Source organism: Actinomycetospora succinea (genome assembly GCF_004363095.1).
GTDB lineage: Bacteria > Actinomycetota > Actinomycetes > Mycobacteriales > Pseudonocardiaceae > Actinomycetospora > Actinomycetospora succinea.
Map to the genome: position 1 here is coordinate 1 of NZ_SNYO01000004.1, position 115,343 is coordinate 115,343.

105 protein-coding genes (1 of these 105 running past the window's edge) are annotated in these 115,343 nt (G+C 75.3%); 60 read left to right on the plus strand and 45 right to left on the minus strand.

Annotated elements, in window-relative coordinates:
* Nucleotides 1–101: 101 nt before the first annotated feature.
* Nucleotides 102–851 carry a sulfite exporter TauE/SafE family protein gene (locus tag EV188_RS15135; RefSeq protein ID WP_133827141.1) on the minus strand — a complete coding sequence of 250 codons (750 nt, stop codon included), beginning with the start codon at nt 849–851 and terminating at the stop codon, nt 102–104.
* 104 nt (nt 852–955) lie between these two features.
* On the opposite strand from EV188_RS15135, the gene EV188_RS15140 reads away from it, so the two are divergent.
* The 4 genes from EV188_RS15140 to EV188_RS15155 all read left to right on the plus strand — a co-directional run bounded on the left by EV188_RS15140 (nt 956) and on the right by EV188_RS15155 (nt 3,737).
* Nucleotides 956–1,402, plus strand: coding sequence for an ester cyclase (locus EV188_RS15140; protein WP_133827142.1), 447 nt, complete (start codon nt 956–958; stop codon nt 1,400–1,402).
* Nucleotides 1,403–1,420: 18 nt separating this feature from the next.
* On the plus strand, nt 1,421–2,080 hold the full coding sequence (locus EV188_RS15145) for a TetR/AcrR family transcriptional regulator (RefSeq protein WP_133827143.1): 660 nt from the start codon (nt 1,421–1,423) through the stop codon (nt 2,078–2,080).
* Nucleotides 2,081–2,143: 63 nt separating this feature from the next.
* Entirely contained in the window at nt 2,144–3,178 is a 1,035-nt protein-coding gene (locus tag EV188_RS15150) for an alpha/beta fold hydrolase (RefSeq protein ID WP_133827144.1), read from the plus strand.
* Between the two features lie 49 nt (nt 3,179–3,227).
* Nucleotides 3,228–3,737 carry a hypothetical protein gene (locus EV188_RS15155; protein ID WP_133827145.1) on the plus strand — a complete coding sequence of 170 codons (510 nt, stop codon included), beginning with the start codon at nt 3,228–3,230 and terminating at the stop codon, nt 3,735–3,737.
* 49 nt (nt 3,738–3,786) lie between these two features.
* Here EV188_RS15155 and EV188_RS31605 read toward each other — a convergent pair whose 3' ends face one another.
* The 3 genes from EV188_RS31605 to EV188_RS15165 all read right to left on the minus strand — a co-directional run bounded on the left by EV188_RS31605 (nt 3,787) and on the right by EV188_RS15165 (nt 5,964).
* A complete protein-coding gene (locus tag EV188_RS31605; RefSeq protein WP_166659907.1) occupies nt 3,787–3,957 on the minus strand; it encodes a hypothetical protein in 171 nt (56 codons plus the stop codon).
* 8 nt (nt 3,958–3,965) lie between these two features.
* Nucleotides 3,966–4,799, minus strand: coding sequence for a class I SAM-dependent methyltransferase (locus EV188_RS15160; protein WP_166659908.1), 834 nt, complete (start codon nt 4,797–4,799; stop codon nt 3,966–3,968).
* Nucleotides 4,800–4,887: 88 nt separating this feature from the next.
* Entirely contained in the window at nt 4,888–5,964 is a 1,077-nt protein-coding gene (locus tag EV188_RS15165) for a hypothetical protein (RefSeq protein ID WP_133827147.1), read from the minus strand.
* Nucleotides 5,965–6,294: 330 nt separating this feature from the next.
* On the opposite strand from EV188_RS15165, the gene EV188_RS15170 reads away from it, so the two are divergent.
* The 3 genes from EV188_RS15170 to EV188_RS15180 all read left to right on the plus strand — a co-directional run bounded on the left by EV188_RS15170 (nt 6,295) and on the right by EV188_RS15180 (nt 8,604).
* Nucleotides 6,295–7,236 carry an oxidoreductase gene (locus EV188_RS15170; protein WP_243741726.1) on the plus strand — a complete coding sequence of 314 codons (942 nt, stop codon included), beginning with the start codon at nt 6,295–6,297 and terminating at the stop codon, nt 7,234–7,236.
* Between the two features lie 133 nt (nt 7,237–7,369).
* On the plus strand, nt 7,370–7,807 hold the full coding sequence (locus EV188_RS15175) for a hypothetical protein (protein WP_133827148.1): 438 nt from the start codon (nt 7,370–7,372) through the stop codon (nt 7,805–7,807).
* 23 nt (nt 7,808–7,830) lie between these two features.
* Nucleotides 7,831–8,604, plus strand: a complete 774-nt coding sequence (locus tag EV188_RS15180) for an SAM-dependent methyltransferase (RefSeq protein ID WP_133827149.1) — start codon at nt 7,831–7,833, stop codon at nt 8,602–8,604.
* A gap of 54 nt (nt 8,605–8,658) precedes the next feature.
* On the opposite strand, the gene EV188_RS15185 is transcribed toward EV188_RS15180, so the two are convergent.
* The 6 genes from EV188_RS15185 to EV188_RS15210 all read right to left on the minus strand — a co-directional run bounded on the left by EV188_RS15185 (nt 8,659) and on the right by EV188_RS15210 (nt 15,447).
* Nucleotides 8,659–9,822: an acyl-CoA dehydrogenase family protein gene (locus EV188_RS15185; RefSeq protein WP_133827150.1), complete on the minus strand. Its 1,164-nt coding sequence runs from the start codon at nt 9,820–9,822 to the stop codon at nt 8,659–8,661.
* Nucleotides 9,807–11,027, minus strand: a complete 1,221-nt coding sequence (locus EV188_RS15190; RefSeq protein ID WP_133827151.1) for a CaiB/BaiF CoA transferase family protein — start codon at nt 11,025–11,027, stop codon at nt 9,807–9,809. Before EV188_RS15190 ends, EV188_RS15185 begins: the two co-directional genes overlap by 16 nt.
* Nucleotides 11,024–11,572, minus strand: coding sequence for a MaoC family dehydratase (locus EV188_RS15195; RefSeq protein ID WP_133827152.1), 549 nt, complete (start codon nt 11,570–11,572; stop codon nt 11,024–11,026). Before EV188_RS15195 ends, EV188_RS15190 begins: the two co-directional genes overlap by 4 nt.
* Complete coding sequence (locus EV188_RS15200) at nt 11,569–12,924, minus strand: MFS transporter (RefSeq protein ID WP_133827153.1); 1,356 nt, start codon at nt 12,922–12,924, stop codon at nt 11,569–11,571. Before EV188_RS15200 ends, EV188_RS15195 begins: the two co-directional genes overlap by 4 nt.
* A complete protein-coding gene (locus EV188_RS15205) occupies nt 12,921–14,879 on the minus strand; it encodes an oxidoreductase (RefSeq protein WP_133827154.1) in 1,959 nt (652 codons plus the stop codon). Before EV188_RS15205 ends, EV188_RS15200 begins: the two co-directional genes overlap by 4 nt.
* Before the next feature lie 169 nt (nt 14,880–15,048).
* Nucleotides 15,049–15,447, minus strand: coding sequence for a DUF3870 domain-containing protein (locus EV188_RS15210; protein ID WP_133827155.1), 399 nt, complete (start codon nt 15,445–15,447; stop codon nt 15,049–15,051).
* A gap of 110 nt (nt 15,448–15,557) precedes the next feature.
* On the opposite strand from EV188_RS15210, the gene EV188_RS15215 reads away from it, so the two are divergent.
* Entirely contained in the window at nt 15,558–16,130 is a 573-nt protein-coding gene (locus EV188_RS15215; RefSeq protein ID WP_133827156.1) for a bifunctional nuclease family protein, read from the plus strand.
* 33 nt (nt 16,131–16,163) lie between these two features.
* Complete coding sequence (locus EV188_RS15220) at nt 16,164–17,789, plus strand: hypothetical protein (protein ID WP_133827157.1); 1,626 nt, start codon at nt 16,164–16,166, stop codon at nt 17,787–17,789.
* 211 nt (nt 17,790–18,000) lie between these two features.
* Here the strand turns inward: EV188_RS15220 and EV188_RS15225 are convergent, their stop codons facing one another.
* Together EV188_RS15225 and EV188_RS15230 are read right to left on the minus strand one after the other, a co-directional pair.
* Nucleotides 18,001–18,462, minus strand: coding sequence for a hypothetical protein (locus EV188_RS15225; RefSeq protein WP_133827158.1), 462 nt, complete (start codon nt 18,460–18,462; stop codon nt 18,001–18,003).
* A gap of 171 nt (nt 18,463–18,633) precedes the next feature.
* A complete protein-coding gene (locus tag EV188_RS15230) occupies nt 18,634–19,305 on the minus strand; it encodes a hypothetical protein (RefSeq protein ID WP_133827159.1) in 672 nt (223 codons plus the stop codon).
* Nucleotides 19,306–19,675: 370 nt separating this feature from the next.
* On the opposite strand from EV188_RS15230, the gene EV188_RS15235 reads away from it, so the two are divergent.
* Nucleotides 19,676–20,872, plus strand: coding sequence for a hypothetical protein (locus tag EV188_RS15235; protein WP_133827160.1), 1,197 nt, complete (start codon nt 19,676–19,678; stop codon nt 20,870–20,872).
* A gap of 7 nt (nt 20,873–20,879) precedes the next feature.
* Here EV188_RS15235 and EV188_RS15240 read toward each other — a convergent pair whose 3' ends face one another.
* On the minus strand, nt 20,880–22,301 hold the full coding sequence (locus EV188_RS15240) for an MFS transporter (protein WP_341770766.1): 1,422 nt from the start codon (nt 22,299–22,301) through the stop codon (nt 20,880–20,882).
* Nucleotides 22,298–22,744, minus strand: a complete 447-nt coding sequence (locus EV188_RS15245) for a MarR family winged helix-turn-helix transcriptional regulator (RefSeq protein WP_133827161.1) — start codon at nt 22,742–22,744, stop codon at nt 22,298–22,300. The genes EV188_RS15240 and EV188_RS15245 overlap by 4 nt, the downstream gene beginning before the upstream one ends.
* A gap of 58 nt (nt 22,745–22,802) precedes the next feature.
* Between EV188_RS15245 and EV188_RS15250 the strand changes: the two genes are divergently transcribed.
* From EV188_RS15250 to EV188_RS15295, 10 genes are all read left to right on the plus strand, one after another.
* A complete protein-coding gene (locus EV188_RS15250) occupies nt 22,803–23,993 on the plus strand; it encodes a CaiB/BaiF CoA transferase family protein (RefSeq protein ID WP_133827162.1) in 1,191 nt (396 codons plus the stop codon).
* Between the two features lie 75 nt (nt 23,994–24,068).
* The gene (locus EV188_RS15255; protein WP_133827163.1) at nt 24,069–25,355 is read left to right on the plus strand and encodes an acyl-CoA dehydrogenase family protein; all 1,287 of its coding nucleotides are present in this window, start codon (nt 24,069–24,071) and stop codon (nt 25,353–25,355) included.
* A gap of 66 nt (nt 25,356–25,421) precedes the next feature.
* A complete protein-coding gene (locus tag EV188_RS15260; protein ID WP_133827164.1) occupies nt 25,422–26,453 on the plus strand; it encodes an LLM class flavin-dependent oxidoreductase in 1,032 nt (343 codons plus the stop codon).
* Nucleotides 26,450–28,063: a long-chain-fatty-acid--CoA ligase gene (locus EV188_RS15265; protein ID WP_133827165.1), complete on the plus strand. Its 1,614-nt coding sequence runs from the start codon at nt 26,450–26,452 to the stop codon at nt 28,061–28,063. Before EV188_RS15260 ends, EV188_RS15265 begins: the two co-directional genes overlap by 4 nt.
* Before the next feature lie 88 nt (nt 28,064–28,151).
* Entirely contained in the window at nt 28,152–28,961 is an 810-nt protein-coding gene (locus EV188_RS15270; RefSeq protein WP_133827166.1) for an alpha/beta fold hydrolase, read from the plus strand.
* The gene (locus EV188_RS15275) at nt 28,958–29,680 is read left to right on the plus strand and encodes an SDR family NAD(P)-dependent oxidoreductase (RefSeq protein ID WP_133827167.1); all 723 of its coding nucleotides are present in this window, start codon (nt 28,958–28,960) and stop codon (nt 29,678–29,680) included. The genes EV188_RS15270 and EV188_RS15275 overlap by 4 nt, the downstream gene beginning before the upstream one ends.
* A 77-nt stretch (nt 29,681–29,757) precedes the next feature.
* Entirely contained in the window at nt 29,758–30,174 is a 417-nt protein-coding gene (locus EV188_RS15280; protein ID WP_133827168.1) for a nuclear transport factor 2 family protein, read from the plus strand.
* A 29-nt stretch (nt 30,175–30,203) separates the two neighbouring features.
* Nucleotides 30,204–31,289, plus strand: coding sequence for an LLM class flavin-dependent oxidoreductase (locus EV188_RS15285; protein ID WP_133827169.1), 1,086 nt, complete (start codon nt 30,204–30,206; stop codon nt 31,287–31,289).
* Nucleotides 31,290–31,370: 81 nt separating this feature from the next.
* Nucleotides 31,371–33,209, plus strand: coding sequence for a GAF domain-containing protein (locus EV188_RS15290; RefSeq protein WP_133827170.1), 1,839 nt, complete (start codon nt 31,371–31,373; stop codon nt 33,207–33,209).
* A 100-nt stretch (nt 33,210–33,309) separates the two neighbouring features.
* Entirely contained in the window at nt 33,310–34,089 is a 780-nt protein-coding gene (locus EV188_RS15295) for an SDR family NAD(P)-dependent oxidoreductase (RefSeq protein ID WP_133827171.1), read from the plus strand.
* A gap of 5 nt (nt 34,090–34,094) precedes the next feature.
* Here EV188_RS15295 and EV188_RS15300 read toward each other — a convergent pair whose 3' ends face one another.
* Nucleotides 34,095–35,345: a glycoside hydrolase family 88 protein gene (locus tag EV188_RS15300; RefSeq protein WP_133827172.1), complete on the minus strand. Its 1,251-nt coding sequence runs from the start codon at nt 35,343–35,345 to the stop codon at nt 34,095–34,097.
* 130 nt (nt 35,346–35,475) lie between these two features.
* Nucleotides 35,476–35,682 carry a hypothetical protein gene (locus EV188_RS15305; RefSeq protein WP_133827173.1) on the minus strand — a complete coding sequence of 69 codons (207 nt, stop codon included), beginning with the start codon at nt 35,680–35,682 and terminating at the stop codon, nt 35,476–35,478.
* A gap of 216 nt (nt 35,683–35,898) precedes the next feature.
* On the opposite strand from EV188_RS15305, the gene EV188_RS15310 reads away from it, so the two are divergent.
* Genes EV188_RS15310 through EV188_RS15320 form a run of 3 tightly spaced genes read left to right on the plus strand, consistent with a single transcriptional unit; the run spans nt 35,899 to nt 39,313 of the window.
* Nucleotides 35,899–37,047 (plus strand): erythromycin esterase family protein, encoded by a 1,149-nt coding sequence (locus EV188_RS15310; RefSeq protein ID WP_243741727.1) that lies wholly within the window; start codon nt 35,899–35,901, stop codon nt 37,045–37,047.
* Nucleotides 37,044–37,772: a 2-phosphosulfolactate phosphatase gene (locus EV188_RS15315; protein WP_243741728.1), complete on the plus strand. Its 729-nt coding sequence runs from the start codon at nt 37,044–37,046 to the stop codon at nt 37,770–37,772. The genes EV188_RS15310 and EV188_RS15315 overlap by 4 nt, the downstream gene beginning before the upstream one ends.
* A 26-nt stretch (nt 37,773–37,798) precedes the next feature.
* Complete coding sequence (locus tag EV188_RS15320; RefSeq protein ID WP_133827175.1) at nt 37,799–39,313, plus strand: HNH endonuclease signature motif containing protein; 1,515 nt, start codon at nt 37,799–37,801, stop codon at nt 39,311–39,313.
* 113 nt (nt 39,314–39,426) lie between these two features.
* Here the strand turns inward: EV188_RS15320 and EV188_RS15325 are convergent, their stop codons facing one another.
* Nucleotides 39,427–39,864 (minus strand): GNAT family acetyltransferase, encoded by a 438-nt coding sequence (locus EV188_RS15325; RefSeq protein WP_208114216.1) that lies wholly within the window; start codon nt 39,862–39,864, stop codon nt 39,427–39,429.
* 252 nt (nt 39,865–40,116) lie between these two features.
* On the opposite strand from EV188_RS15325, the gene EV188_RS15330 reads away from it, so the two are divergent.
* The gene (locus tag EV188_RS15330) at nt 40,117–41,286 is read left to right on the plus strand and encodes a hypothetical protein (protein WP_133827177.1); all 1,170 of its coding nucleotides are present in this window, start codon (nt 40,117–40,119) and stop codon (nt 41,284–41,286) included.
* 6 nt (nt 41,287–41,292) lie between these two features.
* Here the strand turns inward: EV188_RS15330 and EV188_RS15335 are convergent, their stop codons facing one another.
* From EV188_RS15335 to EV188_RS15350, 4 genes are all read right to left on the minus strand, one after another.
* Complete coding sequence (locus EV188_RS15335; protein ID WP_133827178.1) at nt 41,293–43,524, minus strand: FUSC family protein; 2,232 nt, start codon at nt 43,522–43,524, stop codon at nt 41,293–41,295.
* An 81-nt stretch (nt 43,525–43,605) separates the two neighbouring features.
* On the minus strand, nt 43,606–44,661 hold the full coding sequence (locus tag EV188_RS15340) for an SEC-C domain-containing protein (protein WP_133827179.1): 1,056 nt from the start codon (nt 44,659–44,661) through the stop codon (nt 43,606–43,608).
* Nucleotides 44,662–44,694: 33 nt separating this feature from the next.
* On the minus strand, nt 44,695–45,807 hold the full coding sequence (locus EV188_RS15345) for an acyl-CoA dehydrogenase family protein (RefSeq protein ID WP_133827180.1): 1,113 nt from the start codon (nt 45,805–45,807) through the stop codon (nt 44,695–44,697).
* Complete coding sequence (locus tag EV188_RS15350; protein WP_243741729.1) at nt 45,804–47,039, minus strand: acyl-CoA dehydrogenase family protein; 1,236 nt, start codon at nt 47,037–47,039, stop codon at nt 45,804–45,806. Before EV188_RS15350 ends, EV188_RS15345 begins: the two co-directional genes overlap by 4 nt.
* Nucleotides 47,040–47,451: 412 nt before the next feature.
* Between EV188_RS15350 and EV188_RS15355 the strand changes: the two genes are divergently transcribed.
* Genes EV188_RS15355 through EV188_RS15400 form a run of 11 tightly spaced genes read left to right on the plus strand, consistent with a single transcriptional unit; the run spans nt 47,452 to nt 60,279 of the window.
* The gene (locus tag EV188_RS15355) at nt 47,452–48,936 is read left to right on the plus strand and encodes a sugar transferase (RefSeq protein ID WP_133827182.1); all 1,485 of its coding nucleotides are present in this window, start codon (nt 47,452–47,454) and stop codon (nt 48,934–48,936) included.
* Between the two features lie 21 nt (nt 48,937–48,957).
* Nucleotides 48,958–50,292 (plus strand): glycosyltransferase family 4 protein, encoded by a 1,335-nt coding sequence (locus EV188_RS15360; protein ID WP_243741730.1) that lies wholly within the window; start codon nt 48,958–48,960, stop codon nt 50,290–50,292.
* The gene (gene gmd, locus EV188_RS15365) at nt 50,289–51,335 is read left to right on the plus strand and encodes a GDP-mannose 4,6-dehydratase (RefSeq protein WP_133827183.1); all 1,047 of its coding nucleotides are present in this window, start codon (nt 50,289–50,291) and stop codon (nt 51,333–51,335) included. Before EV188_RS15360 ends, gmd begins: the two co-directional genes overlap by 4 nt.
* A gap of 29 nt (nt 51,336–51,364) precedes the next feature.
* Nucleotides 51,365–52,135, plus strand: a complete 771-nt coding sequence (locus EV188_RS15370) for a class I SAM-dependent methyltransferase (RefSeq protein WP_133827184.1) — start codon at nt 51,365–51,367, stop codon at nt 52,133–52,135.
* Nucleotides 52,132–52,815, plus strand: a complete 684-nt coding sequence (locus EV188_RS15375; protein WP_133827185.1) for an acyltransferase — start codon at nt 52,132–52,134, stop codon at nt 52,813–52,815. Before EV188_RS15370 ends, EV188_RS15375 begins: the two co-directional genes overlap by 4 nt.
* Before the next feature lie 44 nt (nt 52,816–52,859).
* On the plus strand, nt 52,860–54,101 hold the full coding sequence (locus tag EV188_RS15380; RefSeq protein WP_208114217.1) for an MATE family efflux transporter: 1,242 nt from the start codon (nt 52,860–52,862) through the stop codon (nt 54,099–54,101).
* A complete protein-coding gene (locus EV188_RS31610) occupies nt 54,098–54,814 on the plus strand; it encodes a hypothetical protein (protein WP_166659909.1) in 717 nt (238 codons plus the stop codon). The genes EV188_RS15380 and EV188_RS31610 overlap by 4 nt, the downstream gene beginning before the upstream one ends.
* 43 nt (nt 54,815–54,857) lie before the next feature.
* Nucleotides 54,858–56,516: a tyrosine-protein kinase domain-containing protein gene (locus tag EV188_RS15385; RefSeq protein WP_166659910.1), complete on the plus strand. Its 1,659-nt coding sequence runs from the start codon at nt 54,858–54,860 to the stop codon at nt 56,514–56,516.
* Nucleotides 56,513–57,922, plus strand: a complete 1,410-nt coding sequence (locus EV188_RS15390; protein WP_133827187.1) for a hypothetical protein — start codon at nt 56,513–56,515, stop codon at nt 57,920–57,922. Before EV188_RS15385 ends, EV188_RS15390 begins: the two co-directional genes overlap by 4 nt.
* Before the next feature lie 5 nt (nt 57,923–57,927).
* Nucleotides 57,928–59,085: a glycosyltransferase family 4 protein gene (locus EV188_RS15395; protein ID WP_208114218.1), complete on the plus strand. Its 1,158-nt coding sequence runs from the start codon at nt 57,928–57,930 to the stop codon at nt 59,083–59,085.
* A 27-nt stretch (nt 59,086–59,112) separates the two neighbouring features.
* Nucleotides 59,113–60,279, plus strand: coding sequence for an erythromycin esterase family protein (locus EV188_RS15400; protein WP_166659911.1), 1,167 nt, complete (start codon nt 59,113–59,115; stop codon nt 60,277–60,279).
* Here EV188_RS15400 and EV188_RS15405 read toward each other — a convergent pair.
* The 14 genes from EV188_RS15405 to EV188_RS15475 form a co-directional block, all read right to left on the minus strand.
* On the minus strand, nt 60,276–60,860 hold the full coding sequence (locus EV188_RS15405; RefSeq protein WP_208114219.1) for an ASCH domain-containing protein: 585 nt from the start codon (nt 60,858–60,860) through the stop codon (nt 60,276–60,278). The genes EV188_RS15400 and EV188_RS15405 overlap by 4 nt on opposite strands.
* A gap of 4 nt (nt 60,861–60,864) precedes the next feature.
* Nucleotides 60,865–62,331, minus strand: coding sequence for a carboxypeptidase-like regulatory domain-containing protein (locus EV188_RS15410; protein ID WP_133827190.1), 1,467 nt, complete (start codon nt 62,329–62,331; stop codon nt 60,865–60,867).
* Between the two features lie 66 nt (nt 62,332–62,397).
* Nucleotides 62,398–63,012 carry a TetR/AcrR family transcriptional regulator gene (locus tag EV188_RS15415; RefSeq protein WP_133827191.1) on the minus strand — a complete coding sequence of 205 codons (615 nt, stop codon included), beginning with the start codon at nt 63,010–63,012 and terminating at the stop codon, nt 62,398–62,400.
* 106 nt (nt 63,013–63,118) lie between these two features.
* A complete protein-coding gene (locus EV188_RS15420) occupies nt 63,119–63,760 on the minus strand; it encodes a DUF4190 domain-containing protein (protein WP_133827192.1) in 642 nt (213 codons plus the stop codon).
* Between the two features lie 135 nt (nt 63,761–63,895).
* Nucleotides 63,896–64,300, minus strand: a complete 405-nt coding sequence (locus EV188_RS15425; RefSeq protein ID WP_133827193.1) for a hypothetical protein — start codon at nt 64,298–64,300, stop codon at nt 63,896–63,898.
* 80 nt (nt 64,301–64,380) lie between these two features.
* Nucleotides 64,381–66,795, minus strand: coding sequence for an ATP-binding cassette domain-containing protein (locus EV188_RS15430; protein ID WP_133827194.1), 2,415 nt, complete (start codon nt 66,793–66,795; stop codon nt 64,381–64,383).
* A gap of 27 nt (nt 66,796–66,822) precedes the next feature.
* Nucleotides 66,823–67,365: a hypothetical protein gene (locus tag EV188_RS32255; RefSeq protein WP_208114220.1), complete on the minus strand. Its 543-nt coding sequence runs from the start codon at nt 67,363–67,365 to the stop codon at nt 66,823–66,825.
* 186 nt (nt 67,366–67,551) lie between these two features.
* On the minus strand, nt 67,552–69,411 hold the full coding sequence (locus EV188_RS15445; protein WP_133827196.1) for a hypothetical protein: 1,860 nt from the start codon (nt 69,409–69,411) through the stop codon (nt 67,552–67,554).
* Between the two features lie 30 nt (nt 69,412–69,441).
* The gene (locus EV188_RS15450) at nt 69,442–71,382 is read right to left on the minus strand and encodes a serine/threonine-protein kinase (RefSeq protein WP_133827197.1); all 1,941 of its coding nucleotides are present in this window, start codon (nt 71,380–71,382) and stop codon (nt 69,442–69,444) included.
* A gap of 154 nt (nt 71,383–71,536) precedes the next feature.
* Nucleotides 71,537–72,436 carry a hypothetical protein gene (locus EV188_RS15455; protein WP_133827198.1) on the minus strand — a complete coding sequence of 300 codons (900 nt, stop codon included), beginning with the start codon at nt 72,434–72,436 and terminating at the stop codon, nt 71,537–71,539.
* Nucleotides 72,433–74,967 carry an ATP-binding cassette domain-containing protein gene (locus tag EV188_RS15460; protein ID WP_243741731.1) on the minus strand — a complete coding sequence of 845 codons (2,535 nt, stop codon included), beginning with the start codon at nt 74,965–74,967 and terminating at the stop codon, nt 72,433–72,435. Before EV188_RS15460 ends, EV188_RS15455 begins: the two co-directional genes overlap by 4 nt.
* A gap of 175 nt (nt 74,968–75,142) precedes the next feature.
* Complete coding sequence (locus EV188_RS15465; RefSeq protein ID WP_133827199.1) at nt 75,143–75,523, minus strand: hypothetical protein; 381 nt, start codon at nt 75,521–75,523, stop codon at nt 75,143–75,145.
* A 146-nt stretch (nt 75,524–75,669) separates the two neighbouring features.
* A complete protein-coding gene (gene pknB / locus EV188_RS15470) occupies nt 75,670–77,598 on the minus strand; it encodes a Stk1 family PASTA domain-containing Ser/Thr kinase (protein ID WP_133827200.1) in 1,929 nt (642 codons plus the stop codon).
* 158 nt (nt 77,599–77,756) lie between these two features.
* Nucleotides 77,757–78,914, minus strand: coding sequence for a DUF5685 family protein (locus tag EV188_RS15475; RefSeq protein WP_243741732.1), 1,158 nt, complete (start codon nt 78,912–78,914; stop codon nt 77,757–77,759).
* A 162-nt stretch (nt 78,915–79,076) separates the two neighbouring features.
* On the opposite strand from EV188_RS15475, the gene EV188_RS31615 reads away from it, so the two are divergent.
* Nucleotides 79,077–79,595 (plus strand): hypothetical protein, encoded by a 519-nt coding sequence (locus tag EV188_RS31615; RefSeq protein WP_166659912.1) that lies wholly within the window; start codon nt 79,077–79,079, stop codon nt 79,593–79,595.
* 101 nt (nt 79,596–79,696) lie between these two features.
* Complete coding sequence (locus EV188_RS15480; RefSeq protein WP_243741733.1) at nt 79,697–80,449, plus strand: class F sortase; 753 nt, start codon at nt 79,697–79,699, stop codon at nt 80,447–80,449.
* Here EV188_RS15480 and EV188_RS15485 read toward each other — a convergent pair.
* Both EV188_RS15485 and EV188_RS31620 read right to left on the minus strand, forming a co-directional pair.
* The gene (locus tag EV188_RS15485) at nt 80,446–81,477 is read right to left on the minus strand and encodes a DUF4185 domain-containing protein (protein WP_133827201.1); all 1,032 of its coding nucleotides are present in this window, start codon (nt 81,475–81,477) and stop codon (nt 80,446–80,448) included. The genes EV188_RS15480 and EV188_RS15485 overlap by 4 nt on opposite strands.
* A gap of 34 nt (nt 81,478–81,511) precedes the next feature.
* Entirely contained in the window at nt 81,512–81,703 is a 192-nt protein-coding gene (locus tag EV188_RS31620; protein ID WP_166659913.1) for a hypothetical protein, read from the minus strand.
* 238 nt (nt 81,704–81,941) lie between these two features.
* On the opposite strand from EV188_RS31620, the gene EV188_RS15495 reads away from it, so the two are divergent.
* From EV188_RS15495 to EV188_RS15505, 3 genes are read left to right on the plus strand one after another with little or no spacing between them, the layout of a single operon-like run.
* Nucleotides 81,942–83,681, plus strand: a complete 1,740-nt coding sequence (locus EV188_RS15495; protein ID WP_133827203.1) for an acyclic terpene utilization AtuA family protein — start codon at nt 81,942–81,944, stop codon at nt 83,679–83,681.
* Nucleotides 83,669–85,156 (plus strand): CoA transferase, encoded by a 1,488-nt coding sequence (locus tag EV188_RS15500; protein ID WP_133827204.1) that lies wholly within the window; start codon nt 83,669–83,671, stop codon nt 85,154–85,156. Before EV188_RS15495 ends, EV188_RS15500 begins: the two co-directional genes overlap by 13 nt.
* Before the next feature lie 60 nt (nt 85,157–85,216).
* A complete protein-coding gene (locus EV188_RS15505) occupies nt 85,217–86,002 on the plus strand; it encodes an N-acetylmuramoyl-L-alanine amidase (protein WP_243741734.1) in 786 nt (261 codons plus the stop codon).
* 16 nt (nt 86,003–86,018) lie between these two features.
* Here the strand turns inward: EV188_RS15505 and EV188_RS32605 are convergent, their stop codons facing one another.
* A complete protein-coding gene (locus tag EV188_RS32605; RefSeq protein WP_243741735.1) occupies nt 86,019–86,402 on the minus strand; it encodes a hypothetical protein in 384 nt (127 codons plus the stop codon).
* A 357-nt stretch (nt 86,403–86,759) separates the two neighbouring features.
* On the opposite strand from EV188_RS32605, the gene EV188_RS15515 reads away from it, so the two are divergent.
* Nucleotides 86,760–88,349, plus strand: a complete 1,590-nt coding sequence (locus EV188_RS15515; protein ID WP_133827205.1) for an aldehyde dehydrogenase family protein — start codon at nt 86,760–86,762, stop codon at nt 88,347–88,349.
* A 76-nt stretch (nt 88,350–88,425) separates the two neighbouring features.
* Nucleotides 88,426–89,487 carry a potassium channel family protein gene (locus tag EV188_RS15520; protein ID WP_133827206.1) on the plus strand — a complete coding sequence of 354 codons (1,062 nt, stop codon included), beginning with the start codon at nt 88,426–88,428 and terminating at the stop codon, nt 89,485–89,487.
* Nucleotide 89,488: 1 nt separating this feature from the next.
* Here the strand turns inward: EV188_RS15520 and EV188_RS15525 are convergent, their stop codons facing one another.
* From EV188_RS15525 to EV188_RS15535, 3 genes are all read right to left on the minus strand, one after another.
* Nucleotides 89,489–90,400, minus strand: coding sequence for an SAM-dependent methyltransferase (locus tag EV188_RS15525; protein ID WP_133827207.1), 912 nt, complete (start codon nt 90,398–90,400; stop codon nt 89,489–89,491).
* A gap of 47 nt (nt 90,401–90,447) precedes the next feature.
* A complete protein-coding gene (locus tag EV188_RS15530) occupies nt 90,448–90,798 on the minus strand; it encodes a hypothetical protein (protein ID WP_133827208.1) in 351 nt (116 codons plus the stop codon).
* 477 nt (nt 90,799–91,275) lie between these two features.
* Entirely contained in the window at nt 91,276–91,506 is a 231-nt protein-coding gene (locus EV188_RS15535) for a hypothetical protein (RefSeq protein WP_133827209.1), read from the minus strand.
* A gap of 255 nt (nt 91,507–91,761) precedes the next feature.
* Here EV188_RS15535 and EV188_RS15540 point away from each other — a divergent pair, with 255 nt between their 5' ends.
* The 6 genes from EV188_RS15540 (at nt 91,762) to EV188_RS15565 (ending at nt 97,470) form a co-directional block, all read left to right on the plus strand.
* Nucleotides 91,762–92,817, plus strand: coding sequence for an LCP family protein (locus tag EV188_RS15540; RefSeq protein WP_243741736.1), 1,056 nt, complete (start codon nt 91,762–91,764; stop codon nt 92,815–92,817).
* 19 nt (nt 92,818–92,836) lie between these two features.
* Nucleotides 92,837–94,327 (plus strand): mycofactocin dehydrogenase MftG, encoded by a 1,491-nt coding sequence (mftG, locus tag EV188_RS15545; RefSeq protein ID WP_133827211.1) that lies wholly within the window; start codon nt 92,837–92,839, stop codon nt 94,325–94,327.
* 162 nt (nt 94,328–94,489) lie between these two features.
* Complete coding sequence (locus tag EV188_RS15550; RefSeq protein WP_133827212.1) at nt 94,490–94,759, plus strand: hypothetical protein; 270 nt, start codon at nt 94,490–94,492, stop codon at nt 94,757–94,759.
* Between the two features lie 28 nt (nt 94,760–94,787).
* A complete protein-coding gene (locus EV188_RS15555) occupies nt 94,788–96,035 on the plus strand; it encodes a PQQ-binding-like beta-propeller repeat protein (RefSeq protein ID WP_133827213.1) in 1,248 nt (415 codons plus the stop codon).
* A gap of 28 nt (nt 96,036–96,063) precedes the next feature.
* Nucleotides 96,064–96,471 carry an SRPBCC family protein gene (locus EV188_RS15560; protein ID WP_133827214.1) on the plus strand — a complete coding sequence of 136 codons (408 nt, stop codon included), beginning with the start codon at nt 96,064–96,066 and terminating at the stop codon, nt 96,469–96,471.
* Nucleotides 96,472–96,597: 126 nt separating this feature from the next.
* On the plus strand, nt 96,598–97,470 hold the full coding sequence (locus EV188_RS15565) for a hypothetical protein (protein ID WP_133827215.1): 873 nt from the start codon (nt 96,598–96,600) through the stop codon (nt 97,468–97,470).
* Between the two features lie 2 nt (nt 97,471–97,472).
* Here EV188_RS15565 and EV188_RS15570 read toward each other — a convergent pair whose 3' ends face one another.
* Nucleotides 97,473–97,931: a universal stress protein gene (locus tag EV188_RS15570; RefSeq protein WP_133827216.1), complete on the minus strand. Its 459-nt coding sequence runs from the start codon at nt 97,929–97,931 to the stop codon at nt 97,473–97,475.
* A 185-nt stretch (nt 97,932–98,116) separates the two neighbouring features.
* Between EV188_RS15570 and atpF the strand changes: the two genes are divergently transcribed.
* From atpF to EV188_RS32980, 5 genes are all read left to right on the plus strand, one after another.
* The gene (atpF, locus tag EV188_RS15575; protein ID WP_133827217.1) at nt 98,117–98,620 is read left to right on the plus strand and encodes a F0F1 ATP synthase subunit B; all 504 of its coding nucleotides are present in this window, start codon (nt 98,117–98,119) and stop codon (nt 98,618–98,620) included.
* Between the two features lie 201 nt (nt 98,621–98,821).
* Entirely contained in the window at nt 98,822–99,193 is a 372-nt protein-coding gene (locus tag EV188_RS15580) for a hypothetical protein (protein ID WP_208114221.1), read from the plus strand.
* A gap of 321 nt (nt 99,194–99,514) precedes the next feature.
* Complete coding sequence (locus tag EV188_RS15585; protein WP_133827219.1) at nt 99,515–100,315, plus strand: hypothetical protein; 801 nt, start codon at nt 99,515–99,517, stop codon at nt 100,313–100,315.
* 26 nt (nt 100,316–100,341) lie between these two features.
* Complete coding sequence (locus EV188_RS15590) at nt 100,342–101,271, plus strand: 2-dehydropantoate 2-reductase (protein ID WP_133827220.1); 930 nt, start codon at nt 100,342–100,344, stop codon at nt 101,269–101,271.
* A gap of 45 nt (nt 101,272–101,316) precedes the next feature.
* Complete coding sequence (locus EV188_RS32980; protein ID WP_133827221.1) at nt 101,317–102,438, plus strand: arsenate reductase/protein-tyrosine-phosphatase family protein; 1,122 nt, start codon at nt 101,317–101,319, stop codon at nt 102,436–102,438.
* A 9-nt stretch (nt 102,439–102,447) separates the two neighbouring features.
* Here the strand turns inward: EV188_RS32980 and EV188_RS15600 are convergent, their stop codons facing one another.
* Entirely contained in the window at nt 102,448–102,963 is a 516-nt protein-coding gene (locus EV188_RS15600) for a hypothetical protein (protein ID WP_133827222.1), read from the minus strand.
* A gap of 377 nt (nt 102,964–103,340) precedes the next feature.
* Between EV188_RS15600 and EV188_RS15605 the strand changes: the two genes are divergently transcribed.
* Complete coding sequence (locus tag EV188_RS15605) at nt 103,341–104,168, plus strand: RDD family protein (RefSeq protein WP_133827223.1); 828 nt, start codon at nt 103,341–103,343, stop codon at nt 104,166–104,168.
* 275 nt (nt 104,169–104,443) lie between these two features.
* Nucleotides 104,444–104,926, plus strand: coding sequence for a hypothetical protein (locus EV188_RS15610; RefSeq protein WP_133827224.1), 483 nt, complete (start codon nt 104,444–104,446; stop codon nt 104,924–104,926).
* Here EV188_RS15610 and EV188_RS15615 read toward each other — a convergent pair.
* Together EV188_RS15615 and EV188_RS15625 are read right to left on the minus strand one after the other, a co-directional pair.
* Nucleotides 104,923–105,981, minus strand: a complete 1,059-nt coding sequence (locus EV188_RS15615; RefSeq protein WP_133827225.1) for an endonuclease/exonuclease/phosphatase family protein — start codon at nt 105,979–105,981, stop codon at nt 104,923–104,925. The two genes, EV188_RS15610 and EV188_RS15615, sit on opposite strands and share 4 nt — an antisense overlap.
* A 242-nt stretch (nt 105,982–106,223) precedes the next feature.
* A complete protein-coding gene (locus EV188_RS15625; RefSeq protein WP_133827226.1) occupies nt 106,224–107,489 on the minus strand; it encodes a PQQ-dependent sugar dehydrogenase in 1,266 nt (421 codons plus the stop codon).
* A gap of 449 nt (nt 107,490–107,938) precedes the next feature.
* Between EV188_RS15625 and mfd the strand changes: the two genes are divergently transcribed.
* The 5 genes from mfd to efeO form a co-directional block, all read left to right on the plus strand.
* Nucleotides 107,939–111,577, plus strand: coding sequence for a transcription-repair coupling factor (mfd, locus tag EV188_RS15630; protein ID WP_243741737.1), 3,639 nt, complete (start codon nt 107,939–107,941; stop codon nt 111,575–111,577).
* Between the two features lie 134 nt (nt 111,578–111,711).
* Complete coding sequence (locus tag EV188_RS15635; RefSeq protein WP_133827228.1) at nt 111,712–112,704, plus strand: hypothetical protein; 993 nt, start codon at nt 111,712–111,714, stop codon at nt 112,702–112,704.
* Nucleotides 112,701–113,591: a nucleoside triphosphate pyrophosphohydrolase gene (locus EV188_RS15640; RefSeq protein WP_166659914.1), complete on the plus strand. Its 891-nt coding sequence runs from the start codon at nt 112,701–112,703 to the stop codon at nt 113,589–113,591. The genes EV188_RS15635 and EV188_RS15640 overlap by 4 nt, the downstream gene beginning before the upstream one ends.
* A 133-nt stretch (nt 113,592–113,724) precedes the next feature.
* A complete protein-coding gene (gene efeU, locus EV188_RS15645; RefSeq protein ID WP_133827229.1) occupies nt 113,725–114,591 on the plus strand; it encodes an iron uptake transporter permease EfeU in 867 nt (288 codons plus the stop codon).
* Nucleotides 114,592–114,669: 78 nt separating this feature from the next.
* Nucleotides 114,670–115,343: the 5' portion of an iron uptake system protein EfeO gene (efeO, locus tag EV188_RS15650; RefSeq protein WP_133827230.1), read on the plus strand. Its footprint extends 502 nt past the window's final position; only the first 674 of its 1,176 coding nucleotides appear in the window; it begins with the start codon at nt 114,670–114,672; the stop codon falls past the right edge of the window.

Here is a 115,343-nt window from a genome sequence, read left to right on the forward strand (position 1 = left end):
CGTGGATCGAGTACTACAACACCCGACGTCCCCACACCGCCTGCCGCGGCCGAGCCCCGATCACCCGCCTGTCACCAACGTGATGGCCCAGTACAACTAGCTCACTCGAGGACCAGCCGCACGATCGCCACGAGCCCGACGACGACGATCACCGCGCGCAGGACCGTCGGCGAGAGCTTGCGTCCGACCCGCGCGCCGATCAGCCCGCCGATGGTCGAGCTCACCGCGAGGATCGCGACGACGGGCCAGCTGATCGGGGCGACGACGGCGTAGACGGCGCCGGCGACGACGTTCACCACCGCGGCGAGCACGTTCTTGTAGCCGTTGAGGCGCTGCAGCGGGTCGGTGAGCATCAGGCCCATGACCGCGACGAGCATGATCCCCTGCGCGGCGGTGAAGTACCCGCCGTAGACGCCGACGAGGAAGATCAGCGGGTAGAGCGGCCAGGTGCGCCGGGTGTGGGCGGGCTTGGCCTTGAGCCGCTTCGTCAGCAGCGGCTGGAGCACGACGAGCACCAGGGCGAGCCCGACGAGGAACGGCACGATCGTCTCGAACGCGTCCTCGGGCAGCGAGAGCAGCAGCGCCGTGCCGCCGATCGCCCCGAGCGCCGAGCACACCGACCACGACACGAGCTGCCGGCGTGCCCCGGTGATCTCGTGGCGGTAGCCCCAGGCCCCGGTGATCGACCCCGGGACGAGGCCGATCGCGTTCGACGTCGTCGCCGTCACCGGCGGGTAGCCGAGGGCGACGAGCACGGGGAACGTGACGAGCGTGCCGGAACCGACCACCGTGTTGATCGTCCCGGCCCACACGCCGGCGACGGCGATCAGCACCGCGTGCCAGAGCGTCACGCGGGGACCCTAGGACCGCCGCCACGGCCCGGCTCGGTGGAACGCGGGTCCAGCTTCTTCCATGATCGTGGCGCCGGCGACCGCGCCCGGTCGAACCTCGTTCCATGACGCAGAACTACGCAGAGACCCTCGCCCGCCAGGTGATCGCCCACTACGAGGCCGACGAGATCGACCGCATCGGCGAGCTCGTCACCGAGGACTTCGTCGACCACGGAGCCCCGCCCTGGATGCCACCGGGCAGAGAGGCCTACGTCGGCACCATGCGGTGGCTCAAGAACGTCCTGCGGATCCGGTACGAGGTGTGCCAGGTGGTCGCGCAGGGCGACTGGGTCGCCGCCCGCGCGATCGTGCACGGCGTCTCGACGTCGGACCACCTCGGCTTCCCGCCCACCGGCAAGCCGTTCGCGATGGAGACGATGCACCTCTACCGCGTCCGCGACGGGCTGCTCGCCGAGCACTGGGGCGTGCGCGACGAGCTGGGCGCGCTGTGGCAGTGCGGGGCGCTGCCGACCCCGGCGCCGCCCGCGGAGTTCCTGTCCGCAGGCGTCTGAGCAGGGCAAACTGACGTGGTGACCCGAGTCCCGGGCCGGGGGCGACCGTCGCCCCCGGCCCACGCACCGCGCGCCGAGCAGGTCCGCGAGACCCGCAGGCGCATCCTCGTCGCGGCCCGGGACATGTTCGTGCGGCGCGGCTACGCGGGCGCGACCGTCGACGCGATCGCCCACCGCGCCGGGGTGAGCCCGCAGACCGTCTACAACGCGGTCGGCGGCAAGGCCGAGGTCCTCAAGGCCGTCTACGACGTGGCGCTGGCCGGCGACGACGAGCCGGTGCCGGTGAACGACCGCCCGCACGCCGTCGCCATGCGCGCGGCGCCCGACGCGGCGACCGCGCTGCGCCTCTACGCGCAGATGGGGCGCCAGATGCTCGAGCGCGCGGGCCCGCTGCTCGTCACCGTCTACGTCGACGCGCCGCAGCAGGACGCGCAGGTCCGGGCCTTCGTCGAGGTCATCGAGGCCGAGCGGCGCGCCGGCACCGGCGCCGTCGCGGGGTGGATCGCCGAGCGCTTCGGGCTGCGCGACGGCGTGAGCGTCGCCGAGGCCCGCGACGTGCTGTGGACGCTGCTCGCCCCCGAGACCGCGCACCGCCTGGTCGACCTCTGTGGCTGGAGTCCGGCGCGCTGGGAGGTGTGGATCGCGCGGACCGCGACCGAGGCGCTCTGCGGGGCTTGACGCGCTACACCGTCGGACTAGTTTCCGGGGAAAGCTTCTCGACCGCTCGACGGGAGACTGCTCATGCCCATCCCCAATGACCACGAGATCTTCGAGCTCGGCGACGTCGTCCTCCAGCGCGGGGCGACGTTGCGGAACGCGAAGCTCGCGTACAAGACGTACGGCACGCTCAACGCGGACAAGAGCAACGCCGTCGTCTACCCGACCTGGTACTCGGGGCGGCACACCGACAACGAGTGGCTCATCGGCACCGACAAGGCGCTCAACCCCGACGAGCTGTTCATCATCGTCCCCAACATGCTCGGCAACGGGCTCTCGTCGTCACCCAGCAACACCCCGCCGCCCTACGACCGGGCGCGGTTCCCGCACGTCACCTTCTACGACCAGGTCGAGTGCCAGCACAAGCTCGTCACCGAGCACTTCGGGATCTCGACGTTGTCGCTGGTCACAGGCTGGTCGATGGGGGCGGGGCAGACCTACCAGTGGGCCGTCAGCCACCCGGAGATGGTGCAGCGCGCGGCCCCGTTCTGCGGGTCGAGCGTCACGAGCCCGCACAACCAGGTCTTCCTCGAGTCGATCACCGCGGCGCTGCGTGCCGACGCGGCGTTCGCCGAGGGCTGGTACCGCGACGACGCCTGGCCGGAGAAGGGGCTGCGCGCGTTCGCGCGGGTCTACGCCGGATGGGGGTTCTCGCAGGCGTTCTACTGGCAGGAGGAGTGGCGGCGCCTCGGCGCCTCGTCGCTGGAGGACTTCCTCGTGGACTTCTGGGAGGGCTTCTGGCTCGACGGCCGCGACCCGAACAACCTGCTCGCGATGGCGTGGACGTGGTTCCACGGCGACGTCGGCCAGACGCCCGGCTTCGACGGGGACACCGTCGCCGCGCTGAACTCGATCCGCTGCCCGGTGCTGTCGATGCCGGCCGAGAAGGACCTGTACTTCCCGCCCGAGGACGAGCAGTGGGCGTCGCAGCACATCGGGCGCGGCGAGGTGCGCGTCATCCCGGGCGTGTGGGGTCACTTCGCCGGGGGCGGCGACGTCCCGGAAGACACGGCGTTCATCGACCGGGGGCTGCGGGACCTGCTGGCGATGGCGCCCTGATCGTGTCCTGACCGCTCTCGTGGCCGCCGCACGGGGAGGATGGCGCCCCGTGAGCGACTGGCCCGTCGTGCGGATCGGACCGCTGGCACTCGACATCGAGATCGGCGTCGAGGGGACGGTCGTGCTGATGACCGTGCTGGTCGTCGCCCTCGACGACGGCATCGAGGACTTCCCCGCGGCCGGCCAGATGATCCTCGGGTCGCTCATCGCGACGTTCGCGGCGCACCTGTTCGCGACGTCGCTCGCGCGCCGGGCACGTCAGGACCTGCCACCGCCGACGCGCCCGGAGCGGCGGCGCCTGTGGCGCCACTCGTCGCAGTTCCTGCTGCTCGGGGTCGTGCCGATGGTGGTCGTCGTGCTGGGCGGCGTGACCGGGCTCTACACCCCCGAGACCGCGATCGACGCCGTCATCTGGCTGGGGCTGGCGTTCCTCGTGCTCATCGGCGGGGTCGGGGGCTGGCGGGGGCGGCGGCGGGTCACGGGGGCGTTGCGAGGTGCGTTCGGAGCCGGCGTGTTGGGGCTCCTGGTGCTTCTTCTGCGACTGGTGCTGGAGCACTGACGTGTTCCGGGTGACACCCCGGGGAACGATGGGTGGCCCGCGGACGTCTTCACTGCATGGTGTTCTCGACGCGGCGTCTCCTGCTGGCGGGCCTGCTCGTGGTCGCCGCGGTGATCTGGACGCGCATCAACAAGCCCATCGAGGGCGAGGTGCTGCTCGAGCTGACCCGCCGCCACGGCGTGACGACCGCCGACCTGCTCTCCGTGGTCATGGTCGCCATGGCCGCGGTCATCGTGTGGCCGTCGCGGCGTCAGGACCGGCCGGCGCCTCGCCGGGAGGCCGCGGGTCCGCCGCCCCGTCCGGGCGTGCCCGGAACCACCGCCCCGATCGCGTCCCCTCGAGCCGCTCCAGCCCCGCCGCGGGGAACCACGGGCGGGCCCTCTCGGCGGTGACGACCACCCACCGCCGGGCGACGGCGCGGGCCAGCGAGACCCACTCCGGCGTCAGGGGAGTGGAGACGGTGTGGTCGCGGGCGAGCGCGAAGCCGTGGTCGGAGGCGCGGGGGTCGGCGAACATGGGGTCGAGGAGGACGACGTCCGTTCTCTCGCCGCGCGCGGCCATGTCGGCGAGCACCTGACGGGAGTCGCCGTGGCGTACTTGGACGGCTGCTGACCCGGCCCTCGGAATGGCGCCGGCGAAACCCTCGGTGGCGAGGATCGCGAGGACGAGGTCGGCCTCGACGCCCCGGACCTCGCCGGTGGTGCCCACGGCCCACGCCGCGACGAGCGCGTCGCGGCCGAGGCCGAGCGTGGTGTCGAGGACGCGGTCGCCGGGGCGTAGCTCGGCGGCGCGCACGAGCGGGTCGGTCTGACCGTGGCGCAGGGCGCGCAGGCGCTTGGCCGCGGTGCCCTGGTGGAACGTCAGGCTCCCGCGCCCGGACTCGGCGACGAGGCCGTCGGCGGTGCGGACGAGGACGGTGTGGGCGTCACCGCGCGCGGCCGCGACCGAACCGCGGTGACGGTCGACGAGGCGCAGGCCCCACCTGTCGGCGAGGGCCTGCGCCTCGTTGCGGACGGCGTCGGACGGCGACTTGCTCGTCGTCACGACGACCTCGTGGTCCACACCGGGGATCGTGCCCGGGCACCGGCCCGGGAAACACGAGGGCCCCGGCCCCGTCGGGGAGCCGGGGCCCGGTGTCGGGTCCCTCGGATCAGAAGATGCTGAGGATCGGGTCGAGGAGGCCCGGGGCCGGCGCGGGCGCCGGCTCGGTCGGCGCGGCGACCGGCGGGATGATCGTGTTGACGATGTCGTTGACGGGCGTCGTCACCGGGGTGGTGGCGCCGCCGAGGAGGTTGTCGACGGCGCTGGTCGCCGGCTCGAGGACCCCGACGGTCTCGCCCGGGGGCACCGCCGGCGTGATGATCGCGTTGACGAGGTCGTCGACGACGTCGGTCACCGGAGTGGTGGCGCCGCCGAGGGCCTCGTCGACGACGCTGGTCAGGGGCTCGGTGACGCCGACCGGGGCGGCGCCCTCGGCAGGCTCCTCAGGCGTGGCCGGCGCCGGCGGGATGATCGTGTCGACGACCTCGTTCACCGGGGTGGTGACCGGCGCCGTGGCGTCGCCGGTGGCGTCGTCGACGATGTCGGTGACGGGCTCGAGGATGCCGATGGTGTCGACGGGCTCCTCGGGAGCGTCGGTGCCGTCGCCGTCGGTGCCGTCGCCGTCCGTGCCGTCGCCGTCGGTGGCGTCACCGTCGGTCGCGTCCCCGCCGGGGGTGACCACGTCGATGACCGGGTCGAGCAGGCCGCCGCCGGGAGCGTCGGCGTCGCCGGTACCCGCATCGCCGGTGTCGGTGTCGCCGCCGTCGGCGTCACCGGTGTCGCCCGCGTCGCCGGCACCGTCGGCGTCGCCGTCAGTCGCGTCGCCGGTCGTCGTGTCGCCGCCGCCGAGGATCGGGTCGAGCAGGCCGCCGTCGGCACCGTCGGCGCCGTTGTCGCCGTCGCCGTCCTGGATCGAGTCCTGGCCGTCGCCGTCGTCGCTGGTCGCGCCGTCGGACGAGTCGGAGCCGCCGCCGTTGTCGTCGGAGCGGCCGTGGTCGTCGCCGTGCTCGTCGCCGTGGTGCTCGGCCTCGTTGCAGTGCTCGTGCCCGTGGGACTCGGTGGCGTTGGCGATGCTGGCGCCGCCGCCGAGCAGCGCCAGCGCGGCGGCGGCCGTGAGCGCACCGCGGCCGGCGAGCCGGACGAGGAGGTCGTTGCGGAGGGTGTGGGGAGCGGTGTGAACGCCCATAGGGTGTTCCCCTTCTGCGTGCCGGTTCGTGTCGGGGACGCGCTAGGGGGAACCGGGCGTCCCCCTTACGCCAAATGGCCCAACGCCTCGTCCCAGGGGTAGGTAACGACGACGTCACGATGGTGTGAGGTCTCCGCCAGGAGGTTCGGTTGCCACCCACATGCGGGAACGAAGGTCGCCTTGCTCCCCTCGCAGGTCAGCGCCGCGTGAGGACGACGGAGATCCGGTGACGGCAAGGCCCGTGCACGTCGCCGCGGAGCGGGGCGTCCCGCGCGGCGTGGAGCACCTCCTCGCCCGGCGGTTCAGGACGTCGGAGGTCGTGCGGATGGGGTGAGGGCTGTCTCCGCCACCGTCGGCCCGACGCCGGGCAGACTCGACCTCGTCGGGGACGAGCAGCGGGAGGAGACGGCGATGTCGCCGCAGGACGGGGCCGGGCGGGTCTGGCTCATCACGGGGACGAGCACCGGGTTCGGACGGGCGATCGCCCGGGCCGCGCTGCGGCGTGGCGACCGGGTCGTCGCGACCGCGCGGCGGGTGGACGACACCGCCGACCTCGCGGCCGAGGCGCCGGACCGGGCGCGCGTCGCGACCCTCGACGTCACCGACGACGGGCAGGTCGCCGCCGCGGTCGACTACGCGGTCGCCGAGTTCGGGCGCATCGACGTCGTGGTCAACAACGCCGGCTACGGCAGCCGCGGGGCGTTCGAGGAGTTCACCGAGGAGCAGATCCGCGACCAGTTCGCGGTCAACGTGTTCGGTCCGTTCGCCGTGACGCGGGCGGTGCTGCCGGTGATGCGGGCGCAAGGGTCGGGCCACGTGATCCAGATGTCGTCGCTGGCCGGGGTGCGCTCGGCGCTCGGGGGGTCGATCTACTCGGCGACGAAGTTCGCGCTCGAGGGCATGTCCGAGGGGCTCGCGGCCGAGGTCAAGGGCTTCGGCATCAAGGTGACGATGATCGAGCCGGGCCCGTTCCGCACCGACTTCGCCGGCCGCTCGCCGGCGCGGCCGGACGCGATGCCGGAGTACGCGGCGGTGCTCGACGAGTCGCGCGAGAAGTTCCTCAAGCTCCACGGCACCCAGCCCGGCGACCCGGAACGCGCCGCGCAGGTCGTCGTCGACGTGGCGGACCTCGCCGACCCGCCCCTGCGCCTGCCGCTCGGCCCGAACGCGTTCGAGAACGTGCGCCAGACGTTCCGGGCGCGGCTCGAGGAGACCGACGCCGTCGAGGCGCTCGGGAGCGACACGGACTTCCCGGCGGCTGCGGGGACCTGAGCGGGCTCGCGGTCGGAGATCAGGGGCGACGTCACGTACGTCGTCCGCGCCGGCGGGTGCGTGCTGGCGCCCGTGATCTCCAGGCGGGAAGCCCCCGGTGGCGACGCCCCCGCACCCCTGCCACCGTGACCCGGTGATCGCGTCGGTGCGGGTCGTCGCCGGGCTGCTGCTCGCCCTGCTCGTCCTCGCCGGCTGCTCCTCCGAGTACACGGAGGGCACGTCCGGGCCCGCCGTGCGACCGGACACCTCGCTGGAGGCGGCGCGCACCAAGCTCCGGCTCGTCGAGCAGGACTCCTGCTACACGGCCGCGGACGTGGCGCGGCAGTGGCCGGTGTGCGGGCGGTGGGAGGAAGAGGTGCTCAACATCGGGAACGCCGCCGCGGGCGCGCGTCCCGAGGACCGGGAGATCACCGACCCGGCGGTCGCCGTGCGGGACGGGCACGAGCACTTCGTCCGCGCCGGCTGCGTCGCCGGCGCGACGGCTCCCGACCCGGCGCAGTGCGTCGCGGCGGTGGACGAGACGCGCGTCGGGGTGCGGCGGCTGGGCGAGGGGATCGCCTCGGTGCGGTGATCGTCGTCGGGCAGGCTGGTCGCGTGACCGAGGAGGAGCGCGCGAACGCGGCCCGGATCTACGACTACATGCTCGGCGGCGCCCACAACCTCGGCGCCGACCGGGAGGCCGCGCGAACCCTGCTCGCGAGCTTCCCGTGGCTGCAGCGCGTCGCGTGGGAGAACCGGGCGTTCCTCCGGCGCGCGGTGGAGTTCTGCGTCGGCGAGGGCGTCGAGCAGTTCCTCGACCTCGGCTCCGGGGTGCCCACCGTCGGCAACGTCCACGAGATCGCGCCCGGGACGCGCGTGGCGTACGTCGACATCGAGCCGGTCGCCGTGCAGGGCGCGCGGGACCTGCTCGCCGGAGTCCCGGACGTCACCGCCACCCGTGCCGACCTGCGCCGACCCGCCGACGTGCTGGCCGCCGAGGGCGTCGCGGGGTTGCTCGACTTCGGCCGCCCGGTCGCCGTGCTGCTCGTCGCCGCGCTGCACTTCGTGGCGCCGGACGACGACGTCGCCACCGTCCTCGCCGCCTACCGCGCGGCGCTGGTGCCGGGGAGCCTGCTGGTCGTGTCGCACGGGAGCGCCGACCAGGACGACCCCGAGATCGCCGAGGCCATGCGGACGATCACGGCGGTGATGGCGGCGAGCGAGACGCCCGCCTACTCCCGGTCCCGCGCGGAGATCACCCGGCTCTTCGCCGACGACCCGGGACTCGAGCTGCTCCCGCCGGCCCTCGTCGACGTCGCCGCCTGGCCCGAGCCCGACGACCGCCGTGCGCCGGTCGGCGTCTACGCGGCCGTCGCCCGGGTGGTCTGAACGGCGTATGTGAGCGAACTTCCGGGCCATGGCCCGGAAGTTCGCTCACATGGGTCAGGAGATCGTGGCCCGGCCGGCGAGGAGGGACTTGGCGACGACGGTGCGGAGGACGTCGTTGGTGCCCTCGCCGATCGACATCAACGGCGCGTCGCGATAGAGCCGCTCCACCTCGAACTCCGTCGAGTAGCCGTAGCCGCCGTGGATGCGCATCGCGTCGGCGGCGCAGGCCATCGCCTGGTCCGAGGCGAAGAGCTTCGCCATCCCCGACTCGGTGTCCATCCGGACGCCCTCGTCCATCCGCGAGGCCGCCCAGTAGGTCATCAGCCGGGCCGCCTGCAGCCGGACGGCGATCTCGGCCAGGCGCAGCTGGATCGCTTGGAAGTCACCGATCGGCTGCCCGAACGCCGTCCGCTCCCGGGCGTACGACAGCGACTCGTCGTAGGCCCGCTGGGCGACGCCGACCGAGCGGGCCGCGATGTTGATCCGCCCGGTCTCCAGGGCCGAGAGCGCCTGCTGCATGCCGCGGCCCTCGACGCCGCCCAGCAGTTGCGACGCCGGCACCCGCACGTCGGTGAGCACGACCTCGCACGACTCGGTGCCCTTGTAGCCGAGCTTGCCGATGTCCGCGGTCACCTCGAACCCGGGGGAGTCCGCGTGCACGAGCAGGATGCTCATCCCGCGGTGCGCCGGCGAGGCGGACGGGTCCGTCTTCACCAGCACCGGCAGGGGGTCCGCGTACCGCGCGTTCGTGATCCACATCTTGGTGCCGTTGACGACGTAGTCGTCCCCGTCCCGGCGGGCGGTGGTGCGGATGCCCTGCAGGTCCGTGCCCGCGCCGGGTTCCGTGAGCGCGATCCCCGTACGGCGCTCGCCGGTCGCCAGCGCGGGCAGGTACTGCTGCTTCTGCTCCTCGGTGCCGTGGCGGGCGAGCATGAAGCACGAGACCGAGTGGCTGCCGAGGATCCCGGCGACGCCCATCCAGCCCCGCGAGATCTCCTCGAACGCCAGCGCGAAGGACACCATGTCGGCGCCCAGGCCGCCGTACTCCTCGGGCACGGCCAGGCCGAACAGGCCGAGATCGCGCATGCCCGTCACGATCTCGGTCGGGTAGCGCCCGGACTGCTCCCAGTCCCGCGCAACCGGCACGATCTCCTTGTCGACGAAGGACCGCAGGGTGTCCCGGAAGAGGCGCTGCTCGTCGTTCAGGCGGAAGTCCATCGTTCCTCCCCGAGCGCCCCGGAACCCCGGAGCGCGGTGATCTGGTCGTCGTCGTAGCCGAGCTCGCGCAGGACCCGGTCGGTGTCCGCGCCCATCGCGGGCGCGCCGCGGGTCGGGGCGCGGTCGTGCCCCGGCGGTCCCACCCGCACGGCGCTGCGCAGCGTGCGGACCTGCCCGAACGCCGGGTGGTCGGTCTCGGCGACGAGGTCGCGGGCGACGGTGTGGTCGTCGGTCATGGCACCGGCGACGTCGTTGATGGGCGCGCACGGCACCCCCGCCGCGTAGAGCGGCTTCAGCCAGTCGGCCACCGTCCGCTCGCGGAACGCCTCCTCGAGCAGCGGGACGATGACGTCCCGGTGCCTCGCGCGGTCGGCGAACGTCGCGAATCGCGGGTCGTCGGCGAGGTCGGGACGGTCCATGACCGCGACGAGCCGCCGCCAGAACTTCTCCTTCGCGCACCCCACGACGAGCCAGCCGTCGGCCGCCTCGAACGCCTGGAACGGGATGAGCGAGGGGTGCGCCGAGTGGTGCGTGCGCGCCGGTTCGTAGCCCGCGGTTAGGTGCCACGTGCCCGGGTAGGTCAGCAGGCTGACCGCGGTGTCGTAGAGCGAGACGTCGCAGTCGGTGCCGACGCCGTCGCGACGGGCCGCGTGCACCGCCGCCAGCAGCGAGATCGCCGCGACGTACCCGCCGCTGTAGTCGACCAGCGAGATCCCGGTCTTCTGCGGCGGGCCGCCCGGCTCCCCGGTCAGCGACATCCAGCCGCCGAGGGCCTGCAGGACGTAGTCGTAGCCCGGCTCGTCCGAGCGTGGACCCGTCATCCCGAACCCGGTCAGCGAGCAGCAGACGATCTGCGGGTTGACGTCCTTGAGGTCGGAGTACCGGATCCCGAGCTTCGCGGGCACGTCGCCGCGCAGGTTCGAGTAGACGGCGTCGGCGGTGCGCACGAGGTCGTGGAAGACCGCCCGCCCTTCCGGCGTGCGGATGTCGAGCGTGATCGAGCTCTTGTCCCGGTTGAACGACTCGAAGAACAGCGAGTCGCCGTCGGCCGCGTAGGGCGGCACGGAGCGCCCGACGTCGCCGCCCGCGCCGGAGTCCTCGACCTTGATGATCTCGGCGCCGAGCTCGGCCAGGTGCATCGACCCGAACGGTCCCGCCCCGTACTGCTCGAGCGAGACGATCCGGATGTCCTCCAGCGGCCTCATTGCTCGTTCTCCAGGGACAAGGGTGTCGCCGCCTGCGGGAAGTGCGAGCGGGCCCCGTCGGCGCCGCGGCGGTGCACGTAGAACGTCCGCCGGAACGTCAGGACCTCGACCGCGTCCTGGTTGAGCGTGCGCGTGCGGATGGTGACGATCCCCGCCTGCGGGCGCGATCCCGACGACCGGGTCGCGAGCACGATCGACTCCGACCAGATCGTGTCGCCGGCGAACACGGGCGCGGTGAGCCGCAGGTCGTCGAGCCCGAGGTTCGCGAAGGCGTTCTGCGTGGTGTCGGTGACCGACTGCCCGATGGCGATCGAGATCGTCAGCGGCGAGACCACCAGCATCCGGCCGAACTCCGAGGCCTCGCCGACCTGCGCGTTGAAGTGCGCCTGGTTGGTGTTCATCGTCAGCAACGTGAACCAGGTGTTGTCGGTCTCGGTGATCGTCCGGCCGAGCGGGTGCTGGTAGACGTCGCCGACGGCGAAGTCCTCGAAGAACCGCCCCTGCCAGCCGGGCCTGACGTGCGTCTGCTCCTCGACGGCCGTCATGCGCCCTCCGCCCCGGACCGCAGCGGACGACCGGCCATCTCGCGGTAGCCGAGCACCGCGAACAGGCACAGCAACGACCCGAACGCGATGAGGTACGCCGGCATCATCGTCGTGCCGAAGGCCGCGCCGAGGAACGTCGCGAGCAGCGGCGTGCCGCCCCCGAAGATCGCCGCGGACACGTTGTGGCCGATCGAGAAGCCGCCGAAGCGCACGGTCGTGGCGAACAGCTCGGCGAACGCCGCGGCGACCGCACCGAGGTAGACGCCGTGCATGAGCCCGAGCAGGCCGAGCCCGACGAACGTTGCGGCGCCGCCCGAGGTGATCAGCAGGAAGATCGGGATCGTGAACACCACGAAGGCCGCGGAGGCGCCGAGCATCAGCGGCTTGCGCCCGATGCGGTCGGACAGGCGCCCGACGAACGGGATGACCGCGATGTCGACGACGACCACCGTGGTCGTCGCGAGGAACGCCATGACCGGCGAGAAGCCGAGCGTCTTGGTCAGGTAGGTCGGCATGTAGACCAGGGCGAGGAAGTAGCCCAGGTGCACGACGATGCCGATGCCGCCGGCCAGGACGATCTCGCGCCAGCCCTTGACGATCGTGTCGCGCAGCGGGTTGCGCTTGACCTCGCCCTTCTCGGCGAGCTCCTCGAACAGCGGGCTCTCCTTCAGGCGCAGCCGGATGTAGAGGCCGACGACGCCGAGCGGGCCGGCGATGAGGAACGGGATGCGCCAGGCGCCGCCCGCGATCTGCTCGGGCGTGAGCAGCACCGTCAGCAGCGTCGGCGCGGCGAGGCCGAGGAAGAAGCCCAGCGTCGCCGAGAACTGCACCCAGCTCGTGATCGCTCCGCGGCGTGGGGGCGGTGCGTACTCGGCGATGTAGGTGGTGGCGCCGGTGACCTCGCCGCCGGCGGTGAGGCCCTGGACGAGGCGCAGCAGCACGAGCAGCGCCGGGGCGAACACCCCGATCGCCGCGTAGGTGGGCAGCAGACCGACGCAGAACGTCGCCGCCGACATCGTGATGATGATCGTGCAGAGCACGCCGCGGCGGCCGATGCGGTCACCGAGCGGACCGAACACGAGCCCGCCCAGGGGCCGGACGATGAACGCCGCGCCGAACGCCGCGAACGAGAGCAGCAGCGAGGCCGTCGGGTCGGCGGTCGGGAAGAACAGCTGGCCCAGGAAGGCGGCCATGTAGCCGTAGACGGCGAAGTCGAACCACTCGAGGGTGTTGCCGATCGAGGTGGCGAGCACGGCGCGGCGCAGGTCGGCAGGGTCGCCGTCGCGTCCGGTGGTGGTGGTGGGTGTGGTGGACCCCGTGGTGGTCCCCGTGGTGTCAGGTCGCAGCGTCATCGCTGATCCTTCGGGTCGCTGTGGTGGGTGAGGGCTGTGAGCCCCGCGACGACGTCGTGCGCTTCCTGGTCGATGGCCACGTAGCTGCGCGGCGACGACGCGTCGCCGACGACGACCGGGCCGTCGGGGTGCTCGGCGGGCGCGGCCGGGCCGGCCGTGACGACCGTGCCGACGGGCCCGAGGACGCGCTCCTGGCCGCTGTAGACGTGACGGGCCACGAGCTCGCCGTCCTGCACGCGGACGGGCTCGAGCAGCGTGTGCGTGACGACGCCGGCTTCGTCGAGGCGGCGGAACGTGCCGATGCGGCTGACGTACGCGACGCGCCGGGCGGGCGCCTCGCGGCGGGTCAGCAGGACGACGTCGTCGCCGGCCTGCGCCCGGGCGGTGGCGAAGGCGTAGACGGGCTCGTCCTCGAGCTCGTCGACCACCACGAGGGGGCCGGCCAGCGCGTCGCCGCGCGCGACGGCGTCCTCGAGCGACACGGTGGTCGCGCCCGGCAGGTCGACCGGGAGCGGCGCGGCGCCGGTCGCGATGACCACCATGTCGTCGTCGGGCCAGGCCGCGACGTCGTCGTCGGTGACGGTCGCGCCGAGGTGCATCTTGGCGCCGGCCGAGCGGACCTCGTCCTCGAGCCACTCGACGGCGAGGCCCATGCGCTCGCGACCCGGGGTGAGCGCGTCACGGCGCAGCCGGCCACCGACGACGTCGTCGGCCTCGTAGAGGTGCACGCTGTGCCCGCGCAGCGCCGCGGTGCGCGCCGCCTCGAGCCCGGCGAGCCCGGCGCCGACGACGCGGACCGTGCCGCGCTGCGGATCGGGGAGCGGCGTCACGCGACCGTCGCGGGTCTTCTCGCGGCCGGCCTCCGGCGCGTACATGCAGGAGATGCGCCGTCCGGTGTGGATGAAGTCCCAGCAGATGTTGCAGTAGGTGCACGGACGCGGCCGGCGGCCCTCCTCGGCCTTGCGTACGAGGTCCGCGTCGGCGACCCACGGGCGCGCCATGCCCACGAGGTCGGCGACCTCGTCGGTCACCAGGCGCTCCGCCGCCGCGACGTCGGGGATCTTCGCCAGCGCCATGACGGGCACGTCGCCCGCCACCTCGCGCACGCCCGCGGCCAGGTGCACGAAGGGCATGTCGTCGAACGCGAGGTCGGGGACGTGGTACTCGAGGCTCGGGCTGAAGTTGGCCTGGCTGACGGCGAGGTAGTCCGGCGGCGCGGTCGAGCGCAGGACCTCGACGATGCGCTGGGCTTCGGCGAGGTCGATGCCGCCCTCGACGTACTCGTGGGCGCTGATCTTGAGGCCGACCGCGAAGTCGTCGCCGCATGCCTCGCGGATGCCGCGCACGACCGCGGCGACGAACGCGGTGCGCCGCGCGGTGTCTCCGCCCCACGCGTCGTCGCGGTGGTTGCTCCACGGGGACAGGAACTGGGTGATCAGGTATCCGTGCGCGCCGTGCAGCTCGACACCGTCGAAGCCCGCGGCGTGCAGGTTCACCGCGGAGGTGACGAAGCCGTCGACCACCTGGCGGACCTCGCCGTCGGTCATCGTGCGCGCGGTGACGCCGCTGTAGGGGTCGCGGCCGCCCGAGGGCGCCCACGGCTGCAGCGTCGGGTTCCACAGCGCCTGGCGACCGACGTGCCAGAGCTGCCCGAACGCCGCCGTCCCGTGCTCGTGGCAGGCGTCGGCGAGGCGGCGGAAGCCAGGGACGAGGGACGGGTCGTAGGCCAGGGGCACCGCGCCGTTCGGGATCGACGTGGGGTGCACCGACAGCCCCTCGGTGACCACCATGCCGGCGCCGCCGCGGGCGCGGGCGGCGTAGTAGGCGATCAGGTCGTCGGAGACCTCGGTGTTGCGGCTGAGGTTGGTGACGGTGGCGACGAACGCCATCCGGTTCTGGAGATCGAGACGGCCGGAGCGGAACGGTTCGAGCACGGTCGTGCTTGCGGGGGGCATGCGCACACCTCACCGCCACGCGACGGCGCGCGACGGTCGGGCCTCACCCGCTGGTCCGGCGGCCCGGTCCACCGGGCGAGGTGGGAGCCGTTCGGAGAGCTCGGCGCCCGCCAGGACCGGTCGGCCCACGGCGGAGTGGTCCGGAGCACAACAAACGGCCGGTTTCCTGTCAAGGCTCCGTGGGGAGAGCTCCCGACTCGCGCAGTCGGGACGCGAGGTCCCGGATCGCCCCGACGATCGCCTTGCGCCCGTTGCCGAAGTAGGCGCGCTCGACCGTCGTGACGATGTGCTCCTGGTCGCGCAACAGGTCGGCGCCGAAGAGCAGTTCGGCGACGAACGCGTCGGCCACGCGGGTGGCCAGCGTCGTGGAGGCGTCGACGACGAGGCCGGAGCGGGTGTCGATGCGGACGATGATCGTCAGGTGGCGCCACATCACGCCGGCGCCCGTGCTCTGGGGCAGCTGCGCGTAGCCCGCGACCAGCACGCTCCGGTCGGCGGGCGTCGGAGCGGGGTCGGGCCGCGGGTGGTGGGGCGGGTCCGGACTGGGGGAGGACGGGGAGCTGTCCACGGCGACACCCGACCACCGCGGTGGGCGGGTGTCCAGTCGACGACCGCCGCCGCCCCCGGATCGGTCAGGTCGGTCGACGGCGGGTGGCGCGCGAGCGGATAGTGGGGGACATGGCTGTGGTCGAGGTCGCCGGTGTGGGCCAGGAACAGGGGAGCGAGGACCCGGTGCTCCTGCTGCGTGAGCAGGGTGGGGGTCGGCGGTACCTCGCGATCTGGATCGGGGCGCCCGAGGCGACGGCGCTCGCGGCGGCGGAGGTCGCGGCGACGCTGCCGCGCCCGCTGACCCACCGGTTGCTGCTCGACGCCGTCGAGGCGTTCGGGGCGTCGCTCACGGGCGTGCGGCTGACGGCGCTGGTCGACGGGCAGTTCCACGCCGAGCTCGACCTGCTCACAGCCGACGGCGGGACGCGCGCGGTGTCGGCGCGCGCGAGCGACGCCGTCACGCTCGCCGTGCACCAGGGCTGCCCCATCGACGCGTCGGAGGACGTGCTCGCCGAGGCCGCGCTGCCCGCGAACGCGGTCGCGACCGTCGGGGGCACCGAGGACGAGCCCGACGAGGCCGACCCGACGTCGCCGGCCGCCGACGTCGAGGACGAGGTCGAGGCCCTGCGCCGCGCCCTGTCCGACGCGACGCCCGACGACTTCCGCACGGACAAGGACGACCCGGACGACAAGGACCAGTAGGAGCTTCTCGCCCGCGCAGACCAGGGGGGAACGATGCGGGCTCGTGTCGAGCAGGCGCGCGCGCCGACGCGGGGCCGGGGCGCGGTCGCCACGTCGGTGATCACCGCCGCGGTGGCGGCGGTGCCGGTGGTCGTCGTGCTGCTGCCGGCCCAGCTCGTCGTCATGGACGGCGGGCTGCACCTGTCGTCGTCGGTCGCGCTGCGCGGGATGCTCGGCGGGCAGTGGCCAGACCTGCTCGTGTGGCGCCCGGGCCTGCCCCCGAACCTGCTCGTCGAGCTGCTGCTCGGCGCGACCAGCGGGGTCCTCGACGCCGACGTCGTCGTCCGCGGAGCGGTCGTGCTCGCGCTCGTGGGCTTCGCGGTCGCGGCGGTCGTGGTCGTCCACGCGGCCGGGGCGCCGACCTGGACCGCGCTGCTCCTGCTGCCCGTGCAGATGAGCGCGTCGCTGCTGGTGGGCCTGCTCGGGTTCGTCATCGCGATCGTCCCGGCGCTGTTCGCCGTCGCGCTGGCGCTGCGCCGGGCTGCCGACCCGCCCGCGGCGGGTCTCGCCGCGCTGCTCGCGCTGAGCTGGCTCACGCACCTCGTGCCGACGCTGGCCGCGACGATCGCGGTCGTCGCCGTCGTGTTCTGCGCCGCCGCGGCCGAGCACCCGGTGGGCCGGGCGCTCGTCCTCACGGTGCGCCGGCTCGCGGTGCCGCTCGGGGTGCTCGCGGTGCTGCTGGTCGCGTTCGCCGCGAGTGGCGGCACCGGGAGCAACCAGGCCGTCGGGCTCTTCGACCGCGGCGGCGACGTCCTCGCCATGCGCACCCCGCTCGTCGCGCTCGCCCACCCCGAGTACCGGCTCGCCGCCGTGCTCGCGCTGACCCTCTACGGGGCGACGGCCGTGCTGGTCGTGGTGCGGGTGCGGTCGCGCCGCCGGGTCGTGGCCGCCGACGGGCTGCTCGTCGCCGCGGTGGTCCTCGGCCTCGCCGCGGCGGCGGCGCCGGACCGCTTCGGGACGGCGTCCTACATCGGCGGGCGGCTCTCGCTGTTCCTGCCGCTGTTCCTCGGCGCGTGGATCGGGGCGCAGTGGTCGGGGCCCAGGCTCACCCGGGGCGTGGTGGCGACGGCCGCGGTGCTGGCGGCGGTCGTCGCCGTCGCCCTGCCGGTGGCGCGCGCCGGCCCGCTGCTCTCGCTGGGTCGCGACCTCGCCGAGGTGCGCACCCTCGCCCCGTGCGCTCCGGCGGGCGCCACGATCGCCGACCTCAGCGTCGCCGGCGGCGACGACCGGGCCACCCGGATGACCCCGCTGATCGACCTCTCCGGCTACCTCGCCGCCGACCGCGACCTGCTCGACCTGCGCAACGCCGCCGGGTCGGTCGACTACTACGTCTGGACGCTCACCCCGGCCGCGCGGCCCGTGCCCCGGCTCGTCGCGTCCGACGCCGACCTCGACGAGGTGCCGCCGCCGGTGACGCTCGGGGCGGCGGTGGCCGCCGGCTATCCGTTGGAGACGGTGCTCGTGACGGGCCGGCGCGACGCCGAGGCAGCGGTCCTCGACGGCCCGGACTGGCGCCGCACGGAGGCCGACCTGCAGGCCTCGTACCGGCGCGTCGCCGTCACGGCGACGGGCTACGGCGAGCTGTGGGTCCGCAAGGACCGGCCGTCACCGTGCGGGTGAGGTCCTCGGCGGCGTGGCGCTGAGGGTCGGTGCGGAGATCAGGAGCGTGGTGTGCACCTCGCAGGCGCACCGAGGTGCATGGCGTCGCCCCTGATCTCCCGGAGCACCCGGCCGAGACAGCCGGGACCTCGAGCCCCGCGACCGCACGCCTTACTGGCTGGTATCGCTCGCTGAGCGAGAGATACCAGCCAGTAACCGTCGGTGGCGCGGGTCAGGAGCGCTGCGATGGGACGGCGACGCCGCTCCACGGCGGGCGCGCGGCGGCGAGCGCGTCGATCGACAGCGGTCCGCTGACCGACGACGGGTCGGCTGACCGGGGTGCCGGGACGCCGGACGCCGCGACCTGGCGGTTGCGCCGCTGCGCCCGGGCGATGCGGGCGGCGAGCGCGGCGCGGTCGGCCTCCTCGTGTCGCGCCGCCCGGCGCTCGCGGCGGCTCAGGCGCGCCGGCGGACCGGCCGGGGGGACCGGGGTGTCGGCCCGCGCGTCGGGCCGGGGCGTCGCGCCGAGAGCCGCGGGGGGGCCGAGCGGCCGGATCGTCAGCGTCGTGACGTCGAGGCCCGGCGGTGCTTGCGTCGGCGCCGGGATCGTGTGCCGGACGGCGAGCGCGATGCGTCGCGGGCGGTCCGGCGCGCCGGCGGCGTCGGGCTGGTCGGGGCGGGCGTGACGTCCCATGGAGCACCTCCGTGGCCCCAGCGCTCCTTCACGCTGAGCTGATCGGCGTAGGAGAGGGTTGCCACGGTGAGCGCGTTCACACCCGGGTGAACGTTCCGGGTGCTGACGGACGAACGCCCCGGGTCCAGGGACGGACCCGGGGCGATCCCCCGACGGGCTGGTGACCGGTGGTCAGAGGATGCCGGCGAGGATCCCCTGCGAGGTGGCCTCGGGGGCGTCGTCGGACTCCGCGGTGACGTCGGACGTGCTCTCGTCGGAGGTGTCGGCCTCGTCCATGGCCTCGGTCGTGTCCGCCTCGGTCGTGTCCGCCTCGTCGGTCGGCGAGGTCGGCAGCGCCGAGATCGGGCTCGAGTCGGCGGTGCTCTCCTCGGCCTCGGTCGACTCCTCGGTCGACTCCTCGTCGTCCGACGCCGAGCTGGTGGCGCTCGCGATCCGGTCCTGCACCTCGGCCGGGATCTGCTCCTGGACCTCGGCGGGGATCGGGAGGCTCGCGACGGAGGCGGCGCCGGGCAGGCTCGGCACACCGGGCAGGGCGGGCGCCGCGGGTACGGCGGGCACGGCCGGGACCGCGATCGGCAGCGAGCCGGCCAGGTCGGGCAGCGCCGGCACGGCGACGGGGAGCTCGGGGAGCTCCGGGCGCGCAGCGGCGCCCGGCAGGCCCGCCTCGTGCGCGCTCTCGACGCCGTGGCCGTGGTCGTCACCGTGAACCGCCGGCGCTGCGAACGCCATGCTGCTCCCGCCGCCGACGAGGGCGATCGCCGTCGCGGCGGTCAGGGCACCGCGACCGGCGATGCCGGCGACGCGGTCGCTCCGGAGCGTGCTCGGAGCCTTGTGTGCGCCCATCAGACGTCCTTCTTCCATGATCGGGTTCGGCGTGCAGGGCGCTACGGGTGAACGGCCATCACCCGATACGCCGATCAGGTAACGACGTTCGGCGGATCGAGGTAACGAAAACATCACGGACCAATCTCCGTGTGATGACGATCAGCAGGAGATCGCCCGGTCGATGGGCAGCCGAGAGCCGGCACCACTCCGTCGAGGACGTCCCGATCACGGAACGGCGGGTCCTCGGACCTCTCCGCCGCTCCGTGTCCACGCGACGCGCCGGGCAAACGGGTGACAACCAGGTTGGCGACTGGTTCTTCGGTGGACTTCTCATGACACTTCGGAGGTGGTGAGAGCACGTGAGGGGTCGTTCCGGGGACCGACGCCGATGGCGGAGGCGGGCCCGGAGCTCCTCGGGGTGCACGACGCCCAGGGCTCGGCGCCCTACCGTCCGCGCGCGGTCGACGACGCGCTCGAGGACGCGCTCGGCGCCGACCGCCCGCTCGTCGCCGTCACGGGCGACCGCCTCGCCGGCTCGTCGCGGGCCCTGCACCGCGCGCTGCGCCGCATGCAGGGCGACCGCCTGCTCCTGCCCGTCGCCGACCCCCACGCCGTCGACCTCCCGGCGGCGATCCGTGCCGCGCGGACGATCGCCGCCCGCTCCGGCCCCGTGGTGATCGCCGCCGACGACGCCCCGCCCGCGTTCCTCGACCAGGTCGACGACGCCGTCCTCGGCATGCTCGGCGGCGACGTCCGCCTCGTCCTCACGACCCGCCGGACGTTCCTCGGCGCCTACCTCGCCCCCGCGACGCGCGCCCGCCTCGAGGGCGCGCTGATCGAGATCCCGGCTGGGCTCGACGCGCGGCCCGTGGCCCGGGCCCGCGCGGTGCTCGACCCCGTCGGCTGGTCCTCGCGTGTCCCGCTGGCCCTGCTGCGCACCGCCGTCGACTGGGAGCGCCTCGGCGTCCCGCTCCCGCTCACGCCCGCCCTGCTCGCCGAGGTCGCGCCCCTGTCCCTGACCGCGCTCGGCGCGCCGCCGGCCGACCGGGGCGAGCTGCGCCGGGCCGTGCGCGACCTCCTGCGCGCCGACCACGGCGGCCTGCGCGTGCTGCACGCCCTCCCGACCGCGAAGGGCCGGACCCGGCTGGCCGCCGACCGGGTGTTCTCGTCGCTGGCGGACGGCGAGGCCGGCTGGGCCGTGCCCGAGGACCTCGCCCGCGACCTGTGGCACCGCCTCGCCCCCGAGGAGCGCGCCCGCGTCGCGCGCGTCGCCCTCGCCCGCGGGGAGGGGCAGGTCGCCCTGTGGCTCGCGACCCAGGTCCCGCCCGACGACTTCGAGCCCGAGGTGCTCTACCGCCTCGGCGTGGTGCTCGCCGAGCGCTCCGCCGCCCACACCCCCGAGCCGGGGCGCTGGGACGGCGGCGCGCTCCGCTGGCTGACCGCGGCCCTCGACCGCGCCGACGCCGACCTCGTCCCGCGGGCCCACCGCGCGATCCTGGCCGTGGAGTCGCGGCGCGAGCAGCGGGCCTCGCTGCCGACGGTCCGCCTGCCCGCCGACGACGCGCTGGAGGTCGCTCGCGCCTGACGGCGCGTCAGGTGGGCTCGGGCGTGTCCACGCGCTGCACGACGCGGGCGAGCGAGCGGTCCGCGAGCGTGAGCACGAGGAACACCACCGACGCCGCGAGCATGACCCACGCCAGCTCGTGCATGCCCGGCGTGGTGGCGCCGTCGCGGAACACGATGCCGTTGGTGGCCGACGCGATGATCGCGCCGAGGTAGAAGAACGTGCGCATCAGGCCGGCCGACGAGCCCATGCGCTCGGGGTCGGCCTGGTAGTAGACGGCGTTCTGGTTGGCGAGGTTGTTCAGCCCCTGGGGCAGGCCCGCGACGAGCGAGACAGCGAGGATCAGCCAGAGCGCGGTCCCGGCGCCGAGGGCGAGCAGCAGGCCGGCGGTGACGACCTGGCCGACCGCGCCCGCGACGAGCTTGCCGCGGATCTCGCGCCGCCGTCCCGTCACCGTCGAGACGAGGATCGCCGCGCCGAACACCGGCAGCAGGACTAGGCCGGTGACCTGCGGCGACAGCCCGCGCCCCTCCTCGAGCCACTGCGTGTAGCCGTAGAGGAACGCGTACGACGAGATCGCCGCCAGCAGCGAGCGGGCGTACGTCGCGAGCAGCGGGAGGTTGCCGCCGAGCAGGCGCAGGTCGAGGAACGGCAGGGGCGCGCGGAGCTCCCACCAGGCGAGCGCGGCACCGGCTGCGACCGAGAGAACGAGCAGCCACCACAGGTCCGCGTGCAGGTGGGTGAGGAAGAGCAGCAGGGACACGAGCGTCGCGACGAACAGGGCGATGCCGAGGGGGTCGACGGCGCGGGCGACGGCGCGCAGGCCCTGACGCGACGCGTGCGACCGCGGCAGATACAGCGCGCCGAGCACGAGGCAGGCGAGGGCCAGCGGGATGTTGACGGTGAACGTCACCCGCCACCCGCCGACGCCGATGAGGAAGCCGCCGAGCGTCGGGCCGATCACCGCGACCGTCTGTGTCGCCACCGCGAGCACCGTGAGGACGCCGGCCGGGCTGTCGCGGCCCGTGCGGTCGGCCTCGCCGCGGATCAGCGTCATCGCCGCCGGATAGCCCGCGCAGGTGCCCAGCCCGAGCAGCACCCGGGCGATGACGAGCACACCGATCGTCGGGGCGAGCGCGCCGAGCACGCCGCCGATCCCGATGAGCACCGCGCCCGCGAGGAAGAGCCGGCGCGCGCCGAACAGGTCGACCAGACGCCCGACGACCGGCTGGCCGATCGCCGTCGCGAGGTAGAGCCCGGAGACGAGCCAGGCGGTCTGCGACGGCGGGGCGCCGAGCGCGACGCCGATCGGGACCAGCGCGACCGCGATCATCGTCGAGTTGATCGGGTTGAGGATCGCGCCGAGGACCATCGGCGTGATGAGACGACGGTCGAAGCGGTCCTCGGGGGCGTCCGCCTTCGGACTGAGCCGCTGCAGCGCCGTCGTCACCGGTCGGTCACCCGGTCCAGCAGCTCCATGGCCGCGACGACGGTGGCGCGCTCGTCGTCGGTGAGGCGTTCCTGCAGCGCCACCGCCAGCCACTCCTCGCGGGCGGCGCGCGTGCTGTCGATCAGCTCCCGCCCGCGCGGCGAGATCGTCAGCAGCTGCCGGCGGCCGTCGTCGGGGTCGGGGCGGCGCGTCACCAGCCCGCGCTCCTCGAGCACGCCCGTCGACGTCGCCACCGACTGCGGGCGGATCCCCTCGGCGGCGGCGAGCTCGCTCGCGGTCCGCGCGCCCTCGCGCTCGAGACGGCTCAGGAGCGAGGTCTGCGTGAGCGTCAGGACCCCGGCCTGGTGCGACTCGCGCAGCCGGCGGCGCAGCCGCCCGACCACGACGCGCACCTCGTGCGCCGCCCGCACCGCGGACGCGCTGAGCTCCCGGGTCTCCGTCACGTTCTTCAGTCTAGACTGTTCAGTCTGACCTGACGAACGCCGCGGCTACCGTGATCGAGTGACGCTCCCCCTCCACGGCCTGCGCGTCCTCGACATGGCCTCGCTCGCCGCCGGCCCGCTCGCCGCGACGTACCTGGGCGAGTTCGGCGCCGACGTCGTCAAGCTCGAGCCGCCCGGGGTCGGCGACGCGATCCGCGGCTGGGGCGTGCAGCGCGACGGCGTGGGCGTGATGTGGAAGAGCGTGGCCCGCAACAAGCGCTCGGTGACCGTCGACCTGCGCACCCCCGACGGCCAGGACCTCGCGCGGCGTCTCGCCGCGAGCTGCGACGTCGTCATCGCCAACACGCGCCCGGCGACGCTGCGCCGCTGGGGTCTCGACCACGCGCGGCTGCACGCCGACAACCCGCGCCTGGTGATGCTGCACGTCACCGGCTTCGGGCTCGAGGGTCCGAAGGCGGAGCGCCCGGGGTTCGGCACCGTGGGGGAGGCGATGAGCGGGTTCGCGCACCTCACGGGCGAGTCCGGCGGTCCGCCGACCCTGCCGGCATTCATGCTCGCCGACGGGGTGGCGTCGCTGACCGCGGCGTACGCGGTGATGACGGCGCTCTACGAGCGGGACGCGCGTGGCGGCGAGGGCCGGCTGATCGACGTCAACCTCGTCGACCCGCTCGCCCGGCTCATCGAGCAGTCGCTGCTGACCTGGGACACGACCGGCGTCGTCCCGGGCCGGATGGGCAACCGCTGGGACATCTCCGCGCCGCGCAACACCTACCGCACCGCCGACGACCGCTGGATCGCCATGTCGGGCAGCGCGCCGACGGTGGCGCTGCGCGTGTTCCGGGCGATCGGGCGGCCCGACCTCGCCGAGGACCCCGACTTCGCCGACCCGCAGCGACGCCTCGCCCGGGCCGGCGAGGTCGACGCCGTGGTCTCCGAGTGGGTCGGGCGGCACACGCAGGACGAGGCGATGGCGGTGTTCGAGGCCGCCGAGATCGCCGCCGGCCCCGTCTACACGGTGGCCGACCTCGTCGCCGACGAGCAGATGGTCGCCCGCGAGGTGTTCCGGCGCGTCGACGACGAGGAGCTCGGGAGCCTGCTCGTGCAGATGCCGGTGCCGCGGCTGTCGGGGGTGGAGCCGCGCGTCGACCACCTCGGCCCGCCGCTCGGGGCGCACACCGACGAGGTGCTCGCCGAGATCGGGATCGACGACGCGGCGCGCGCCGACCTGCGGGCCCGCGGCGTGATCTGAGGTCTTGGAGGGACCTCCAACGCCGGGCGCGCGTCACATCGCCGCTCCGGGGGTGGCTCCCTAGCGTCGCGCACCATGGCCTGGGACTTCTCGACGGAGCCGGAGTTCGCGGCGGAGCTCGACTGGGCGCGCGCCTTCCTGGAGGAGGAGATCTATCCCCTGGAGGTGCTCGACCTGGACCACGCGGCGTTCCGCCGGCTCGCTGCGCCTCTGCAGGAGCGGGTCAAGGAGCGCGGCCTCTGGGCGGCGCACCTCGACCCCGAGCTCGGCGGGCAGGGCTTCGGCCAGCTCAAGCTCGGGCTGCTGCACGAGGTGCTGGGACGCAGCGAGCTCGCGCCGTTCGTCTTCGGCTGCCAGGCGCCGGACTCGGGCAACGCCGAGCTCATCGCGCTGGCCGGCACCGAGGAGCAGAAGCGGCGCTGGCTCGACCCGCTGCTCGACGGGCGCATCCTGTCGGCGTTCGCGATGACCGAGCAGGGCACCGGCTCCGACCCGCGCCAGTTCACCACCCGCGCCCAGCGCGACGGCGACGAGTGGGTCATCACCGGGCGGAAGTGGATGGTCGGCAACGCCTCGCGGGGCGACCTGCACATCGTCCTCGCCGTCACCGAGCCCGACGCCGACCCGCACCACCGCATGTCGATGCTGCTCGTGCCCGGCGACGCGCCCGGCATCCGGGTGCGCGACCTCGGGCTGATGAACGACCCCGGCGGCGAGAACCCCGTGTGGGCGCACGGCGAGGTCGTCTACGACGGCGTGCGCATCCCCGCCGACAACCTGCTCGGCAGGCGGGGCGAGGCGTTCACGCTCGCGCAGCGCCGTCTCGGCCCCGGGCGGATCCACCACTGCATGCGCTGGATCGGGGTCTGCCGGCGCGCGTTCGACATGCTCGCCGAGCGCGCGGTGTCGATCGCGGTGCACGGCGGCCCGCTGGCCGACAAGCAGACGGTGCAGAACTGGGTGGCCGACAGTGCCGCGGCGATCGAGTCGACGCGCCTGCTCACGCTGCACACGGCGTGGCGGATCGACCAGGTCGGCGCCCCGGCCGCCCGCACGGAGATCGCGATGATCAAGTACCACGGCGCGCAGGTGCTGCACGACGTCCTCGACCGCGCCGTGCAGATCCACGGCTCGCTCGGCTTCACCACCGACATGCCGCTCGAGCAGATGTACCGGTGGGCGCGCGCCGCCCGGATCTACGACGGTCCCGACGAGGTGCACCGCGTCAGCGTCGCCCGGCGCCTGCTGCGCGACTACACGCCGACCGAGGTCCCCACCGAGCACGTCCCGACGCGCCGCGCCGCCGCCCTGGCCCGGTTCGCCGACGAGCTGGAGCACCCGATGGTCGCGGCGCCTCTGTAGAGGTCCACAACGGGCACGCGGTCCGGAGGTCCCGCGGGCGACGGTCGGCTCGCCAGCATCGGGCGCATGGACAACCGCGAGGTGGCGTTCGGGCTCTGGTACGACTTCCGCAACCCCGTGCCGGACCGGCCGTTCAGCACGTTCTACCGCCAGACCCTCGACCAGATCGCCCAGGCCGAGGAGCTCGGGCTCGACTCGGTCTGGCTCACCGAGCACCACTTCTGCGACGACGGGTACACGCCGTCGCCGTTCACCCTCGCCGCCGCGATCGGCGAGCGGACCCGGCGGATGCGGATCGGCACGAACCTCATCGTGTCGCCGCTGCACGACCCGATCCGGCTCGCCGAGGACGCCGCGACCGTCTCGCTGCTCACCGGCGGGCGCTTCGACCTCGGGGTGGGCCAGGGCTACTGGGTGCGCGAGTTCGAGGCGTTCGGCAAGAACATCAAGAACCGTCCCAGCCTGCTCACCGAGGGCGTCGAGATCATCCGCCGCGCCTGGTCCGGGTCGAGCGAGCCCTACGAGGGCAAGCGCTACCGGTTCCCGGCGCTGCCCGTGACGCCGGTGCCCGAGCAGACCCCGCAGCTGCTGGTCGGCGCCATGGCCGACCCGGCGATCGAGCGCGTCGCGCGCATCGGGGACGGCTTCCTGTCCACGCAGAACCACCACCACGAGGTCTACCTCGACGCCCTGGAGCGCCAGGGCACGCCCCGCGAGAACGGCCGCATCTACGCCGGGCAGTGGGCGCTGATCGCCGAGGACCCGGAGCGCGAGTGGGCCGAGATCGGGCCGCTGGTGCTCGAGCAGCTCAACACCTACATCTCCTGGGGCGCGTTCGGGCCGCCGGACGCGACGCCCCGCTTCGCCGACCCCGACCAGATCGTCGCCGCCGGCGCGTTCACGCTCTGGGACCCCGCGACCGCGGTCGACGAGCTCACCGCGATGCTCACCGCGCGCCCCCAGATCCGCGACGTGCACTTCTGGGCGCAGCTGCCCGGCGAGTCCGTCGACCACGGGTCGCGGCGCGTCGAGCTGCTCGCGACGCAGGTGGCGCCGGCCGTGAAGCAGCGCCTGGCGAAGCCCGGAGCCATGGCGTGAGCCTGCTCGTCACCACGTTCCTCGACCGCGCCCGCGACCAGAGCCCCGACCGCGAGATCGTCGACTACGTCGACGGCACGTGCGTGCGCCACAGCACCTACCGCGAGTACGACGCGCGCGTGCGCCGCCTCGCGGGGGCGCTGCGCGAGCTCGGCGTCCGGCCGGGCGACCGCGTGGCGACGCTGGCGGGCAACCACCACCGCCACCTCGAGCTGTACCTCGCCGTGCCGCTGGCCGGCGCCGTGCTGCACACGGTGAACCTGCGCCTCGAGCCCGCCGAGATCGCCTACGTCGTCGACCACGCCGACGACACCCTGCTGTTCCTCGACGCGGCCCTGCGCCCCGCGGCCGCGCCCGCCCGCGCGGCCCGGCCGGGCATGCGCGTCGTCGCCCTCGACGGCGACCCGGAGCCGGGGGAGCTGCGCTACGAGGACCTCGTGGCCGGCGGCGACCCCGTGCACGACCCGCCGCCGCGCGGCGACGACGACCTCGCCGCCCTCTGCTACACGACCGGCACCACCGGCGCGCCCAAGGGCGTCGGCTACACCCACCAGGCGCTCTACCTGCACACGATGGCCGCGGGGCTCGCCGACGGGCACGCGATCAGCCGCCGCGACCGCGTCGTGCACCTCGTCGCGATGTTCCACGCCAACGCCTGGGGCGTCCCGTTCGCCGCGCTCATGGCCGGCGCCGACCAGATCCTGCCGGGGCCGTCCCCGCGCGTCGCCGACGTCGCGACGATCATCGAACGGGAGCGCGCGACCTACCTCGGCATGGTCCCGACCCTCGCCGTCGACCTCGTCGCGCACGCCCGCCGCACCGGCGCCGACCTGACCAGCCTGCGCGCCCTCGTGCTCGGCGGCTCGACCCCGAGCCGCGAGCTGATCCGCGCGATCGAGGAGGACCTCGGCGTCCCGGCGTTCCAGGGCTGGGGGATGACCGAGACCTCGCCGATGGCGACGTTCTCGCGCCCCGATCCCGACGCTCCGCCGGCCGAGCGGTACGCGCAGATCCAGATGCAGGGGCGCCTGCTGCCCGGCCTGCAGTGGCGCCTGGTCGACGAGGACGGCGCGACGGTGCCGCACGACGGCGTCTCCCGCGGGGAACTGCTCCTGCGCGGGCCGTGGGTCGCGAGCAGCTACTACCGCGGCGAGCGGCCGGAGGCGTTCGTCGACGGCTGGCTGCGCACCGGCGACGTCGCGACGATCGACGCCGAGGGGCGGCTGCGCGTGGTCGACCGGACCAAGGACCTCATCAAGAGCGGCGGCGAGTGGATCAGCTCGCTGGCCCTCGAGGCGGCCCTGCTCGAGGCGCCGGGCGTCGCGGACGTCGCCGTGGTCGCGGTGCCGCACGAGCGCTGGCAGGAGCGGCCGGTCGCGGTCGTGGTGGCCGACGGCGCCCTCGACCCCGACGCCGTCCTCGCCGCCCTCGACGGCCGCGTGCCGCGGTGGTGGCGCCCCGACCGCGTCGAGGTCGTCGACGCCCTGCCGCGCACGAGCGTCGGGAAGGTCGACAAGCGCGGGCTGCGCGAACGGCTCGCGGGTGGGGTTGGAGGAAGCCACAACGCCACCGCCGCCGACTCCTCCCCGGTGTCCCCGGCCCCTTCCTAGGTTCCACCGAGCACGAGCCCCATGTGAGCGGAATTCCCGGCTATCGCCGGGAATTCCGCTCACGTACGACCAGCAGCAGGAGGACGACGTGGCACACCTCGAGGTCGAGGACGGCCGGCGGATCTACTTCGAGCACCACGCCGGGGAGAAGCAGCCGGTGGTGCTCGTGCACGGCTGGGGTGTCACGGCGCGCGCGTGGGACACCATCGCGCCGGCGCTGCGGGCGGACGGGCACGAGGTCGTGCTGCTCGACTCGCGCACCCACGGGCGCTCCGACAACGACTTCGTCGACGTCTCGATCGCCGCGATGGGCTCCGACGTCGCGCGGCTCTGCGAGCACCTCGGGCTGCAGCGCCCGGTCGTCAACGGGTGGTCGCTGGGCGGCGCGGTGGCCGTCGACGCCGTCGCCCGGCTGGGCGCGAACGCGGGCGGGCTCGTCCTCACCGGCGGCGCGACGCCGCGCTACACCGCCGCGCCCGACTGGCCGCACGGCGGCACCGTCGACGACGTCGAGGCCGTGCTCGCGGGCGCCGCCGCGGACCGCGCGACGACCTTCAAGGGCGTCGCCCAGGCGGTGTGCGCGGTGCCGGTGAGCACCGAGGTGATCGACTGGATGTGGGGCATGTTCATGGAGATGGGGCCGCGCGGGGACGAGGCCATCCGCGACCTCGCCGGCCTCGACCAGCGCAAGACGATCAGCACGCTCGAGGTGCCCGTCCTGCTCCTGCACGGGCGCAACGACGGCTTCGTCGCCTTCTCGGGCGCCGAGGCCGCGGTCGACCTGTACCCGGACGCGCGCCTCGTCCCGTTCGACGCCAGCGGCCACGCCCCGCACCTCGAGGAACGCGACGCCTACCTCGCCGAGCTGCGGACCTTCCTGGCCTCGACGGGCCGGTGACCGTGACCCGGGGGTGGCTGGTCACCGGGGGGACCCGGGGCATCGGGCGGGCGGTCGTCGACCACGTCGCGAAGGCGGGCGGGGCGGTCGCCGTCCTCGCCCGCACGCCGGCCGACGAGCCGTACGCGTCCGACGACGTCCTGGAGATCCCCACGGACGTCACCGACGGCGCGGCGGTCGAGGACGCGCTCGCCCGGGCGCGCGAGCACCTCGGGGGCCTCGACGTCGTCGTCAACTGCGCGGGGGTGCACCGCGGCGGGCGCATCGCCGACCTCGCGCGGCGCCGCTGGGACGAGGTGCTCGCGACCAACCTCACCGGCGCCTACGAGGTCTGCCACGCCGCGGTGCCCCACCTCGCCGAGGGCGCCGCGATCGTCAACGTGGGCGCGGTCGTCGGGTTCCGGGGCTTCCCGGGCGACAGCGCCTACGCCTCGGCGAAGGCGGGCCTGGCGGGGCTGACGAAGTCGCTGGCGGTCGAGCTCGCGCCGGCGGGGGTGCGCGTCAACCTCGTCGTGCCGGGCTTCGTCGACACCGCGATGACCGCCGGCCTCTCGAGCGCGGCCCGGAGCCGGATCGTCGCCGCGATCCCCGCCGGGCGGACCGGCAGCGCCGAGGAGATCGCCGACGTCGTCGTGGCCGTGGCGGGCGCGAGTTACATGACCGGCGCCGTGGTGCCCGTCGACGGCGGGCTGATGGCGACGTTCGGCGGGACCGGATGAGCGCCCTTGTGCGGACCTCCAACGGTGACGAGGTCGTGACGTTCCGTCGCCCGGACGTCGTTCCTAGCGTCCGGGACATGAGCACCGCGACGCAGAGCAAGGAAGCCGCCAACAAGGCCGTCGTCACCGAGTTCATGGAGGTGTTCTCCCGGGGCGACGTCGACGCGATCCTCGCGTTCCTCACCGACGACGCGACGTGGTGGGTCGCGGGGACGATCGAGGGGATCTCGGGGGAGAAGGACAAGGCCGCGTTCGGCGAGATGCTCGCCGGCCTCTCGACGCTGTCGACGACCGGCGCGATCGGCCTGACCCCGAAGGCGCTGACGGCCGAGGGCGACCGGGTGGCCGCCGAGACCGAGTCGTACGCCGAGCTCACCAACGGCCGCGTCTACAACAACCACTACCACTTCGTCTTCGAGCTCTCCGACGGCCGCATCCGCCGCGTCAAGGAGTACCTCGACACCGAGCACACGCGCGCGATCTTCCTCGGCTGATCTTTCACCCGCACTCAGGAGGTACACCCATGGACGTCGGCGTCCTGCTCGTCTTCCAGAACTGGTTCGCAGACAAGACCGACGAGGAGGTGTTCCGCGGGGACGCCGAGCTCGGGGTGCTCGCCGAGCAGTACGGTTTCGACTCCGTGTGGTCGGCCGAGCACCACTTCGACGACTACTCGATGTGTCCCGACAACCTGCAGATCATGTCGTACCTGGCCGGGCGCACCGAGCGGGTCAAGCTCGGCACCGGCGCGGTGATCCTGCCGTGGAACGACCCGCTGCGGGTGATCGAGAAGGTGATCATGCTCGATCACCTGTCGAACGGGCGCGTGCTGTTCGGCATGGGCCGCGGCCTGGCGAAGATGGAGTACGAGGCCTTCCGCGTCGACATGGGGGAGGCCCGCGGGCGCTTCGACGAGGCCGCCCCGATGATCATCAAGGGGCTGCAGGACGGCATCGTCGAGCACGACGGGACCCACTACCACCAGCCGCGAACCGCCGTCCGGCCCGGGCCGAGCCGCTCGCTGGACGGGCGCCTGTTCGGCGTCGCGATGTCGCCCGACTCGATCCCGGCGATCGCGTCGCTGCCCGTGCAGATGATGACGTTCATGCAGTACGACATCGCCACGCACGCCCAGGCGATCGACCGGTGGCGCGGGCTGCACCGCGAGCACCACGGCACCGAGCCCGGCCCGCCGCTGCTCCAGGACTTCACCTACTGCCACGAGGACCCGGACGAGGCGAAGGCCGTCGCCCACGAGTACATCTCGCGGTACTTCCTGTCGGTGATCAAGCACTACGACTTCGCCGGCTCGCACTGGCGCGAGACCCCGGGCTACGAGGCGTACCAGGTCGGGGCGGACATGATCCGCGAGGCGGGCATGGAGACCGCGGCGAGCGCCTACGTCGACGCCAACGTCTACGGCACGCCGGAGCAGATCATCGGCAAGTACGAGGAGCGGCGCGACGCCGTCGGCGACTTCATGGCCAACCTCGCCTTCTCCTACGCCGGCCTGCCCTACGACAAGGTGCACGCGAGCATGAAGCTGTTCGGGGAGAAGGTCGTGCCCGAGCTGCACAAGATGCGGACGAAGACCCCGGCGGCTGTCTGACGCGCAGTGACCCCTCCCGTTCGGCGCGTCCCGCAGGGCACACTCGGCCTGCGGGCGCGTCGACGGGGAGGCGGTACCGGGATGGGTGGTCTCGCCGTCGCGCGCCCGGATCCGGACTCCGGCCCGCGCGAGCGCGAGGTCATCGCCGCCTTCGCCGACATCACCACCGAGGCCATCACCGCCACCCGCCTCGAGGACCTGCTCGCGCTCGTCGGGCAGAAGCTGTGCCACCTGCTCGGGGTCGGCCGGTGCTCGGTCTACATGCGCCAGGACGACGGCCGGTTCCGCGGCGCCGCGGGCTGGTGCGGCGACGACGGCAACATCAGCGCCGCCGTGCAGGCCCAGGAGGCCGGCATCCCGGGCGACGCCTTCAGCCGCGAGGTCATCCGCAGCGGCGCCCCGGTGCTGATCAGCGACGTCCGCAACGACCCCCGCCCGCACCGGCGCACGATGGAGCACTGGGGCGTGCGGGCGATGCTCGGCGTGCCGCTGGTGTTCGACGGCGACGTCATCGGGCTGATCTTCGTCGACAACGTCGCCCGCGAGCACGAGTACACCGACGACGAGGTCGCCCTCGGCGAGCTGTTCGGCGGCCTCGCCGCGCTCGTCGTCCGCCAGGCGCTGCAGGCCGCCCGGCTCGCCGCGCAGGCCGAGGAGCTCGACCGCCAGAAGCGCATGCTCGAGTTCCTCGCCGACGTGCACGCGAAGCTCACCGGCGCCGTCCTCGAGGGCGCCGACATCCGCGCCGTCGTCGAGCTGCTCTCCGACCTCGCGGGCGCCCCGGTCGCCCTGCTCGACGAGGACTTCGCGGTGATGACCTGGACCGCGCCGAGCGCGCTGCGCGCCGGCCCGCCGTCGGTCGGCGAGCGGGCCCGCGACCGTCCCGCGCTGCGCACGGCGCTGGCAGATCTCTCGGCGGCGCGGCCGAGCACGGTGCTCGAGCCGTCGTCGCTGACCGGGCTGGGCCGCCGCCACGTCGTCTGCCGGCTGATCGTGGAGGGGCGCCCGAGCGGCTACCTCGCCGTCGTCGAGGCCGGGCGGGCGCTCGGGGACCTCGACACCAAGCTCGCCGAGCGCGGCGCCACCGTCCTCGCGCTGCAGGTGCTCTCCGAGCGGCGACAGATCGAGGCCGAAGGCCAGGCGCGCGACGACTTCCTCTCCGACCTGCTCAACAACCACCGCGACGTCACCCAGCTCGCCCGCCGCGGCCTGCCGTTCGGCGTCGACCTCACCGAGCCGCACGTCCTCGTCCGGCTGACGGTGGAGAGCGGCGAGGGCCACCCGCACGCGTCGGTCGCGCGCCGGCTGGTCGTCAGCGACCTCGCGCTGCGCCTGGGCACCGACGAGCCGCCCGCGACGACGCTGCCCGGCGCGGTGGTCGTGCTCGTGCGGCTCGGGTCGGCGACGCCCGACGAGGTCCGCGCGCACGTCGCCGCCGTCGCCGACGCCCTGGTGCTGCGGGTGCGCATCCGCGGCGGGGTGGTGTCGGCGGTGTGCCGCGGGCCGGAGGAGTTCCCGCGCGCCCACCGGGAGCTGCGCGAGATCGAGGAGCTGGCGCGGTCGTTCGGCTGGTCGCGCCGCGTCGTCACCGTCGACGAGCTGGGCCTGTTCCGCGTCGTCGTGTCCAGCGGGCGGGTGAAGGAGGCCGTGCGGTTCGCCGACGAGCTGGTGCGGCCCGTGCGCGACCACGACGGCGCCGACGGGGCGCTGCTCCCGACTTGGCGGGCGTTCCTCGCCGCCGAGGCCCGGGTGCAGCGCGCGGCCGCCGACCTCGGCGTCCACGAGAACACCGTGCGCTACCGCCTCGGCCGCATCCGGGAGATCACCGGCAAGGACCCGGCGGCGCTGGACACGCTGCTCATCGCCCGCGTGGCGTTCCAGATCCTCGAGCTCGCCGGGTGGTTCCGCGAGGCGCCGTGAGGTTGTGGCGGTCTCCAACCGCCGCGTGGTCCGGTCCTGTCGGGGGAGGCGGGGGCGCGGGTCGACTGGGGTCGTCGTCCCCGTCCCCGGGAGGTAACCCGTGACCTCGGTCCCCGATCCCCGCACCGCGTCGCTCGCCGGCTCGGTCGCCCTCGTCACCGGCGCCGCGCAGGGCATCGGCCGCGCCACCGCCCTGCGCCTCGGCTCCGAGGGCGCGCACGTCGCCTGCGCCGACATCCAGGACACCGCCGACACCGTCAAGCAGATCGAGGCCGACGGGGGCACCGCCCGCGCCGTCTGGGTGGACGTTCGCCGTGGCGACGCCTGGACCGACGCCGTCGCCGACGTCGAGGGTGCGTTCGGGCGGGTCGACCTGCTCGCCAACGTGGCCGGCGTCGTCAACCTGCTGAGCGAGGACACCGTCACCGGGCTCACCGAGGAGGCCTGGGACGAGGTCATCGCGACCGACCTCAAGGGCCCGTGGCTCGGGATGCGCGCCGTGATCCCCGGGATGATCGAGCGCGGGGGCGGGCGGATCGTCAACATCTCGTCGCTCGCGGCGCTGCGCGGGCTGCCGAACCTGGCGTCCTACTCGGCGGCCAAGGGCGGCGTCGCGGCGCTGACCCGGCAGGCGGCGTTCGAGTACGCGGGCCGGAACGTGCTGATCAACGCCATCGCGCCGGGGACGATCGACACGCCGATCCTCGCCGACATCACGCCCGAGATGAAGCAGGCCAACGCCGACGCCCACCTGATCCGCCGCCTCGGGCGCCCGGAGGAGATCGCGTCGATGGTGGCCTACTTCTTCCGCGAGGGCGCGTTCCTCACCGGCCTGACCTACCCCGTCGACGGCGGGTGGTCGGTGAAGGGCAACTTCTAGCGCTGCTATCCCGTGCCGAGCTGGGCGGTCGGCCCGACCTGGCGCGCCCAGCGGTTCAGGGCCTCGACGAAGTAGTAGTCGCCGAACAGGATCCCGGAGTCCTGCTGGCCCTCGGGCAGGTTCTGCGTGCCGTGCAGCAGGATCGAGCGGAACGGGGTGTCGCGCGCCAGGTAGGCGGGCGACGACAGCGACGCCAGCATCCCGCGGGCGCCGTCGACGTCGGCGGACTTCCGACCCGGGTCGGCGTCCAGCTCGTTCATCGCGAGCAGCGCGCTCGCGGTGACGGCGGCCGCCGAGGTGTCGCGCGGCTCGGGCGGCGCCTGCGGGACGTCGAAGTCCCAGTAGGGGACGCGGTCGGGCGGCAGGTGGCCGAGGAACCAGTTGGCGGTGCGGTGCGCGGTGTCGAGATACGCCGGGTTCCGCGTGTAGCGGTAGGCCATGGCGAACCCGTAGGCGGCCCACGCCTGCCCGCGCGCCCACGTCGAGTCGTCGCGGAAGCCCTGCATCGTGTACGTGCGCTGCAGGGCGCCCGTGCGCTGGTCGTAGCCGCCGAACATCGACGTGCTGCCGTCGGGGCGCACGAGGTCGCGCATCGTGCGGTCCGCGTGGCGGTTCGCGATGTCGGCGTACTGCGGGCGCCCGTTCTGCGCGGCCCAGTACAGGAGCTCCAGGTTCATCATCGCGTCGATGTTGACCTGGTACTTCTCCTCGTCGTCGCGGTCGTCCCAGACGCGGATCATGCCGACGGTGGGGTTGAACCTCGCGGCCAGCGTGTCCGCCGCGGCGAGCGCGGTCTGCTTGGCGCCCTCGTCGCCGGTGAGCTGGTGGTCGACCGCGAACGTCATGAACATCTTGAAGCCGAGGTCGGTGTCGTCGTGCGTCGTCTCCGCGGCCAGCGGCGCCTGCCAGCGCTCGGCGCGCTCACGCCACGCAGGATCCTGGGTGCGCTCGTAGACCCGCCACAGGGCCGCGGGCAGGAAGCCGGCGGTCCAGTCGTCGGCCTCCTTGGTCAGCCACGTCCCGTCCGGGTTCGTGCGGACCGGGTAGGCCGGAGGCGCGAGCGTGTCGGCCGTCGCCGCCAGCTGGGCGTCGGCGAAGGTCGTCGGATCCGCCGTCGGACCTTCCGACGGTGCGGCGTCGCGGGCCTGCGCGGCCGGCACCGGCTGCGTCGGCTCCGGTGGAGCCGGCGGCGAGCTGCAGCCGGCCGCCACCGCGGCGGCGAGAACGAGGACGACCCACGTCCTGCGTGACGACATCGGCGAACCCCCCCGGATCGCTCCGACCGGTCTTCCCGGTCGGGCGCCGGACGCTACTCGGGCGTCGCGGGCGGGCTCGCGAGGGGCTCGGCGTGGTCGGCGTGCGCGGCTCGCGAGGGGCTCGGCGTGCTCAGCTCGCGAGGGGCGAGCGGCGCTGCGCCGGCGTGGCCGGCGCGTCGCTGTTCTGACGGCGCTGCATGGGGATGCTCGCGACGATCGCGCTGCGACGGCGGGCGCGCTGCACGGCGGCCGCGCGGTCGGCCTCCTCGCGCCACGCGGCGACGGTCTGCTGGTCGCGCGTCCCGCGGCGGGCCATGCCCACCAGCGGCGTGGCCACCCACGCAGCGGCACCGACACCGACAGCACCCACAGCAGCCAGAACGCTCATGTCATCCCCCGACGAATCCCCGACGCTCCCCCGATGGAACGTGATGCCTGGTCGTCGCGGGGGAGGGCCCCGTCGTTAACGGTCGTGCGCCACGCCACCCGAACGGTTGAAAGCTGGACCTCCGGGTGGCCGGAATCGGGTCGACGTGCCGGGGATCCTGGGGCCGTGACACTCCCTCCCGCGGTGCGTCCGCGGTCCGTCGACGACTCCGCCGCCCTCGACGAGATCGTCGGCGACGCGCCCCTCGTCGCGATCGGCGAGAACAACCACGGCGTCCGCGAGTTCGGCGAGCTCCGCGAGCGGCTCGTGCTGCACCTCGTGCGCGAGCGGGGGTTCGGGGTGGTGGCGATGGAGTCCGGGTTCGCCGAGGGCGCGCTGGTCGACGCGTGGGTGCAGGGTGCTGATGGGGCGTGGGACGACGTGGCGCGCGACGGCTTCACGTTCCGCGCGGGGGACCACGCCGAGATGCGCTCGCTGGTGCATGCGCTCCGGTCGTTCGCGGCCGGCGGCGGGTCCGTGCGCGTCGCCGGGCTGGACATCCCGGGGTCGGGCGGGTCGCCGGAGCCGGCGCTGCGGCGGTTGCGGGATCTCGTCCCGCCGGAGGTGGTCGACCGGGCGCTGGAGGCGACCGCGGCGTACGCGTCGGCGAACAACGGGCTCGCGCCCGGGCGGTGGTCGGGGCTCTCGGTCGCGGCGCAGGACGCGGCGACCGCGGCATCGGCGCGGCTGTTCCTGGCGGCCTCCGGCGACGACCTCGCCCGGCACCTCGCGCTCGGGGCGCTGCGCCTCGACGAGCAGCTGCGCGAGTTCGCGGTGCTCTTCGCGCCGGACCCGCCGGCGCGCGTGGTGTCGTCGCGCGACGCGTACATGGCCGAGACCGCGCGGTTCCTGCGCGCATCCGGGGAGAAGGTCGTGCTGCTGCTGCACAACGGGCACGCCCAGCGCGTCCCCTTCGCGTTCATGCCGGGGGTGAGCGCGCCGTCGGCGGGGACGCTGCTCGCCGAGGCCTACGGCGAGGACTACGTGGTCGTGGGGCTGACGGCGGTGGGCGGGTCGACGACCGGGCTCGCTCTCGACGAGACGGCGCGGCACGGGATCGTGCTGTCGTCCGAGCCGCTGGGGGAGCCGGCGTCCGGCAGTGTGGAAGAGGCGGTCGTGGACGCCGGGCTCGGCGCGGAGCCGGTAGTGCTGGACCTGCGCCCGGCGCGCGGTGCCCCCGGCCCGACCAGCATCCGGCACGCGACGACCCACATCCCGGTCGACGTCGCGGCGGGGTACGACGCGGTGGTCTGCCTGCCGACGCAGACGCGGTGAGCCTCTCGGTGCGGCTCGAGTGGGGACCGGTCGGCGCCGCGGCGGTCACCGCCGGGTGCGACGTCGCGGTCGTCGTCGACGTGCTCAGCTTCACCACCTGCCTGAGCGTCGCCGCCGACCGGGGGGTCGAGGTGTGGCCCTGGGCTCGCGTCGACGACCACGCCCGGGAGCTCGCCCGGTCCCGCGACGCCGTGCTCGCCGTCCGGCGGGCGGAGGCCGGGCCGGGGCAGGTGAGCCTGTCGCCGGCGACGATCCGGGCTGCCCCGGTGCTGCGCCGGCTCGTGCTGCCGTCACCGAACGGCTCGACGATCAGCGCGACGCTGGCCGAGCGTGGCGTGCCGGTCGTGGGTGCGAGCCTGCGCAACCGGGTCGCGGTCGCCCGGTGGCTGCGGGCCCTCGGGGGCGACCCGGTCGTCGCCGTGGTCGCGGCCGGCGAGCGGCGGTCGGACGGCAGCCTGCGTCCCGCTGTCGAGGACCTCTGGGGTGCTGGTGCGGTGATCAGCGGCCTCGTCGCCGGCGGAGACGTCACCCTGACGCCGGAGGCCCGGTCGGCAGCCGCCGCCTTCGACGACGTCGAGGGCGACCTCCCCGCGGCGCTCCACGCCTGTGCCAGCGGGCGGGAGCTCGACGACCTCGGGTTCCCGCACTACGTCGACGTCGCCGCGGAGATCGATCTCGGGACGGCCGTCCCGGTGCTCCGGGCGGGTGCGTTCGCGGCGAACTGAGACGGTCTCAGCGAACGGGACCGGCGTTGTCGGGGGTCGGCGCTATATTCGAACACATGAGCGAACGCCGGGTCGGGCAGGGCGAGCGCGACGCGCTCGACGGTGCTCGCACCGAGATGATCGCTCAACGCCGGGCCTACTTCCGCCGCCTCCAGAAGGTGGCCGAGATCGCCGATCTCGGGATCGCGGTGGACCACGGTTACCGGTCGACCGAGTCGCTGATCGCCGACCGGGACAACCTCGATTACCCCGATGCCAAGAGGCTCGTCGCGGAAGCGGCGGACCTGTGCGCCCGCTCCTCGTTGCTGGGGGAGCCGCTGCCGGCGCGGTTGCCGTGCACGGGTGCTGCGCTGGCTGCCGGGATGGTCGACCCGCAGCATGTGAAGATCATCCGGGAGACGATGGCCCACCTCGCGGGCCTGGCGTCCCCGCCGCCGCCGGATGAGCTGGCTGGGGTGGAGAAGGCCCTGGCGGGGCACGCGCAGGTGTTCGCGCCGCGGGTGCTGCGCCAGCTCGCCAAGGCGTTCATCGACGGCTACGACCCCGACGGCGCCGCCCCACCCGAGGGCGAGAACACCCGCGACGAACTGCGGTTCCTGCGCCGCAAGGACGGCTCGCTGGTGTTCAAGGGCACCTTGCACGACCCCCTGGACGCCGAAGCCGCGGTCGAGGTGTTCGGAGTCCTGTCCGAGCGAGCCGGGGCGGACGACGAACGCTCCCTGGAACGGCGCCAAGCCGATGCGTTCAAGGACCTCACCCAGGACGCCCGTGGCCCGAATGGTCTCGCCACCGACGCCCGCAAGGAACAGCACGACACCGACGCTGCCGCCGATGCGACCGACGAAGAGGACCGCTCCGCCGGCACCGACTCGAGCGACGCCCAGGCCAGCGAGGAAGCCGGCAACGGCGCGACGGACGACGGCGAGGCGGACGGCGGCGAGGCGGACGGCGGCGATGCACCGGGCGAGGCATCGGGCGAGGCGCCGTTGGCGTTGATCCCCGAACCCCGCCGCGCCACCACGGAGAAGGGCTGGACCGAGCGACCCGGCCGCGCGCTGCTCACGATCACCATCGACCACCGCTGGCTCTGCGAGGCACTGGAGGGCAAGGGCGGCTACGACGCGCTGGACTCCGGGCACCACGTCGACGCCGCCACGGTCCGACGGTGGGCCTGCGACGCCGAGATCATCCCCATGGTCCTCGGCGCGAAATCAGAACCCCTCGACGTCGGCCGCACACAACGCACCGCGCCCGATGCCATTCGCCGCGCCTTGAACCACCGCGACGGCGGCTGCGCCTTCCCCGGCTGCACCCGCAGACCACGACGCTGCGAAGCCCACCACGTCCGAGAATGGCTCCAGCACCGCGGCGCGACCGCATTGGACAACATGTGCCTGCTCTGCCGGCACCACCACCAGCTGCTCCACCACGGCCACTGGACCATCGAGATGATCAACGGTCGGCCGTGGTTCACCCCGCCCTGGATCATCGACACCGAGCGACGACCCCGTCCCGGCGGACGACCCCGGGTCCCGACCTGATCGCGGAACGCTTCGGAAACCGAAGCGTTCTGGTCGAGACGTCGACGCTGCCCGGGGTCGGACGCTCCGTGGCTCGCTGGCCGCGTCCTGGCATGGTCACGGGGCGCTCGCGGTCAGCTCACGCCAGGGCGATCGATCCGGCGGGCGAGGACGAGGACGTCGGAGCGTGTGTAGCCGAGTCGTCGGTAGAACCCGGCTGCGTCGGCGTTCTCGGTCCGCACCATGAGTTGCAGCTTCGGCACACGTCCGGTCAGCCACCGCTCGGCGCCGACCATGAGGGCCCGTCCGATGCCGCGGCGCCGCCGGCGCGGTGTCACGGCGAGGTAGTAGACCCAGCCGCGGTGTCCGTCGTGACCGACCATCACCGTGCCCAGGAGGGGCTCGTCGGGCGTGCGGTCGTCGTCCATGGCGGCGAGCACCGTCGACGACGGACCGTCGAGCGCCCGGGCGAGATCAGCGACCGGGTCGTTCCAGGGTCGGGTCAGACCCGCTGCGTGCCAGAGCGCGACAGCGTCGTCGCACCGGTCGATCGGCAACGTCTCGATTAGCACCGCGGCGACGCTACTGATGCTCGTGGATCGTCGGGCCACCGCGAGTGTGAACGAGCGACGTGGCGGGCACGCCGAGGGCGAGACAGGACAGCGCGATCACCGCGCTCCCCTCGGCCCGTCGAGATGGTGGCGGGACGTCATCACTTCCCGAGATCGCGACGATGGCCGAGGCCTCCCCACCGTGCCGGTGTGCACGGCTGCTCCCGGTCGTCTGCGCGCGATCTCCCCCGTTCGTGCCAGGAGAGATCTGCCATGACGTCCACGCTGCCTCCACCCCGGGAGGCGCCCGACACCACCACCGACACCCCGACCCGCACCGTCGGCCTGCTCGCCGACCCCGGCCTGCCGACCAAGCTCGCCGAGCAGGTCGCCGCCGACCTCCCCGAGCTGCTCGCCCACCACCTGCCCGGACGCGCCTGGCGGGTCGAGACGGCCGAGGGGCCGGTCGGCCTGGACTCCGAGGGTCTCGTGCCGATGTTCCGCACCGGCTGCGAGCACCAGCGCCGGCACGGCTGGGACGTCGTCGTCATCGTCACCGACCTGCCGCGGCGGGCGGGCACCGAGCCCCTCGTGTCCGACTTCGGGTCGGACGACGGGGTCGGCCTCGTCTCGGTCCCGGCGCTGGGCGCGGTCGCCCTGCGCCGTCGGCTGCGCGCCGCCGTCGTCGACCTGCTCGAGCACGGCCTGGCGGAGCCGTCGGCCGTCGCGAGCCCCGCGCGGCGGGGCCTGTTCGCGCCGCCGATCTGCCGGATCGCCTCGGAGCACGAGGGCATCGACAGCCACCTCGCGCTGCGCGGGACACGGGGGCGCCTGCGCCTGCTCGCCGGGATGGTGCGCAGCAACCGGCCGTGGCGCCTCGTGCCGAGCCTGTCCACGGCGCTCGCCGCCGCGGCGGCCGGTGCCGCGTTCGGGATCTTCTACTCGAACATCTGGGAGCTCGCGAACGCTGCGGGCCCGGGGCGGCTGGCGCTCATCGCGGTGCTCGCGGTCGCGGCGATGAGCAGCTGGCTGATCGCCGACAACAAGCTCTGGGAGCGCCCGCGGTCGCGCCGGCTGCGCGACGAAGTGCACCTCTACAACGCGGCGACGACGTCGACGATCGTGCTCGGCGTGGTCTGCTGCTACGCGCTGCTGCTGGCGCTGGCGGGGTCCGCGGCGGCGGTCGTCATCCCGCCGTCGTCACTGGCGGAGACGGTCGGGCACCCGGTCGGTCCTGCGGCGTACGTCGCGATCGCGTCGATGGCGACGTCGATGGGCATCGTCGCCGGCGCGGTCGGGTCGGGGCTCACGGCTCCCGAGGACGTGCGCGCCGCCGCCTACAGCACCCGCGAGCAGCAACGACGCGCCCGCCTCGACCACGAGGACGAGAGCGCGGCCGAGGACGAGACCGCGGCGCAGGACGAGAGCGTGCCGTCCGCCTGACGCCCGTCAGGCCGGCTGCGGCCGCCGGCGCCGGGCGGCGGCGCGGGGCGACGGTACGGCCGGGGCGAGGACGACGCCGAGCGCGGCGAGATCGTCGGCGAGCCAGCCCAGGCGGCCCCAGGCGTCGGCGAGCCGGAGCGTCTCGCGCGGGTGCTCGCGCCGACCCGGGGCCGCGGCGAGGGCGCGCAGGGCGCGGTCGAGGAAGTCCTCGGGCACGGCGAGCACGGCGGCCGGGGTGCGGCCCTCGGACAGCGCGGTGGCGACGGTCGCGTAGCCGTCGGCGAGGGCGCGGGCGTCGTCGCGCAGGCGGTCGACGAGGTCGGGCCAGCGGTCGGGGAGCCACGGGGCGGCGGGGTCGAGGTCGTCGAGGGACGTGCGCGCGGTCCGGACGGCGCGGTGCACGACGCCGAGCACGACGAACCAGTCGACGTCGCCCTCGTGGCGAGCGCGGCGCTCGGAGCGGTACTGCAGGAACGTCGCCTCGAAGAGCAGGAGCCAGTGCTCGGCGGGCTTGAGGTTCGTCGCCACGTCCTGGCGAGAGCCGGTCCCCGCGAGCCACGACGCCGACGCGGCGACGAGGGCGGCGGTCGCGCGCAGGCACCGGGCGGCGTCGCGACGCACCTCGCCGTGCCCGCCCGCGGGCCAGACCGCCGCGCCGACCCCGATCCCGATCACCGCGCCGACGGCCACGTCGACGAGCCGCACCCCCGCCAGCGACGGCGCCGCCGGGGCGAGCTGGGCGAACAGCACGGCGACGAGGACGGTGAAGCTCGCCTGCCCCGCGATCATCCCGAACACCTGGCCCGCGCCGACCGCGACCACGCACAGCACCGGGAACAGCACCGCGTAGACGACCGTCTCCGGGCCCGCGACCGCCAGCAGCCCCGCGGCGAGGAGCGCGCCCAGCGCCGTCCCGGCGATCGCGGGCAGGAGCGTGGCGCGCGTCGACGTCACCGACGTGCGCATGAGCGTCAGCGTCGCGAGCAGCACCCACAGCCCGTGGGACAGGTCGAGCCCGCCGGCGACGAGGCGGGCCAGCGCGAGCCCGACGCCGAGGCGCAGCGCGTTCTGCAGGTACACCGACCGCAGCGAGAGGTGGGCGTCGATCCGCCGCCACCACAGCGCCGGGGCCGGGGCGGTGGCCCACCAGGCGAGCTCCGCCGAGGTCGGGGCGCAGTGGCCGCGCGGGTTCACGACGATGTCCGCCGCCTGAACGGCCACGCGCACGGCGGAGAGCGTCTGGCCGACCACGACGGCGGCGCGCGCGTGGGCGGCCGTCATCTCGCCGTCGGCGAGCCCGGCGATCGAGTCGAGGCGGTGCTCGGTGTAGGCGAGGCGCTCGGCGTCGAGGTCGGCGTTGTCGGGCACGGTGCCCCGTCCCCGGAGCGCGTCGGCCGTGCGGCGCAGGGTCGTCGCGGTCGCGGTGAGCGCCGGCCCGGCGTCCACCGGGACCCGCGGCGTGCCCGCGCCCAGGAGCGCGTCGATGCGGCCCTGCACCCCGCGCAGAGCGGCGCCGAGGTGGGACAGGCCGCGGTCCTCGAGGCTCGGGCCGGTCGGGCGGACCTCCCAGGGCGTCCCCGAGAGCTTCAGCCGGTCGGTGGCGTGCGTGGCCGCGGCGCGGCGGGCCGGCAGCGCGGCGGTGTCCCCGGCCCCGACGGTCTCGAGCAGGTCGGCGAGCGCCCGGGCGGCGGCCGCCGCCCGGCAGCCGTAGGTCTCGACGGGCCGGGGCGGCCAGAGCGTGCGGTCGGCGAGCGCGAGCAGCGCCACCCCGAACACGAAGCCGAGCACGCGCGCGGGCAGCGTGTCGGGGGCGAAGGGCGGGAACGACGGCAGGATGTAGATCAGCTGCAGGCCGTTGGCGACGCCCGCGAGCCGCGGTCCGCCGATCGCGATGAACGCGACGACCACGCCGACGACGAGCATCCCGAGCGACGCCATGATCGTGCTGCCCGCGAGCAGCGTCCCGATGGCGAGCAGGACCGTCCCCACGAGGAGGCAGCCGACGAGCGTGCGTGTGCGCTGCCGCGGCGTCCCGACGACCTGCGAGAGCACGCCGAACCCGATCGCCCCGAACACCGCGTAGGTCGCCGCGGTCGGGCTGCCGAAGGCGTACCGGCAGACCATGAACACCACGGTGGCGACGAGGCCGACGCGCAGCGCGCGGCGGGACGCGCCCAGCCCCGGGTCACGACGCAGGAGCCAGCGCACCGCCCGGCGCCCCGTGCTGTGATCGGCCACCGGCCGAGTGTGCCGCTCCGCCCGCCGGACTCCCAGCCTCCGCACGGCCCGTGCCGGCGCGGGCACGCGCTGTCGAGGACGTCAGCGAGCGCGCTTCCGTGCGCCGGTGCCGCGCTTGATCACGCGCTCCGACGATGTCGACACCGGGGCCGGGGCCTCGACCGGGGCCGGGACCTCGACCGGGGCCGGAGCCGGCTCCACGGGCGCAGCGGGTGCGGGGACCTCCGCCCGTCCGCGGGGCAGGCAGCACTTCTTGTACTTGGTCCGCGACCCGCACCAGCACGGGTCGTTGCGGCCCGGTGGCCAGGCGAGGGCGAGGCCGACGGGGTCGGCGTCGCTCGTCTCGTCGAGCATCGCCGTGACCAGCGCGGATGTGGCGACCTCGACCACGAGGGCCTCGCCGTCGGCGTCCGCGGCCTGCAGCTCGCCCTCGACGAGCGCGCGGTGGGCGTCCCAGTCGCGCCCGTACTCGTCGGCGAGCTCCGGCTGCGCGGCGAGGAGCCGGGCGAGCTCGGTCTCCGGGAAGAACACCAGATCCGGGGCGGCGTCGATCTCGTCGGCCAGCGCGTCGTACTCGTCGGGCGGAAGCCCGAGGTCGGCGCGGACGGCTCGGCGCTGCCCGAGCAGCTCGTCGACCAGGTCCGCGGCGTCGAGCTGCCCCTCGGACCCGTCGGCGAGCCGCTCCTCGCGCTCGATCGCGGTGATCATCGCCGCGCTGAGCCACTGCTCGGCGATCTCGCCGTGGCCGTTCTCGGTGAGCGCCTCGCTGATCGGCCGCACCGCGCGGGGCTCGCGGAGCAACAGGGGGCGCAGCGTCGTGAGCGCGGCCATGCCCTCGTCCTCGCGCCCGAGGCGCAGCAGGCGCTCGGCGTGGCCGCCGTGGATCCAGTACGCGTCGAGCGTCCCCGCGCCGGCCGCGACCGAGCGGGCCGAGAGCTCGACGGCCTCGTCGTGGTCGCCGGCCTGCTCGCGGGCCTCGGCGGCCAGGCTCAGCGCGTAGCCCGCGTCCTCGGGGTCCGCGAGCCGCCCCTCGTCGACGGCGGACACCAGCTCGTCGGCGTACGGGCGCGGGTCCCGCGCGCGGACGGCGTCGGAGCCGAGCCCGTCGAGGTCCGTCGTCGTCAGGAGCGGGGCCACCGGGTCACGGTAGGCCCCGCTCCCGACGACGGGTCAGGCCGGCAGGTCGACCAGGTCGGCGAGCACGGTGCGGTGGTGGTCCGCCGACCCCAGCACGAGCGCGTCGGCACGCGCGCGCTTGAGGAACAGGTGCGCCGGGTGCTCCCACGTGAACCCGATGCCGCCGTGGAGCTGCAGGCCGTCCTCGGCGGCGAGCAGGGCCACCTCGGAGCAGTGCGTCTGCGCGACCGCCGCGGCGACCGGGAGGTCCGGCGACCCGTCGGCCGCGCAGCGCGCCGCGTACCGGGCCACCGCGCGGGCCTGGGTGATCGCGACCCAGAGGTCGGCCAGCCGGTGCTTGAGCGCCTGGTACGACGCGAGCTGGCGGCCGAACTGGTGGCGGTCGCGCAGGTAGGCGACGGTGTCGGCGAGGCAGCGCTCGGCGAGCCCGAGCTGTTCCGAGGCGAGGACCGCGGCGCCGACCTGGAGCGCGTGGTCGACGTCGGCGCCGGTCACGATCCGCGCGGGCGCCCCGTCGAACGTGACGTCGGTGAGGCGCCGGGTCATGTCCAGGGACTCCGACGTCGTGCGCGTGACCCCGTCCCCGCCCCCGTCAGCTCCGGCCTCGACGACCGCGATCTCGGTGGCGGAGACCGGCACCAGCAGCACGTCGGCCGTGACCGCATCGACGACGGCGGTGACCGTGCCGGCGAGGAGGTCCCCGGCGCCCTGCCGCTCGACCACCGGCACCGGGCGGCCCGCGCCGCGGGTGGCGCCGACGACCAGCACGGCGGTGCGCTCGCCCCCGGCGACCGACGCGAGCAGCTCGTCCTCGGCCGTCCCGAGCAGCAGCGCCGTCGCCACCGCGGTCCCGAGGAAGGGCACGGGGGCGACGGCGCGGCCGAGCTCCTCGGCGACGACCGCGACCTCGCGCCACGACGCCCCGGCGCCGCCGCGCTCCTCGGGCACGGCGAGGCCGGCGACGCCGATCTCCTGGGTGAGCCGCTTCCAGAGGTCGGTGTCGACGGCGTCGTCGGTGTCGGTGCGCCGCAGCACGGCGTCCCAGGGCGCCTGCTTCTCGACGAGCGCGCGGACGCTGGCGCGCAGGTCGTCCTCGACGTCGGAGTAGAGGAGGTCGCCGGTCTCGGGAGTAGCAGGGGCGCTCATCGCGGCAGGTCCTTCCACGGCACGTCCTTGTCGGCGCGGGCCTCGGCGGGCAGGCCGAGCACGCGCTCGGCGACGACGTTGCGGAGGATCTCGGTGGTGCCGCCCTCGATGGAGTTGGCGCGGAAGCGCAGGTAGCGCCAGCCGGCGTCGCGGCTGCCGTAGTCCTCGACCTCGGGGCGGCGCTCGGTGTAGTCGGGGTAGCGCAGGCCGTCCTCGCCACGCAGCTCGAGCTCGAGGCTCGAGCACTCCTGGTTGAGGCCGGCGTAGGTGATCTTCACGCCGGACCCCTCGGGCCCCGGCTGGCCGGCGGCCTGCTGCTGACCGAGTCGCTCGGCGGTCAGGCGCGCGGCCTCGGTACGGACCCAGAGCCGCAGCACGCGGTCGTGGAGCCCGGGCGTGCGGGCCTCGGGGTGCTCGCGCCACCGCGCGGCCAGGGCGCCGACGGCACCGCTCTCGCGGGGCAGCGTGCCGCCGCCGATGGCGACCCGCTCGTTCATCAGCGTGTACTGCGCGACGGCCCAGCCCTGCCCGACCTCGCCGAGGCGCTGGTCGTCGGGGACGCGGACGTCGGTCAGGAAGACCTCGTTGAACTCCGCCTCGCCGGTGATCTGCCGCAGGCCGCGCACCTCCACGCCGGGCGCGGTCATGTCGACGACGAAGTACGACAGGCCGCGGTGCTTGACCGCCTCGGGGTCGGTGCGGGCGAGGATGATGCCCCAGCGGGCGTGGTGGGCCATGGAGGTCCACACCTTCTGCCCGTTGAGCACCCACGCGTCGCCGTCCCACACCGCGCTGGTGCCGACGCCCGCGAGGTCCGACCCGGCGCCGGGCTCGCTGAAGAGCTGGCACCAGATGTCCTCGCCGGTCCACAGCGACGGCAGCCACCGCTGCTTCTGGGCGTCGTCGCCGAACCGCAGGATCGTCGGCGCGGCCATGCCGAGGCCGATGACGTTGAGGCGCGGCCGGTTCTCCGGCGCGCCCGCGCGCGCGAACGCGGCGTCGACGGCGGTCTGCAGGCCGTTCTCGGCGCCGAGACCGCCGAGGCCGGCCGGGTAGTGCACCCAGGCCAGGCCGGCGGCGAAGCGCGCGCGGAGGAAGTCGGCGGCGTCGGTGCCCGCGGGGTCGTGCTCGGCGAGGAACTCCTCGACCCGCCGCGCGAGGGCGGCGGCGTCCGGAGGGCTGTCGGAGACGGAGCGGAGCGGAGCTCGACCATCCTGCTCAGTAGTCGTCACCCCTGCACCCTGCGTCGCCGGCCCGCCCCTGTCGAGTCCTGCCGGGCCCCGGAGCTGATCACCCGCACGGGTGTTCCCCCGATCACCTCGGCGGGGCGCCGCCGGGGCCGCCGCGCGCCGCGGGCGATCACCGCCCCCATGACGGCGTTCCGGGGCCGACGACCCCATCGGGTGAAGAACCGGGCTTCTCGCGACACGTTCCCGGGGGTCGCGCGTCGGATCGGACCCGGACGGGGCGATGACGCCACATCGTGTCCGCGTGTCGCCGTTCTGTTACCCCGAACGGACCCAGAAGGAACGCACTCAGCGCTCGCAGTTACGACAACTGGCTGTAGCGCTCTCCCTCGATCGCCCGATGCGCCCTCCAGAAGGTCCGGGGTCGCCGACCACCGGCAGCGAGGGAGGGGTGTTGATGAGCAGCGAAGCGGAGGTCGTGCGGTCCGTCCCGGGACGGTCCGCGACGACTCCGGCGACCCCGGGGGGCTGGCCCGTCGCGGTCGCCGACCGCCCGGCGCGCCACCGCCACCGCGCGGTGCTGCGCCGCGCGGCGGTCGTCCTCGACGCCGTCACGGTCACCGGGGTCACCGGCGGCGCCCTCGCCGTCGCCGGCGCGACCCCGACGACCCTGACCCTGGCCGGCGCGACCGTCGTCGCCGAGCTCGGCGGCCTGGCGATCGCCCGCGCCTGGGACCCCTGCGCCATCGGGGCCGGCGGCGCCGAGTTCTCCCGCCTGGCCCGCGGCACGGTCACCGCGACCGTCGCCGTCGCCCTGCTCGCCCTCGTGCTGACCGCGAGCGGCGCGCCCGGCACCGTCGGCCAGGCCTGGGCGCTGCTCGCGGTCCCGGCCACCGGGGTCGCCGCCGCTCTCGGCCGCACGGTCCTGCGGCTCGCCGTCGCCCGGGCCCGCCGGCGGGGCCGCTTCACCGCCCGCGTGCTGGCCGTCGGCACCCCCGCCGCCGTCGCCGACCTCGCCGCCCGCACCCGCCGCGTCCCCGCCCACGGCTGGGAGGTCGTGGCCGCGTGCACGTCCACCGGGACGGGACGCGAGATCGCCGGCGTGCCCGTCGTCGGTGACCTGGACGCGGTCGCCGCCGAGGTCCACCGGACCGGCGCGGAGGTCGTCGCCGTCGCCCCGTCGCCGGGCTGGACCCCGCGGCGCCTGCACGAGCTGGCCTGGCGCCTCGAGGGCCTCGACGTCGACCTCGTCGTCGACCCGGGCCTCATGGAGATCGCCGGGCCGCGCCTGCACGTCGCGCCCGTCGACGGCCTGCCGCTGCTGCGCCTGCGCCCGCCGTCGTTCCGCGGCGGACCGCACGCGGTGAAGGCGGTGATCGACCGCGTCGTCGCGGCGCTCGCCGTCACCGTGCTCGCACCGGTGTTCCTCCTGCTCGCGGTGCTCGTGCGCCGCGACGGCGGGCCGGTGTTCTACCGCCAGGTCCGGATCGGTCGCGACGGCCGCCCGTTCGCGATGGTCAAGTTCCGCTCGATGGTCGTCGGCGCCGACCGGGTCCGCCCCGACGGCGAGCACGACGGCGCCGGGCCCCTGTTCAAGCTGCGCGCCGACCCGCGCGTCACGCCGATCGGCACCGTGCTGCGGCGCTGGTCGCTCGACGAGCTCCCGCAGCTGTTCAACGTCCTCGGCGGCTCGATGTCGCTGGTCGGGCCGCGCCCCCCGCTGCCCGAGGAGGTCGGCACCTACGCCGAGGACGCCCGCCGGCGGCTGCTCGTCCGGCCCGGGCTCACCGGGCTCTGGCAGGTCAGCGGCCGCTCGGACCTCTCCTGGGAGGACACCGTGCGCCTCGACCTGCGCTACGTCGAGAACTGGTCGCCCGCCCTCGACCTGCTGATCCTCGCCCGCACCGTCTCCGCCGTCGTCAGCGCCCGCGGCGCGTACTGAATCGCCTGAGGAGCACCCACCGTGTCCGCTGAAGCCCTCGAGCCGAGCGCCCCGCCGTCGCGCCGGCTCAACGTCCTGATCCTCGGCCTCAACCACGCCCCGGAGACCACGGGGATCGCCCCGTACACGACCGGCCTCGCGCAGATGCTCGCGGCGGACGGTCACGCGGTGCACGTCGTCACCGGGATGCCGCACTACCCGCAGTGGCGGGTGGCCGACGACTACCGCGGCGCGCGCCGCCCCCGCCGCGAGCGCGCCGGCTCGGTGCGCATCACCCGCGTGCCGCACCCGGTGCCCTCCCGCCCGACCGGTGCCTCGCGCATCGGCATGGAGGCGGTGTTCGCGCTGCGCGCGGCGATGGTGCGGGGCCCGCGCCCGGACGTCGTCCTCGCGGTCAGCCCGGCGCTGCTCTCCGTGGGCGCCGCCCGCTGGGTCGCCCGCACCTGGGGCCGCGGCTGCCCGGTGGGCGTCGTCGTCCAGGACCTCTACGGCGCCGCCGTCGCCGAGGCCGGCGCGCTCGGCGGCCGGGGCGCGGGGTCCGTCGCCCGCCTCGAGCACCGCCTGCTCGCCGGCGCGGACGGGGTCGTCGCCGTGCACGACGTGCTGCGCGACGCGCTGCTGCGCGCGGGCCTGCCGACCGAGCGCGTCACGACGATCCGCAACTGGACGCACCTCGACGAGCAGCCCGACACCGACATCGCCGCCGCCCGCCGCGAGCTCGGCTGGCCGCAGGGCGAGGCGGTGGTGCTGCACGCCGGCAACATCGGCGCCAAGCAGGGGCTCGACGGCGTCGTCGAGGCCGCGCGCCTGGCCGACGCCCGCGGGCTGCCGCTGCGGTTCGTGCTCCTCGGCGACGGCAACCAGCGCGCCCGGCTCGTCGAGGCCGCCCGGGGCGTCGAGCGCTTCACGGTCGTCGACCCGCTGCCCGCCGACGCCTTCCGCACCGCGCTCGCCGCCGCGGACGTGCTCCTGCTGCACGAGCGCCCCGAGGTCGCCGAGATGTGCGCGCCGAGCAAGCTGACCAGCTACTTCGCCGCCGGCCGCCCGGTGCTCGCCGCGACCAACGCGGCCAGCGCCGCCGCCCGCGAGGTCCGTGCCGCCGGCGCGGGCCCGATCGTCACGCCCGGCGACCCGGCCGCCCTCGTCGAGGGCGCGCTCGCGCTGGTCGCCGACCCCGAGGCCGGCGCCCGGCACGCCGCGTCGGCCCGCCGCTACGCCACCCGCTCCTACGGCGCCGACGCCGCGCACGCCCGCTACGGGGCGTGGGTCCGCGATCTCGCCGACGGCCGCACCACCGCCACCGACCAGCACGACGTCGCCGACGTCCTCACCCTCACCCCGCAGGAGATCTCGTGAAGACCGCCTTCATCACCGGCATCACCGGTCAGGACGGCTCGTACCTCGCCGAGCTGCTGCTCGCGAAGGGCTACGAGGTGCACGGCCTGCTGCGCCGCTCGTCGTCGTTCTCGACGGGCCGGCTCGACCACCTCTACGTCGACCCGCACGAGGCTGTCGAGAAGGGCGTCCGGCTGTTCCTGCACTACGGGGACCTGACGGACTCGTCGCGCCTGGTCACGCTGCTCTCGCGCATCCGGCCCGACGAGGTCTACCACCTGGGCGCCCAGTCCCACGTGCGCGTCAGCTTCGACGAGCCCGAGTTCACCGGCGACACCACGGGGCTGGGCACCATCCGCCTGCTCGAGGCGATCCGCATGATCGGGCTGGACACGCGCTACTACCAGGCGTCGAGCTCGGAGATGTTCGGCGCGACCCCGCCCCCGCAGAACGAGGACACCCCGTTCCACCCGCGCAGCCCGTACGGCGCGGCGAAGGTCTACGGCTACTGGGCCGCGCGCAACTACCGCGAGGCCTACGGCCTGTACGCGGTCAACGGGATCCTGTTCAACCACGAGTCCCCGCGCCGCGGCGAGACCTTCGTGACCCGCAAGATCGCCCGCGCCGCCGCCCGCATCGCGCTGGGCCACGAGCGCCTGCTGCACCTGGGCAACCTCGACGCCGTCCGCGACTGGGGCTTCGCGCCCGAGTACGTCGAGGGCATGTGGCGGATGCTCCAGGCCGACACCGCCGACGACTACGTGCTGGCCACCGGCACCGCGTACACCGTCGGCGACTTCGTCCGGCTGTCGTTCGAGCACGTCGGCCTGGACTGGCGCAACCACGTCCGCTTCGACGAGCGCTACCTGCGCCCCAGCGAGGTCGACGCCCTCATCGGCGACGCGTCGAAGGCGCGCGAGCGCCTCGGCTGGACGCCGCGGACGTTCACCCCGGAGCTGGCCCGCGTGATGGTCGACGCCGAGCTCGCCTCCCTCGAGGGCCCGACCGCCACCGTCACCCCGCTCCCGGTGCTCGGTTTCGACCGGCCCGTGCTCGCCAGCTGATCCCGACTCCCGAGAACAGGAACCCCGCCATGGCCGAGAACGGCGCCGGCACCTACGAGCAGATCCTCGCCGACCTCATGGACCGCGAGGTCATCCACCGCCACGACCGCGTCCTCGTGCAGTTCGCCGGGGAGTTCGACCGCGACGTCACCCGCCGCCTCGGGCTGACCCGCGTCACGTTCACCAACCTCGCGCCGACCTCGGTGTCGAGCCGCCTGCCCGAGGCCCGCACGGCCGACGCGCACGCGATGGACGTCCCGGATCGCGGCTACGACCACGTCATCGGGCACGCCGGGCTGCACCACTGCAGCCGGCCGCACGAGGCGCTGCACGAGATGTACCGGATCGCCGCCAGGACGGTCGTCGCCGTCGAGAACCAGGACTCGCCGCTCATGCGGGTCGCGCAGCGCCTCGGCCTCGCGAACTCCTACGAGCTCGAGGCCGTCGCCGACGGCGGCGGGGTCACCGGCGGCGTCGACGGCACCGGCGTGCCGAACCACGTCTACCGCTGGACCCGCCGCGAGGTCACCAAGACTATCGCGTCCTTCGACCCGGGCCGCGACGTGCCGCTCGAGTTCCACAGCCGCTGGCTCATCGGCACCGACCGGGCGCTGACGACGAGCATGCGCTCGCTGCTCGGGGACTCCGGGTCCGGCCGCGCCGCCCTGGTCGGCGCCGTCAACCTCGCCCTCAACGGCGTGGCCCGCCGCCAGGGCAACATCTTCGGGTTCACGATCCGCAAGGACCTGGCCTCGCCGCGTCCGTGGATGGTCAGTGGGACGTCGGCGGTGGCGGCATGAGGCTCCGGGGTCGCAAGCCACGCCTGATCGCGGCCGCCGCGTCGATGCTGCTGCCGCACGCCGCCCGCCGGTGGGTGCACACCCGCCTGCTCGGCGCCGAGATCCACCCGACCGCGCGCCTGGGACGCAGCCTCGTCGACGTCGACCGCCTCGTCCTGGGACCCAAGGCCGTCATCGCCAGCTGCTCGGTGATCCGCGGCTGCGAGGAGGTCGACCTCGCCCCCGAGGCCGTCATCGGTCCGCTGGTGTGGGTCAACGCCGTCCGCCGGGACAAGCACTACTTCGCCGACCAGCCGCTGCGCCGCCCGGTGCTGCGGCTCAAGCGCGCGGCGCTGATCAGCTGCCTGCACATGGTCGACTGCTGCGACCTCGTCGAGATCGGCCGCTACTCGGGCCTCGCGGGCTTCGGCTCGCAGGTCATGACGCACACGGTCGACATCGTGCGGGTCAAGCAGGTCGCCAAGCCGGTGATCATCGGCGACCACTCCATGATCTCGACGAGCTCGGTGCTGCTGCCCGGCGCGGTCGTCCCCGACAACGCCATCGTCTCGGCCGGCTCGGTCGTCAAGGGCCCGCTCGCCGAGGGCCACACGCTCTACGAGGGCGTGCCCGCCGTCGCCAAGCGCACCCTCTCGCCCCAGCTCGCCTTCTTCCGCCGCGACGTCGCGGACATCCGGTGAGCGCGGGGTCGGGGACCGCTGCTCGTCGTCGTCCCGTGCTGGGTGTGGCCGACCAGCTGCTCAGCTCGGGCACCAACTTCCTCACCGCGTTCGTGGCCTCGTGGGCGCTGGCGCCCGAGCAGTTCGCCACGTTCGTCGTCTCGTACGCCGTCGTCACCGTGGTGCTCGCCCTCGGGCGCGCGGTGATCGGGGAGGTCCTGCTGGCCTACCTGCCGACGGTGTCCCTCGCGGACCGGCCCGCCATCGTCCGGTCGTCCACGGGCGCCGCGCTCGTGCTCGGGATCGCCGGCTCGGTGGTCTGCGTCGCCGGCGGCGGGATCGGCCACCACACCCTCTCGGGCCTGCTCTGGCTCGCGCCGTGGGTGCCGATCGCGCTCATGCAGGACGCGCGCCGGTTCGTCTTCCTCAGCCAGGGCCGCCCGGGCCACGCGCTCGCCGCGGACGGAGCGTGGGCGGCCGCGCAGGTCGTCGTGCTCGGCGCCCTGGCGTTCGGCGGGCTCGGCTTCAGCGTCGCGGGGCTCGCGACGTCCTGGGGCGTCGGGGCCCTGACCGGGCTGCTCGTCGCGGCGGCGATCGGGGGCGGCTCGCTGCGCCCCTGCTGCCCGAAGGCCTGGGCGCGCCGGACCCGCTCGCTGTCGGGGTGGTTCGTGCTCACCTCGGTGCTCGGTCAGTGCGAGATCTACGCGGTGCTGGTGCTCGCCGGCACGCTGCTCGCCCCGACCGACGCTGCGGGCCTGCGGGCGGTGCAGCTGCTGGTCTTCCAGCCCACCGCGACGGTCGCGGCGGCGCTGCTCGTGCTCGTCACCCCGCTGGTCGCCGGCGCGGTGTCCCGCCGCGACGTCGAGGCCGCCCGCCACGCGCGGCGGTTCGCGACGATCGCGTCGGCGGGGCTGGCCGCGGCGGTGCTGGCGGTCATCCCGCTGCGCCACACGCTCCTGGACCTGCTGTTCCCGCAGTACACGGCGTACGCGGCGCTCGTCGTCCCGATCGCCCTGCAGTCGGCGCTCTACGTGCTGGGGGTGCCGTTCCACGCCCAGCTGCGCGGCTTCCACCGCGCCCGCACGCTGTTCGGCCTGCAGGTGCTCGGCTCGGCGGTCCTCGTAGGCGCCGCCACCGCCGGCATGGGCTTCGGCGGCGTCGTCGTCCTGGCCTGGGGCCTCGCCGGGGCGGCGCTGGTCGTGGACCTGGTCCTGCTGGTCACCACGCCGGGCCCCCACCGGGCCGGTGCGGGCCACCGCACGGCGGTCGGCCCGACGCCGGAGCCCGCCCTCGAGGTGGCCCGGTGACCACCTCGCGCCGCGCCCTCCTCGGTGGCACCGCCGCCCTGCTCCTGCTCGCCGCGTGCGGGCAGGGGCAGAGCAGCGGCGGCGCCACCGTCCCGCCCCCCGCCCCGCGGGTGCACACGGTGTGGCGCGAGCACCCCGACGGGCCGATCCCGGCCCGCGGGGACGAGGGCACGCCGTTCGTCCTGCGCGCCTCGGGCCCGGTCGGCGGGCCCGTCGTGCGCGGCGGCGGCCTGGACGCCGAGCTCGGCGACGCGCGCGCGGCGTCGTACGTCAACCAGGACCTCGGCACCGCGGTGCGCCGGGTCGGGGCGCGCTTCGGCTTCGTCCCCGGCCCGGGCACGTCGGACGACGGGTCGCTCTGCCTCGCCGCCTGGCGGGGCGCGCTGCCCCCGAACGACCCCGGCGTCACCGAGGCGCCCGTGCACCTCGTCGCGACGCCGCAGCGCTGGATCCTGTCGCTCGCGGTGGGCTCGCAGCTCGCCGAGATCGCCGGCGGGCGCTTCGACCCAGCCCTGCCGACCGACAGCACGCCGCTGGTCATGGACGTGGTGCTCGTCGACGACCGCGCGGAGGTCGCACTGCCGGACGGCACCACGACCGTCGCGCGCGACCCGCGCATCCCGACCCTGCCGGCGCCGGTCGCCTGCTGGGAGTTCTACCGCCACGCCCCCGGCGGCGCCGCCGTCCGGCTCTACGAGACCTGGGCCGCGTGAGCACCACATCCGCTCATACCGTCCACCCGAGAGAGGACCTCCCGTGATCGTCAGCCACCTCCACGCGATCCGCGCCCGCTGGTCGACCCTGGTGGCGTTCGCGCTGATCGGGGTCATCGTCGGCGTCGGCGTCGTGTTCCTCAGCCCGCCCGAGTACCGCTCGACCTCCACCCTCTACGTCGCCAGCGTCGGCTCGGCGGACGCGACCAACGCCTACCAGGGCAGCCTGCTCTCGCAGGAGCGCGTGAAGTCCTACCGCGAGATCCTCGCGAGCGACCGGGTCGCCGAGCAGGTCGCGACCCGTGTCGGCGGCGGCGCCACCGCGGACACGCTGAAGTCCGCCGTGAGCGTCACCAACCAGCCCGAGACGACGCTGCTCCTGGTCACCGCCACCGACGGCTCCCCGCAGCGCGCCGCGCTGATCGCCACGACCTACGGCGACGTCCTCGCCGACGTCGTCTCGGGAATGGAGCGCACGGCGAACTCGGGCGACCCCGCGACCGGCACGCCCGTCGTCTCGGTCCGCACCGCGCTGCCCGCCCAGCCCGACCTCACCCCGGTCTCGCCGCAGCCGGTCCTCGACATCGCGCTCGGGCTCGTCGTCGGCCTGCTGGTGGGGGCCGGCGTCGCCGTCGCCCGCGCGGCGATGGACACGACGATCGGCACCGCCGCCGCCCTCGCCGAGCTCGCCGGCGTCCCGGACATCGGGCAGGTCGAGCACGACCCGCAGGCCGGCACCTCGCCGCTCGCGGTGCGCGAGCGCCCGTCGTCGAGCGCGTCCGAGGCCTACCGCAAGCTGCGCAGCAACCTGCGCTTCGTCACCGTCGACCGCGAGGACGGCGCCGCCGTCGTCATGATCACCAGCGCGGTGCCCGGCGAGGGCAAGAGCACGACCGCCGCGAACGTCGCCCTGAGCCTCGCCGACCTCGGCAACCGCGTGCTGCTGCTCGAGGCCGACCTGCGCCGCCCGGTGCTCGCCGAGACGTTCGGGCTCGAGCCCGCGGTCGGTCTGACCACGGTGCTCGCGACCGGCGCCCCGCTCGCCCACGCGGTCCAGCGCGCCGGACGCCTCGACGTCGTCGTCGCCGGCCCGGTGCCGCCGAACCCGAGCGAGCTGCTCGAGTCCAAGCGCCTCGCCGCCACGCTGGACGAGCTGCGCGCCCGCTACGACTGGGTGATCGTCGACTCGGCGCCGCTGCTGCCGGTCACCGACGGCGCGGTGCTGTCCCACCGCTGCGACGGGGTCGTGCTGCTGGCCCGCCACGGCGCGACCTCGAGCGGCGCGGTGCGTCAGGCCGTCGCCACGCTGACCACGGCGGGCGCGAACCTCCTCGGCACCGTCATCACCCAGGTCCCGCGCTCCGGCGGCGAGGGCTACGGCTACGGGCGGTACGGCTCCTACGCCTCGCACCGGTCCGGGGGCTCCGGCTCGGGCACCGGCACGGGCGGCTCCCGCCGGCCCACCCCGCTCCCGGCGCCCGCCCCCGCGCCGGTCCGGACCCCGGCTCCCGCGCCGGTCCCGGTGCGCGTCGTGCCGACCCCGGTCGGGGCCAGCGCCACCACCACGGATCCTGCCGTGTCCGCGCGCCGCGCCGGTGGCGCCCACCGCAAGGAGTCGCGCGCCTGGCGGACCCGCGCGAACGACGTCCTGTCCGCCGTCCCGGACGCGATCACCCCGCCCCGCGCGGTGGAGACGTCGTGACCACGACCGCCCGCGGGGCGCTGTACGGCGCCGGGGTCCTCGTCACCGCGGCGCTGACCCTCGCCGCCGTGCACGCGGGGTCCGCGCTGATGTGGCTCGCGCTGCTCGGCGTCCCGCTCGCCGTCGCCGTCGTGGTGCGCCGCCGCTTCCTCGACGGGTGGGTGTCGCCGCTGCTGCTCGTCGCCCTGTCGCTGCTCGCGACCGCCGGGTTCGGCGCGGCCTTCGGGCGCAGCGTCGGGGCCGACGGCGGGGTCAGCGCGACCCTCGCGCTGAGCGACGCCGAGACGGTGCGGACCGCGCTGCTGCTCGCGGTCTCGGCGACGACGCTGCTGATCGGCGGGGCGGTCGCGCTGACGATGCTGGGCGCGCGGGACCGCCGCGACACGTCCCGCACCCTGCTGCCCGACTCCGGCGCGTTCGACGGCGACCCCGCGACGCGGCTGATCGTGCTCGGGGTCGCGGCGCTGCCGCTGCTGGCCACCGTGGTCGTGCAGGGCCCGGACCTCCTCGAGCGCAGCACCTACCTCATCGGCGAGGCGGGCTCCGCCGGCGGCATCGTGTCGATGCTCGGGCTCGCCGGGGCCGTCGGGTGCGGGCTCGTGCTCGGGTCCGAGCGCGGCGTGCGGCTCCTGCTGCCGATCACGCTCGCCGCCGGCTACCTCGTGCTGTTCTTCGCGCTCGGCAGCCGCCGCCTCGCGCTGCTGCCGCTGCTCATGGCCGTCGGCGCGCACGTCGCCCGCCCCTCGCGCGCCACCCGGATCGGGCTCGCTGCGGCCGTCGTCGCCGCGCTGGTGCTGCTGCCGATCCCGCTGTTCGTGCGCGGCGTCGGCGCCCACGGCCTGATCCCGTACGCCGAGGCCCTGCCGGGCATCCTCGAGCAGAACGACATCCTCGGCGGCGCCGCGGACAACCTGCTCATCTCGTTCCCGCTGGTCGGTGCCACGGCGTTCCAGGTGGCGCCGCTGCCGCTCGACTACTTCTTCCTGCAGGTCAACCCGCTGCCGGGCTCGATGATCGGCTGGTACGACATCTCCGACAGCTTGCGGATCAACCAGTACACGCCCTTCTCCGGCGCGGGCGAGCTCGCCAACTACGGCTGGGGCGTCGTCGTCGGGTTCTGGTTCGTCGTCGGGATGTTCCTCGGGACCCTCGACCACCGCATCGGCGTGCTGCTCGACGCCGGGCGCCGCGGCGTGGCGCTCGTGCTGACCGCGCTGCCGCTGGTCTTCACGATCCTCATGCTCCAGTACAACCTGCGCTCCGGCGTGCGGATGCTCGTCTACTCCGCGGCCGTGCTCCTCGCGCTCCGGGCCGTCGACGCCCTCACGGCCGTCTCCCAGCGGCTGCCGCACGCAGCGCAGCGGAGCTGCGGCCAATCAGCACCGACCCGTCCCGGAAAGGCCTGATCACCGTGCGCATCGCCGTCGTCCACAGCTTCTACTCCAGCCGCGTGCCGAGCGGGGAGAACCAGGTCGTGCTCGCGCAGGTCGAGGCGCTGCGCGCCGCGGGGCACGAGGTCGCGCTCGTCGCCCGCTACACCGACGAGCGCCTGCGCCGCGCGTCGTACCCCGTCGAGGCTGCGCTGACCACGGCCACCGGCGTCGGACCGGACCCGACCGCCGAGCTCGCGGCGTTCGCGCCCGACGTCGTCCACGTGCACAACCTCTTCCCGAACTTCGGCACCGGCTGGCTGCGCGACTGGCCCGGCCGCGTCGTCGCGACGCTGCACAACTTCCGGCCGATGTGCGCGAACGGCTACCTCTTCCGGGACGGCGCGCCCTGCACGGCGTGCCCGTCGGGGGACCGGTGGGCGGGCGTGCGGCACGGTTGCTTCCACGGCTCGCGGGTCGCCTCGCTGCCGCTGGCCTGGCGCGGGCGTCATGGCGCGCCGGCCGACCCGCTGCTCGCGCGCGCCGACGCCCTCGTCGTCCTGTCCGAGCGCGCCCGCCGCACCTACGCCGACGCCGGCGTGGAGCGACTCCACGTCGTGCCCAACTTCGTGTCGGTGACGCCGGCGGCGGCCGTGGCGCCCGGCGACCGCTGGCTCTGCGTCGCGCGGCTGACCCCCGAGAAGGGGGTGCTCGAGCTCGTCCGCTCCTGGCCGGCCGGGGTGGGCCTCGACATCGTGGGCGAGGGCGAGCTACGCCCGGCGATCGAGGCCGTGGCCCCCGCCGGCGTGCGCCTGCTCGGCGGCATGGACAACGCCGCCCTGCGCGCCGCGATGGGCGGCTACGCCGGGCTCGTCGTGCCGTCGCGGTGGTTCGAGGGCCTGCCGACGGTGTACCTCGAGGCGCTCGCCGCCGGGCTGCCGGTGCTCGCGGTCGACGGGAACAGCGCCGCCGACGACGTCGCCGCGCACGACCTGGGCGTCGTGGTCCCGACCTCGGCGGCCACGGAGGACCTGCGGGCGGCCCTCGCCGCGATCACCGGTCGCGGCGCCGAGCTGCGCCGGCGCGCCGGGGCGTCGTTCCGCGCCCGCTTCACGGCACCGACCTGGTGCGACGCGATCACCGGCGTCTACGACGGCACCGGCGTCCGGACGCGCGGCGAGGTGCCGCTGTCCGCGTGAGCGCGGGCGCCTGCCAGGGTGCTCGCCGTGACGGACGCCGACGTGACCCGCTGGCTGGCCGACCACGCTCGCCCCATCGCGGAGGTCGACGATGACCTCGACTCCGACGGCGTCGACGCCTGGGTGCGCGCGACCGCCGGGGCGCGGGTCGTCGCGATCGGTCCGGCGGTGGGCGGCACGCGCGAGCTCGCGCTGCTGGCCACCCGGCTGATCGAGGCCTCGGTGCGCGCCGGCGGGGTCGGCGCGCTGGCGCTGCAGGCGGGGGAGTCCGCCACCACGGTGCTCGACGACCACGTCCGGCACGGGACGGGCTCGCCGGGCGAGGCGCTCGAGCGCCTCGGCTCCTGGAGCTGGAACACCCGCGAGGTGCTCGACCTCGTCCGCACGCTCGCCGAGGACGCGGCGGTGCCGGTCGTCGGGATCGACCCCCGGCGGCCCGCGAACGCCGTCCGCGTCGTCGGCGCCTTCCTGCGGACCGCGGCCCCGGACGCCCTGCCGCCGGTGGCCGACGCGCTCGCCGACCTCGCGCTCGGGCACGGCGACGCGAGCACCCGCGCGGCCGTCGACCGGGTGCGCGAGCGGCTCGACCGCGACGTCCCCGCGCTGATCGCGGCGACCTCGCCGGCCCAGTACGAGGAGGCGGTGCGCCACGCCGAGTTCCTGGCGCGCGCCGCGGAGCTCGCCGCGACCCCGCCGGCGCGCGCCGACTCCGTCGCCGACCGCCTGATGGCCGACGCGGTGATCGACGCTGCGGGCGCCGACGGTCGCGTGGTGCTCTGGGCCCACGCCGACCACGTCGTCGTCCGCGGGGAGAGCCTCGGGCGCCACCTGCGCGACCGCTACGGCGACGGCTACCGCGCGCTGGTGCTGTCCGCGGGCTCCGGATCGACGCGCGCGCTGCGGCGCCGGCGGCTGTTCGGGGCGTCGCGCACCCCCAAGGTCCACCGCTTCCCGGCGGCACCCGCGGCGTCGCTGGAGGGCACGGTGCTCGCGGCGTGCCCGCGGGACTCGCTGGTGGACCTCTCGCAGGACGCGCCCCCGGCCGCCTGGACCGGCGCGGCGACGACGCGGCGCTCGGTCGGCGACGAGGTGTCGCCGGCGGCGCCCGCCCGCGCGTTCGTGCCGTGCGTGCCGGGGAGCGAGATCGACGGCGTCGCCGTGGTCTCCGCGGTGCGCCCGGGCTGGGTGCGCTAAGCCCGGGTGGCGAGCACCGCGCGACCGCGCGGCGAGAGCTCGTAGCCGACCGGCAGCGAGTGCGTCAGCCCCAGGGCCTTGAGCTTGCGGACGTCGATCTTGAACGGCGCGGTCTCGCGGCCGAACGACGCCGCGAGGTCCGGGGCGCGCACGCCCGGCCGCTCGGCGATCGCCGCGAGCGTCGCCCACGCCCAGGGACCGTGCGCGCTGCGCGCCTCCATCGCGTCGAGGCGCCGGCAGACGGCGTCGAGGTCGTCGGCGTCGGGCACGGAGGCGGCGAGCTCCGAGCGCGGGTCGGGCTCGTCGAGGAGGTGGAAGCGCACGCGGAACAGCTCGGCGTCGTCGGCGGCGTGCCGGTCGGCCTCGGCGAGCATCGCGGCCACCGACTCGAACCCGGCGCGCCGGGCGTCGTCGGGACCGAGGTCCTCGCGGCGCACGACGTCGACCTCGTCGACCTGCAGGCGCCCGACCGGCGTCCGGTAGGGCCGGCCGGGCTTCACCTGCGCGCGCTTCCAGCGCCGGAACGTCAGGTCGACCTCGCCGCGCGCGATCGGGTCGGCGAAGCGCAGGGCGAAGAGCACCCGGTCAGCTTCCCCCATAGGAGCCGGCCGACGGCGGCACGGTGCCGTCGGTGGCGACCGCGGCGCGGTGACGGTGCTCCTCCTCGTGCGCGACGAGACGGATGTCGCCGACGCGCCCACCGTGACCGCCGCCGCCGTGGTGGTCGACGACCGTCGCCCGCGCGGCCGGCTCGTGGCCCGGGGCGGCCTCGATGAGCGTGTACGCGCCGGTCGGGAGGTCGTCGATCCGGAAGCCGCCCTCGTCCGTCGTGCTCGTGCGTCCCGTCTGCGTGCCCCGGTGGTCGACGAGCGTGACGACGGCCCCGGGCAGCGGGGTGCCGTGGTGGTCGTGCACCCGGCCGAGCAGTACGCGCTCCGGGCCGGCCCCCGACGCGGCGGCGCCGGCGGGACCCGCCTCGTCCCCCTCGCCGTCCTCGTCACCGGCGTCGGCCTCGCCGGCGGCCGCGGCCCGCTTCCGCCACGCCGCGGCCCCGACCAGCAGGACCGCCGCGAGGAACCACAGCCCGATCACCAGCAGGTGGCCGCCGAGCCCGGCGCCGTCGAGGTAGAGCACGGCACGGACCGCGTCGACGAACCCGGCGCCGAGGTGCCACTCCGAGAGCCAGCCGAAGAACGGCGGCACGATCTCGGCGGGGTAGGCGGAGTTCGACGACGGGATGTTGAGGAAGACGAAGACCAGCATCCCGGGGAAGAGCGCCCACTTGCCGAGGAACGCGACGAGCGCGGTGGTCGCGAGCCCGACCGTGAACGACGTGACCGCGCCCAGGGCGATCACCGCGACGATCTGCCCGACGGTGCCCTGCAGGATCTGCAGCCAGGCGCCCATGAAGAGGAACAGCACGATCGGCGTGAGCACGGCGACACCGGCGCTGATCGCGACCCGGGTGCGCATCGGCAGGAAGTACGCGGCGTTGCCCAGGATGTTCGCCGTCATGAAGCCGACGATGCAGACGATCAGCATGAAGAACATCAGCCCGATGCCGTTGCCGTCGCCCGGGGCGAGCGGCGCGACGTCGACGGTCTGCACGGTGTTGCCGGCCTGCGCGGCGAAGGGCGCGAAGACGGTCGGGACCAGCTGGGTCATGACGCGCCCGTCGGCGCCGGCGACGAGCATGTGCGCCGACTGCCCGGGCGGCGCCGTCACGTAGGCGGCCTTGACCGTCTGCTGGAAGATCATGTCCGTCGCCTGCTGCGGGGTGTCGACGGGGACGAGCGTGAACTTCCCCGCCAGCGCCGGCGCGGCCGACGCGATGAACGCCGCCGCTCCGGCGCCCACCACGGCCACCGGCAGGTCGTGCGGGACCGGCAGGTGCAGCGCGGTGATGTAGCAGAGCGGGAACATGATCATGAAGAACAGGGGCAGCGTGAGCGCGAACCGCACGTTGCTGCGCTTCATCTCCGGGGACAGCTCGCCGGGGCCCGGGGCTGCCGGCCGGTCCTGGTCCTGCTCCTGGTCCTGGTCGTCGCTCATGGCTCCCGTTCCTGGGCGCGGTGGTGGGCCGGCCCCCGCGGGTCGGCCGGGCGGTGCGGTCGCTCGTCAGGGCGGCGGGGCGAGACCTGCGCGGACGAGGGCGACGACGCCGTCGAGGTGGTCGCGCGCGGCGGTCTCGGGCGACTCGGGGTGGTCGAGCCACAGGCCGACGGCGACGCGCAGGGCGGTCATCGCCGTCGCGGCGGTGGTGAGGACGTAGGGATCGGCGACCGTGCGGTCGGTGCGCCGGGCGATGCCCTCGGCGAGGGCGGCCTCGGTGGCCTTGGTGGCGGCGTGCATCCGCCCGAGCAGCTCGGGGTGCTCGCGCAGCAGCAGGAGCTGCTGGTGCCAGACGCCCGAGCCGGTGGCGGTGTCGAGGATGTCGGCGAGCACCCCGGCGGTCGCCGTGAGCGGGTCCTCGTCGGCGGGGCGGGCGACGACGGCGTCGGTGAGGTCGGTGGTGCCCTCGGGACCGGCGCCGAAGAACGCGTCGTCCTTGCTGGTGAAGTGGTTGAAGAAGGTGCGCGGGGAGACGTCGACCTCGGCGCAGATGGCCTCGACGGTCACGGCGTCCGGGCCGTGCTCCCGCCCGAGCCGGACGGCCACCTCGCGCAGCGCCGCGCGGGTCGCGGCCTTCTTGCGCTCACGCAGTCCGGGAGTCGGGGTGTCCCTCGCCGTCACCGCGTCCTCCCGTCACTCGCTGCGCCGACCGCAAGACTGCAGTCACTGAATACATAGCTACGGTAACCATCTCGGCACCGGCGCATGCGCGGCTGTGAACGGGACCTCAGAGGGAGCTGACCCCGACCACGAAGAAGAAGAGCCAGAAGAGGATCCAGCCGACGATCGGGATGTAGCCGAGCACCAGGCCGGCGATCGTCATCCCGTGGCCGGTGTTCTGCCCGCTGCTCGTCTCGCGCCAGGCGAGGTGCCCGCAGATGACGGCGGCGATCGACGCGACGCCGGCGGTGAAGAACCCGAGGATCCCGCACACCAGCGCCGCCACCGCCAGCCCGGACACCGCGGGACCGGTGGGGTAGGAGCTGTACGAGGCCGGCGTGTAGGGGCCCTGGGGGTACGGCGTGTACGACGCGGCCGGGTAGGCGCTGTACGGATCCTGGGCGTAGGGCTGGGCGTAGGGCTGGGCGTACTGGCCCGAGCCGTACGGGTCCTGGGGGTACGGCTGCGCGTAGGGCTGCTGCTGCTGGTGCGCGCGGTCGGCGGCGTACGGGTCGGCGTAGGGCTCGAGCGCGTAGGGGCTCGGGCCGTAGGGGTCCGAGGAGTAGGGCTCGGAGGGCTGTCCGGTCGTCTGGCCCGCGTCCGGGGACGGGGTCGATGACGACGACGGGGTCCCTCCGGGCGGGACGAAGGGCGCCGGGGTGTCGTGCCCCTCCCGGCTGTCGCGCTGCGGTTCCCACGGCGAGCTCACGCCCGGATCGTAGGACGACGTCCCGATCTCCGGGGTGTGCGCGACACACCCAGGGCCCGGCGGACCGGCCGCGAGAGGCACCGTCGGCAGGCGCCGGGTCTCGTCGATCATGCGGAAGGTGCCTCTCGCGGGGATTCAGAGCGCCGGGATGACGACGTCGGCGTAGGTGTCGCCGTCGGTGTCGGCGACCGCGACCGGGCCGTCCTCGCCGTACGGGGCGCCGTCGGTGATCGCGGCGTCGCCGTAGCCGTCGGCGTCGGTGTCGAGGACGACCTCGTCGACGCGGCCGTCGTGGTCGTGGTCGGAGACCGCGTACTCGTCGACGCCGTCGTGGTCGCGGTCCGCGGAGGCGGTCTCGGCGTAGCCGTCGCCGTCGGCGTCGGTGGCCGTCGACTCGTATTGGCCGTCGTGGTCGCCGTCGAACGACGTCATGGTCGGCGCACCGGCCGGGATCTGCAGGAGGCCGCCGTCGGCGCCGTAGGTGGTGCCGTCGCCGGTGGTGTACGTGCCGGAGGTGTCAGCAGTGCCGGGGTCGCTCATCGTGGGCTCCTCGCCGAGGGGATGACGTGGTCGACCCTCTGACGCTCGGAGCGCCGCCGAATGTTTCTGAGGAATCCCTGTCAGCGGCGCCGGCCGCTGCGGATCGGCTCGATGCGGCGCAGCAGCACGGCCGTAAGCAGCGCGAACAGCACGGTGAGGCCGACCAGCGCGCCGAAGTCGAGCAGCCAGGTGGCGGCGTCGTGGTCCCACAGCGGGTCGTGCTCGCGGTACGGCGTGGGCAGGCCGGGGCCGCTGGGGATGCCGATGGTCGAGGCGCCCATCGCGAAGCCCCACCGCGCCGGCACCAGCCACGACAGCTGCGCGAGGACGGGGCTCGACTGAATCTGCAGCAGGGCGCTCGAGAGGATGAACTGCAGCATCGCGAGCAGCACCAGCAGCGGCATCCCGCGGTCGGCGTTGGTGATCGCCGCGGAGACCGCGAGGCCGAGGGCCATGCTCGCCACCGTCACGCCGAGCAGGGCGACGACGATCTCCACGGCACCCGAGCCGAGCAGCACCGCCTCGTCCGGGGCCGGGCGCCCGATCATGCCGAGCACGCCGAGCAGGACCGCCTGGACGCCGGTGATCGCGAGCAGCACCGTCAGCTTCGACGCGAGGTAGGCGCCGCGGGACAGCCCGATCGCCCGTTCCCGGCGGTAGATCTCGCGTTCCTTGACGACCTCGCGGATCGCCGCCGCCGACCCCATCAGCGCTGCCCCGACGACGAACACGAGTAGCAGGCTGTTCGGGTTGCCCGGCGTGCCGCGGGCCTGCGCGGCCTGCGAGAGACCGGTGTCGCCGGGCAGGGCGTGGGTGAGCGCGGCGAGCAGCAGCGGCAGGGCCGCCATGAAGATCGTGTATTGGCGGTCGGCGAGCACGACCGCGAGGTAGCGCCGGCACAGCACCGCGAACTGCGTGAGCACGGGCTGCTGGCGCGGCGCGGGCGCGGTGGCGTGGACCCCGGGCCGCCGCTGCGCGTCGGGCGCGCCGACGTAGCGGGCCCACTGCGGCGAGCGCCGGTAGCGGTCGGCCCAGTCGACGTGCTTCTCGCGGTCGAGGAGCAGGAAGAGGTCGGCGAAGTCGGTGACACCGAAGTAGGTGAGCGCTTCCTGCGGGGGCCCGAAGTAGGCGACGGTGCCGCCGGGGGCGAGGAGGAGCAGGCGGTCGCAGACGTCGAGGTTGGCGACGTTGTGGGTGACGACGACGACGGTGCGGCCGTCGTCGGCGAGTCCGCGCAGGGTGTGCATGACTGACTTGTCGAGGCCGGGGTCGAGCCCGCTCGTGGGTTCGTCGAGGAAGAGCAGCGAGGGGCGGGTGAGGAGCTCGAGCGCGACCGAGGTGCGCTTGCGCTGGCCGCCCGACAGGCAGTCGATGCGCTGGTCGGCCTGGCCGGTGAGCCCGAGCTCGCCGATGACCTCCTCGATCCGGCGGTCACGGTCGGCGGCCGCGACGTCGGTGGGGAAGCGCAGCCGCGCCGCGTACGCCAGCGCCCGCCGGACGGTCAGCTGCGGGTGCAGGATGTCGTCCTGCGGCACGAGCCCGATGCGCTGGCGCAGCTCGTCGTAGTCGGTGTAGAGATCGCGACCCGCGTACTCGACGACACCCTCGTCGGCGGGACGGAAACCGGTCAGCGCGCGCAGCAGCGTCGACTTCCCGGCGCCCGACGGCCCGACCACCGCCAGCAGGCTCCGGCTGCCGAGCGAGAACCCGACGCCTGAGAGCAGCGTCTTGTCGCCCTCGCGGACGACGAGGCCGTCGGCGCGGAACCCGATGTCGCCCGTGTCCACGTGTTCGACGAGCCGGTCACCGTCCAGGTGGAACAGCGCGTGCCCGATCCCGACCACCGACGCCGGACCGACCGGCGCGCGCCGGACCCGGGCGCCGTCGACGAACGTGCCGTTGGGGCTGCCGAGGTCGACGATGTCCCAGCCGCCGTCGGGCCGTCGCACGAGGTCGGCGTGGTGGCGGGAGACGAGCAGGTCGTGGACGACGACGTCGTTGTCGTCGGCGCGCCCGATCCGCACGCGGGGGGTGACGGGCTCGGGGCCGCTGCGCGGCAGGTCGGCGGTGACGGCGAGGCGGTGCACCGCCGAGAGCCGGCCCTGCGCCGACGAGCGCGCCGCCGCGGGCACGGTGACGGTCGCCCGCTCCGGACCTGGTGGGGCCGGGCGCGGGGGCACCGCGACGGCGTGCAGCTCGGGTCCGGCGGCGTCGCCGAGCCGGACCGTCACGGGACCCGACACCGTGATCTCGCGGAACGGGCGGCCGCCGGCGAAGGAGCCGTTGCGGCTGCGGTCGACGATCTGCCAGCCGGCGGGCGTGGACCGGATCAGCAGGTGCTCGCGGGACACCCGCGGGCCGACGAGCTGGAGGTCGGACGCCTCGTCGCGCCCGACCACGAGGCTCTCACCGGGGTGCAGCGTCCGGTGCCGCCCGCCGGCGCGGATCTCCAGGGACGACGCGACGGGCGCGGCGCGCACCGGGTCGAACGCCATGCGCGCAACCTAGTGGGTGCGTGATCCTCAGGGGAGCCGGATGAACGCCATCCGGCCCTGGGCGTCGACGCCGACGAGGGCGCCGCCGGCGGCGGTGTAGCGGTACAGACCCGCGCGGCGCTGTGGCGGCTCGCGCAGCGCGGCGAGGAGCGCGTCCCGGTTGGCGGGCTGGGAGAGCAGCGGCGCGACCTGCGACCACGGCGCGGCGTTGACGGCGGTCGACGGCTGGTAGCGCTGCTGGACGGCGGGGAGGTCGCCGGTCCCGATCGCGGTGTAGAGGCCCTGCACCCCGGTGGCCACGGCCGCGGGCAGGGCGCGCCCGGCGGTGTCGGTGACGGCGGGGGTGCCGGCCGGGACGGGTGCCGGGGTGGGCGCCGGCGCGGCGGCCGCGCTCGGGGCCGGGGCGGGCTGGGCCGGGGGTGCGGCCTCCGTCGTGCCCGCGGGGGAGATCGGCGTCGTGACGAGGGTGAGGACGGCCAGGGCCGCGGCGACGAGGATCGCGACGCCGAGGGCCGCGCTCGCGATCCAGGGCCCGCGTCCGGCGCCGACGCTCGCCGCGGGCGCGCTCATCGCCACGACGCCGTGAGGTGCTCGGCGATCCCGGTGCTGCTCATGTGCCCTCCTCGATCCGTCCCGCCGCAGTATCGGGACGATCACCCACCCGTGTTACCGCTGGTCGGGCAGTCTGCGTCACTCGGTCGTGGTTCGTACAGCCCGGGGGGACGGAGCGCAGCGGAGCTCGACCGATCGACATCGTCACGGCGGTGGCAGACGGGGGACGGCGACGGCGGCGAGGGCGACGGCGTCCGCGCAGAGCGCGTCGACCGGTCGGGCGCCGAGGACCGAGACCTCGAGCAGCTCGACCCGCTCACCGCCGCCGGGGACGGTCGACGAGCGCTGGGCGACCGCGGCGTCGCACGAGCTCGCGCGCGGCGTGACCGCGGCCGCGCGCCCGGCGATCTCCGTCGTCGGCGCGAACGCCCGCCGGCGCTCGACCCCGACGTCGACCACGGCGGATCCGGTGCCCCAGCGGCACGACCAGCCGCCGACGCCGGGGGCGACACGGGTCGCGTCGAGCCCGGGCACGGCACCGAGGTCGGCGGGGGAGAGCACGGCGCAGGTGTCGACCGTCGTGAGGGCGTTCGGCGGGTCGGCGACCGGGCGACGGGGCAGCGGCGTGCTGCGCTGGAGGGCGCGCACCGTCGTGTCGGTGGCGGCGTCGGCGGTCGCGCACGCGTCGGCGCGCGAGCCCGGGGCCACCAGGGCGTCGACCGCGACCTGGACGCCCTCGGTGGTCACCACCGTGCGCGTGCACAGCCCGGGCTGCGGGGGCGGGCGCCGGACGAGCAGGCCGCCGACCCGGTCCTCCGGGCCGGCGGTCACCGTGGTCGCGACGGGCTCGAGCGTGGCCACCACGGCGACGTCGCCGCCCGGCGCGCGGACGTCGACCGTGCACGACGCCGGGCTGCCGAGGTCGGGGACCACGCGCGCGGAGCCGGCGGGGGCCAGCGCGGCCGGGTCGACGAGGGAGCACGGCTCGACGGTGCCCGGGTCGCCGATCACCGCGGGCACGACGCGGTCGCCGGGCCCGGCCGCCGGCCCCGGGTCGCGGAGCAGCGCCACGCCCGCGACCGCCGCGACGAGCACGACCACCGCCGCGACGACCCCGGCGACGACGACCGACCGGCGGCGCGGGGAGCCGGGGCCGCCGGTGCTCGGGGGCGGGCCGACCGGGCGTGGGGGTGGAGGGAGCGGCGGTGTGGGGGCACCGGGCGGCCGCGACCCGGCGCGTGCCCCACCGGATCGGCGCGGTGCGGACGGGCGCGGCGGTGCCGGGAGCAGACCCACGGGCGCGGTCGGCCGGACGGCGTCCCCGGGCGGCTCGGTCACCGGGACCGTCGTGGCCCGGCTCGGCGACCACGCGTCGGCGGCCACCGGGGTCGTGATGACCTCGGTGAGGCGGGGGCCGGCGGGCTCGTCGTCGAGCGCGCGCAGGTCGCGCACGAACGCGGCGCCGAGCTCCCCGGGCGTCCCGCCGTGCTCGTGCGCCACGCGGGCGAGGAGCCTCCCGACGTCGCCGGCGTCCCCGTCGACCGGGACCGCGGCGAGGGTCGCGGCGAGCGCGCGGACGTCGTCGTCCTCGGCGGCGGGACGGTCGTCCGGGCGCCGGCCCGAGGGCGCGCCGAGCAGCCACACCCCCGCGGACTCCCCGACGAGCACGACGTCCGCGCCGATCCGCCCGTGCACCAGGCGCGCCGCGTGCGCCGCGGCGAGCGCCTCGGCCAGGACCCGCGCGATCTCGCGCAGTCGGCGCGCCGGCACGGCACCGACGGCGCCGAGCCCCCGGGCGCCGGCGGGGACGTCGTGGACGAGCCACAGCGCCCGGTCCCGCCCGGCCGCGACGTCGCGGGCCGGCGCGAGACCGGGGTGCGGGTGCCCGTCGCCGCGCCGGACGTCGCGTGCGACGCGGGTCAGGGCACCCGTCCCCTCGCCGTCGAGGGCCACGGCCACCACGTCGCGGTCGTCCCACTCGTCGTGCGCCGCGCGCACGGCCGCGGTGAGCGCGGCCCCGAGGCGGTAGTGGCCGCCCGAGAGCAGCTCACCGTCGTCGGTCACGGTCGTCCGATCCGGTCCGCAGGGGCCGGGTCAGCCGCCGAAGGTGGACTTGGCGCGGAACTGCACGCGCTGGAACACGGCGTTCGACTGGTCGAGCGTGCTGGTGCGGATCTCCCAGCTGTAGTTCAGGCCCGAGTAGATGCCCGTGGAGTAGACGGTGCCGTCGCGCTCCGCGGTGTAGAGCGGGCCCTGCTCGACGCCGCCCGCCCGCCACACGTCGAAGTTCTCGATGCGCGGGCCGAGGTTGGCCGTGTCCTGGTACCAGGCCTGCGCCCCGGCGGCGTCGGGCCAGCGGGCGAAGATCACCCGAGCGCCGGGGGCGGCGCTGGAGAAGTCGCAGACGTAGGCCTCGGTCGGGTTCACGCCGGTGCTGGTGGTGAGCCGGTCCTGCGAGGTGGTCGGCCGGCAGGTGGACGCCGTGACGTCGGGGAAGACCTGCGCCATGGTCGCCTGGCCGGCCGGGGCGCTGGTGCCGTTGCCCCCCGGGGTGCCGCCGCCACCGGTGTTGTCCGGCGTCTGCGTCGGGGTGGTGACCGGCGGGGCGGCGGGCGTGGACGTGTTCTGGTTGAGCAGGACAACCGCGCCGACCACGACGACCAGGAGCAGGACGGCGACGCCGGCGATGATCGCGACGACCTTGCCCTTGCCGCCCTTCGGGGGCGGCGGCTGGCCGTACCAGCCCTGCGGGCCGCTGCCGGGAGGCGGCGGGTACTGGCCGGTGCCGTAGCCCGGGCCGGTAGGGCCGTAGCCCTGCGGCGCGGTGCCGGGGTAGCCGGGCTGGCCGTAGCCCTGGGTGCCGCCGGGCTGGGTCGGTCCCCACGCGGCCGGCGCGGGCTGCGGGCCGGAGCCCTGCGGCGCGCCGAACGGCGACGGCCCCTGCGGCGCCTGCGGTGTCCAGGGCTGCGACTGCTGCGGGCCCGACGCCTGGCGCGGGCCGGGGACCTGGGTCGGGGTGGCGCTCTGCGGACCGGACGAACCCGCACCGGCGGCCGCGGCGCCCGCGACCGCGCCGGCCCCGAACGCACCGGCGCCCGCGGCGACGTTCCGGGCGGTGGCGTCGTCGGGGGAGCCGACGGGGGCGGTGCCCGAGACGCCGGGCTCGCCGCCGACCGCGCGCACGGCCGCGTCCGCGAAGTCGCCGGCGGTGGCGAAGCGCTGCGCCGGGTCCTTGGCCATCGCCTGCGCGAGCACCGCGTCGAGCGCGGGCGGCGACCCCGGGGCGACCTCGGAGAGGCGCGGCGGGGTCTCGTTGAGGTGGTCGTACATGAGGCCCGGGCCCTCGGAGACGAACGGCGGGCGGCCGGCGATCGCCTCGAACAGCAGGCAGCCCAGCGCGTAGACGTCGACGCGGCGGTCCATCTCGCGGCCCACGAACAGCTCGGGGGCCATGTAGGCGAGCGTGCCGATCGCGGAGCCGGTGCCGGTGAGCGAGCTCTTGGTGTCGCCGCCCATCGCGCGGACGATGCCGAAGTCGACGAGGTACACGAAGTCGCGCCCGCGGTGCTGGGTGAGCAGGACGTTCGAGGGCTTGACGTCGCGGTGGATCAGGCCGTCGTCGTGGGCGGCGTCGAGCGCGTCGGCGGTCTGGCGGACGATCTCGACGGCGCGGCGGGGCTCGAGGCGGCCGCCGCGCTCGATCTCCTCGGCGAGGTCGACACCGGAGACCAGGCGCATGTCGATGTAGAGGCGCCCGTCGATGGTGCCGAAGTCGTGGATCGGGATGACGTGCGGCGACGACAGGCGCGCGGCGGTGCGGGACTCGCGGCGGAAGCGCTCCTGGTAGTCGCCGTCGTCGGCGAGCCCACCGTGGAGGCGCTTGACGGCGACGGTGCGCTGGCGCGACGTGTCGAACGCGCGGAACACCTCGCCCATCCCGCCGCGGCCGATGCGCTCCTCGAGGCGGTACGGACCGAACGTCTCCGCCGGCTCGCCCGACGACGGCGGCGTCTGGCCCGGGGCCTCGGTGCTCATGCGGCGCTCTCCTGGATCGTGGCTCTGCGGGGGTGAACGTCGCCCCGGGTGAAAGTCACCGAGAGTATGCGCGATGGCCTCAGGGCAGGCCAGAGCCCTCACACATTTCGTAGAGTTCCCTTACTCCATGTGACAACTCTGAGGCCCCGGACGGTCACCGACCGGCCGGGAGCCGGCTGCTGTCCAGCAGGTGCACGGCGGGGAACATCCGGTTCGAGTCATCCAGCGAACGGGTGACGATGTCGAACGTGTACGGCCGACCGGAGTAGGCGGCGGTGGCGTAGACGGTGCCGTCGGGCGCAGTGCGCCGGTGCAGCGGGCCCTGGCGCTGGTCGACGCCGTGGCCCCAGACCGTCATGCCGTCGAGGTTCGGACCCCAGCTGCGCTGGTCGTCGTGCCACTGCTGGGCGTCGGCGGCCGTCGACCACTCCGTGTAGTAGACGAATCCGCCGGGCACCGCCGCTCCGTAGTCGCACAGCACGACCGCGACGGGGCGTGCGCCGGTCGACGTGACGTACTCGGCGGCACCCACGCGGTAGGGCGCGCAGCGGTCGCCGAGCGCGGTGACGTCGGGGAACGCCGCCGCGAGCGTGCCCGTCGGCACGGTGGCCGTGGGCCCGTCCGCGGCGACCGCGGACGCCGACGGGCCGGGGGCGGCGGGGTCGGGAGCGGTGGGCCAGCCGACGACGAGGAGCATCACCAGCACGCCGAGCAGCCCGACGGCCAGACCGCCGGCGGCCCAGAGGGTCAGGCTCCACGGCCGCGCGGGGGCGCCGGAGGGTGCGACAGCGGGCGCCACCGGGTGCGGGCCGGTCCCCGCGGGACGGGGACGGGGCGCCGGGCGCGGGCGGTCGACCCGGTCCTGCGGCGCCGGCCGCTGCGTGGGCACCGGGGTGGGGACGAAGGACTGGTCGACGGCGGGCTGCTCGCCGGGCTGCGCGTCCGGGACCGGGACGTAGCGCCCCGTCGCCGGGCCGGGCGAGAACACCGCGTGCTCGCCGGTGTCCGGGAGGGCGTGGGCGCCGCGGCGGCGGTCGGTCGAGGTGAGGGTCATCGTGTCCTCCCGGCTCGCGGGTCGAGGCGCCGCAGGAGCAGTGCGGTGACGACGACGAACAGCACGGTGACGCCGGCGAGGGCGCCGAGGTCGAACAGCCACGTCCCGGCGGTGTGGTCCCACAGCGGCTCGGCCTCGGTGTAGGGCGGCGGCACCCCCGGCCCGCTGCGCACGCCGATCGTCGAGGCGCCCATCGCGAAGCCCCACCGCGCCGGCACGAACCACGACAGCTGGGCGAGGACGGGGCTGTCCTGGATCTGCAGCAGGGCGCTGGAGAGGATGAACTGCAGCATCGCGAGCAGCACGAGCAGCGGCATCCCGCGGTCGGCGTTGTCGATCCACGCCGACACCGCGAGGCCCACGGCCATGCTGGCGATCGTGATGCCGGCGATCGCGACGAGGATCTCCAGCTGCGCGTTGCCGAGCACGACCGCCTCGTCGGGGCCCGGCCGACCGATCTGGCCGAGGACGCCGAGCACGATGCCCTGCAGGCCGGTGACCAGCCCGAGGACGACGACCTTGGAGAGCAGGTAGGCGTTCCGGGCCAGGCCGATCGCCCGTTCCCGGCGGTAGATCTCGCGTTCCTTGACCAGCTCGCGGATCGAGGCGGCCGACCCCATCAGCGCCGCGCCCACCACGAACACCATGAGCAGGCTCTGCGGCGCGCCGGGCACCCCGCGCATCTGCTCGGCGAGCGAGAGCCCGGTGTCCACCGGCAGCGCGTGCGACAGCGCCGCCAGCAGCAGCGGGAGCGCGACCATGAAGATCGTGTACTGGCGGTCGGCGGCGATCACCGCGAGGTAGCGCCGGCACAGCACGGCGAACTGGGCGATCGCCGACTGCTGGCGCGGCGGCGGCGTGGTCGCGACCGGCGTGGCGGCGCGGTCGACGGGACGCGACGGCGGCGGGGTGCCGATGTAGCGCTCGCCCTGCGCGGAGTTCCGGAACCGCTCCGCCCACTCCGCCCCGGACGACCGCTCGAGCAGGAGGAAGAGGTCGGCGAAGTCGGTGACGCCGAAGTAGGTGAGGGCTTCCTGCGGGGGCCCGAAGTAGGCGACGGTGCCGCCGGGGGCGAGCAGGAGCAGCCGGTCGCAGACGTCGAGGTTGGCGACGTTGTGGGTGACCACGACGACCGTGCGCCCGTCGTCGGCGAGTCCGCGCAGGGTGTGCATGACTGACTTGTCGAGGCCGGGGTCGAGCCCGCTGGTGGGTTCGTCGAGGAAGAGCAGCGAGGGGCGGGTGAGGAGCTCGAGCGCGACCGAGGTGCGCTTGCGCTGGCCGCCCGACAGCGAGTCGATGCGCTGGTCGGCCTGGCCGACGAGGCCGAGCTCGCCGATGACCTCCTCGATGCGCCGGTCGCGCTCGGTCTCGGTGGTGTCCGACGGGAACCGCAGGCGCGCGGCGTACGCGAGGGCGCGCCGGACGGTCAGCTGCGGGTGCAGGATGTCGTCCTGCGGCACGAGCCCGATGCGCTGGCGCAGCTCGTCGTAGTCGGCGTACAGGTCGCGGTCGGCGTAGGTGACCGTGCCCTCGTCGGCGGGGCGGAAGCCGGTCAGCGCCCGCAGCAGCGTCGACTTCCCGGCGCCCGAGGGCCCGACGACCGCGAGCAGGCTGTTCTCCTCGAGGGCGAAGCCGACCCGGTCGAGCAGGGTCCGGCCCTTCGCGGTGCGCACCACGAGGTCCTGGGCGCGGAACGCGATCGCGCCGGCGTCCTCGCGCTCGACGAGCCTGTCACCGTCGAGATGGAACAGCGCGTGCCCGATCCCGACGAGCATCCCGGGGCGCAGCGGCGCGCGGCGGATGCGCCGCCCGTCGACGTAGGTGCCGTTCGGGCTGCCGAGGTCGACGAGCTCCCAGCCGCCCGCGCCGTCGGCGACCAGCTCGGCGTGGTGGCGCGAGACGAGCAGGTCGTGGACGACGACGTCGTTGTCGGTCTCGCGGCCGATGCGGATGCGGCCTGCCGCCGGGGTGGGGGCGGCTGGCGTCGGCGGGGACGGCAGGCGGTGGACCGCCGAGAGGCGTCCCTGGCGGCTCGGTCCGTCGGGGGCGGGCTCGGGCTCCGGGGCGGGCGGACGGGCCGCGCGGGGCGGACGGGCCGGACGGGCCGCCGGCGGGACGAGCGGGGCGAGCATCGGCACCGGCGGCGCGCCCGGGTCGGCGCTCACCGCGCGCAGCGACAGCGTCACCTCGGGGCCGCCGACCCCGAGCGTGAGCGTCAGCCGGGGCGTCGCGCCGGGGGAGAGGCGCAGCTGCTGGAGGCGCTCGCCGGCGACGAACACCCCGTTCTGGCTGCGGTCGAGCAGCTCCCAGCCCGTCGGCAGCGGCCGCAGCTCGGCGTGCACCCGCGAGACCAGCGGGTGGACGACCTGGAACCCGGCGGCCTCGTCGCGGCCGATCGTGACCGGCTGCCCGGGCGGCACCACGACGTGGCGATCACCGTGGGTGAGCTCGAGCTGCGGGGCCGTGAGCGGCCGGCCGCGCGCCGCACGTCGGCCGGCGACCGGCCGGGGCACGGGCTCCACGGGATGCACCGGGTTCCTCCCTCGCGGCCGGGCCCCGCGGCCCGGCGACGTCACCTCCCCCGGAGCGTGCGCCCGAAGTGGTGACAGTCTGTGTTCGCGAGGGGGGACTCATCCAGAGGGTTCGCGATAATCGCGCCGATCTATCACTCCTGGTGACCGGCGGCGGCCGACCGGGTGGCTCCGCTCACGCCGGACGGGGCAGCGGGGCCGTGACCGAACGACGCGCCGGGGCCTGCTCGTCGGCCGCACCGGGCAGCGGCGTGCCGAACGGCGCCGCGAACGGACGCGTCAGCGGGTCGCGGCGGGCGGTGTCGTTGTCGATGGCGTGCACGTGGCCCGTGACCTGCACCGATCCGACCTCCGCGAGGCGGCGGTGCACCCGGTCCAGGCGGGCGCGCAGGGCCGCGGCGTCGTCGGCCTTGCGCTGGCGGGCGCGGCGGGTGTGGCGCGGGCCGACAACCGACGGCGTGCCCTCGGCGTCGGCGTCGGGGCCCTCGCCGGCGGGGGTCGCCAGGGCGAGCGCGGCGGGGCGGACGGAGCGGGTGGTGGTCGAGCGGCGGAACATCGTGGATCACGTCCCTCGGTGCGACGGGCCGTCGTGCGGTCACCCTCTGCATCGAGCGCCACGCGGCCGCTCTTGATCGGCCGACCGGTGGACTACAGATCCGGGCCACGTCAACCGAAGGGACGCGTCACCTCCCGCGGAGATGATCAGAAGAGGCCGTCGAAGAACCCGTCGTCGCCCGAGCCGTCGCCGGTGTCCCCGGTGTCGCTGCCGTCGCCGGTCCCGGACGTGCCCGCCGACCCGTCGCCGCCACCCTCGGTGGCCCCGCCCGAGCCGGAGCCGCCGTCACCCGAGCCGCTCGACGGCGCCCCCGAGGACGGTGACGAGCCCTCGCGGACGGCGGTCACGGTGACGGTGGTGCCGCGCGGGACCGCAGTGCCGACACCGGGCTGCACGGTGACGACGGTGCCGGGCGCGCCGCCGCTGTCGACCTCGCGGACCGAGACCTCCAGCCCGACGCCCTCGAGCGTGGCCTCGGCGGACGCCCGCGAGCGGCCGACGACGTCGGGCACCTGCAGCGTCGCGCGCCGCTGGCCGACGACGAGCTCGATCGCGTCGCCCGGGGGACGCAGCGAGCCGGGCACCGGGTCCTGGCCGATCACCTGGCCGACCTCGGTCGGGTCGCTGGTCTCGCGCAGGCGCGGCACGGGGGTGAGCACGAGGCCCGCGCCCTCCGCGGCGACCCGAGCGGCCTCCGGGCTGCGGCCGACGAGCAGCGGGACCTGCACGAGCCCCGGGCCGCGCCCGATCCGCAGGGTCACCGCCGACTCCTCGTCGACGCGCTGCCCGACGTCCGGGCTCGACCCCACGACGCGGTCGACCTGGTCGGGCGGGGACGGGGTGGGCACGAGGATCGGGGCGAGGCCGGCGTCGGCGAGCGCGCGCACGGCCTCGTCGCGGCTCAGCCCCACGAGGCGGGGCACCTCGCTGTCCGACGGGCCGAGCAGCCACCACCCGCCGCCGAGCAGCACGGCGAGCACCACGCCGATCAGCGCGAGCTTGCGTCGCGGCCGCGCCGGCGCCGCCGCGGCGTGCGCGCCGGTGCGCCCGGCGTCCCCGGCCCGCCGGCTCCCGGACCGCGCGATCTCCGGGGTCACGAGCGTCTCGACGGTGTCGCCGACGTCGTCCCGGCGCCGGCGGCGTCCCGGATCCGTCCACCGGCCGGTGTCCCAGCCCCGGCCGGTGTCGTCCCGGTCGGGCTCCCCGAGAACCGCGGGGGCGTCGGGACGCTCGCCGGCGAGCACGCGCAGCAGGTCGGCGCGCATGTCGGCGGCGGTGGGGTAGCGGTTGTCGGGGTTCTTGGCCATCGCGCGGCGCACGACGGCCTCGAGCTCGGAGGACACCACGACCCCGGGCGGCGTGAGCGTCGCGAGCAGCGGCGGGTCCTCCCGCACGTGCTGGTAGACGATCGCCACCGGGCTGTCGGCGGTGAACGGGGGCTCGCCGGTGAGCAGCTCGAAGAGCACGCAGCCCGCGGCGTAGACGTCGGCGCGGGCGTCGACCTCCTGGCCGAGCCCCTGCTCGGGCGACAGGTACTGGGCGGTGCCGATGACCATGTCGCCGGTCAGCGCCGGGCCGGTCTCGGTGAGCGCCCGGGCGATGCCGAAGTCCATCACCTTCACGACGTCGCCCGGCGTGATCATGATGTTGGCGGGCTTCACGTCGCGGTGCACGACGCCGCTGTCGTGGCTGTAGCCGAGCGCGGCGCAGACGTCGGCCATCACCGCGCAGGCGCGCTCCGGCGGCATCGGCCCGTGGACGCGCAGCAGGTCGCGCAGCGTCGACCCGCTGACGTACTCCATGACGATGAACGGCAGCCCGACGCCCTCGGCCGCCACCTCGCCGGTGTCGTAGACCGCGACGATCCCGGGGTGGTTGAGCCCGGCGACGTTCTGGGCCTCGCGCTCGAAGCGCAGCCGGAACGAGGGGTCGCGGGCGAGGTCGGAGCGCAGCACCTTGACCGCGACCTCACGACCCAGGCGCACGTCGAGCCCGGCGTGCACGTCGGCCATGCCGCCACGGCCCAGGCTCGGGCCGAGCTGGTACCGCCCGGCCACCAGCGTCGCCTGCGACATGCGCTCCTCGTGCCTCCGTTCACTGCTCGGTCTCGCCGGGTCCCGACGTCGGCGCCGCCCAGCATCACCCGGACGGGTCCAACGCCGCGGGAGCGGGTCGGCAACGGCGGGTCGCCGTTTCGGCGCGCGAGTTCCCCCGTTCGTCGGGGCCGATGCGGTCAGTCGCCGCAGCAGCACCCATCGCAACAGCAGCCGTCGCCCGAGCAGGCGTCGCAGCAGTCGCAGCCGCACGACGTGCAGTCACAGCAGCTCGCGCAGGGGTTGGGCCGCGGCTGCCCGCTCCACGGGCCGACGATCGGGTCGGTGCAGCAGAGCTGCCCGGTGCAGCACAGCCCGGCCGCCGCGGCACACCCGGCGAAGAACCCGCGGGGGTCCCGGGTCGGCCCGCCGTCGCCAGGATGCGGCGGCTGGTCGGTGGACGGCTGCTCCAGACGGACGCACGTGCGGTCGACCGCGCGCTCCGTCTCGTGGACCAGGAGACGGTGGGCGAGCCGGGCGTCGAGCGCGTGCTCCGACGGCAGCTCGACGACGGCCAGCGACGCGCCGAGGATCTCGACCTGGCGGCGGGCGAGGTCCCGGGTCGCCGCGACGCCCGCCCCGGTGGCGTCGACCGGGTTCCAGCGCCCGGCACGCCGGTCGTCGTCGAGGTCGTCGAGCGCGTCGAGCAGGTGCGCCAGCCGCCCGAAGGCCGCGCCGGCGGTCGCGAGCGGCGCCGCGTTGCCCGGGCGGCCGGCGAGCACGGCGGTGTGCGCGAAGGCGGCGGACACGGCGTCGGCGGTCGGGGCCGTGGCGTCGGAGAGGGTGACCGCGCCCGCCGCGTGCTCGACGGCGTGCTGGCGCGCCGGGACCGCGAGCAGCGCCGACGGGTCGAAGCCGCGGGGCGCGGTGGCGCGGGCGCGCGTGCTCCATCGCTCGGCGACCCGCCGCGTCAGCGCCGCCGCGGGTCGGTGGCGCAGGACGCCCTGGCCGTCGTCGACGTGGTCGGTGAGGTGCCCGGCGGCCAGGAGCAGCGCGGCGTGCGCTGCGAGCTGGGCGCCCTCGCCCGAGACCACGGTCGCCGTGCGCATCCCGCGCGCCGGGCAGGGGCCGGCGCGTCGGTCGGCGGCGTCGTCCCCGGCCGGGCTCTGGGCCGCGGTGAGCACCGAGACCAGCAGTGCGTCGACGTTGGTCGCCGTGCGGGCGAGCTGCCCGTGCCCGTCGCGCAGGGTCAGGCACGTCCCGCAGAGATGCGCCATCCATCGCCGGTGCAGCGCGGGGGAGAGGTGGTGGCGGCAGGGCCGCACGATGCCGAGCACCGGCAGGAATGTAGTGATCACGGCTGTCGATCACGACGGCCGTTCGGCAGGTTGTGCGCGGCCGTTCGTCGCAATCTCGTCCGGCATCTGTGTGTGCGCGTTCCGTGAGCAGGGAAGGGTTCCGGCGACCGCGTCGCGCGCCACGGGGGCCGCGCGACCGCGACGATTCGGAGGGGAAAGACCGTGATCTCCAGGAACAAGGCACGTCTGCTCGCGACGCCGGCGCTGGTCGGCGCGCTCGGTCTCGGTGTCCTCGCGGGCTGCTCGCAGGGGCAGGCGCCGGCGCCGCCGCAGGGCGCCGGGGCGCCGAGCGCCGCCGCGGGTCAGGGCGCTCCGGGGGCGCCGGGGGCGCCGGGTGCGCCGGGTGCTCCGGGTGCTCCGGGGGCGCCGGGTGCCGGCGCCGAGGGTCAGCCGGGCGCCGGCGGCGCGGCGGGTGCCGAGGGGCAGCCGGGCGCCGGGGGCACCGGCGCCGACGGTTCCGGTGCGGGTGGCTCGGGTGCCGACGGCTCCGGCAGCGGCTCGGGCTCGGGCAGCGGTTCCGGCGGCGGCGCGAGCCAGACCCCGTCGGGCGGCGTGGAGACCGGCGGCGGCTCGACGTCGGGAGTCGAGCACGCGGGCCTCATCGGCGCCGGCGCGCTCGCGCTGGCGGGTGCCGGCGCGCTGGGCGCCACGGCCGCGCGCCGTCGCCGCACCGACAGCTGATCGACTCCCGGCGACCCCGCACACCCGTCCGGTGTGCGGGGTCGTCGTCTGTGCGGGTGCTGTACAGATGGCGGGGACCGGTGATCGGGAACGGAGCGGGCGTGGGCGCGGCGGACGACGGGGGAGCGAGGGACTCCCCGCCTGCCTCGGAGGCAGCGAGCGACGCCCTCGCTCCACCACCCGAGGAGCCGCCGCCGGCGCGCCGCGATCCCGTCCGCCGGTCGCTGGTCGCCGGGGCCGTGGTGCTCGCGGTGCTCGGAGTCGTGCTGCTCGGGTGGGCGGTCACGCACCAGTCCGGGCCGCCGCCTGCCCCGGTGTCCGCCGGCCCGCCGCCCCCGTCGTCGCTGGTCGCGGCGCCGCCTGGCCGGGAGGTCGAGGCCGCCGAGCCGCTCGGGACGTCGTCCCCGCCGGCGACGCTGCGGGTGCCCGCGATCCGGGTGGACTCGCCGGTCGACCAGGTCGGCCTCAACCCCGATCGCACCATGGAGGTGCCCGCCGAGGGGTCGCCCGGCTACGACCACGCCGCCTGGTTCCGCTACTCGGTGACCCCGGGGCTCCAGGGCCCGTCGGTGATCATCGGCCACGTCGACTCCGCGGAGGCCGGGCCGTCGGTGTTCTACGAGCTCGGGCGCCTGCGCCCCGGCGACCGCGCCGAGGTCGTGCGCGCCGACGGGGCCACGGTGACGTTCGAGGTCACCGAGGTCGCCGTCTACCCCAAGGACGCCTTCCCGACCGACCGCGTCTACGGCCCCACCGCGGGCCCCGAGCTGCGCCTGATCACCTGCGGCGGCAGCTTCGACCGCGGCGCGGGCTCGTACCGCGACAACACCGTGGTGTTCGCGCGCGAGGTCTAGACCCCGATCCGCATCCGGAAGTGCATCGCGCGGTAGGGCCAGTTGTCGTTCGTGTGCCACTGGCTCACGACGAGGTGCATCTCGTCAGGCGTCGAGCCGGGCAGGATGTAGCCGCCGTAGCACTGCGCGACGCGACCGCAGCCGTGGTCCTCGTCGTCCCACCCGCAGCCGGCGATCACCGTGAGGCGCTCGGCGGTGGTGAGGTCGGTGGTCGGGCCCTGCGGCATCGGGATGAGGTCGACGCGGTAGTTGCCGGCGTCGAAGGCCGCGAGCCACCACGCGTCGCCGACGCGGCGCAGCGAGAGCTCGCCGAACGCCCCGGGCAGCACGGGCGTCGGGGCGTTGCCCCAGCCCCACGCACCGTCGGCGAAGCCCCAGCCCTCCCACGCCGCGGCGTCGAGCAGCCGGTCGGCGGGCACGCGGTGCAGCAGCAGGGGCTTGTCGCGCTGGAAGCCCGTGGTCAGCGCGTAGACGTAGCCGTCGGGGCCGAGCTCCCAGGTGAGCATCTGGAAGAGCCCGCCGAGGTGCCCGCCCGGCCAGCTCAGGCCCGTCGACTCCCACGTCTCGCCGTTGTCGCGGGAGCGGTGGATCTCGGTCCAGTGCACGTTCCCGAGGCCCTCGCAGGCCATGACGTGCAGGTACATCTGGTCGCCGATGGTGATCAGGTCGGTGGGGAGCTGGGTGGTGATCCGCGTGCCGCCGATCAGCCCGCCGAGGCGCCCGCCGATGCGCGCGTTGTGGCGGTAGGAGACGACCTGCTCGGCGTAGGGGTGCGAGCCGCCCGCGGAGCCGGTCCACCGGACACCGTCGTTGCCCCGCACCGACGCCGGGTCGCCGAAGAGGACCACCGGCGAGCGCCACCCCCGGCCGCCCGCCTCCTTGCTCTCGAACGTGTCGCCGAAGACCGCGACGAGCCGGCCGTCCGGGGCGAGTGCCGCCGCGCCGAGGTCGGTCCCGCCGATGCCGAAGTCGTCGGTCTGCCCGGGCCCGGTCAGGTCCCGGAGCTTGGTGACCTCGAGGGTGCGCATGCCGTGGTTGTACCGGACCGCAGGTGGGGCACCGTCAGGCCGGGATGCGCTCCGAGACGGGGGCGCGGCGCTGCGCGGGCACGACGGCGAGGCGCCGCGGCACGGGCGCGGTGCGCCACGCGGCGCGGGCGCGGTCGTCGACGGTGCCGTGGGCGACCATGGCCACCGTCGGCGCGGCCATCCACGCGGCGGCGAGGCCGCCGAGGGTGAGCGCGAGCGTCTTCATGCGAGTCCCCCCTGCCCCGACCGGAGTCGGGGTCGATCATCTGCTCCGACCAGTCGCCGGCGCCCTCGAACGGTAGAGCGGTGGTCGTGGGCTGCACTGAGCCGTACGGGTGACGAATGCTCAGGTTGCTCTCAGAGATATGTGATCCAGGCCACTCTGCCGATCGTCCGGCACGGAGGCAGACTCCCGTAACGGTCAGCGCTGACCGTCACGTGTCGCCCCGCTCCCGGGAGGTCGAGTGTCCGCACGCCCCGTCCGCATCGCCAACTGCGCCGGCTGGCTGTGGGACCGCTTCTCCGGGCTCCGGGACGCGCTCGCCGGACCGGTCGACGTCGTGACCGGCGACTACCTGGCCGAGCCGACCCTGCGCCAGCTCGCCCTGGAGCGCGCGAAGGACCCGTCGCTGGGCTACGCGCAGAGCTTCCTCGCCCAGTTCACCGACGCCGTCGGGCTGCTCGCCGAGCGCGGCGCCCGCCTCGTCGTGGACGCGGGCGGGCTCAACCCCGCGGGCCTGGCCGACGAGGTCCGCCGCGTGATCGCCGACGCCGGCCTCGACCTGGTCGTCGCGCACGTCGAGGGCGACGACCTGTCCGCGCGCCTGGACACCCTCGGCGCGCTCGAGCACCTCGACACCGGCGTCCCGCTCGCCGACTCCGGACTGGAACCGACCACCGCCAACGCCTACCTCGGCGGGTGGGGCATCGCCGCGGCGCTCGCGGACGGCGCCGACGTCGTCCTCTGCCCGCGGGTCACCGACGCCTCCCTGACGGTCGGGGCGGCGGCCTGGTGGCACCGCTGGGGCACCGAGGACTGGGGCGCGCTGGCCGGCGCGGTCGCCGCCGCGCACGTCATCGAGTGCGGGCCCCAGGCCACCGGCGGCAACTTCTCCGGCTTCACCGCGGTCCCGCGCGTCGACGACCTCGGCTACCCGATCGCCGAGATCGCCGCCGACGGCACCGCCGTGATCACCAAGCACGAGGTCGCGGGCGGCACCGTCACCACCGACACCGTCACCGCGCAGCTGCTCTACGAGATCCAGGGCCCGACCTACCTCAACCCCGACGTCACCGTGCACCTCGACGACGTCGCGCTCACCCGGGTCGCCCCGGACCGCGTCGAGATCACCGGCGTCACCGGCTCCCCGCCGCCGAGCACCACCAAGCTCGCCATGACCGCCCCCGGCGGCTACGAGTCCAGCGTCGCCTTCTACGCCACCGGGCTCGACCTCGAGGCCAAGGTCGCGCTCCTGCGCACGCACGTCGAGCGGATCACCGCGGAGCTCGACCTGAGCCTGCTGCGCGTCGACCGCATCGGCACGCCCGTCGAGGACCCGCCCGACCAGTGGGCGGCCGCGCAGCAGATCCTCGTGACGGCGCAGGCACGGTCGAAGAGCCAGGTCGACGCGCGGCGGTTCGTCGCCCCGATGACCGGCCTGTTCCTGCCCGGCTACCCCGGGCTCTACGTCAACCCGCTGAAGGTCTGCGCGCCGGTGGTCGAGTACTGGCCGGCGCTGGTGCCCGTCGACGTGCTCGACCACGTCGTCGTCGGCGCCGACGGGACCCGCACCCCGGTGAAGGACACCCCGGTCCGCGTCGGCGCGGCCGGTCAGCGCCACTCGGACGAGGCGCCGCCGGTCCCGGACCTCGGCGCGACCCGCCGCGCCCCGCTCGGGCTCGTCGCGCACGGGCGGTGCGGGGACAAGGGCGGCAACTCCAACATCGGGTTCTGGGCGCGGGAGGAGGCGTGGGACTGGCTGCGCGGGACGCTGTCGACCGAACGCCTGCGCGCGCTCTTCCCGGACGCCGCCGACGTCGTGGTCGAGCGCCACGAGTTCCCCGGCCTGCGCGCGGTGCACTTCGTCGTCCACGACGTGCTCGGCAAGGGCGCCTCGTCGAACGGGCGGCCCGACATCGCCGGCAAGGCCGTCGCCGAGTTCCTGCGTGCCCGCTTCGTGGAGGTCCCCGAGTGTCTGCTCTGACCAGCCGCCTCGAGGAGGCCTGGGCCAACCCGGTCACCGACGACGACGCGTTCGATCCGCTCCGCGAGCTCGACGACGTGCTCGCCCCGCTCGGGCTGTCGTCGGGAGACGCGGGCGGCGCGGTGACGCTCGCCGGCCGCGACCCCGTCGTGCCCAGCCCCGTGCGCATCGGGGCGGCGGCGAGCATCGGGCTGCTGGCGAAGTCGGTGGCCGCCGCCGCCCTGCACCGCGACCGCGGCGGGCCCGGCCAGGACGTCCACGTCGACCTGCGCGCCGCCCCGCACCGGCTGTGCCCGTTCTACGACCGCACGTGGGAGCGGCTCGGCGGCTACCCCGTCGCGTCGAGCGTGGAGCAGGGCAACGCGATGGGGTTCAGCTTCTTCCGCTGCGCCGACGGCCGCTTCGTGATGCCGCAGAACATGTACCCCAACCTGCGGGAACGGGCGCAGGGGCTGCTCGGGGTCCCGCTGACGAAGCCCGCGGTCACCGAGGCGATCGGGCGCTGGAAGGCCGACGAGCTCGAGGAGGCGGCGTCGGCGGCGGGTGTCGTCATGCCGGTGGTGCGCACGCTGCCCGAGATGCTCGCCGAGCGGCAGTACACCGACGTGCTCGCCGACCTGCCCCTGGTCGAGGTCACGAGGATCGGCGACGGCGATCCCGAGCCGCTGCCCCCGGCCGGCGAGGCGCCGTTCTCGGGGCTGCGAGCGCTCGGGATGGGGCACGTGATCGCCGGTGCCGGGTTCGGGCGCGCGTTCGCGCTGCACGGCGCGGACGTCCTCAACCTCTGGCGCGTCGGCGAGACCGAGCACGAGACGACCTACGCGTCCGCGAACGTCGGCATGCGCTCGTCGTGGCTCGACCCGCGCCGCGACCGCGCCGAGCTCTCCCGCCTGCTCGCCGGCGCCGACGTGTTCTTCCACAACCGGCGCCTGCCGTTCCTCGACGAGATCGGGCTGCGGCCCGAGCAGCTCGCGGCCGAGCGGCCGGGGATCGTGGCGGTGACGGTCTCGCTGCACGGTCTCGACGGCCCGTGGGCCGGGCGGCCGGGCTTCGACCAGACCGCCGGGTCGGTCAGCGGGATGATGCTGCTCGAGGGCGGCGGGCAGACGCCGCGCCTGCCCCCGATCCTCGTCGTCAACGACTACATCGTCCCGTGGCTCGCGCAGGCCGGCGCCGTGGCGGCGCTGCGGCGGCGGGCGGTCGAGGGCGGCTCGTACCACGTGCACGTGTCGCTGACCCGCGTCGCGCTGTGGATCCTCTCGCTCGGGCTCTTCGACCGGGAGTGGGCGCACGCGACGGCGAACAGCACCGAGGAGCACCGCTACCTCGACCCCGAGACGTTCACCGCGGACACCGGGCTCGGCGCCTACCAGGGCGTCACCGACCAGGTCGCGATGTCGGCGACGCCCGGGCGCTACGACCCGGTGCTCGTCGCCCGCGGGGCGTCGCCGCGGAGGTGGGCTCCGCCCAGGTGAGCAGTGTGGACGGCGATAGCCGTCCGAAGTGCTCACCTGCGCGCAGCGCACACTGATCACGTGCTGTACCGGGTGTTGATCGTCGGGACGCTGCTCGTGCTCGCCGGGTGCGGGTCGCCACCGCCCCCGCCGGCCCCGGCCCCGACTGCCGTGCCGATGGCCCGGGAGGCACCCCGGGAAGCGCCACGCGCCGCCGCGCCGGCCCCCGTCGTCGTCCTCGACCCCGGGCACAACGGCGGCAACGCCGACGCCACGGACGAGATCGCGCGCGAGGTCCCCGACGGCCGCGGCGGGACGAAGCCGTGCAACACCACCGGCACGGCCACCGCGGACGGGTACGCCGAGCACGCGTTCACGTGGGACGTTACGGCGCGGGTGACGCGGCTGCTCGCGGCGCGGGGGGTCGAGGTGCGCTCCACGCGTCCCGACGACACGGGTGTCGGGCCGTGCGTGGACCGGCGTGCGGAGATCGCCAACGAGGCCGGAGCCGCGCTCACGGTCTCGATCCACGCCGACGGCGCCGCGCGGGACGGGCGCGGGTTCCACGTCGCGCTCTCGGACCCGCCGCTCGCCGCATCGCAGCGCGAGCCGTCGGCGGCGCTGGGCCGGGCGCTCGTGGCGGGGCTGGAGGAGCAGGGGTTCACGCCCTCGACCTACCGCGGGGAGGGCGGGATCGACCGGCGCGCCGACCTCGCGGGGCTCAGCCTCGCGCGGGTGCCGTCGGCGCTGGTGGAGTGCGCGAACATGGCGAACCCGGCGGAGGCGCGCGTCGTCGCCGACCCGGCGGGGCGCCAGCGCTACGCCGAGGGGATCGCGGCGGGGATCCTGGTGACGCTGGGCCGGTGAGTCAGGCGGTGGTGACTCAGGCGGCGGTGTCGCCCGTGCGGTCCTGGTGCCAGCGCACGACCCGGACGACGACGTCGTCGAGGCCCTCGCGGTCGAGCGTGATGCGCATGTCGTCGGCGATCTCGACGGCGTCGAGGCCGGGGAACGGGCCGTGCGCGTCGACCTCGCCGGTCTGCGGGTCGACGGCGAGCACGACGTAGCCGTCGCACCGGTCGAGCTCGGTCTGCGCCTCGATCCAGTCGATCCGCGCGAGGTCCTCGATCTGCTCCGCGTGCCCGAGGGCGAGCCCGACGTCCTCGGGCGACACCGGCGCCGACCCACCGGGGGTCGCCGTCAGGGGGTCGGTCGCCGACGCCTCGGCCGGGTCGACACGTGCGCAGCACGGGGGATCGTGGTCCATCGGTTCCTCCTCCACGTCCGGCGCTGGGGTACCGCGCGCCGTCCCGGTCACCCACCGCGAGAACGACACCGTCGAGTGACGACGGGAGCGCCGCGGCGGGTTGCTGTCACGAGTGGTGACGCGAGGGTGCCCACACTCTGACTCAAGCTTTCAACTATTCACCCGTGCGGGTGTGCCGCTCGGCGACGGGCGCCACGGCGTGCGGTCGAGTTCGACGGGCCGTGTCGGTGTGCTCACTGCGTGTCGCCACCGGACGGGCCGGATCCGCGACCGGACCTCTCCGGTCCGGTGGTTCCCGGGGCGCGGTCCCGGTGCCTAGGGTCACCTCGACGCCCAGACCGCCACGGGAGGACGGCCATGAGCGACGACTCCACCCTGCACGTACCCGAGAGCCTCACCTGGTCCGCCGTGACCGGTCGTGTGCGCGACCTGGTCGGCGAGGCCTTCACCGAGGACGGGCCCGCGAACCTCATCGACGGCGAGTGGCGGGCGGTCGGCACGCCCTCCGAGCAGATCAGCCCCAACGACGGGTCGTCGCTGGGCACGATGCTCAAGCTGGACGCGGCGACGGCCACCGACGCGGTGCAGCGCGCCGCGCAGACCCACCGCGGCTGGGCGGGCACCGAGCTCGACGAGCGCCGCCGCAAGGTCTCCGCCTCGCTCGAGGCCATCGAGGGGGCCCGCGACGACCTCGCGCTGCTCCTGTCCTGGGAGATCGGCAAGCCCTGGAAGGCGGCGTGCTCCGACGTCGACCGCGCGATCTCCGGCGTGCGCTGGTACGTCGACGAGATCGAGGGGATGCTCGCGCGCGACGTCGAGGGCGCGCCGGCCAAGCGGGTGCCGCTCGAGGGCCCCGTCTCGAACATCGCGAGCTGGAACTACCCCATGAGCGTGCAGGTGCACGCCGAGCTCGTGCAGTTGCTCGCCGGCAACGGCGTCGTCGCCAAGACCCCCACCCAGGGCGGCTGGATGACGCTGACCGTCGCGCACGCCCTCATGGCGCGCGAGGGCCTGCCGGTGACGCTCGTGTCCGGCGACGGCTCGGAGCTCTCCGACGCCCTCATCCGCTCGCCCGAGATCGGCGCGCTCGCGTTCGTCGGCGGGCGCTCCAACGGCGGCAAGGTCGCCGCGCAGCTCGCCGACACCGGCAAGCGCCACATGCTCGAGCAGGAGGGCCTCAACACCTGGGGCATCTGGGAGTTCTCCGACTGGGAGTCGTTCTCGGAGATCCTCAAGAAGGGCTTCGAGTACGCCAAGCAGCGCTGCACCGCGTACCCGCGCTTCGTCGTGCAGCGCAAGCTCGTCGACCAGTTCCTGGCGACGTACCTGCCCGTGCTCGACGGGGTGCGCTTCGGGCACCCGCTGGCGGTGCCGCAGGGCTCGTCCGGGAGCACCGACGACCTCCCGGCGCTCGACTTCGGCCCGCTGATCTCGGCGTCGAAGGCCCAGGAGCTCGACGACAGCGTCGCCGAGGCCCTGCGTCACGGCGCGGTGCCGCTCTACCGCGGGAGCAAGGACCACGGCACCTTCCTGCCCGGCCAGGACACCTCGGCCTACCACGCGCCGGTGTCGATGCTCGCCCCGCCGGGGGCGTCGCGGCTGATGCACGAGGAGCCGTTCGGGCCCGTCGACTCGATCGTCGTCGTCGACACGGAGGCCGAGCTCCTCGCGCACATGAACGCCTCCAACGGCGCGCTCGTCGCGAGCATCGCCTCCGACGACACCGCCCACGCCGAGCGGCTCGCCGAGCAGGTGCAGGCGTTCAAGGTCGGGATCAACAAGCTGCGCTCCCGCGGCGACAAGGACGAGGCGTTCGGCGGGCGCGGCGAGTCGTGGAAGGGCGCGTTCGTCGGCGGCGAGTACCTCGTGCAGGCCGTCACCGAGGGCCCGCCCGGGGAGAACCTCTACGGCAACTTCCCCGGCTACCACCGGTACCCGGCGACCTGACCGTCCGCGCGGGTAACCTCCCCCCGGCGCGGCAGCGGGCCCGCCGAGTCGTCACGTCGGTGGGGAGGGCCCGGGCATGGTCCTGCGGAGCCGGGTGTCGCGCGACGTCCCGGGGGGCCCGGCGGCCGGGGCCACGGTCTTCATGCCGGAGGGCCGTGTCGGGCCGGTCGTCGCGCTGCTGCGGCGCCTGTTCCTCGCGCTCGGGGCGCTGACCGCCGCCGCGCTGATCGTCTACTTCCAGCGCGACGGCTACATCGACAACAACAACGACGACGGCATCGGCCTGATCGACGCGTTCTACTACGCGACGGTCTCGCTCTCGACCACCGGCTACGGCGACGTCGTGCCGGTGACCGAGTCGGCGCGGCTCTGGACGATCCTCGTCATCACGCCGCTGCGCCTGCTGTTCCTCATCGTCCTGGTCGGCACCACGGTCGAGCTGCTCACCGAACGGTCCCGCCAGGCGTTCCGCATCCGACGGTGGAGGTCGCGCGTGCGCAACCACGTGGTGGTCGTGGGCTACGGGACGAAGGGCCAGGCCGCGGTGACCACGCTGCGCGGGGACGGCCACGACGTCGAGCACATCGTCGTCGTCGACACCGACCGCGGGCGCCTCGACGCGGCGTCGGCGCTCGGGCTGGTCACGGTGCGCGGCGACGCCACCCAGTCGTCGGTGCTGCGCACCGCGGGCCTGCCGCACGCGACGGCGCTGGTCGTCGCCACCAACCGGGACGACACGGCCGTGATGGTCACGCTGACCGCCCGCGAGATGGCCCCGAAGATCACGATCACGGCGGCCGTGCGCGAGGCGGAGAACGTGCACCTGCTGCGCCAGTCCGGCGCCGACTCGGTCGTCGTGTCCGCGGAGACGGCGGGGCGCCTGCTCGGCATGGCGACCACGACGCCGGCCGTCGTCTCGGTCGTCGAGGACCTCATCTCGCCCGAGGCGGGCATGAGCATCGGCGAGCGCGTGGTCACCGAGGCCGAGGTCGGCGGGTCGCCGCGCCACCTGCGCGACATCGTCCTCGGCGTCGTGCGCGACGGGCACGTGCACGCGATCGACGCGCCCGAGGTCGACGCCCTCGAGCGCGGCGACCGCCTGCTCTGCGTGCGCCGGGCCGGCCCCGACGAGGGCTGACCTACGTGCGGGCTTCCAGGAGCCGGGCGGCGCCGTAGATCTGGGCGAGATCGGGGTCGAGCGGGCGACCGTAGTCCTCGGCGAGGTCGCTCGCGGTGCGCCCCGTGACGCTCCAGCCGAGATCATCGAGGCGCTCGGCGGCGTCGGGGCGGTCGTCGGCGAAGAACAGCTCGCGCACGTCGATCCCGAAGCGGCGCGACAGCGACGCGAGCCGGGAGTCCTCCTGGTCGAGGTGCGCGACGATGTCGCCGAAGTGCTCGACGGCGAGGTGGCTGCCCGGCGCCGAGAGCTCGGTGACGCGGTCGAAGAGGTCGATCTCGGCCTGCGCGGGCAGGTAGGGCAGCAGGCCCTCGGCGAGCCAGGCGGTCGGCGCCTGCGGATCGAAGCCGGCGTCGCGCAGCGCGCCCGGCCAGTCGTGGCGCAGGTCGACCCGCACCACGACGCGCCGGGCGCCGCCGCCGGCCTCGACGGCCTGCTGCCGGGCCAGCACGTCGTCCTTGAAGTCGAGCACGCCGTGCTGGTCGACCTCGAAGACGGTGGTGCCCGCGGGCCAGTCGAGACGCTGGGCGCGGGTGTCGAGGCCCGCGGCGAGCAGCACGACCTGGCGCACGCCGGCGTCGGCCGCGGCGGTCAGGGCGTCGTCGAAGAAGCGCGAGCGCACGCCGATGTACGCCGACTGCTCCTGCCAGTCGGCCTCGGTCGCGCCGCCGTCCTCGCCGCCGAGGTCCTTCGCGTCCTGCGGCCCGGCCGGCAGCCGGACCTCGTCGGCCGCGGCCTCGACGAACGCCTCCGCGTACGGGTCGTCCACCAGCCCGTCGGGGCGGTGGGTCTCCATCGCCCGCCCGCTGGCCACGCCCAGGGCGGTGACGCCCACGCTCTCGGTGATGCCCCACTGGTCGTTCTCGGTGCGCATGCCGACCGGGTTCCCCGATCGTTGCGCAAGCTAACGAAAAACAGTTCTCAGCGGTGGACGGACATGCGGCACCCGGGGCAGTCCGCCTGCTCCGCGCGGAGGCCGGGCACCACCTGCTCGACCGCCGCGCCGCAGCGGGCGCGCAGACCCGCCGGGTCGCCGAGCTCGCCGGTGGTGACGTCGACGACGTGCCTCCTGCGGTCGTCGCGGCCGGCGGCGACGAGGGTGAGCGTGCCGTCGGGGGACGGGTCGCCGGGCGTCGGCCGCGGCGGCTCGCCGGGGTCGGGTCGCGTGTCACCGAACGGTGGCGGCGGCACCGAGGAGGGCATCGGGTCGAGCCCGCTCGCCGGGCGTCCGCCGGGCCGCGCGTCGGGGTGGCCGGGATCGGGGACGGTCATCGCTCGCCTCCTGGTGGGCGTCGTTCGAGCGATGCGGCATCGCTGGCGTGTGAAGCCAGGATCGCCACATCCTCGCTCGCGCGATACGCCGGGACGTGCGCGCGGCTCCACGGTAGGTCGCGCGCGCCGCGCTGTCGGCCCGGGCGGCGTTCACCGCGCGCGAACGGGCGGCTGCCGGAGATCACGGGCGTCGCCACGCACCCAGATCTCGCGCGGAGGTGCACGCCGTCGCCCCTGATCACGGGGCGAGGGCGGGCGTCGCCGACCGTGGCGCGGCCGGCGGAGATCACGGGCGACGCGACGCACCTCGATGTCGCGCAGAGGTGCACACCGTCGCCCCTGATCACGGGGCGGGGGGCGGGCGTCGCCGACCGTGGCGCGGCCGGCGGAGGTCACGGGCGACGCCAGGCACCCGGACGGCCCGCGGAGGTGCACGCGGTCGCCCCTGATCACGGGGCGAGGGCGATCCGGCTGGGCTCAGGAACGCCGGCGCGGCAGCGGCATCGCGGGCGCGTCGCCGGTGGCGGCGGCGCGCCGCCCGGGACGCTCGGCGGGGAGGTCGCGCAGGCCGTCGAGCACGCGGGCGAGGACCTCCGGGCGCGGGGCGGGGACGTCGCCGACGGCGACCGCGGCGGCCTCGGTCACGACGTCGCTCGCAACCTCGTCGGCCCCCGGAGCGTCCATCACCGTGTCTCGATCGGGCGTCACCCGTCCGAGGCTAGGGCGGGACACACGTCCGAGGGGTCGTACGCCGGCCGACGGGCGGGGGACGGCAGGCTGGGCGCGACGACCGCGTGAGAACGAGGTGTGGGCGAGCTGTCACTCTGGGTCGACCAGAACGGGCTCACACCGCGCGGCGCGTAACGACCGCCGCTCGTCGTCCGAGACAACGCGAGTGAGGAGCCGGCCAGCGGAGGCCGGTCCCGCGGGAGCAGGGGTGGTCGGGGAATGAGCGTCGGCGGGATGATCGACCAGGACGGTCGGGGGCCGGACCCGGACGAGGAGCGCGGCCGGAAGCGTCGTGGCGTGCGGGCCCTCGTCTACGGGCTCATCGCGCTGCTGGTGCTCGTGCTGCTCGCCGCGGCCGGCGTCGTGATCGTCACCCAGCAGCTGGGCTCGCAGGTCGGCCGCTACCCGTCGGTGTTCGCGCCGATCGACCCGTCGTCGCGCCCCGCCGACTCGGGCGGGCAGACGTTCCTGCTGATCGGCACCGACTCCCGCTCGCCCGACCCCACCACCGGCACCGACGCCGCGCCCGACGCCGTCTTCGGCTCGCAGCGCAGTGACGTGATCATGGTGGCGACCATCGCCGAGGACGGGCAGAGCGCGAGCGTCGTCTCGATCCCGCGCGACTCCTACGTCGACATCCCCGGCCGCGGCAAGAACAAGGTCAACGCGGCGCTGGCGTTCGGCGGCCCGCCCCTGCTGATCCAGACCGTGGAGCAGCTCACGGCCGTGCACATCGACCACTACGCGGTCATCGACTTCGCGGGCTTCGCGCAGATGACCGACGCCGTCGGCGGCATCGACGTCAACGTCGGCCAGGAGTCCGAGCGCGACGGCGTCGTCGTCCCGGCCGGCGAGCAGCACCTCAACGGCGAGCAGGCCCTGGTCTACGTCCGCGAGCGCAAGAGCCTGCCCGGCGGCGACCTCGACCGCGTGCGGCGCCAGCAGGCCGCCCTGCGCGCGTTCCTGGAGAAGGCGCTCTCGTCCGGGACGCTGTCCAGCCCGACCGGCGCGTACTCGCTCGTCGACACCGTCACCCGCCACGTCGGCGTGGACGACTCGCTGTCGAACACCGGCCTCGCGCAGCTCGCGGTGAGCATGCGCGACCTACGGAACTCGAACGTCTCGTTCCTGACCGTGCCCGTCACCGGGACCGGGATGGAGGGCGACCAGTCGGTCGTCTACCTCAACCAGACCGCCGGGCGGGACCTGTGGTTCGCCGTCAACACCGACGCGGTGCCGCAGTACGTCGCCACCCGGCCGCAGGAGCAGCTGTCCGACACCCCGCGCTGAGAGCGGGTATGCCGGTCCCATGAGCTGGGACGTCGTCGTCGTCGGAGGGGGCTCGGCCGGCTGCGCGCTGGCCGGGCGCCTCTCCGAGGACCCGGGCCGGCGGGTCCTGCTGCTCGAGGCCGGGTCGGCGGTCACCGAGCCCGGCGCGTTCCCCACCGACGTCCGTGACGTCGCGTCCCTCGGCGCCTGCGACCCCGACGGCCCGCACACGTGGGACGTCGGGGTCGAGCTCACCCCGGGGCACCGCACGCGCGTCGGGCGGGGACGGCTGCTCGGCGGGTCGAGCGCGGTCAACGGCGCCAACCACATCCGCCCCACCCGCGCCGACCTCGACTCCTGGCCGGGCTGGTCGTTCGACGAGACGCTGCCGTACTACGTGCGCGGCGAGCGCGACCTCGACATGACCGGTCCGCTGCACGGCGACGCCGGGCCGGTGCCCGTGGTGCGCCCGGCGGGCGAGCTGCGCGCCGCGGTGACCGAGCGCTTCCTCGAGGCCGCCGTGCGGGTGGGGGTGCCCCTCGAGATCGACAAGAACGGCGACCAGCCGCCCGGGGCGGGCCTCATGCCGGCCAACGTGCGGCGCGGGGTGCGCGTGAACGCCGCGATCGCCTACGTCCTGCCGCACCTCGACCGCCCGAACCTCACGGTGCGGGGCGACGTGACGGTCGCCCGCGTGCTGCTCGACGGCGACCGCGCGGTGGGCGTAGAGGGGATCGACGGCGAGCGCATCGAGGCGGGCGAGGTCGTGCTGGCCGCCGGGTCGGTGTGCACGCCGCAGCTGCTGGCGCTCTCCGGGATCGGCCCGCCCGACGACCTGCGCGCCGCGGGGCTGCCCGTGCACCACGAGCGGCCCGGCGTCGGACGCGGCTACACCGACCACCCGAGCGTCTACCTGTCCTTCCCCGACACCTCGGGCGACGCCGTGCACCCCGAGGCACCGGGCGCGCAGGCCGCCGTCCACCTCGACGCCGGCGACGACCCCGCCGGCGACCTGGAGATCCTGCTGTTCGCGCGCCCGTTCGCGCCGGGCGGGTCGTGCCACCTCATGTGCGCGCTGCAGGCGCCCGAGAGCCGCGGGGTGATGACGTTCGCGGCGGACCCGCGCACGCCGCCGCGCCTCGAGCACCGCTACCTCGCCTCCGGCCACGACCGCGCCCGGATGCGCCAGGTCGTGCGCCGCGCGGGGGAGCTGCTCGCGGCGGGCGGGATGGCGCTCGAGCCGACGGGGACCCCGGACGGCAGGACCCTCGACGACCGGGCGCTCGACGCCTGGATCGCCGCGCACCTCGGGACGTCGGCGCACCTGTGCGGCAGCGCCCGGCTCGGCACGGCCGACGACCCCGACGCCGTCGTCGACCCCGAGCTGCGCGTGCACGGGCTGCGCGGGCTACGCGTCGTGGACACCTCGGTGCTGCCGACCGTGCCTCGCCGCGGGCCCGCGGCGACGGCGCTGATGCTGGGGGAGCGGGCCGCGGACCTCATCGCCGGACGGGTCGCCGCCCCGCTGTGACCTGCTGCGACGTCCGTTTCGTCCCCCTTGGTGGCGCAGCGTCCGGTCGCCGTCACCGGACACGGTCACAGCTACGACACGATGGTGTGGATCGAGGTCACGTCCACGGTGATCGCGACGACACTCCTCGCGAGACCCGCTCGAGGTGATCGAGGAGAACCGATGTCGTTCCTGCGCCGCCGTGCCGACGCGCCCGTTGTCGCCGAGCCCGGCCGCACGCCCGACATGCCCGCGGAGGACGCCGTCGAGGACGCCGGGCCCCCGCGCCGCCTGACCCGTTCGGAGCGCAAGGCCCTCAAGGCCGAGCAGGCCGCCGCCGCCGAGCTCGCCGCCCGCGTCGCGCGGGCCCAGCGCCGCCTCGCCCAGGCCACCGGCCCGCTGCCCGTCGTGCCCCAGCGCCGCTCGTCGGAGAACGTCGTCCCGACGGAGTGACCGCGGCGCGCATGGAATCCTGCGCGGCGTGCCTGCCCGTCTGGTCGCCGTCGTCACGGCGATCACCGCCCTGCTGCTCGCTGCCTGCGGCGGGTCCCCCACCGGCGCTGCGCCGCCGCCGTCGTACGACCCGCCGACCGGCTTCGGCGCACCCACCGGCAACCTCTTCGGCGGCTCCGGGACGCGGGTGTTCGGGCGCGACGCGGCGTCGCTGCCCGCCGCGCTGATCGGGACCGCGATCTGGGGCACCGACGGCGGGCGCGTGCTGCGCACCGACTCCACCGGCGCCGAGGTGCCCGGCCCCGCCGCCCCGGCGGGCCGCTACGCCGCAGGCAAGCCGGTGGCGACGCCCGACGGCGCCGTGCTGGTGGGGGCGTCGAGCGTCGTGCCCGGCTCCGGCACCACCCCGCCCGGCCTGGCCGTCGACCTCCTCGCGTTCGACGCGCAGACCGGCGCCCTGCGCTGGAACGCCCCGACCCAGCTCCCGTGGGCCGACCGCCCGCCGGCGGTGGCGATGAAGGTCGCCGGCGTCGTCGCCGGGGTCGCCGTGCTGACCGCGAGCACCGACGCGCAGCGCACCGCGATCGGCGTCGACCTGACCTCGGGGCGCGTGCTGTGGACCGCGGACGGGGTCGCGGTCGACGCGGTGCTCGCCGACGGGCCCGCGGGCGGGACCGCGCTCGGTGTCGCGACCGCCCCCGGCGAGAGCCGCGCCTACGCCGACTCGACGATCGTCGGCCTCGACGCCGTCACCGGGCTGCGCCGGTCCGCGCCGCCCGACGTGCTGCGCGCCCCGCAGATCACGCCCGCGGGCCCGGGCCTCGCGGTGGTCAGCGGCCGGACGGGCGCGACGACCCTCGCCGCGCCGTCGGCGTCGCTGCGCTTCGTGGACGCGCGCGGCGCGACCGTGCGCACCGTCGACGTCGGGAACACCTACTCGCCCCCGCGCTGCGTCTGGGACGAGGCGGCCACGACGGTCTGCGGTGGCGACACCCGCGTCTTCGCGGTCGACGCGGGGACTGCGGCGCCGCTCTGGGAGCTCCCCGACCCGCGGGCCAACCGTGTCGCGCCGCGGATGACGACGGCGTGGCACGGCGCGGTCTACGGCACGACGGTCAACGGCCCCCTCGTCCTCGACGCCCGCACCGGCGCCGACCGCGAGACGCGGCCGGGCGCCGCTCCGGTGCTGGTCAACGCCTACCTCGGGCTCGGGGCGGAGACCTCCGGGGTGGCCGGGTTCGGCGGGGGCGCGACGATCACGCCGGCGGTCCGCTGAGACCGGCGGACCCGGGGTAGCCCCGGGCATGGGTGACTACGAGCACACGACCGATGTCCGCCGCCCGCCGGAGGAGGTCTTCGCCTACCTCGCCGACGTCGAGCACCTGCCCGAGTACTTCAGCGGGCTGGAGAAGGCGTGGAGCAACGGCGGCGAGGAGGTCGGCGTCGTCGCGAACGTCGAGGGGGAGCGCTACGAGGGCACGGCGTGGATGCACGCCGACCCGGACGCCAAGAGCCTGCGGTGGGGCGCGGAGCGCTCGAGCGGCTACCACGGCGAGCTGTTCGTGACGGGGATCGGCGACGAGGACTCGCGCGTCACCGTCACCCTGCACACCGAGCGCGCCGACGGCCCCGGCATCCGCGCCGGCCTCGAGCAGACGCTGGCCGACCTCAAGCGGATCCTCGACGGGTCGGGCACCGAGCGGGTCGGCTGATCCGGTGGGCTGAGCGGGTCGAGTGATCGCGGCGGCCGAACAGGGCGACTGAATCGTTCGACGTGGCGGCGATCACGTCGCTCTGGCATCGTGAGTGATTCGGACAGCCCACTGGACGGAGAATCCGTGCGCCTCCCGTTCGGCCGCCGCCGTTCCACCACCAGCAGTGCGGCCGGCGGCGCCACCGCGCCGCCACGGGCCACCACCACGGCTCGCCACGTGCCCGGTCCCGACGTCATGGTCGGCATGGAGTACCTCGACCTGCCCGCCCGCGAGCCGGTCCGCATCCCCGCCCCGGAGGTCGCCGTCTGCGGCATCGACCCGCAGGTCCCCGGCACGCCGGCGGTGCCGCGCCTGCACGTCGTCGTCGGTGACGACGGCCCGCGCCCCGACTCGGTCTCCGAGCTGCTCGAACGGGCCGGCGGGGCGGGCGGCGTCCGGGTCCGCCGGCTGACCGTCGACGTCCGCGGCCTGCGCGACGTGCTCGAGAGCCGCGGCGGCTGGAACCTGCTCGCCGCGCTCGTGCGCGAGCCGTCCGACCGGGTCACCAACGCGGTGTTCCGCGCGACGATGGCGGGCCCCGCGCCCGACGGCCCCGGGCCGGTCGGCGCGGTGCTCGAGGACGGCGACGTCGACGTCGAGGTCTGCGTGGTCGGCGAGGGCGACACGGTCGCCGGGCGCTGCCGGCGCGAGCTCGGTCGCGGGCGCCTGTCGCTGACGACCTTCCTCGCCGAGTCCGAGCGCCTCACGCGCCGGCTCGCCGAGGCCCTCGCTCGCCCGCGCGACCGCGGCACGCGGCGCTCGTTCGAGCAGGCGCTGGGTGACGTGCTCGCCGACGCGCCGCTGTCCGAGCTGCTCGGACGCCACCGCGAGGCGCCCTACTGCTCGGTGCCCGGCACGTGGGCGACGCCCCCGACGCCGGCCACCCCGGCGCCCCGGCGCAGCGACCTGTCCGAGCAGGTCGAGGCGTCGGCGACGCTCGAAGAGGCGGCCCGGTAGTCCTAGGTCGTGTGGACGATCAGCACGTCGGTCGGCGAGCGGCGCGAGACCTCCGCGGGCACCGAGCCGAGCAGGCGCCCGGCGAAGCTCGCGAGGCCCTTGTTGCCCACGACGACGAGGTCGGCGTGGTGCAGCTCGACCTTGTCGCAGATCGCCTGCACCGGCTCGCCCTCGACGGCGACGGTGTTGACCTCGTCGACGCCGGCGCGGCGGGCGACGTCACGGGCGTCGCGCAGCTTCTCCTCGGCCGGGTTCGACCCGATGATCTTGTACGCCTCGTCGCCCAGCGCGCGCTCCGCCTCGGCCCGGTCGCGGGTGTCGCTGCGGCCGCCGCGCTCGTACGCGCAGATGATGAGGAGCTTCGCCCCCGCGTCCGCGGCGATCGCCGCGGCCCGCGTGACGGCCGCGGTGGCCGAGGAGGAGCCGTCCGTGCCCACCGCCACCAGCTTGTAGTCGCTCACGGCGGCACCCTAGGTGGAGCCGCCGCGCCACGACGGTGTGGGGGCTCACCGGTGACCCGGGGTCGCCGCGCGGGGGGAGATCGGACAGACTGTGCGCGAGCGCCCGACCGGGCGGTGCCGTCGCGCTGCCGGTCCGCGGTGCCCGCGACGCAGGACGACGACCCGAACAGGCGGTGCAGCCGGCGATGACCCTGGCGAGTGGCTACTTCGTGCTCACCCCGATCTGGCACGAGATCGTGATCGGGCTGATCGCGTTCGGCGCGCTCTTCTTCGTCCTCTCCAAGGTCCTGCTGCCGCGTCTGGAGAAGGTCTACGCCGAGCGCCACGACCGGATCGAGGGTGGCTTCGAGCGTGCCGAGCAGGCCCGCGCCGAGGCCAAGCGCGTCCAGACGGAGTACCGCACCCGCATCGGCGAGGCCCGCGACGAGGCCGCGCGCATCCGCGACGCCGCCCGCGAGGAGGGTCAGCGCCGCCACGACGAGGTGCTGGCGAACGCCCGCGAGGAGTCGGCGGGCATGGTCAGCCAGGGCCGCGAGGAGCTGGCGACCCAGCGCTCCTCGGTCGCCTCGGACCTGCAGCCCGACGTCGCCCGCCTCTCGCGCCGGCTCGCCGGCCGGATGCTGGGCCGCGAGATCGGTGACGACGAGTACCGCCAGGTCGTCGACGAGTACCAGACGCAGCGGGTCTAGTCCCCGCCGCGAGAACCGGACTCCGCGGACATCACGTCCGCGTGAGGTCACGGCCAGATCACGATTGCTGCGTGTCGCGCACGACGAGGCCTCGCGTCGGTAACGACCTCGCCCGATTCCCGATGAGTGCCCGAGAACACACCGGGCGAACGGGGCAGGCGCATGGGCGAGCGGGCGGATGGGAGCGGCACGGCGAGCACGGTGCGTGGTCGCGGTGGGACCCGGCTCGTCGGCCGTCTCCTCGTGGTCGCGGCCCTCGCGGTCGGCGGCCTCCTCGGCAGCGCCGAGCTGCCCGACCCCGGTCCCGCCCTCGCCGCAGACCCGGTGCCGGCCCCGGCGCCCGTCCCCTACGGCGGGGCGCTGGACAACCCCGACCCGGGCGGCTCGTTCGACGACTCGCAGGTCCTCGAGGTCGCGATGCTCGGCCTCGGGGCGCTGAACGGCCTGGCGTTCGCCGCCGTCGTCATCGTCAGCCGGTTCCGCGGCAGCTCGGCCGCCGAGACCCGGCGCGCGCTCATGACGCGGACCACCGCCGGCGTGCCGTCCGGCCCGCGCCGCCGAGGCGCCCACTGACCGTCGGTCAGCGGCGCACCGACCACGTCCGTACCCTGCGTACCGCGCCGTCTACGTCCAGGCGGCCGATCCGGTGGCGCTCATCGGCGCTGATTCCTGCTGGTAACCGGCCTACCGGGTGAAGGAGATCCCCCGAACGGGCTGTTCCGTGAGCCGTCTGCAACGCGTCACGCTGGCAGGGACGATCCACCGGGTGACCCTGTGTCGCCGTTCCGACGCCCTCGGCGTCCCCGGTGGCGTCACGCCCCCGCCCGTGAAGGAGCGCCGTTGTCGACCGACGCCGCGACCCCCGAGACACCCGTGCCACCCGATCCCGACGGGGTGACCGACGGGTCAGCGGTCGACGGCTCCCCGTCGGACGACGCGCCGTCCGACGAGACCGCGACCAGCACCACCACGCCGGCCGGCACTCCCGCCACCCCGGCCGCACCGTCCGTGGAGGACGAGGAGAGCGCCGGGGACGCCGCCGAGGACGAGACCGACGCCGCCGACGACCCGGCCGCCGGCGACCCGGCCGACGACGACCCGGCCGCCGAGGAGCCCGAGCCTCCCGTCGTCGCGCACGTCCCGGCCCAGGCCGCGCCCGTGCACGAGACGACGCGCGGCACCGCCGGGCCCGGTCCCGTGCCCGACGACGCCGGCGGCCGGCTCACCGCCCGCCTGCGCGAGGCGCGTGCCCGGCTCCAGCCGGAGCAGACCGTGATCCCGGCGCCGCGCACGCCCGAGGGCGTCGTGCCGCCGGCCCCGTTCCGCCGGGCGGGACCGCCGCCGGCCGACCTCCTGCGCGCCGTCGACGAGCTCGCGGCGCAGCTCGTCGAGGTCGAGGACGCGGGCGGGCAGGACGCGTCCCCCGAGCGCCGGGCCCTGCTGCGCGCGCTCGACCGGTCCGCGGCCGGCGTGCCCGACGGCGGGTGGTCGGGCGAGGACCGTGTCGACGCCGAGGCGCTGGCCGGCGCGTCCGACCTCGCGGTGACCCTGCACGACGCGGCGGCCTCGCTGGTCGAGCGGCTCGACGCCGAGGAGCGCACCGGCTCCGCGGTCGAGGTGGACGCCGTGGCCACGGCGCTGCAGGTCGCGCGCATGGTGCTCGACCTGGAGGGGTTCGCCCGGCACGGCCGCTGATCCGCCGCGGTGCGAGCATCGCCGCCGTGGCGAGCGTCGCGGTGGTGGGTGCAGGGGCGATCGGGGGCGTGCTCGCGGCCCTGGCGGCCGACCGGGGCCACGAGGTCACGGTGTGCGTGCGCACGCCGTTCGACGTCCTGACGGTCACCACCGACGGCGTCGAGCGCACGGTGCCCGTCACCGTCGCCACCGACCCGGCCGGGGTGGCGCCCGCCGACTGGGTGCTGCTGGCCACGAAGGCGCAGGACACGGCGTCGGCGGCGGGGTGGCTGCGCGCGCTGACGGACCCGGGGGAGACGCCGCGGAGCGGAGCCCGACGTGTCGGGGGCAGCGTCGTCGTGGTGGCCCAGAACGGCATCGACCACGCCGCGCGCGTCGAGGGCCTCGTCGACCCGGCGGCGACGGTGCTCCCGGCGTCGGTGCGGCTCGGGGCGGAGGCAGTCGCGCCGGGGCGGATCGTGCACCACAGCTTCGCCCAGCTCACGGTCCCGGCCGGCGACGCGGCACGGGGCCTCGCGGACCTCTACGCGGACAGCGGCCTCGCCGTCGTCGCCGTCGACGACTTCACGACCGTGCTGTGGCGCAAGCTGCTGAGCAACGCCGTCGCCAACCCGATCACCGCGCTGACGGGCCGGCGCAACGCCGTGCTCGCGGAGCCGGCGACCCGCGCGCTGGTCGTCGACCTGGCGCGCGAGGTGACGGCCGTCGGGCGCTCGGTGGGCGCCGCGCTGACCGACGAGGACGTCGACGGCCTCGTCGCGCTCTACGACGGCATGGTCCCGGACCTCGGCACCTCGATGCTCTACGACCGCCTCGCCGGACGCCCGCTCGAGCACGAGTACCTCACCGGCGCGGTCGTCGCGACGGGGCGGCGCACCGGCGTGCCGACCCCCCTGAACGGCGCCGTCCTCGCCCTCCTTCGGGGGGTCCGCGGGCCGAACGAGCAGGTCACATGATCTGACGGCTCGCGGAGACGGCCGCCGACTGCGACGATCGGCCGTATGAACGGTCGGGGAGACGGGGCTCCGCGGCGCTTCCGGCTCCTGTTCGTCTGCACCGGGAACATCTGCCGGTCGCCGTTCGCGCGGTTCCACGCCCGCGCGCTGCTCGAGATGCGGCTCGGGCCGCGGTGGGCGTCGTGGTTCGACGTGGCCAGCGGCGGCACCGGCGCGGTCGTCGGCGCGGAGATGCACCCGCTGTCCCGCGCGCAGCTCGGCCCGCTGGCCGGCCACCCCGACGTGGCCGCGTTCCGGGCCCGCCAGCTCCCCGCCCGCGACGTCGAGCTCGCCGACCTCGTGCTCACCGTCAGCCGCTCGCACCGCTCGGCCGTGCTCGAGCTGGAGCCGCGCGCGCTGCGCAGCACGTTCACGATGCGCGAGTTCGCGCGCCTGCTCGAGGGTGTCGACCACGCCGCCCTGCCCGCCGACCCGCGGGAACGCGCGCACGCCCTCGTCGCCGCCGCCCTCGCCGAGCGAGGTCAGGGCGCGCCGGTGGAGGCGGAGGACGACGCCATCCCCGACCCCGTGCAGGGCGAGGTCGACGCCCATGTCGAGGCCGCCCAGAAGATGCACGCGGCGATCCGGCCGCTGGTCGACGCGATCGGCGCGGCGGTGCCGTGGCCGTCGCGGGCCCCTCGCCGGCCCGGGCCCCTGCCCGGACCGCCCGGACCGCGACCCGGGTTCCCGCCGCACGGGATGCCCCCGCACGGGATGCCCCCGCACGGCATGCCCGCGCGGGGCCCGGCGCCCGTCGGCGGCCCGCCGATGCCCCCGCCGCCCGGCGCGCCGCCCGGGCCCCCACCCGGACCGCCGTTCGGGCCCCCGATGCCGCCGGCGGGTCCTCCGGGACCGCCGCACGGCGCGCACCCCGCGGGACCCCCGCCGGGCGCCGCGCCCGGGGCGGCGCCGCTGCCCGCGCAGACCGGCGCGCGCCGCCCGTCGATCACCGCCGACCCGCTCTCGCCGCCGACCCCGGACGAGCGCGACGGGCTCGAGGCGCCCGCCGACGCCGAGCGGGACGGGACCCCGTCGCACGGCAACGGCAACGGGAACGGCCGGCGGCACGCGCGTCACGACGACGAGCTCCCGGACCGGGAACCGTCGGTGCCGCGCGCGGGGCGCTGAGCGGGAGTCCTAGTCCGACCAACCCGCCGCGTGCCGCGCGAGCGCGCGGCGCACCCGGGCGCCGGGGCGCGTGCCCGTGCCCTGGCCGGGAGCGAGCAGGGGCCGCCACACGGTCCAGGAGTCCATCTCGCCGGAGGTGACCGGCCGGCCGGCCGCGGCGCGCTCGACGAGGTCGCCGCACGGCGCGACGGCTCCGGAGGGCCGGACCACGCACACGCGGAGACGTTCGCCGCCCGCGGTGAGGCGCAGGCCCGAACGCGACGAGCGCGGGGCGTCGAGGTCCAGCTCGGCCGGCGTCCCCACGAACAGCACGCCGCGCGTGGACTCGAAGCTGAGCCGCCCGTCGTGCAGGCGCAGCACGCCCGGCACGTGGGTGATCTCGCGGACGATCCACGCGAGACCGGCGACGTCGGCGCCCGGGGCGTCGACGAGCGTGGTGCCGTGTGCGGTGGACGGAGAGCCTGTCGCGGCCCGTGGGGCGGGCACGGCGGCGATCGACGACGAGGTGGTCGGTGACAGAGCCATCGTGACCTCCTCCCGGATGTTGCGGTGTCGTGACCTGACCTACACCCAACGCGCGAGGTCCCTCGGGTGTCATGCTCCGGCCGGGCGAGGCACGGTGGGCAAAGGGGTGATCCCGCGCTCCCGGCGCTCCGACGGCGGAGCGTGCACGCGCCCATCGCTCCGACCGGGCGACGAGATCCCCCGGACGGCCGCCCGGAAGTGCCCCGCGTGACCGATCGCTGGCATGCTGCGCCGCGTCGGGCGCAGCGCCGCGGTCCACGGACGGATGGCGCTCGCCCGATGACCGTCCGGGCCACCTCTCCGCGCCGGTCGACCACTACCGTGTGCAGCCATCGGGGAGCGGAACGCTCTCGTCGACGACTTCGAAGGAACAGAGCGTGAGCAACCCCGACGGATACCAGCAGCAGTCAGGTTTCGGACCGACGCCGGGCGGTTATCAGCAGCAGTCCGGCTACGGGGAGCAGGCGGGCCCCCAGGGCCAGCAGCCCTACGGGCAGCAGCCGTACGGCCAGCCGGGCTACGGGCAGCAGCCGGGGTACGGCCAGCAGCCCGGCCACGGCCAGCCCTTCGCCCAGCCCGACGCCGGTTACGCCCAGCCCGGCCAGCAGCAGTACGGACAGCCCGGCCACGGCCAGCAGCCCGGCTACGGCCAGCAGTACGGGCAGCCGTACGGCCAGCCCGGCTACGGCCAGCAGTACGGGCAGCAGTACGGCCAGCAGCCCGGGTACGGGCAGCAGCCCGGCTACGGCGCGCCCGGCGGCGACTCCACCGACGTCGTCGGCTCCCGGGTCGGCCAATACATCCTCGACGCCCTGCTGACGACGGTGCCCGCGCTGGTCCTGCTGTTCGTCGTGATCGGGATCGGGAGCGCCGCCGCGTCGAGCAGCCCCGACACCGCCTTCACGATCATCGGGATCGGCTACTTCCTCATGCTGATCGTCTCGCTCGGCGGCGGGTTCTTCGTCTACGCGTACTGGCCATCGACGCACCAGGGGCAGACGCCCGGGATGGGCTGGCTGAACCTGCGGATCATCCGCGAGGAGGACGGCGGCGTCCCGACCCTCGGGCAGTGCGTCGTGCGCTGGCTGCTCTTCGTCGTCGACGGCATCTTCGCCGGCATCGTCGGCCTCATCGTCATGTCGACCTCGGCCCGTCACCAGCGCGTCGGTGACATGGCGGCGAAGACCCTCGTCGTCCGCGCGTGAGGCGCTTTCGCGGAGCGGACAACGACGTCGGTCCCCGTGTGGATCGTGCGGTCGTCGTCACTCCTCCGTGACCGCCGACTGGGCCGCACGAGCGAACCTGAACTCTTCTGGCCGTTCGGCGAAACGGACTCCGACCGCCGAGCGACTTCCGGGCCGTACCCCGGGTGCACCGATGCGCCCGACCACACGGACGACACGGCCGGCCCGGCCGGCACGTGGAAGAAGGCGGTTCGAACTGTGAGCACAGCATTCCTGCCCGACCAGGGGGGCCGGCGGTGAGCGCGCCGGCACGCGGCGGCTACGCGGCGTGGGTCAGTTGGCTGGAGGCGTTCCGCCGGGGCGAGGACCCGTCGACGGAGGGTCTGGGCCCGGTGCGGGGCGGGTTCGGCTCGTACGTGGAGGCACGGCTGCTCGAGCGGCTCTCGACGGCGTTCGCGGAGCGTGTGCGCCAGTGGCAGGCGGCGCTCGGCGACCGCATCGTCGCGCAGCCGCCCGACGGCCCGGTCGCGGCCGCGGCGCTCTTCCAGGACGCGGTGGTGCGCCTGGAGCCCCTGAGCAGGCTGGCCGACTCACCGCTGCTGCCCCGGGCGCTCGCGGTGTCGATGCACGACATGCTGCGCACGGTCCGCGAGGGCGCCCGCAGCGCGCTCGACGAGGCCTGGCGCCGCGGCCTGGAGGACGTGCACGCCCCGGGCATGCCGGCGCAGCGGCGCGTGGACCCGATGGTCCGCAGGCCCGGGGTCGTCACGGGTCGCTAGCCCCCGGGACCCAGCCCGATGCGCGCGAGGACGCCGCGGTGGTCGCTGCCCGGCACGTCGACGACGTCGACCTGCCGGGCGGCCGGCCCGCCGGAGACGAGCACGTGGTCGATCTGGACGCCGAACAGGCGCGGCGCCGCCGACGGCCAGGTGCCCACGAGGCCCTCGCCCACGTCGCTCGCGGCGTCCGTGCAGCCCGCGGTGGCGGCGCGGAGCTCGGCGTGGTCGAGGGTGGCGTTGAGGTCGCCCGCGACGACCGTCGGGCGGTCGCCCGTGCACCAGCGCGACAGCGCGGCGACGTCGCGGCGCCAGGCGTTGGTGTCGCCGGGCCGGGGCGACTGGGGGTGCGTCGCGACCACCCGCACGGCCTGCCCGTCGACGTCGGGCAGGTCGACGATCAGGGACGGGAACTCGGTGTCCCGGTCCGGCGTCACGGCCGGGCGCCCCACGCTGCGGCGGACGAACACGGTCATCGGGCTGTCGTCGCGCCGCGCGTCGGCGGCGAAGACGCGGTAGCCGCTCTGGCCCGCCTCGCCGCCCGACTCGTCGACGAGGGCCTGCTGGAGGCGGTCGCGCAGCGTGCCGCGGGCCTCGGGCAGCACGACGACGTCCGGGGTGCGGCTGGTGATCAGCGACGCGAGGGCCTCGGGGTCGGCGCGGCTGAGGTAGGCGCTGGCGGTGAGCACGGTCAGCTCGGGCCCGCCGGTGGCGCCGGTCTCCGACGAGCCGACCGCGCGCGGCAGCACCATCGCGAGGCCCAGGACCCCGACCAGCCCGAGGGCCAGCGCGGTCGGCCAGGCGCGCCGCGCGAGCAGCAGGACCAGCATCCCGAGCACGAGCAGCCCGGCCGCGAGCTGGGGCCGGAAGGCGATCGTCTGCACGAACGGCGTGCGGTCGTCGATGCCGAGCAGGTCGGAGAACGTCACGATCGCCGCGGGGAGCCCGAGCACGACCGCGGCCGCGATGGCGCCCGCTCCGGGGGCACGGAAGCGGGAGCGCAGCGACCGGCCCGTTGACTGGCGCGGTCGGCTCGGCGGCGGGTCCCGGCGCGGCACCGCTTCCGTGCGCTCCCCGGGCGGGGGCAGGTGACGCGTGGGAGGACCGGCCGGCGGGGCGGGACGCGACCAGCCACCCGGCGGTCCCGGCGGACCCGGCGGCCCGGGCGGCCCGGGCGGTCCCGGCGGCCGTGCCGAGCGGCCCGGCGGGCCCTGCGGTGGACCGGGCCGCCCGCCCGGGGTCCCGGGCGGGCGCGGGCGGTACCCGCCGGGCGTGTACCGCTCGGGCCCGGGCCGGTCGGTCACCCGCGGGTCACGCGCAGGATCGAGTCATCCGACCCGTTGTCGGTCGTGAGGTAGAGCGCGCCGTCGGGACCGAGGCGCGCGCCGCGCAGGCGCCCGAACTCGCCGTCGAGCTCGCGCGGCACCGTGACCTCGACGATCCGGTCCTCGTCGGCGCCCTGTCCCGGACGCATGAGGAAGAGCTTCTCGCCCTTCTGCGCAGACACCGCGAGCATCCCGGCCATGTCGCCCCACGCCGGGCCGTCGAGGAACGCGGCACCGCTGATCGCCTCGGTCGGGTCGCCGGAGCTCCAGGCCGCGGGGACGGCGTCGGGGTAGCGCCGCAGGTCGGTCATCGGCACGTCCTCGTCGTACCCGCCGGGCGACTCGCCGCCCTGCGCCGGGTCCCACCCGTAGTTGCGGCCGGGGATGACGACGTTGACCTCGTCGTCGATGTCCGGGCCGTGCTCGGCGCTCCAGGCGCGGCCGGTGCCGGGCTGGATCGCGACGGCCTGGACGTTGCGGTGCCCGTAGCCCGAGACCAGGCGCTCCGCCGCGCTGCCCGAGGAGGCGAAGGGGTTGCCGTCGGCGGGTCCGCCGGTGGCCGGGTCGACCCGCAGCACCTTGCCGCCGAGCGAGTTGCGGTCCTGCGGGATGGTCGCGCGGGCCGTGTCGCCGGTGCCGACGAGCAGCGTGCCGTCGGGGGCGAAGGTCGGCCGGCAGCCGGAGTGGCGGCCGGACGGGTTGATGGGCAGGCCGCCGACGAGGGGGTCGCGCACCCGCTCGGCGCTCGCGCCGTCGGGGGACAGGCGCCACGACACCACGCGGACGTCGACCGGCCGGCCGCCCTCCTGGTGGGTCTGGCAGGTGACGAACGAGCCGGAGGTCGCGACGTCCGGCGCCGGCGCGATCCCCATGAGCCCGCCCTCGCCGCGGGCGTAGACGTCGGCGAGGTCGGCGGTCACGGGCGTGGTCCGCGCGCCGGGTCCGAGGCCCGTGACCAGCGACAACGACCCGTCGCGCTGGGTGACGAGCAGGCGGTCGCCGCCGACGAACGCGACGTCCCAGGGGTTGGCGAAGCCGCCCGCGACCGTCTCGACGCGCAGGGCGGTGCCGGCGGGCGCGGTCGTGGTCGGCACGGACGGCGCCGCCGCGCCGGCGCCGCCGCCCTCGGACGGGGCCGCGGACGTCTGCGAGGTGCCCTCGCCGCACGCGGTGAGGGCCAGGGCCAGGAGCGCGGAGAGAGCGAGGAGCGCGCGCGCCGGGCGTGATCGGCTCGGGGTCACGGCGACGATGATGCCGCGTGCCCTGTCCGATCTCCGTGGGGCCCTCGTCGGGATCGGCCGATATGCAGGGATTCTCGCCCGGTGGTCCGGGTCCCGGACCTGGTGTTGTCGATGAACGGACCGCACGGTACTTTTTCTGCGGCGCCGAGAGAGCCCGTGCGGATGACCGGGGGGCACGCACGGTCGTCGCGGGGCCCGGGGGCGCCGGCGGTCCGCCACCGGCGCTCCCGACCCCCGCGACCCCGTCGATCCTCGCGCGAGACGCAGGGCACCGGAGCCGCGGCCCCGCTGTCGGGGTGCGCACGTACCCTGGAGGCATCCCCCCGCGCGACTCCCCGTCGCGCCCCGACGGTCCGTCGAAGGGTCCCTCCGCGTTGTCGCCCGCTGCGTCGCTCGCTGCTCCCGCTCCCGCTCCTGCCGCCGCACCCCTGGCGCCCCTGCTGCCCCCGGTGCTGGCCGACCCCGGCCTCCGCGAGATCGTCGCCGCCGCCGGGCGCGACGTGGCGGTCGAGGGGCCGACGGGCCTGCGTCCCTTCGTCTCCGCCGCGCTCGCGGCGCAGGACGACGCGGGCGGCGCCGGCGTCCCGCTGCTCGTGGTCACGGCCACCGAGCGGGAGGCCGAGGAGCTGGCGGGGGCGATCGGCGAGCTGCTGGGGTCCGACACCGTCGCCTTCCTCCCGAGCTGGGAGACGCTGCCCCACGAGCGGCTCTCCCCGCGTGCCGACACCGTCGGGCGCCGGGTCACGGTGTTCCGTCGGCTCGCCCACCCCGAGGCCGAGGACACCCCGGACGTCCCGCTGCGGGTGGTGGTCACGGCGACGCGCAGCCTCATCCAGCCCGTCGTGCCCGGGCTCGGCGACCTCGAGCCGGTGCGCCTCGCCGAGGGCACCGAGTACGAGCTCGAGGCGCTCACCGCCCGGCTGGTCGACCTCGCGTACGCGCGCGTGGAGATGGTCGAGAAGCGCGGCGAGTTCGCGGTGCGCGGCGGCATCGTCGACCTCTTCCCGCCGACGGCCCAGGCGCCGGTGCGCGTGGAGTTCTGGGGCGACGAGGTCTCGGAGCTGCGCTGCTTCTCCGTCGCCGACCAGCGCTCCCTGCCCGGCGACGGCCCCGACTCCCGGCCGGCGGAGGTCGTCGCGCCGCCGTGTCGCGAGCTGCTGCTCACCGAGCCGGTGCGCGCCCGCGCCGCCGAGCTCGCCGCCGAGCACACCGGCCAGAAGGCGCTGGGCGAGCTGCTCAGCCGCGTCGCCGAGGGCATCCCGTCCGAGGGCATGGAGTCGCTGATCCCGGCGCTGCTCGGCGCCGGGGGTGAGACCCCGGAGCTCGCGCTGCTGCCCGAGCTGCTGCCGGCCGGCGGGCACGTGCTCGTCTGCCACCCCGAGCGCGTGCTCACCCGCGCCGCCGACCTCGTGCGCACCGGCCAGGAGTTCCTCGAGGCCTCGTGGCTCGCGGCGGCCGACGGCGCCGACGGGCGTGCCCCGATCGACCTGGGCGCCTCCGCGTACCGCGACCTCGGCGACGTGCGCGCCGTCGCGGCCAAGGCCGGTCGCCCCTGGTGGACGCTCTCCTCGCTGGCGACGGACCCCGACGTCGAGGACGACTCGCACACCCGCGACGGGGCGCGCGTGCTGCGCCCGGGCTTCACGGCCGTCGAGGCCTACCGCGGCGACATCCCCCGCGCCGCCGCCGATCTGCGCGCCCTGGCCGCGGCCGGCGGCACCGGTGTCCTCGTCGTGCCCGCCGCGGGCACCGCCCAGCGCGCCGCGGAGCAGCTGCGCGAGCACGAGGTCCCCGTGCAGCTCGCCGACGAGGGCCTGGTCGCGGCGCCGGAGCCCGGCGTCGTCACGATCACCCGCGGCGGGCTCGCGGACGGCGTCACCGCGGGCGCGACGGCCCTGGTGATCGTCACCGAGGCCGACCTCACCGGCACCCGCCCGGGCACCGAGGGCACCGTCAAGCGCGCCCCGGTCAAGCGGCGCAACGCCGTCGACCCGCTGACGCTGCAGCCCGGCGACTTCGTCGTCCACGCCCAGCACGGCATCGGCAAGTTCGTCGAGATGACCCAGCGGACCACCGGCACCGGCAAGGCCGCGACCACTCGCGAGTACCTGGTGCTCGAGTACTCGTCGTCGAAGCGCGGCCAGGCCTCCGACCGGCTGTTCGTGCCGACCGACCAGCTCGACCAGGTCAGCCGCTACGTCGGCGGCGAGCTGCCGACGCTGAACAAGCTCGGCGGCTCCGACTGGTCGAAGACCAAGTCGAAGGCGCGCAAGGCGGTCCGCGACATCGCGGCCTCGCTGGTGCAGCTCTACGCCGCGCGCCAGTCCGCGCCCGGGCACGCGTTCGCCCAGGACACCCCGTGGCAGCGCGAGATGGAGGACGCGTTCCCCTACACCGAGACGCCCGACCAGGCGTCGGCGATCGACGAGGTCAAGGCCGACATGGAGAAGGCGGTCCCGATGGACCGCGTCATCTCCGGCGACGTCGGCTACGGCAAGACCGAGATCGCGGTGCGGGCGGCGTTCAAGGCCGTGCAGGACGGCAAGCAGGTCGCGGTGCTGGTGCCGACGACGCTGCTCGCCCAGCAGCACCTGCAGACGTTCACCGACCGCATGCACAACTTCCCGATCACGGTGAAGGGCCTGTCGCGCTTCACCTCGCCGAAGGAGGCCGACAGGACCATCCGCGGCCTCGCTGACGGGAGCGTCGACGTCGTCGTCGGCACCCACCGCCTGCTCCAGACCGGCGTGTCGTGGAAGGACCTCGGTCTGGTGATCATCGACGAGGAGCAGCGCTTCGGCGTCGAGCACAAGGAGCACATCACCGGGCTGCGCGCCCACGTCGACATGCTGTCGATGTCGGCGACGCCGATCCCGCGCACGCTGGAGATGAGCCTCGCCGGCATCCGCGAGATGTCGACGATCCTCACCCCGCCCGAGGAGCGGCACCCGACGCTGACCTACGTCGGCGCCTACGAGGAGAAGCAGGTCGCCGCCGCGATCCGGCGCGAGCTGCTGCGCGACGGCCAGGTCTTCTACATCCACAACCGCGTGCAGTCGATCGACGACGCGGCCGCCCGGCTGCGCAGGCTGGTGCCCGAGGCGCGCATCGCCACCGCCCATGGGCAGATGGCCGAGGAGCGCCTCGAGCGCACGGTCAACGAGTTCTGGGAGCGCGAGCACGACGTGCTCGTGTGCACGACGATCGTCGAGAACGGCCTGGACATCTCCAACGCCAACACCCTGATCGTCGAGCGCGCCGACACCCTCGGGCTCTCCCAGCTCCACCAGCTGCGCGGGCGCGTCGGACGCGGGCGCGAGCGGGGCTACGCGTACTTCCTCTACCCGGCCGACCAGCCGCTCACCGAGACCGCGCACGACCGCCTCGCCACCGTCGCCCAGCACTCCGAGCTCGGCGCGGGCACGGCCGTGGCGATGAAGGACCTCGAGATCCGCGGCGCGGGCAACATCCTCGGCGCCGAGCAGTCCGGCCACATCGCGGGCGTCGGCTTCGACCTCTACGTCCGCCTCGTCGGCGAGGCCGTCGAGGCGTTCAAGGCGCACACCGACGCCGGCGGCGGCGACGAGCCGCTCGCCGAGGTGCGCGTCGACCTCCCGATCGACGCCCACGTGCCGCACGACTACGTCGACACCGAGCGCCTGCGCCTCGACGTCTACCGCAAGATCGCCGAGGCGGGCGACGCCGCGGCGATCGACGCGGTGCGCGAGGAGCTCGTCGACCGCTACGGCGAGCCGCCGACACCCGTGACCAACCTGCTCGCCGTCGCCGCGTTCCGGCAGGCGTGCCGGCGCCACGGGATCACCGAGGTCGCGGGCCAGGGCAACCTCATCCGCTTCGCGCCGGTGGACCTGCCGGAGTCGATGCAGATGCGGCTCAAGCGCCTGCACCCGCGCGCGCAGTACAAGGCGGCGTCCCGGACGCTGTCGCTGCCCCGGCCCGTCGAGGGTTCCGACGGGAAGGGCCCGGTGCGGATGGGCGCGGCGCCCCTGCGCGACCTGGCGCTCCTGGCGTGGTGCGAGCAACTGTTCGGGCAGCTCTTCCCGGAACCGGCGGCCGCGACCACCTGATCGCCCCTCCCCGGTGATCGGGGGCGTCCTCGTGCACCTGGTGACGCCCGCGAGGTGCGTGACGTCGCCCCTGATCACCGCATTTGCCCCGGGCGGCGTGCGGGCGCGCACGGCGCAGGTGAGAAGGTGACGACGTGCGTCGCCTGTTGCCGCTGGTCGCCACGGTCGTCGTGGGTCTCCTCGTCCTCGCCGGGTGCGGCACGGGCCCGCAGCGGGCGGGCGCGGCCGCGATCGTCGGGAACACCGTCATCCCGATCGACGAGATCCAGAACAATCTCAGGACCGCCGTCCCCGACCTGCGCATCGCCGTCGACCAGCAGGCCGCGCAGCAGGGCATCGCGCCCGGGGCGCCGATCCCGCCGCAGCTGCTCGCGCAGGAGTCGCGGCGCCTGGTCACGGTCCGGGTGCTGCACGAGCTGATCGCCGAGCAGTCGCGCCGCGACGGGATCGTCGTCGCGCCGCAGCGGGTCGACGCCGCGCTGGCCCGGGCCGGCGGGGCCGAGGCCGCCGCGGCGGGCAGCGGGTTCGACCCGGCGACGATCCGCGGGCTCGTCGCCGACCAGCTCGCCGCCGGCGACATCGGCCGGGAGGTCTTCGACCGCCTCTCGGTCACCATCGACTACGCCACCGCCCCCGACCGCGCGTCGGCCGAGGCGCTCGCCCGGCAGGTGGCGGCCGACCCGTCACGCGCGTCCCAGCTGTTCGGCCAGGGCCGGCAGGGCGCCAACGGGCTGACGCTGCGCCCGGGCCAGGACCAGGGCGGGGGCATCCGCTCGTCGGCGTCGTCGCTGCTGTTCGGCCTGCCCGCCGGCACTGTGACGATCACGCCGGGTGGGTCCTCGCAGGCCGGCGGCGGGCAGGACCCGGCGGCGGGCCCGTGGTCGGTGATCCACGTCCGCGAGCGCACCCTGGACGCGCCGCCGCCCGGGCCGGGCATCACGCCGGCGTCCGCGGTCGACGACGACACCATGTTCGGCTTCGGCCTGCGCCAGCTCCAGCCGCTGGCGCTCGAGCAGGGCGTGACGGTCAGCCCGCGCTACGGCGCGTGGGACCCGACCCAGCTCGACGTGGTCGACAACCCGGGGGCGGTCGGCGTCGTCACCCCGGTGCGCACCCCGGCCCCGTGAGCGACCGGGAGACGATCGCCGTCGACCCCCGCCTCGGCGCGGTGCTGCCCGCCGGCGCGGTCCGCGCGGTCGCGGCGGCCGACCAGGTCCGGCTGCACCCCGACCTCCCTGCCGACGTCGCCGACGCCTTCGCGCGCGAGCTGGGGGCGGTCGGCCCGGAGACCCCCGAGGTCGACGGCACCGTCGTCGAGCTCGTCCCCGGCGGGCACGGTCCGCCCGGCGCCGAGCTCCTCGAGGCCGTGCGGGTGATGGACCGCCTGCGCTCGCCCGGCGGCTGCCCGTGGGACGCCGCGCAGACGCCGGCCTCGCTGCTGCGCTACCTCGTCGAGGAGACCTACGAGCTCTACGACGCCGTCGCCGACGACGACCGGGTCGCGGTGCGCGAGGAGCTCGGCGACGTCCTGCTCCAGGTGCTCTTCCACGCCCGGATCGCCGAGGAGGACACGGGAGACCCGTTCGGGATCGACGCCGTGGCGGGCGAGCTCGTCGCCAAGCTCGTCAGCCGCCACCCGCACGTGTTCGGCGACGGCGAGACGATCACCGGCGCGGCCGAGCAGCAGGTCCGCTGGGAGGAGCTCAAGGCCGTCGAGAAGCGCCGTGACTCGGCGCTCGACGGCGTCGCGCAGGCCCAGCCGGGGGCGGCGCTCGTCGCGAAGTACCTCTCGCGGTCCCGCCGCGCCGGGGTGCCCGACGACCTCCTCGCCGCCGCGTCCGCCGACCCGCTGTACGCGGCGGCGGCGCAGCACCCCGACCCCGAGGGCGACCTCCGGGCGGCCGCGTCCGAGCTGGCGAAGCGGGTGCGCGGGGCCGAGGCGGCCGCCCGCGCGGCGGGCGCCGACCCGACGTCCCTCGACGCCGAGGGATGGCGTCGGCACTGGCCGGCGTGAGGTCCGCGTCAGGAAACGGACATTTCGGTCACCTTCTGTGACCGCGCTTTCGGTGTCTTCCCTCGTCCGACGCAGCCAGGCTAGCCTCACCTCACTGCAGGTGAGCATCACCTGACGAGGCCGAGAGGACGCCATGCTGGGGAACGCCCTGATCGGGCTGCGCGAGGGGCTGGAGGCCTCCCTCGTCGTCAGCATCCTCGTGGCGTTCCTGGTCCGGACCGACCGGCGGCGCGAGCTGCCGAAGGTCTGGTTCGGCGTCGGCGTGGCGATCGCGGTGAGCGTCGGCGTCACCCTCGCCCTGACGCTGTCCCAGCAGGCGCTGACGTTCGAGGCCCAGGAGGCGCTCGGCGGCTCGCTCTCGATCATCGCGGTCGGCTTCGTCACCTGGATGATCTTCTGGATGCGCCGGGTCGGGCGCACCATCGCCACCGAGCTCGAGGGCGGCCTGGAGAAGGCGATCGCGATGGGATCCGTCGCCGTCGTCGTCATGGCCGCCCTGGCCGTCGGGCGTGAGGGCCTCGAGACGGCGGTGTTCTTCTTCGCGGCGGCGCAGGCCGCGGGGGAGACCACGGGCCCGCTGATCGGCTTCCTGCTCGGCATCGCCGTGGCCGTCGTGCTCGCGTACCTGATCTACCGCGGCGCGGTGAAGCTGAACCTCGGGAAGTTCTTCACGGTCACCGGCATCCTGCTGATCTTCGTCGCGGCGGGCATCCTCGCCTACGGCGTCCACGACCTGCAGGAGGCCGGCATCCTGCCCGGCCTGAACACGCTCGCGTTCGACGTCAGCGCCGTGATCCCGGCCGACTCCTGGTACGGGACGCTGCTCAAGGGCGTCTTCAACTTCTCCCCGCAGACCACGGTCCTCGAGGCCGTGGTGTGGGTGCTCTACGTGGCGATCGTGCTGACGCTGTTCGTACGCAAGCCGCGACGCCGCGAGGCGCCGTCCCCGGGCGGCAGCGCCACCGGCAGCTCCACCGACGCCGCCGACACGAGGGCCTGAACCCGCCGTCCCCCGACGGTCCCCGAGATCCGAGAAGAAGCCGGCGTGCACCGCCGCGCGCCCCCCTGGAGGAGAACGATGGCCCGCAGGATCCTCGCCGCCCGAGACGGAGCGAAGCGCAGCTCGACCGTCGTGCTCGGAGCGGCCCTGGCGATGCTCGCGCTCGCCGCGTGCACGAGCACCGCACCACCGCCCCCGGGCGCGGGCGGTCAGGGCGGGCCCATCCAGGTCCAGGCCTCCGACACTGCCTGCCAGGTCTCGGCGACCGAGGCGCCCGCCGGCAACATCTCGTTCGCCGTGCAGAACACCGGCACCAAGGTGACCGAGTTCTACGTCTACGGCGCCGGCGACCGGATCGTCGGCGAGGTCGAGAACATCGGCCCCGGCCTGTCGCGCCAGCTGATCGTCGAGGTCCCGCAGGGCGGCCAGTACACGACGGCCTGCAAGCCCGGCATGGTCGGCGACGGCATCCGCGCGCCGTTCACCGTCACCGGCAACACCGCGGGCTCGACCTCGCAGGACGCGCTGCTCGCCTCGGCCGTCGCGGGCTACCAGCGATACACCAACTCCCAGATCGAGGCCGGCATCGCGCGGACCCAGGAGTTCGTCGATGCGGTCAAGGCCGGGAACGTCGAGCAGGCCAAGGCGCTCTTCCCCGTCTCGCGCACCTACTGGGAGCGCGTCGAGCCGGTGGCCGAGTCGTTCGGCGACATCGACCCGCGCGTCGACGGCCGCGAGGACGACGAGCGCGA

Excerpts from the sequence above, each read along its gene's own strand:
- EV188_RS15140 (WP_133827142.1), top strand. The coding sequence starts at position 956 with ATGACGCAGAACTACGCAGAGACCCTCGCCCGCCAGGTGATCGCCCAC.
- EV188_RS15150 (WP_133827144.1), top strand. The coding sequence starts at position 2,144 with ATGCCCATCCCCAATGACCACGAGATCTTCGAGCTCGGCGACGTCGTC.
- EV188_RS31605 (WP_166659907.1), bottom strand. The coding sequence starts at position 3,957 with ATGGCGACCATGACCACGGAGAGCAGGTCGGCGGTCGTCACGCCGTGG.
- EV188_RS15165 (WP_133827147.1), bottom strand. The coding sequence starts at position 5,964 with ATGGGCGTTCACACCGCTCCCCACACCCTCCGCAACGACCTCCTCGTC.
- EV188_RS15185 (WP_133827150.1), bottom strand. The coding sequence starts at position 9,822 with ATGGACTTCCGCCTGAACGACGAGCAGCGCCTCTTCCGGGACACCCTG.
- EV188_RS15190 (WP_133827151.1), bottom strand. The coding sequence starts at position 11,027 with ATGAGGCCGCTGGAGGACATCCGGATCGTCTCGCTCGAGCAGTACGGG.
- EV188_RS15195 (WP_133827152.1), bottom strand. The coding sequence starts at position 11,572 with ATGACGGCCGTCGAGGAGCAGACGCACGTCAGGCCCGGCTGGCAGGGG.
- EV188_RS15200 (WP_133827153.1), bottom strand. The coding sequence starts at position 12,924 with ATGACGCTGCGACCTGACACCACGGGGACCACCACGGGGTCCACCACA.
- EV188_RS15205 (WP_133827154.1), bottom strand. The coding sequence starts at position 14,879 with ATGCCCCCCGCAAGCACGACCGTGCTCGAACCGTTCCGCTCCGGCCGT.
- EV188_RS15215 (WP_133827156.1), top strand. The coding sequence starts at position 15,558 with ATGGCTGTGGTCGAGGTCGCCGGTGTGGGCCAGGAACAGGGGAGCGAG.
- EV188_RS15220 (WP_133827157.1), top strand. The coding sequence starts at position 16,164 with ATGCGGGCTCGTGTCGAGCAGGCGCGCGCGCCGACGCGGGGCCGGGGC.
- EV188_RS15225 (WP_133827158.1), bottom strand. The coding sequence starts at position 18,462 with ATGGGACGTCACGCCCGCCCCGACCAGCCCGACGCCGCCGGCGCGCCG.
- EV188_RS15230 (WP_133827159.1), bottom strand. The coding sequence starts at position 19,305 with ATGGGCGCACACAAGGCTCCGAGCACGCTCCGGAGCGACCGCGTCGCC.
- EV188_RS15235 (WP_133827160.1), top strand. The coding sequence starts at position 19,676 with ATGGCGGAGGCGGGCCCGGAGCTCCTCGGGGTGCACGACGCCCAGGGC.
- EV188_RS15255 (WP_133827163.1), top strand. The coding sequence starts at position 24,069 with ATGGCCTGGGACTTCTCGACGGAGCCGGAGTTCGCGGCGGAGCTCGAC.
- EV188_RS15260 (WP_133827164.1), top strand. The coding sequence starts at position 25,422 with ATGGACAACCGCGAGGTGGCGTTCGGGCTCTGGTACGACTTCCGCAAC.
- EV188_RS15280 (WP_133827168.1), top strand. The coding sequence starts at position 29,758 with ATGAGCACCGCGACGCAGAGCAAGGAAGCCGCCAACAAGGCCGTCGTC.
- EV188_RS15285 (WP_133827169.1), top strand. The coding sequence starts at position 30,204 with ATGGACGTCGGCGTCCTGCTCGTCTTCCAGAACTGGTTCGCAGACAAG.
- EV188_RS15290 (WP_133827170.1), top strand. The coding sequence starts at position 31,371 with ATGGGTGGTCTCGCCGTCGCGCGCCCGGATCCGGACTCCGGCCCGCGC.
- EV188_RS15300 (WP_133827172.1), bottom strand. The coding sequence starts at position 35,345 with ATGTCGTCACGCAGGACGTGGGTCGTCCTCGTTCTCGCCGCCGCGGTG.
- EV188_RS15330 (WP_133827177.1), top strand. The coding sequence starts at position 40,117 with ATGACGTCCACGCTGCCTCCACCCCGGGAGGCGCCCGACACCACCACC.
- EV188_RS15345 (WP_133827180.1), bottom strand. The coding sequence starts at position 45,807 with ATGAGCGCCCCTGCTACTCCCGAGACCGGCGACCTCCTCTACTCCGAC.
- EV188_RS15355 (WP_133827182.1), top strand. The coding sequence starts at position 47,452 with ATGAGCAGCGAAGCGGAGGTCGTGCGGTCCGTCCCGGGACGGTCCGCG.
- EV188_RS15370 (WP_133827184.1), top strand. The coding sequence starts at position 51,365 with ATGGCCGAGAACGGCGCCGGCACCTACGAGCAGATCCTCGCCGACCTC.
- EV188_RS15375 (WP_133827185.1), top strand. The coding sequence starts at position 52,132 with ATGAGGCTCCGGGGTCGCAAGCCACGCCTGATCGCGGCCGCCGCGTCG.
- EV188_RS15410 (WP_133827190.1), bottom strand. The coding sequence starts at position 62,331 with ATGAGCGACGACCAGGACCAGGAGCAGGACCAGGACCGGCCGGCAGCC.
- EV188_RS15425 (WP_133827193.1), bottom strand. The coding sequence starts at position 64,300 with ATGAGCGACCCCGGCACTGCTGACACCTCCGGCACGTACACCACCGGC.
- EV188_RS15430 (WP_133827194.1), bottom strand. The coding sequence starts at position 66,795 with ATGGCGTTCGACCCGGTGCGCGCCGCGCCCGTCGCGTCGTCCCTGGAG.
- EV188_RS32255 (WP_208114220.1), bottom strand. The coding sequence starts at position 67,365 with ATGAGCGCGCCCGCGGCGAGCGTCGGCGCCGGACGCGGGCCCTGGATC.
- EV188_RS15450 (WP_133827197.1), bottom strand. The coding sequence starts at position 71,382 with ATGAGCACCGAGGCCCCGGGCCAGACGCCGCCGTCGTCGGGCGAGCCG.
- EV188_RS15455 (WP_133827198.1), bottom strand. The coding sequence starts at position 72,436 with ATGACCCTCACCTCGACCGACCGCCGCCGCGGCGCCCACGCCCTCCCG.
- EV188_RS15465 (WP_133827199.1), bottom strand. The coding sequence starts at position 75,523 with ATGTTCCGCCGCTCGACCACCACCCGCTCCGTCCGCCCCGCCGCGCTC.
- pknB (WP_133827200.1), bottom strand. The coding sequence starts at position 77,598 with ATGTCGCAGGCGACGCTGGTGGCCGGGCGGTACCAGCTCGGCCCGAGC.
- EV188_RS15485 (WP_133827201.1), bottom strand. The coding sequence starts at position 81,477 with ATGCGCACCCTCGAGGTCACCAAGCTCCGGGACCTGACCGGGCCCGGG.
- EV188_RS31620 (WP_166659913.1), bottom strand. The coding sequence starts at position 81,703 with ATGAAGACGCTCGCGCTCACCCTCGGCGGCCTCGCCGCCGCGTGGATG.
- EV188_RS32605 (WP_243741735.1), bottom strand. The coding sequence starts at position 86,402 with ATGGACCACGATCCCCCGTGCTGCGCACGTGTCGACCCGGCCGAGGCG.
- EV188_RS15515 (WP_133827205.1), top strand. The coding sequence starts at position 86,760 with ATGAGCGACGACTCCACCCTGCACGTACCCGAGAGCCTCACCTGGTCC.
- EV188_RS15520 (WP_133827206.1), top strand. The coding sequence starts at position 88,426 with ATGGTCCTGCGGAGCCGGGTGTCGCGCGACGTCCCGGGGGGCCCGGCG.
- EV188_RS15525 (WP_133827207.1), bottom strand. The coding sequence starts at position 90,400 with ATGCGCACCGAGAACGACCAGTGGGGCATCACCGAGAGCGTGGGCGTC.
- EV188_RS15530 (WP_133827208.1), bottom strand. The coding sequence starts at position 90,798 with ATGACCGTCCCCGATCCCGGCCACCCCGACGCGCGGCCCGGCGGACGC.
- EV188_RS15540 (WP_243741736.1), top strand. The coding sequence starts at position 91,762 with ATGATCGACCAGGACGGTCGGGGGCCGGACCCGGACGAGGAGCGCGGC.
- mftG (WP_133827211.1), top strand. The coding sequence starts at position 92,837 with ATGAGCTGGGACGTCGTCGTCGTCGGAGGGGGCTCGGCCGGCTGCGCG.
- EV188_RS15550 (WP_133827212.1), top strand. The coding sequence starts at position 94,490 with ATGTCGTTCCTGCGCCGCCGTGCCGACGCGCCCGTTGTCGCCGAGCCC.
- EV188_RS15560 (WP_133827214.1), top strand. The coding sequence starts at position 96,064 with ATGGGTGACTACGAGCACACGACCGATGTCCGCCGCCCGCCGGAGGAG.
- atpF (WP_133827217.1), top strand. The coding sequence starts at position 98,117 with ATGACCCTGGCGAGTGGCTACTTCGTGCTCACCCCGATCTGGCACGAG.
- EV188_RS32980 (WP_133827221.1), top strand. The coding sequence starts at position 101,317 with ATGAACGGTCGGGGAGACGGGGCTCCGCGGCGCTTCCGGCTCCTGTTC.
- EV188_RS15600 (WP_133827222.1), bottom strand. The coding sequence starts at position 102,963 with ATGGCTCTGTCACCGACCACCTCGTCGTCGATCGCCGCCGTGCCCGCC.
- efeU (WP_133827229.1), top strand. The coding sequence starts at position 113,725 with ATGCTGGGGAACGCCCTGATCGGGCTGCGCGAGGGGCTGGAGGCCTCC.